General features: G+C 68.0%; 98 protein-coding genes and 3 pseudogenes (2 of these 101 cut by a window edge). 41 read left to right on the forward strand and 60 right to left on the reverse strand.

All coding sequences use genetic code 11. The annotated features are described in order from the left end of the window. A protein-coding gene (locus tag ACQGNW_RS13805) for a GGDEF domain-containing protein (RefSeq protein ID WP_426663792.1) crosses the window boundary here: on the forward strand, window positions 1–505 show its 3' end. The gene continues 1244 nt to the left of window position 1, outside the view; only the last 505 of its 1749 coding nucleotides appear in the window; the start codon falls outside the window, past its left edge; it ends in the stop codon at window positions 503–505. 287 nt (window positions 506–792) lie between these two features. Here the strand turns inward: ACQGNW_RS13805 and ACQGNW_RS13810 are convergent, their stop codons facing one another. The 11 genes from ACQGNW_RS13810 to ACQGNW_RS13860 form a co-directional block, all read right to left on the reverse strand. Further along, window positions 793–3936 (reverse strand): WD40/YVTN/BNR-like repeat-containing protein, encoded by a 3144-nt coding sequence (locus ACQGNW_RS13810; RefSeq protein WP_426663793.1) that lies wholly within the window; start codon window positions 3934–3936, stop codon window positions 793–795. Window positions 3937–4109: 173 nt separating this feature from the next. Beyond that, entirely contained in the window at window positions 4110–5513 is a 1404-nt protein-coding gene (locus tag ACQGNW_RS13815) for a nitrilase-related carbon-nitrogen hydrolase (protein WP_426663794.1), read from the reverse strand. Further along, entirely contained in the window at window positions 5510–6088 is a 579-nt protein-coding gene (locus ACQGNW_RS13820) for a TetR/AcrR family transcriptional regulator (RefSeq protein WP_426663795.1), read from the reverse strand. Before ACQGNW_RS13820 ends, ACQGNW_RS13815 begins: the two co-directional genes overlap by 4 nt. A gap of 313 nt (window positions 6089–6401) precedes the next feature. After that, window positions 6402–6860 carry a lipocalin family protein gene (locus tag ACQGNW_RS13825; protein ID WP_426663796.1) on the reverse strand — a complete coding sequence of 153 codons (459 nt, stop codon included), beginning with the start codon at window positions 6858–6860 and terminating at the stop codon, window positions 6402–6404. Window positions 6861–6973: 113 nt separating this feature from the next. Beyond that, window positions 6974–8053, reverse strand: a complete 1080-nt coding sequence (locus ACQGNW_RS13830) for an SAM-dependent methyltransferase (protein ID WP_426663797.1) — start codon at window positions 8051–8053, stop codon at window positions 6974–6976. After that, complete coding sequence (locus ACQGNW_RS13835; protein ID WP_426663798.1) at window positions 8050–8847, reverse strand: DUF1295 domain-containing protein; 798 nt, start codon at window positions 8845–8847, stop codon at window positions 8050–8052. The genes ACQGNW_RS13830 and ACQGNW_RS13835 overlap by 4 nt, the downstream gene beginning before the upstream one ends. Continuing rightward, window positions 8844–9377 carry a DUF2878 domain-containing protein gene (locus tag ACQGNW_RS13840; protein WP_426663799.1) on the reverse strand — a complete coding sequence of 178 codons (534 nt, stop codon included), beginning with the start codon at window positions 9375–9377 and terminating at the stop codon, window positions 8844–8846. The genes ACQGNW_RS13835 and ACQGNW_RS13840 overlap by 4 nt, the downstream gene beginning before the upstream one ends. Beyond that, window positions 9374–10648, reverse strand: a complete 1275-nt coding sequence (locus ACQGNW_RS13845; RefSeq protein WP_426663800.1) for a class I SAM-dependent methyltransferase — start codon at window positions 10646–10648, stop codon at window positions 9374–9376. Before ACQGNW_RS13845 ends, ACQGNW_RS13840 begins: the two co-directional genes overlap by 4 nt. Before the next feature lie 8 nt (window positions 10649–10656). Then, on the reverse strand, window positions 10657–11421 hold the full coding sequence (locus ACQGNW_RS13850; RefSeq protein WP_426663801.1) for a DUF1365 domain-containing protein: 765 nt from the start codon (window positions 11419–11421) through the stop codon (window positions 10657–10659). After that, entirely contained in the window at window positions 11418–12698 is a 1281-nt protein-coding gene (locus ACQGNW_RS13855) for an NAD(P)/FAD-dependent oxidoreductase (protein ID WP_426663802.1), read from the reverse strand. The genes ACQGNW_RS13850 and ACQGNW_RS13855 overlap by 4 nt, the downstream gene beginning before the upstream one ends. Window position 12699: 1 nt before the next feature. Further along, window positions 12700–13677 (reverse strand): acyl-CoA desaturase, encoded by a 978-nt coding sequence (locus tag ACQGNW_RS13860; RefSeq protein ID WP_426664771.1) that lies wholly within the window; start codon window positions 13675–13677, stop codon window positions 12700–12702. Between the two features lie 126 nt (window positions 13678–13803). Between ACQGNW_RS13860 and ACQGNW_RS13865 the strand changes: the two genes are divergently transcribed. From ACQGNW_RS13865 to ACQGNW_RS13885, 5 genes are all read left to right on the forward strand, one after another. Next, entirely contained in the window at window positions 13804–14430 is a 627-nt protein-coding gene (locus ACQGNW_RS13865) for a sigma-70 family RNA polymerase sigma factor (RefSeq protein WP_426664772.1), read from the forward strand. Further along, complete coding sequence (locus ACQGNW_RS13870; RefSeq protein ID WP_426663803.1) at window positions 14427–15113, forward strand: ChrR family anti-sigma-E factor; 687 nt, start codon at window positions 14427–14429, stop codon at window positions 15111–15113. Before ACQGNW_RS13865 ends, ACQGNW_RS13870 begins: the two co-directional genes overlap by 4 nt. Before the next feature lie 307 nt (window positions 15114–15420). Beyond that, window positions 15421–16146: an SDR family NAD(P)-dependent oxidoreductase gene (locus ACQGNW_RS13875; protein WP_426663804.1), complete on the forward strand. Its 726-nt coding sequence runs from the start codon at window positions 15421–15423 to the stop codon at window positions 16144–16146. 19 nt (window positions 16147–16165) lie between these two features. Then, window positions 16166–16297: a DUF2256 domain-containing protein gene (locus ACQGNW_RS13880; RefSeq protein WP_426663805.1), complete on the forward strand. Its 132-nt coding sequence runs from the start codon at window positions 16166–16168 to the stop codon at window positions 16295–16297. Window positions 16298–16305: 8 nt separating this feature from the next. After that, window positions 16306–16974, forward strand: a complete 669-nt coding sequence (locus tag ACQGNW_RS13885; RefSeq protein ID WP_426663806.1) for a Rossmann-fold NAD(P)-binding domain-containing protein — start codon at window positions 16306–16308, stop codon at window positions 16972–16974. Between the two features lie 16 nt (window positions 16975–16990). On the opposite strand, the gene folE is transcribed toward ACQGNW_RS13885, so the two are convergent. The 5 genes from folE to ACQGNW_RS13910 all read right to left on the reverse strand — a co-directional run bounded on the left by folE (window position 16991) and on the right by ACQGNW_RS13910 (window position 22213). Continuing rightward, complete coding sequence (gene folE, locus ACQGNW_RS13890) at window positions 16991–17716, reverse strand: GTP cyclohydrolase I (RefSeq protein WP_426663807.1); 726 nt, start codon at window positions 17714–17716, stop codon at window positions 16991–16993. A 110-nt stretch (window positions 17717–17826) separates the two neighbouring features. Beyond that, window positions 17827–19356, reverse strand: a complete 1530-nt coding sequence (locus ACQGNW_RS13895) for a cryptochrome/photolyase family protein (RefSeq protein ID WP_426663808.1) — start codon at window positions 19354–19356, stop codon at window positions 17827–17829. Window positions 19357–19368: 12 nt separating this feature from the next. Next, window positions 19369–20127: a hypothetical protein gene (locus ACQGNW_RS13900; RefSeq protein ID WP_426663809.1), complete on the reverse strand. Its 759-nt coding sequence runs from the start codon at window positions 20125–20127 to the stop codon at window positions 19369–19371. Continuing rightward, window positions 20124–20693, reverse strand: coding sequence for a lipocalin family protein (locus ACQGNW_RS13905; protein ID WP_426663810.1), 570 nt, complete (start codon window positions 20691–20693; stop codon window positions 20124–20126). The genes ACQGNW_RS13900 and ACQGNW_RS13905 overlap by 4 nt, the downstream gene beginning before the upstream one ends. A 98-nt stretch (window positions 20694–20791) precedes the next feature. Then, window positions 20792–22213, reverse strand: a complete 1422-nt coding sequence (locus ACQGNW_RS13910) for a cryptochrome/photolyase family protein (protein WP_426663811.1) — start codon at window positions 22211–22213, stop codon at window positions 20792–20794. 274 nt (window positions 22214–22487) lie between these two features. On the opposite strand from ACQGNW_RS13910, the gene ACQGNW_RS13915 reads away from it, so the two are divergent. Then, window positions 22488–23717, forward strand: coding sequence for a patatin-like phospholipase family protein (locus ACQGNW_RS13915; protein ID WP_426663812.1), 1230 nt, complete (start codon window positions 22488–22490; stop codon window positions 23715–23717). 288 nt (window positions 23718–24005) lie between these two features. Here the strand turns inward: ACQGNW_RS13915 and ACQGNW_RS13920 are convergent, their stop codons facing one another. Beyond that, window positions 24006–24920 (reverse strand): LysR family transcriptional regulator, encoded by a 915-nt coding sequence (locus ACQGNW_RS13920; RefSeq protein ID WP_426663813.1) that lies wholly within the window; start codon window positions 24918–24920, stop codon window positions 24006–24008. Between the two features lie 118 nt (window positions 24921–25038). Between ACQGNW_RS13920 and ACQGNW_RS13925 the strand changes: the two genes are divergently transcribed. From ACQGNW_RS13925 to ACQGNW_RS13935, 3 genes are all read left to right on the forward strand, one after another. After that, complete coding sequence (locus ACQGNW_RS13925; RefSeq protein WP_426663814.1) at window positions 25039–25788, forward strand: SDR family oxidoreductase; 750 nt, start codon at window positions 25039–25041, stop codon at window positions 25786–25788. 178 nt (window positions 25789–25966) lie between these two features. Beyond that, entirely contained in the window at window positions 25967–26389 is a 423-nt protein-coding gene (locus ACQGNW_RS13930; RefSeq protein WP_426663815.1) for an alpha/beta fold hydrolase, read from the forward strand. A gap of 132 nt (window positions 26390–26521) precedes the next feature. Further along, window positions 26522–26632 carry an SDR family oxidoreductase gene (locus tag ACQGNW_RS13935; protein WP_426663816.1) on the forward strand — a complete coding sequence of 37 codons (111 nt, stop codon included), beginning with the start codon at window positions 26522–26524 and terminating at the stop codon, window positions 26630–26632. Between the two features lie 47 nt (window positions 26633–26679). Here ACQGNW_RS13935 and ACQGNW_RS13940 read toward each other — a convergent pair whose 3' ends face one another. Genes ACQGNW_RS13940 through ACQGNW_RS13950 form a run of 3 tightly spaced genes read right to left on the reverse strand, consistent with a single transcriptional unit; the run spans window position 26680 to window position 29323 of the window. Then, complete coding sequence (locus tag ACQGNW_RS13940; protein ID WP_426663817.1) at window positions 26680–27528, reverse strand: cytochrome c3 family protein; 849 nt, start codon at window positions 27526–27528, stop codon at window positions 26680–26682. Further along, entirely contained in the window at window positions 27525–28103 is a 579-nt protein-coding gene (locus ACQGNW_RS13945; RefSeq protein ID WP_426663818.1) for a hypothetical protein, read from the reverse strand. Before ACQGNW_RS13945 ends, ACQGNW_RS13940 begins: the two co-directional genes overlap by 4 nt. A 5-nt stretch (window positions 28104–28108) precedes the next feature. After that, window positions 28109–29323, reverse strand: coding sequence for a 2Fe-2S iron-sulfur cluster-binding protein (locus tag ACQGNW_RS13950; protein WP_426663819.1), 1215 nt, complete (start codon window positions 29321–29323; stop codon window positions 28109–28111). 549 nt (window positions 29324–29872) lie between these two features. Here ACQGNW_RS13950 and ACQGNW_RS13955 point away from each other — a divergent pair. Next, window positions 29873–30322 carry an RT0821/Lpp0805 family surface protein gene (locus ACQGNW_RS13955; RefSeq protein WP_426663820.1) on the forward strand — a complete coding sequence of 150 codons (450 nt, stop codon included), beginning with the start codon at window positions 29873–29875 and terminating at the stop codon, window positions 30320–30322. A 72-nt stretch (window positions 30323–30394) separates the two neighbouring features. On the opposite strand, the gene ACQGNW_RS13960 is transcribed toward ACQGNW_RS13955, so the two are convergent. After that, window positions 30395–30535 carry a hypothetical protein gene (locus tag ACQGNW_RS13960; protein ID WP_426663821.1) on the reverse strand — a complete coding sequence of 47 codons (141 nt, stop codon included), beginning with the start codon at window positions 30533–30535 and terminating at the stop codon, window positions 30395–30397. A gap of 345 nt (window positions 30536–30880) precedes the next feature. Here ACQGNW_RS13960 and ACQGNW_RS13965 point away from each other — a divergent pair, with 345 nt between their 5' ends. Then, window positions 30881–31831 carry a bifunctional helix-turn-helix transcriptional regulator/GNAT family N-acetyltransferase gene (locus ACQGNW_RS13965; protein ID WP_426663822.1) on the forward strand — a complete coding sequence of 317 codons (951 nt, stop codon included), beginning with the start codon at window positions 30881–30883 and terminating at the stop codon, window positions 31829–31831. Window positions 31832–31882: 51 nt separating this feature from the next. Here ACQGNW_RS13965 and ACQGNW_RS13970 read toward each other — a convergent pair whose 3' ends face one another. From ACQGNW_RS13970 to ACQGNW_RS14000, 7 genes and pseudogenes are all read right to left on the reverse strand, one after another. After that, window positions 31883–32185, reverse strand: a complete 303-nt coding sequence (locus tag ACQGNW_RS13970) for a hypothetical protein (protein ID WP_426663823.1) — start codon at window positions 32183–32185, stop codon at window positions 31883–31885. Window positions 32186–32271: 86 nt separating this feature from the next. After that, window positions 32272–32616, reverse strand: coding sequence for an SEC-C metal-binding domain-containing protein (locus ACQGNW_RS13975; RefSeq protein ID WP_426663824.1), 345 nt, complete (start codon window positions 32614–32616; stop codon window positions 32272–32274). Next, complete coding sequence (locus tag ACQGNW_RS13980; protein ID WP_426664773.1) at window positions 32613–33560, reverse strand: VC1465 family Xer recombination activation factor; 948 nt, start codon at window positions 33558–33560, stop codon at window positions 32613–32615. The genes ACQGNW_RS13975 and ACQGNW_RS13980 overlap by 4 nt, the downstream gene beginning before the upstream one ends. 406 nt (window positions 33561–33966) lie before the next feature. Beyond that, window positions 33967–34734: a hypothetical protein gene (locus tag ACQGNW_RS13985; RefSeq protein WP_426663825.1), complete on the reverse strand. Its 768-nt coding sequence runs from the start codon at window positions 34732–34734 to the stop codon at window positions 33967–33969. A 4-nt stretch (window positions 34735–34738) separates the two neighbouring features. After that, entirely contained in the window at window positions 34739–35416 is a 678-nt protein-coding gene (locus ACQGNW_RS13990; RefSeq protein WP_426663826.1) for a DNA-binding protein, read from the reverse strand. A gap of 40 nt (window positions 35417–35456) precedes the next feature. After that, a complete protein-coding gene (locus ACQGNW_RS13995) occupies window positions 35457–36503 on the reverse strand; it encodes a TolB family protein (RefSeq protein ID WP_426663827.1) in 1047 nt (348 codons plus the stop codon). A 632-nt stretch (window positions 36504–37135) separates the two neighbouring features. Beyond that, a pseudogene (locus ACQGNW_RS14000) lies at window positions 37136–37501 on the reverse strand (transposase); the annotation flags it as partial. 267 nt (window positions 37502–37768) lie between these two features. On the opposite strand from ACQGNW_RS14000, the gene ACQGNW_RS14005 reads away from it, so the two are divergent. Beyond that, the gene (locus ACQGNW_RS14005; protein ID WP_426663828.1) at window positions 37769–38191 is read left to right on the forward strand and encodes an OsmC family protein; all 423 of its coding nucleotides are present in this window, start codon (window positions 37769–37771) and stop codon (window positions 38189–38191) included. An 86-nt stretch (window positions 38192–38277) separates the two neighbouring features. Here the strand turns inward: ACQGNW_RS14005 and ACQGNW_RS14010 are convergent, their stop codons facing one another. The 6 genes from ACQGNW_RS14010 to ACQGNW_RS14035 form a co-directional block, all read right to left on the reverse strand. Continuing rightward, window positions 38278–39522, reverse strand: coding sequence for a YbfB/YjiJ family MFS transporter (locus ACQGNW_RS14010; protein WP_426663829.1), 1245 nt, complete (start codon window positions 39520–39522; stop codon window positions 38278–38280). Between the two features lie 99 nt (window positions 39523–39621). Next, entirely contained in the window at window positions 39622–39858 is a 237-nt protein-coding gene (locus ACQGNW_RS14015) for a tautomerase family protein (protein ID WP_426663830.1), read from the reverse strand. Between the two features lie 52 nt (window positions 39859–39910). Further along, window positions 39911–40621: an SDR family NAD(P)-dependent oxidoreductase gene (locus ACQGNW_RS14020; protein ID WP_426663831.1), complete on the reverse strand. Its 711-nt coding sequence runs from the start codon at window positions 40619–40621 to the stop codon at window positions 39911–39913. A 160-nt stretch (window positions 40622–40781) separates the two neighbouring features. Further along, window positions 40782–41681, reverse strand: a complete 900-nt coding sequence (locus ACQGNW_RS14025) for a LysR family transcriptional regulator (RefSeq protein ID WP_426663832.1) — start codon at window positions 41679–41681, stop codon at window positions 40782–40784. A 183-nt stretch (window positions 41682–41864) separates the two neighbouring features. Continuing rightward, complete coding sequence (locus tag ACQGNW_RS14030; protein ID WP_426663833.1) at window positions 41865–42281, reverse strand: VOC family protein; 417 nt, start codon at window positions 42279–42281, stop codon at window positions 41865–41867. Window positions 42282–42334: 53 nt separating this feature from the next. Further along, window positions 42335–43465 (reverse strand): MFS transporter, encoded by a 1131-nt coding sequence (locus ACQGNW_RS14035; protein WP_426663834.1) that lies wholly within the window; start codon window positions 43463–43465, stop codon window positions 42335–42337. A 135-nt stretch (window positions 43466–43600) separates the two neighbouring features. Here ACQGNW_RS14035 and ACQGNW_RS14040 point away from each other — a divergent pair, with 135 nt between their 5' ends. The 3 genes from ACQGNW_RS14040 to ACQGNW_RS14050 all read left to right on the forward strand — a co-directional run bounded on the left by ACQGNW_RS14040 (window position 43601) and on the right by ACQGNW_RS14050 (window position 46325). Next, entirely contained in the window at window positions 43601–44521 is a 921-nt protein-coding gene (locus ACQGNW_RS14040) for a LysR family transcriptional regulator (RefSeq protein ID WP_426663835.1), read from the forward strand. Window positions 44522–44705: 184 nt separating this feature from the next. Beyond that, the gene (mug, locus tag ACQGNW_RS14045; RefSeq protein WP_426663836.1) at window positions 44706–45233 is read left to right on the forward strand and encodes a G/U mismatch-specific DNA glycosylase; all 528 of its coding nucleotides are present in this window, start codon (window positions 44706–44708) and stop codon (window positions 45231–45233) included. Between the two features lie 102 nt (window positions 45234–45335). Beyond that, window positions 45336–46325 (forward strand): aldo/keto reductase, encoded by a 990-nt coding sequence (locus ACQGNW_RS14050; protein ID WP_426663837.1) that lies wholly within the window; start codon window positions 45336–45338, stop codon window positions 46323–46325. A 394-nt stretch (window positions 46326–46719) separates the two neighbouring features. Here the strand turns inward: ACQGNW_RS14050 and ACQGNW_RS14055 are convergent, their stop codons facing one another. From ACQGNW_RS14055 to ACQGNW_RS14065, 3 genes are all read right to left on the reverse strand, one after another. After that, window positions 46720–47193 carry a nuclear transport factor 2 family protein gene (locus ACQGNW_RS14055; protein WP_426663838.1) on the reverse strand — a complete coding sequence of 158 codons (474 nt, stop codon included), beginning with the start codon at window positions 47191–47193 and terminating at the stop codon, window positions 46720–46722. A gap of 137 nt (window positions 47194–47330) precedes the next feature. Then, entirely contained in the window at window positions 47331–48893 is a 1563-nt protein-coding gene (locus ACQGNW_RS14060) for a M56 family metallopeptidase (protein ID WP_426663839.1), read from the reverse strand. Then, window positions 48890–49267 (reverse strand): BlaI/MecI/CopY family transcriptional regulator, encoded by a 378-nt coding sequence (locus ACQGNW_RS14065; protein WP_426663840.1) that lies wholly within the window; start codon window positions 49265–49267, stop codon window positions 48890–48892. Before ACQGNW_RS14065 ends, ACQGNW_RS14060 begins: the two co-directional genes overlap by 4 nt. Window positions 49268–49564: 297 nt before the next feature. Between ACQGNW_RS14065 and ACQGNW_RS14070 the strand changes: the two genes are divergently transcribed. From ACQGNW_RS14070 to ACQGNW_RS14115, 10 genes and pseudogenes are all read left to right on the forward strand, one after another. Then, entirely contained in the window at window positions 49565–50326 is a 762-nt protein-coding gene (locus ACQGNW_RS14070; protein ID WP_426663841.1) for a response regulator, read from the forward strand. Further along, on the forward strand, window positions 50316–51749 hold the full coding sequence (locus tag ACQGNW_RS14075; protein ID WP_426663842.1) for a heavy metal sensor histidine kinase: 1434 nt from the start codon (window positions 50316–50318) through the stop codon (window positions 51747–51749). Before ACQGNW_RS14070 ends, ACQGNW_RS14075 begins: the two co-directional genes overlap by 11 nt. Window positions 51750–51863: 114 nt before the next feature. Next, window positions 51864–52865: an efflux RND transporter periplasmic adaptor subunit gene (locus tag ACQGNW_RS14080; RefSeq protein ID WP_426663843.1), complete on the forward strand. Its 1002-nt coding sequence runs from the start codon at window positions 51864–51866 to the stop codon at window positions 52863–52865. Beyond that, window positions 52865–55891 carry an efflux RND transporter permease subunit gene (locus tag ACQGNW_RS14085; RefSeq protein WP_426663844.1) on the forward strand — a complete coding sequence of 1009 codons (3027 nt, stop codon included), beginning with the start codon at window positions 52865–52867 and terminating at the stop codon, window positions 55889–55891. The genes ACQGNW_RS14080 and ACQGNW_RS14085 overlap by 1 nt, the downstream gene beginning before the upstream one ends. After that, window positions 55888–57219, forward strand: coding sequence for a TolC family protein (locus tag ACQGNW_RS14090; RefSeq protein ID WP_426663845.1), 1332 nt, complete (start codon window positions 55888–55890; stop codon window positions 57217–57219). The genes ACQGNW_RS14085 and ACQGNW_RS14090 overlap by 4 nt, the downstream gene beginning before the upstream one ends. 153 nt (window positions 57220–57372) lie before the next feature. Beyond that, window positions 57373–57537, forward strand: a pseudogene (locus ACQGNW_RS14095) (Xaa-Pro dipeptidase); the annotation flags it as partial. A gap of 42 nt (window positions 57538–57579) precedes the next feature. Continuing rightward, window positions 57580–58269, forward strand: a complete 690-nt coding sequence (locus ACQGNW_RS14100; RefSeq protein WP_426663846.1) for a response regulator transcription factor — start codon at window positions 57580–57582, stop codon at window positions 58267–58269. Next, window positions 58266–60101, forward strand: coding sequence for a sensor histidine kinase (locus ACQGNW_RS14105; RefSeq protein WP_426663847.1), 1836 nt, complete (start codon window positions 58266–58268; stop codon window positions 60099–60101). The genes ACQGNW_RS14100 and ACQGNW_RS14105 overlap by 4 nt, the downstream gene beginning before the upstream one ends. A gap of 106 nt (window positions 60102–60207) precedes the next feature. Continuing rightward, the gene (locus ACQGNW_RS14110; protein ID WP_426663848.1) at window positions 60208–61020 is read left to right on the forward strand and encodes a sulfotransferase family protein; all 813 of its coding nucleotides are present in this window, start codon (window positions 60208–60210) and stop codon (window positions 61018–61020) included. A 65-nt stretch (window positions 61021–61085) separates the two neighbouring features. After that, window positions 61086–61190: pseudogene (locus ACQGNW_RS14115) on the forward strand (ESPR domain-containing protein); the annotation flags it as partial. A gap of 912 nt (window positions 61191–62102) precedes the next feature. Here ACQGNW_RS14115 and ACQGNW_RS14120 read toward each other — a convergent pair. Then, a complete protein-coding gene (locus tag ACQGNW_RS14120; protein WP_426664796.1) occupies window positions 62103–62813 on the reverse strand; it encodes a hypothetical protein in 711 nt (236 codons plus the stop codon). Between the two features lie 3 nt (window positions 62814–62816). Between ACQGNW_RS14120 and ACQGNW_RS14125 the strand changes: the two genes are divergently transcribed. Next, window positions 62817–68225 (forward strand): autotransporter-associated beta strand repeat-containing protein, encoded by a 5409-nt coding sequence (locus tag ACQGNW_RS14125; protein ID WP_426664774.1) that lies wholly within the window; start codon window positions 62817–62819, stop codon window positions 68223–68225. Between the two features lie 120 nt (window positions 68226–68345). Here the strand turns inward: ACQGNW_RS14125 and ACQGNW_RS14130 are convergent, their stop codons facing one another. The 8 genes from ACQGNW_RS14130 to hyfB all read right to left on the reverse strand — a co-directional run bounded on the left by ACQGNW_RS14130 (window position 68346) and on the right by hyfB (window position 76442). After that, complete coding sequence (locus ACQGNW_RS14130; RefSeq protein WP_426663849.1) at window positions 68346–68537, reverse strand: hypothetical protein; 192 nt, start codon at window positions 68535–68537, stop codon at window positions 68346–68348. A gap of 417 nt (window positions 68538–68954) precedes the next feature. Beyond that, window positions 68955–69203: a hypothetical protein gene (locus ACQGNW_RS14135; protein ID WP_426663850.1), complete on the reverse strand. Its 249-nt coding sequence runs from the start codon at window positions 69201–69203 to the stop codon at window positions 68955–68957. Window positions 69204–69279: 76 nt separating this feature from the next. Continuing rightward, window positions 69280–69795, reverse strand: coding sequence for an NADH-quinone oxidoreductase subunit B family protein (locus ACQGNW_RS14140; RefSeq protein ID WP_426663851.1), 516 nt, complete (start codon window positions 69793–69795; stop codon window positions 69280–69282). Window positions 69796–69802: 7 nt separating this feature from the next. Continuing rightward, complete coding sequence (locus ACQGNW_RS14145) at window positions 69803–71347, reverse strand: hydrogenase large subunit (RefSeq protein ID WP_426663852.1); 1545 nt, start codon at window positions 71345–71347, stop codon at window positions 69803–69805. Between the two features lie 4 nt (window positions 71348–71351). Further along, on the reverse strand, window positions 71352–72806 hold the full coding sequence (locus tag ACQGNW_RS14150; RefSeq protein ID WP_426663853.1) for a hydrogenase 4 subunit F: 1455 nt from the start codon (window positions 72804–72806) through the stop codon (window positions 71352–71354). Between the two features lies 1 nt (window position 72807). Continuing rightward, a complete protein-coding gene (locus ACQGNW_RS14155) occupies window positions 72808–73473 on the reverse strand; it encodes a formate hydrogenlyase (protein WP_426663854.1) in 666 nt (221 codons plus the stop codon). Between the two features lie 3 nt (window positions 73474–73476). After that, window positions 73477–74430: a respiratory chain complex I subunit 1 family protein gene (locus tag ACQGNW_RS14160; RefSeq protein WP_426663855.1), complete on the reverse strand. Its 954-nt coding sequence runs from the start codon at window positions 74428–74430 to the stop codon at window positions 73477–73479. Continuing rightward, window positions 74427–76442, reverse strand: coding sequence for a hydrogenase 4 subunit B (gene hyfB, locus ACQGNW_RS14165; protein WP_426663857.1), 2016 nt, complete (start codon window positions 76440–76442; stop codon window positions 74427–74429). Before hyfB ends, ACQGNW_RS14160 begins: the two co-directional genes overlap by 4 nt. A 117-nt stretch (window positions 76443–76559) precedes the next feature. Between hyfB and ACQGNW_RS14170 the strand changes: the two genes are divergently transcribed. Then, window positions 76560–76775: a ribbon-helix-helix protein, CopG family gene (locus ACQGNW_RS14170; RefSeq protein ID WP_426663858.1), complete on the forward strand. Its 216-nt coding sequence runs from the start codon at window positions 76560–76562 to the stop codon at window positions 76773–76775. A gap of 605 nt (window positions 76776–77380) precedes the next feature. Here ACQGNW_RS14170 and ACQGNW_RS14175 read toward each other — a convergent pair. Beyond that, on the reverse strand, window positions 77381–78952 hold the full coding sequence (locus tag ACQGNW_RS14175) for a GH39 family glycosyl hydrolase (RefSeq protein ID WP_426664775.1): 1572 nt from the start codon (window positions 78950–78952) through the stop codon (window positions 77381–77383). Window positions 78953–79425: 473 nt separating this feature from the next. Between ACQGNW_RS14175 and ACQGNW_RS14180 the strand changes: the two genes are divergently transcribed. The 4 genes from ACQGNW_RS14180 to mgtA all read left to right on the forward strand — a co-directional run bounded on the left by ACQGNW_RS14180 (window position 79426) and on the right by mgtA (window position 83426). Further along, the gene (locus tag ACQGNW_RS14180) at window positions 79426–79869 is read left to right on the forward strand and encodes a deoxyribodipyrimidine photo-lyase (RefSeq protein WP_426663860.1); all 444 of its coding nucleotides are present in this window, start codon (window positions 79426–79428) and stop codon (window positions 79867–79869) included. Continuing rightward, window positions 79866–80138: a hypothetical protein gene (locus tag ACQGNW_RS14185; RefSeq protein ID WP_426663861.1), complete on the forward strand. Its 273-nt coding sequence runs from the start codon at window positions 79866–79868 to the stop codon at window positions 80136–80138. The genes ACQGNW_RS14180 and ACQGNW_RS14185 overlap by 4 nt, the downstream gene beginning before the upstream one ends. Window positions 80139–80324: 186 nt before the next feature. Next, complete coding sequence (locus ACQGNW_RS14190) at window positions 80325–80822, forward strand: hypothetical protein (RefSeq protein ID WP_426663862.1); 498 nt, start codon at window positions 80325–80327, stop codon at window positions 80820–80822. A 54-nt stretch (window positions 80823–80876) separates the two neighbouring features. After that, window positions 80877–83426: a magnesium-translocating P-type ATPase gene (gene mgtA, locus ACQGNW_RS14195; RefSeq protein WP_426663863.1), complete on the forward strand. Its 2550-nt coding sequence runs from the start codon at window positions 80877–80879 to the stop codon at window positions 83424–83426. A gap of 15 nt (window positions 83427–83441) precedes the next feature. Here the strand turns inward: mgtA and ACQGNW_RS14200 are convergent, their stop codons facing one another. From ACQGNW_RS14200 to ACQGNW_RS14220, 5 genes are read right to left on the reverse strand one after another with little or no spacing between them, the layout of a single operon-like run. Next, window positions 83442–84575, reverse strand: coding sequence for an ABC transporter permease (locus tag ACQGNW_RS14200; RefSeq protein ID WP_426663864.1), 1134 nt, complete (start codon window positions 84573–84575; stop codon window positions 83442–83444). A 5-nt stretch (window positions 84576–84580) separates the two neighbouring features. Further along, the gene (locus tag ACQGNW_RS14205) at window positions 84581–85717 is read right to left on the reverse strand and encodes an ABC transporter permease (RefSeq protein ID WP_426663865.1); all 1137 of its coding nucleotides are present in this window, start codon (window positions 85715–85717) and stop codon (window positions 84581–84583) included. Beyond that, window positions 85714–86667, reverse strand: coding sequence for an ABC transporter ATP-binding protein (locus ACQGNW_RS14210; protein WP_426663866.1), 954 nt, complete (start codon window positions 86665–86667; stop codon window positions 85714–85716). The genes ACQGNW_RS14205 and ACQGNW_RS14210 overlap by 4 nt, the downstream gene beginning before the upstream one ends. Continuing rightward, window positions 86664–87602: an ABC transporter ATP-binding protein gene (locus ACQGNW_RS14215; protein WP_426663867.1), complete on the reverse strand. Its 939-nt coding sequence runs from the start codon at window positions 87600–87602 to the stop codon at window positions 86664–86666. Before ACQGNW_RS14215 ends, ACQGNW_RS14210 begins: the two co-directional genes overlap by 4 nt. Next, the gene (locus ACQGNW_RS14220) at window positions 87599–88582 is read right to left on the reverse strand and encodes an HlyD family secretion protein (RefSeq protein ID WP_426663868.1); all 984 of its coding nucleotides are present in this window, start codon (window positions 88580–88582) and stop codon (window positions 87599–87601) included. Before ACQGNW_RS14220 ends, ACQGNW_RS14215 begins: the two co-directional genes overlap by 4 nt. 302 nt (window positions 88583–88884) lie before the next feature. Between ACQGNW_RS14220 and ACQGNW_RS14225 the strand changes: the two genes are divergently transcribed. Both ACQGNW_RS14225 and ACQGNW_RS14230 read left to right on the forward strand, forming a co-directional pair. Then, window positions 88885–90126, forward strand: a complete 1242-nt coding sequence (locus ACQGNW_RS14225; protein WP_426663869.1) for an efflux RND transporter periplasmic adaptor subunit — start codon at window positions 88885–88887, stop codon at window positions 90124–90126. A 15-nt stretch (window positions 90127–90141) separates the two neighbouring features. After that, window positions 90142–92229: an ABC transporter permease gene (locus ACQGNW_RS14230; RefSeq protein WP_426663870.1), complete on the forward strand. Its 2088-nt coding sequence runs from the start codon at window positions 90142–90144 to the stop codon at window positions 92227–92229. Window positions 92230–92248: 19 nt separating this feature from the next. Here ACQGNW_RS14230 and glgP (ACQGNW_RS14235) read toward each other — a convergent pair whose 3' ends face one another. From glgP (ACQGNW_RS14235) to glgA, 3 genes are read right to left on the reverse strand one after another with little or no spacing between them, the layout of a single operon-like run. Continuing rightward, a complete protein-coding gene (gene glgP / locus ACQGNW_RS14235) occupies window positions 92249–94744 on the reverse strand; it encodes an alpha-glucan family phosphorylase (protein WP_426663871.1) in 2496 nt (831 codons plus the stop codon). 14 nt (window positions 94745–94758) lie between these two features. Further along, window positions 94759–94974 carry a DUF2934 domain-containing protein gene (locus ACQGNW_RS14240; RefSeq protein WP_426663872.1) on the reverse strand — a complete coding sequence of 72 codons (216 nt, stop codon included), beginning with the start codon at window positions 94972–94974 and terminating at the stop codon, window positions 94759–94761. 18 nt (window positions 94975–94992) lie between these two features. After that, window positions 94993–96570, reverse strand: coding sequence for a glycogen synthase GlgA (gene glgA, locus ACQGNW_RS14245; RefSeq protein ID WP_426663873.1), 1578 nt, complete (start codon window positions 96568–96570; stop codon window positions 94993–94995). 196 nt (window positions 96571–96766) lie between these two features. Here glgA and glgP (ACQGNW_RS14250) point away from each other — a divergent pair, with 196 nt between their 5' ends. Genes glgP (ACQGNW_RS14250) through glgX form a run of 3 tightly spaced genes read left to right on the forward strand, consistent with a single transcriptional unit; the run spans window position 96767 to window position 104739 of the window. Next, the gene (gene glgP / locus ACQGNW_RS14250; protein ID WP_426663874.1) at window positions 96767–98530 is read left to right on the forward strand and encodes an alpha-glucan family phosphorylase; all 1764 of its coding nucleotides are present in this window, start codon (window positions 96767–96769) and stop codon (window positions 98528–98530) included. Continuing rightward, a complete protein-coding gene (gene glgB, locus ACQGNW_RS14255; protein ID WP_426663875.1) occupies window positions 98523–100745 on the forward strand; it encodes a 1,4-alpha-glucan branching protein GlgB in 2223 nt (740 codons plus the stop codon). The genes glgP (ACQGNW_RS14250) and glgB overlap by 8 nt, the downstream gene beginning before the upstream one ends. A 4-nt stretch (window positions 100746–100749) precedes the next feature. Continuing rightward, on the forward strand, window positions 100750–104739 hold the full coding sequence (glgX, locus tag ACQGNW_RS14260) for a glycogen debranching protein GlgX (RefSeq protein ID WP_426663876.1): 3990 nt from the start codon (window positions 100750–100752) through the stop codon (window positions 104737–104739). Here glgX and ACQGNW_RS14265 read toward each other — a convergent pair. The 3 genes from ACQGNW_RS14265 to groL form a co-directional block, all read right to left on the reverse strand. Next, window positions 104736–105131, reverse strand: a complete 396-nt coding sequence (locus ACQGNW_RS14265; RefSeq protein WP_426663877.1) for a response regulator — start codon at window positions 105129–105131, stop codon at window positions 104736–104738. The two genes, glgX and ACQGNW_RS14265, sit on opposite strands and share 4 nt — an antisense overlap. Next, window positions 105128–106771: a sensor histidine kinase gene (locus ACQGNW_RS14270; protein WP_426663878.1), complete on the reverse strand. Its 1644-nt coding sequence runs from the start codon at window positions 106769–106771 to the stop codon at window positions 105128–105130. Before ACQGNW_RS14270 ends, ACQGNW_RS14265 begins: the two co-directional genes overlap by 4 nt. 313 nt (window positions 106772–107084) lie before the next feature. Continuing rightward, the gene (gene groL / locus ACQGNW_RS14275) at window positions 107085–108704 is read right to left on the reverse strand and encodes a chaperonin GroEL (RefSeq protein WP_426663879.1); all 1620 of its coding nucleotides are present in this window, start codon (window positions 108702–108704) and stop codon (window positions 107085–107087) included. 184 nt (window positions 108705–108888) lie between these two features. On the opposite strand from groL, the gene ACQGNW_RS14280 reads away from it, so the two are divergent. Together ACQGNW_RS14280 and ACQGNW_RS14285 are read left to right on the forward strand one after the other, a co-directional pair. Then, window positions 108889–111684 carry an AMP-binding protein gene (locus ACQGNW_RS14280; protein ID WP_426663880.1) on the forward strand — a complete coding sequence of 932 codons (2796 nt, stop codon included), beginning with the start codon at window positions 108889–108891 and terminating at the stop codon, window positions 111682–111684. A gap of 55 nt (window positions 111685–111739) precedes the next feature. Further along, complete coding sequence (locus tag ACQGNW_RS14285) at window positions 111740–112054, forward strand: hypothetical protein (protein WP_426663881.1); 315 nt, start codon at window positions 111740–111742, stop codon at window positions 112052–112054. Between the two features lie 62 nt (window positions 112055–112116). Here ACQGNW_RS14285 and ACQGNW_RS14290 read toward each other — a convergent pair whose 3' ends face one another. After that, complete coding sequence (locus tag ACQGNW_RS14290; RefSeq protein ID WP_426663882.1) at window positions 112117–112386, reverse strand: ChaB family protein; 270 nt, start codon at window positions 112384–112386, stop codon at window positions 112117–112119. Window positions 112387–112601: 215 nt separating this feature from the next. On the opposite strand from ACQGNW_RS14290, the gene ACQGNW_RS14295 reads away from it, so the two are divergent. Beyond that, the gene (locus ACQGNW_RS14295; RefSeq protein ID WP_426663884.1) at window positions 112602–113231 is read left to right on the forward strand and encodes a nitroreductase family protein; all 630 of its coding nucleotides are present in this window, start codon (window positions 112602–112604) and stop codon (window positions 113229–113231) included. Beyond that, window positions 113228–113677, forward strand: a complete 450-nt coding sequence (locus ACQGNW_RS14300) for a DUF3775 domain-containing protein (RefSeq protein WP_426663886.1) — start codon at window positions 113228–113230, stop codon at window positions 113675–113677. The genes ACQGNW_RS14295 and ACQGNW_RS14300 overlap by 4 nt, the downstream gene beginning before the upstream one ends. Window positions 113678–114561: 884 nt before the next feature. Here ACQGNW_RS14300 and ACQGNW_RS14305 read toward each other — a convergent pair. Then, on the reverse strand, window positions 114562–115343 hold the 3' portion of the coding sequence (locus ACQGNW_RS14305; RefSeq protein ID WP_426663887.1) for an erythromycin esterase family protein. It continues 523 nt past the right edge of the window; 782 of the gene's 1305 nt are visible here — the last part of the coding sequence; its start codon lies beyond the right edge, outside the window; it ends in the stop codon at window positions 114562–114564.

Here is a 115343-nt window from a genome sequence, read left to right on the forward strand (position 1 = left end):
GACCCGGGCGTACAACCGCGAGCACTTCGTCGTCGAGGCGAAACGAACGCTGCGACAGTTGCACAAGACAAACATCGACGCCTGCCTGATCGTGTTGGATCTGGATCATTTCAAGCGGATCAATGACACGTACGGGCATGCCGCCGGCGATCAGGTATTGCGTTTTGCCGCGATGATCGTTGGCCGCGAACTGCGTCCCGCCGACCTGTTCGGCCGCTTGGGGGGCGAGGAGTTCGGCATCCTGATCCCAGGCTGTTCGCGCAACCAGGGGTTGGAGGTGGCGAGCCGCATGCGCGATGTCCTGGCCTCCACGCCGGTGATCCTGCATCAGCAGATCGCCGTCATGGTGCCCGCCAGCCTGGGGCTAGCTTCCACCGCCAGCTCCGGCTACGCATTGCGCCGCTTGCTTATCGACGCCGACGCGGCGCTCTATCGTGCCAAGGAGGGCGGCCGCAACCGGGTCGTCGCGCATACGCCGGAGACGAGCTCCGTCGTTCACAGCTGATCAAGTCCGGTAATCAGATCCGCTGACCACAGCGTGCTGGCACCGAGGTGATTGCAACATGCGTCCGATCAGCACTGATCATGTGCCGGCCCGCATGATCAGCCGAAGGCCAGCGTCGACCCGCAGAAACCGCCCCGTTGTTGCCGGTCGGTTCTGACCGCTTTGGGCGTAGTCTGCTCACCTCCGCATTCGGACAACCCGAGTAGCTCGACAGACTTGCGGAACCGGACGGCCCGGCATGCGCACCGTCCGGTGTCCGCCTACCGGCATGCGCGGGCCACGGTCATCTATCTGTTGCAGCTCAACGCGGGGATCGGAGCTGCTGCGCCATGCCGGTCCGTATCGTGGGGCCCGATGCTCGATTGCAGTGCGTTCCAGGCGGCGGCGGTGGCGTTGAAGTCGCCGCACAGCTCCCGGTAGGTGCGGTACAGCGATGCGGTGGGGGCGCCCTGGTCGGTGTAGTTGATCATGCCCAGCAACGCGGCCGATTGCCCGTTGATCCGGCTGAAGCTGGTATCGCCCTTGACCTGCGGTACGGCGTAGGGTCCGCCGGAGAGGCCGATGGTTGCATCGGACAAGGTGCCGGTGAGCCCGGCGATCTGCTGCGCCGATGCTTTTGCTTCGTGGCCAGTCGACATCAGCATGGTGCCGCGGTCATAGGCACGCCGGCTGGCGGCGATGACGGTGATGACTCTCTGTGCGAGCGCCAGCTGCTCGCGCAGGCCCGCCTCATCGGCCGGCGACAGCTTGACCCGCGGGTCCGGCCCGAGCGTCAGCGGCTGCGTATAGGACCGGCCATCGACGGTCAGTGTCACCAGGTAATGGCCGGGCAGGGCCATCGGGCCCTGCGGCACGAAAGGTGTCTCGTGCGGGACTGCGCCCATCGACTGGTCGAAGTACAGCGCCGGCGGTGTCGCATAGCGCAGGTTCCAGGTCACCCGGTGCGCGCCGGCAGCCGTCGGCAAGGGACGGTGCCGGCCGATCCAGAATGCCGGTGCCGGAGGCGCGGGCTGATCGAGCCGGGGAGTCGGGGCGTTCGAATATGTACGCACCACGGCACCCTTGTCATCGATGATCTGCAGTTGCACGCGCTGCGCCGGCTGCTTGAGGTAGTAGTCGATGACGGCGCCCTGCGGCGGGTTCCTCGCGTGCGGAACCTCGGGCGGGAATGGCGTGTCCTGGTTGACGTTCGCCTGCACCAGCACTGCTGGCCTGGGGCGGAACAGGTGTACGGCCTGATCGGCGGTGGCGGCGGTCATCTGTTCGAGCGGCGAGATGTCGTCGAGGATCCAGATGGCACGGCCGTAGGTCGCGGCGATCAGGTCGCCGTCGTGGACCTTGAGGTCCGTGTACGCGGTAGTCGGCAGGTTGAGCCGCAGTGACTGCCAGTGGTCGCCGTCGTCGAACGACACGTACACCGACGTTTCGGTACCGGCGAACAGCAGGCCGTGCCCGTGCGGATCGTCCCGCACCACCCGCACGAAGCTGCCGGTGGCCTGGTCCGTCGGCAGGCCGGTCACGATGGGCTGCCAGGACTTGCCGTAGTCGCGGGTGCGATAGATGTGCGGTGCGTCGTCTCCCGTCGCCGAGGCGTCCACGGCAGCGTAGGCTTCGGCCGGGTCGGCCCGGGACGCCTGGATGTTGACGATGCCGTGGATGGAAATTCCGGATGGCGTCACGTCCTGCCAGTGCTGGCCGTCGTCGCGCGTCAGGTAGATCACACCGTTGTTGCTGCCGATCCAGATCACCCCCTCCTGCAGGCGCGAAGGCGACAGCGACACGATGGCGTCGCCGTGATGCACGCCCTCCGGCGGCGGCACCGGCGCCTTGCCGGGATGCGCGGTGAGGTCCGGGCTGATCTTCGACCAGTGGTCGCCGCCGTCACGGCTGCTCCAGACGTTCTGCGTGGCGTAGTACAAGGTGTGCGGGTGCTGGCGCGAGAACACGATGGGGGGCGATATGGCCCGCCGGTAGTCGGTATCGCTGACGGCACTGATCGCGCCGACACCCGGGTCGACGATCCGCGCGCCCCATGTCCTGCGATCAAGCTTCTGCAGGAAGCCCATGTTGCCGCTGCTGAAAATGACATTCGGGTCGGATGGATCGAGGGTTACGAACCCGGTTTCCCAGCCCGGCAGCGGAAACCAGTCCAGGCTGGAGATCTCGCCCATCGGGCCGCGGCTGGCCACGGCGACCGCACCGCTGTCCTGCTTGGTGGCATAGACCCGGTAAGGGAAACGGTTGTCAGTGGCGATGCGGTAGATCTCCGCCGTTGGCTGGTTGTACCAGAGGCTCCAGGTGTTGCCGCTGTCGAGACTGATCGAAGCGCCCTGGTCGCCGCCGTACACGATGTGTCTGGGGTCGGACGGATCGATCCACCACTGGTTCGGATCGTCGCCTCCCGGTGCGCCCTTGAACGCCACCAGGGTATGTCCGCCATCGGTGGAGCGGTAGACGCAGGTACCCATGGTGTAGACCACGTCCGGATTGGCCGGATCGACCAGCACCTGCTTGCTGGATGTGTAGATGGTCCGGGTGGCGAGCGACCAATGGTCGCCGCCGTCGTTCGAGCGGTACAACCCGGTGCCGTTCAACAAGTAGACGCGCTGCGAGCCTGTGCCGTCCGCGACGGCCGTGGGCCCGGCCATAGCCGGCAGGCCATGGCCTTGCAGCCTCGTCCAGGTCATGCCCTCGTCCGTCGACTTGTAGAGCGTGCGCGGCGCCGGGTGCTTGTACAGCGCATATCCCGTGGTGCCAGGCGCATGATAGGTCTGCGCCACCGTGGCAAAGACCACGCGAGGGTTGTCGCTGGCCCAGGATAGGTAGGTGGCCCCCGAGGTCGGCCCGGCGGCCAGCACCAGTCGCCAGGTGTGTCCGCCGTCGGTGCTGCGGAAGACGCCGCGCTGGCCGCCTTGCCGGTGCTGCGTGCCGCGCACGGCGGCCAGCAGCAGGTCAGGGTTGTGCGGGTCGACCAGCAGCCAGCTGACGGCACCGACATGTTTCAGGCCGGTGTTGAGCCAGCTCGCACCGGCGTCGGTGGATTTCCACAGCCCGCTGCCGTATTGCACACCGAAGACGCTGCCGGTGCCCGCATAGATGACCGTCGGCTTCGACTGCGCCACGGCCAGCGCGGTGATGCCGCGAATCGCGTGCACGGCATCGGTCACCGGGTGCCAGGTCACGCCGGCATTCTCGGTCTTCCAGACGCCGCCATTGTCGGTGCCTACATAGCCGAGCGCCGGTTGCCCGCGCACGCCGGCGACCGAGTCCACCTTGCCGGCGATGAACGGACCGATGTTGCGCCATTGCATGCCGTGCAGCAATGACGGACTCACCTGGGCCTGCGCCACGGAGGCAAAGCACAAAGTCGTGGCGATCAACGCCGCGTGTCCGATGACGCGGCCCGAATTCATTCCAAACCGCGGGATCATGGCAGGCAGGCTCCTGATTCAACATATGGCTGCACGTCGCCGGCTTGCCCGGCACGCGAAAGGCGGATCACGTCGAGTATAGGCATGCTGCAACACCGACATGGTGGTACGGCAGCAGATCCTGTCGGATTGCGCCGATGCGCGACACGCCAAGGCGAATTGATCAGGGCTGGTTATCGGGGATAGACGCTTCGCAGCCGCCGCCAGACTGGTAACCCTGCGCCAAGAGCAAGGGCGAAGATCCCGCAGAGCCACGGGAATACATTTCCGATCCGTGTATAGAGCGTTGGTCCGGGTCCCAGCGGCAGGTCGGCGACGACCATGGTCAGGCCCGCAGGCGCATCCTTCTTGAGGGCGACAAGACGGCCTTGCGCGTCACTGGCGAACACCAGGCCGTCATGGGCAGCCCGCACGATCGAAAATCCGCCTTCGACACCGCGCATCACGGACATGATGCCGTGCTGCCAGCCATCGATGCCCATGTCGCCGGCGGGCACGCCCATCAGGCGGATGCCCTTGGCGGCGTCGGAACGAATGGTGTCGGGGAAATCCATGTCCTTGCAGATCTCCTCGGCGCGCCCATTGCCCAGCCAGCCCGAGACATGACCCGGCGTGAGGTCGTCCTCGAGGCCCGGTACCGGATGGCGCTTGTCGTAGCGCTGGATCCCGCCATCGGGCGCGATCGCAAGCGCGAAATCGGCGGAAGGCGCCGTGGAATGGAAGCCGGCAATGATCTGCACACCCGTATCCCTGGCGGCGGCAACGAGCGGCGCAACGATCGCGCCCTGTCCGGCAGGGGTCGATGCCATGCCGCCTTCCGACGTAACCACTAATCTGGCGCCCTCCCGGGCGGCTGCACGGGTGTCGCGCGCATAGGTTTCGGTCACCGCGAGGTCGGCAGACACGGTCTTCGCCCGCCAGGATTCCGCTACGGCCGTCTCATCGACGATGCCCGCCACCCGCAGCACGTCGGGCTGCGGCTGCACGAGCCGCACGATACCAAACACCAGATTGGCCACGCAGATCGTCAGCCCGAGGCCCACGGCGGCCGTGTTCCGTTTGAGCCACAGCGCCATGGCGAGGGTATTGGCGAAGAGGCAGATCAGGAACGTAACGGCGTACATCCCCAGGAGGGATGCGCTCTGGATCAGGACGGGCGCCGACATCGTGCTGTAGGCGAGCGATCCGTAGGTGCCGTTCGGGGACTGCAGTTCAATCAGGAACTCGAACGCTGTCCAACAAGCCGGAAACGCAAACAGCGTGAGGAGCGGTGATGCCCGGCGCTGCACGAAGCGGGCAAACCATACCGCGACGCAAAACAGCCCGACATCGACCACCAGGACCGACGTGAGAACGAGCGGTGGTATGAGGTGGAGGTAGGGTGATTGCAGGATATAGCCCGCGCCACCAAGGAGCGCGATGGCGCTCGCCACGATCACTTGCCACGTGCGTGTATTGCCATAGGCGAGCCACAACAGCGGCACGGGCGCGAGCCAGACCATGGCCCAGACGTGGTCGTACCCCTGTGATAGATAGAACATGATGCCGCTCAACGCGGCGGCCAGCAGTGTGATCATTCGTTTTTCCCGGGCGGTTTGAGGGAATCGAGGAACTGGCGCTGCGCCGCGCGGTACAGCGCCTTGAACTGTTGGTCGCTGGCGAAACGCCTGGCGCGATGCATGGACACAAATCCCTGTCCGTAGGCCGCGAGCGCCACGGCGATCCCGAGAGTCGGCTCGTCGCGGAAGCGGCCTTCGGCCTTCGCCTGATCGATGCGAGCCATCGCAAGCGCAATCGCCGGCGAGCGGCCCGCGGCGAAATCATCGGGGAACCGGCGCGCCGCGGGCGCGGGCAGGAAGAACGCCGCGTCGAACCTGTGCGGCTGCGTGAGCGCGAAATCGAGATAGGCCTCCGCGAGTGCCTCCAGCCACTTCACCGGGTCCCGGGCGCGGATGCCGCGAACGATCTCCTCCCACGCGGAGATACCGTCCTGCATGAGGGCGTTGACCAGCTCGTCCTTGTTCTTGAAATGGCGGTAGAGCGCCATCGGCGAAAGCTCCGCTCGCTGGGCGACCCTGCGAATGGTCAGCCCCTCGAAGCCCGCGGATTCGAGCACGGCTTTCGCGGCCGAGAGTATGCGATCCCTGGTCATGCGTACAATGTACACAAGCGAGTACTAAGTACGCAAGAGAGTCTCACGGCTCGCCGCCCCGGCCCGAGGTTGCTCATCAGGTTCAAGCATCCATGAGGAAACGGCTACGCCAGTTCAGTGCGCTGTGGCGACGGTCTACGCGCATGGGCCACCTGAGAGCCATCCAGAACGCGTGACTTCGCACCAGAACGCGTGACTTCGCACCGGTCTTCGAAGCATTTGAAACTGGAACTCGGGCGCGACGGCGCTGCAAGCGCCCATGATCAGTTGACACGGAAGCCAGAGGGAAGGGGATTAGTCGGTGTTATCGCGGCTACGGTGCGTCATCTGGCATGGACGACCATGATTGGGGAATCTTGCGGAGTCCTGAAGTGCTGTAGCCCAATGCTGCAACTTGCCTCTTCAGTGATGCCCACTCCGTTGCTGTCACCGCGGGCGTGCGCGCGAACACCCAGGTGTAGTCGCGCGCATCGCGGGCGACGATCATCTCACTGTAATCCGGTTTGAGCCATGCAACGATGTATTGCGCTTTGACCGGCCAGAAAATCCGTACACCCCACACGGCACCGCCGCTTCCCGGGTGCACGTAGGCAGTCGCATTGACCTTCTTCAGCGGGCCGCCAGCGGCCCCTTTGTTGAAGCGCAATGTGGTGAGAATCATGCCGTCCGGCTGCAAGGTATAGGTTTCCACCGCATTCCATGCGTCGCGTTCGAACAACGTGGGGATGGCGGCGATGAGATACCACGTGCCCATGAAGCGCGGCAGGTCCACGTGCGGAACAGGCCGGATCGGCGGCAGCGTGCCGGCGCTGGCGGCACCCCAGCGTGACGCGAGGCAGATTGGCAGCGCGTAGCTGCATCGTAGGGCCCGCCGCCCGCGCAACGTCATGGCCGCACGAAGCGGTAATGTGCCACCAGCCATTCCTGGCCGTCGGCATAACCGAACAGCTCGGCACAGGCCATCCAGAACATGCGCCAGCGCTGGAGCCACAATGCCGCATGGTCCGGGTAGGTGGCCTGAAGCACTTCCATCACCTGATCGCGCCGGCTGTCCTGCTGCTGAAGCCAGTGGTTGGCCGTCTTCTCGTAGTGCGTACCGTCCACCAGCCAGCGCTGTTCGATCCGCAGCGCCTGCTGGAAATGCAGCAAGGTATCGGCGGCCGGCATCAGGCCGCCGGTGAAGAAGTGCCGGCCCATCCAGTTGTCCGCGCCTGCCGTCTCGAACGGATAGGCCAGTTCGCGGTGCGCGAAGATGTGCACGAACAATTTGCCGCCGGGCACCAGCCAGCCGGCGATGCGCTGCATCAGCACCTGGTAGTTGCGCATGTGCTCGAACATCTCGATCGAGACGCAGCGGTCGAACTGTCCCGCCGCCATGGCCAGCGTGTTCACGTCGTGGGTCAGCACGTGGACATTGGTCAGGCCGCGCAGCCGGCACTGCGCCTCGATGTGGCGGCGCTGACCGTGCGAGTTGGAGACGGCGGTGATGTGTGCCCCGGGATAGCGCGCGGCCATCCACAGCGTGAGCGAACCCCAGCCGCAGCCGAGCTCCAGGATGCGCTGGCCGTCGACCAGCTCGGCGCGCTCGCCGTACAGCGACAGCATCGCCTCCTCCGCCTCGGCCAGCGTCTCGTCGCCGCGCGGGTAGTAGCAACACGAGTATTTCAGGCGCGGGCCGAGGCAGTGCTCGAAGAACGCCGGCGGCAACTCGTAGTGTTGCGCATTTGCCGCCGCCGTCTCGATGGCCACCGGGCTGTGCCGCAACAGGTCGATCAGCTGCGCCTGCCGTTCGGCCTGCGCGGCCGGCCCGCCGACGCGCTCCTCGCGCAGCCGTTCGGCGCACATCCGGCGGATACCGAGGCGCAGCAGCGCGTCAGGCAGCAGGCCGCGTTCGGCCAGGCCGAGCAGGCCGGGCGCGGCGCGGTCGGAGGGCAGTTCGGCCGTGCCCAGGGTGGCAGTATTCATCGTTCGGTCCTCGGGTCGCGGTGGCGTTTCGGAAACCACGGAAACAGCATCGGCGTGCTGCGCTGGTAGGCGCGGTAATCCTCGCCGCGCGTGCGCAGCGCCTGCGCCTCGGTGAACGGGATGCCGCTGATGAAGCGCAGGAAGAGGAACATCAGCAGCGGCCCGCTCCATGCCAGCCAGGCCAGCGGCGAACCGATGGCAAGCGCGACGTAGGCGAACCAGTGCAGCCATTCGAAGAAATAGTTCGGGTGGCGGGAATAACGCCACAGGCCGTGGCGGCAGGTCCGGCCGTGCTGCCGAAGATCGGCGCGGAAGCGTGCGAGCTGCGCATCGGCAATGGCCTCGCCGAGCACCCCGCCGACCCAGATCGCCACGCCTGCCACCAACCAGGAGAGCGAAGTCATCGCATTGGTCGCCACCGCCACGAAGGGCAGGGCGAACAACGGAATCAGCAGTGCCTGGAACTGGAAGAACGCGAACAGCCTGCGCTGGTCGCCCTGCCAATGCTCGCGCAGCGCGCGATAGCGGCCATCCTCCGGTTCGCGGCGCACGCGTCGCCACAGATGCCACGCCAGGCGCAGGCCCCACAGGCCTCCCAGCACGCCAAGCGCCAGCCGCGGCACAGCCGCGCCGGGGCCAAGCAAAGCCAGCAGCACCGCCGCGCCACCCAGCCCCGCGGCCCACAGCGCATCGACGATGCCGGTGTTCGTGTGCCGCCGCTGCCAGCGCCAACCCAGTGCCATCATCAGCACGGCCAGCACCCAGACCAGCAACAGGATCAGCCACGCGTTCATGGGGTACTCCGTGCTGCGTCGGCCTGCAGCCCGCGCCGCGCCAATAAGGTGAGCAACGGCAGCGCGATGGCCCAGCCCGCCGCCAGCGCCAGCAGCGTCGGCCACATCGGCGAGGGCAGCAGCACCGCGTGCCAGCCGCGCGCAGCGCCCAGGTAGGCCAGCGGCCCGCCGAACGCGCCGAACACCGCGGCCAGCACGGGACGGGCATGCAGGTAGCCGAACAAGGGCACGATGGTCAGCGCGAAAGCCAGCCACAGCGACATCAGCCACGCCGGTGACTCGGCCCATGGCCACGGCGTGGCGTAGTGCACCAGCCCGCTGCGCACCCACAGGTGCTCCAGCAGCAGGCCCAGCAGCAGCGCGACCGCGACCAGCCGCCCTTCGACGCGCCTATGCGCCGATGCGGCCAGCCGCCATGCGGCGAAGACCAGCGCGCCGAGCACGCCGGGCCACCATTGCCCGTGGCCCGCGCCGATCACGGCGGCGAACCATACCGCCTCGTAGGCGGCCAGGGTGAGCCAGAAGTTCATGCCGCGCCGCGCTCCGTGCCGGTGCCGCCGCGTCGCCAGCGCGGGCGCGCCATCAGCAGGTGCGATACGCCGATCGAGCGCTCGCGGAAGCCGCCCTCGCAATACGCGAGATAGAACTCCCACATCCGGATGAAGCGTTCGTCGAAGCCCTGCGCACGCACCTCGGGCAGCTTCGCCATGAAGCGCTCGCGCCAGGCGTGCAGCGTGCGCGCGTAGGAATCGCCGAAATCCTCCTGCGCGACCAGGGCCAGGTCGCTGCTGCGGGCCTTGGCCGCCAGCATCGCGCTGAGCGAGGGGATGAAGCTGCCGGGAAACACGTGGCGCTTGATGAAGTCCACTGATTTCAGCGCCTGCGCGTAGCGGTGGTCCTCGATGGTGATCGCCTGCAGCAGGGCCAGGCCGTCGGGCTTGAGCAGGCGGCCGAGCTGGTGGAAATAGATCTCCAGGTATTCGGCGCCGATCGCCTCGATCATCTCGATCGACACCAGCTTGTCGTACTGGCCGGCGAGGTCACGGTAATCCTGCAGCAGCACATGCACGCGGTCGGCCAGGCCGGCCGCCGCCACGCGTTCGCATGCCAGCGCGTGCTGCTCCTGCGAGATCGTGGTGGTGGTGACGTGGCAGCCGTAGTGCCTGGCCGCGTGCAGCGCGAAGCCGCCCCAGCCGGTGCCGATCTCCACCACGCGGTCGCCGGGCTTGAGACACAGCTTGCGGCAGATCAGGTCCAGCTTGCGCGCGGAGGCGGCCTCCAGCGTGTCGTCCGCGCCGGCCCAGTACGCGGAGGAGTACATCAGGTCGCCCGACAGGAACAGCTGGAAGAAGTCGTTGCCCAGGTCGTAGTGCGCGGCGATGTTGCGCCGGCTGCCGTGGCGCGTGTTGCGGCGGAGCGCGTGCACGGCGCGCATCGCCATGCCGCCGAAGCGCGCCAGTCCGGTTTCCATGCCGTCGAGCAGGTCGCGGTTGCGCAGCAGCAGGCGGATCAGGCCGACCAGGTCGCTGCAGTGCCATTGGCCGTCCATGTACGACTCGCCGGCGCCGACGCTGCCGTTGGCCGCGACGGCGCGATAGAAGGTCGGATCGAGCACGTCGATCTGCACGGCCATGTCGGTCGGCTCGCTGGCCGGCGTGCCGATGACGAGCGTGCCCAGCGCGTCGCGCAGGGTCAACCGGCCGTGCGCGAAGCCCGCCATCTGCTGCAGCAGGCGCGCGCGCAGGAAGCGGTCGAGGCCGCCGATGGCGGTGGCGGTGTCGTCTTGGACGATGGCGTTCATGGCGGGCCTCAGGAGAGCTGCGGGTGATCGTGGAAGGGAGTGCGTTTCAGCCACAGGCGCAGCGCGTTCCAGTAGATCGCGCCCACCACCTGCGTCGTCATCAGCGGATAGCGCCACAACACGCGCGCCAGCGACGCCCCTGTGAGTGGCCGCCGTTGCAGGCGCAGGTGGGCGTCGAACTGGCGTTCGCCACCGTGCAGCACGTTCATGTGCACCTGCAGCTCGTCGCCGGGCAGGCTGAAGCGCCAGTCGTAGTCGCGCTCCATCGGCAGGAAGGGCGAGACGTGGAAGGTCTTGGGGAAATCCCAGCGCAAGAGGCGCCCCTGGCCTTGCGCGGTCTCGCGCGGCAGCACGTAGGCGTGGCGTTCGCGCCAGGGCGTGTTGGTGATCTCGGCGACGATGCAGTCCAGCGTCTCGCCGTCCTCTTCGTAGCAGTAGTAGAAGCTCACCGGGTTGAAGACGACGCCGCCGTAGCGCAGGTGGGTGAGCAGGCGGATCGGCCCGGCCGGACGCCGGCCGACCGCCAGTTCGACGCGCTGGCGCACCGCCTCGGCCAGCGGCAGCTCGGCAGGACCGAGGTAGTCGCTGCGACGGAACTCGGCGAGGTTGCGGCGACCGTTCGACCACAGCCAGCGGCCGGCGAACAAACGGTCCAGCTCGTCGAGGTCGAGGTACAGCTGCGCCATGCGGTAGGAGAAGGCGTGCGGTTGCGGCGAGCGGCGGCGATGCCACACCGTGCCTTCGTACACCGCGCTGCACAGTGGCCCGCTCATGCGGCTTCTTCCGATGGCGTGACCGCCCCGGTCGCGTGCCAGCGCACGTCGAGCGCGTCGGCCACCTCCACCGCGCTGCGCATGCCGTCCTCGTGGAAGCCCCAACCCCAGTAGGCGCCGGCGAACCAGGTGCGGTTGACGCCCTGGATCTCCGCCTTGCGCTGCTGCGCCGCCACCGAGGCATGCGTGTACACCGGATGGTGGTAGCGCATCCGCCGCAGCACCCTGGCCGGGTCGATCGCCTCGCTGCGGTTGAGCGTGACCACGAAGGGTTCGGGTGCGTCGAGCGACTGCAGCAGGTTCATGCAGTAGCTCACCGTGCACGGCGCGCCGGGCTCGCGCGGGATGAAGGCGTTCCACGCGGCCCAGGCCTTGCGCCGGCGCGGCAGCAGCGTGGCGTCGGTGTGCAGCACGACGTCGTTGGCCTGGTAGGGGATCGCGCCGAGGATCGCGCGCTCGGGCTCGCTGGCGTCGGCCAGCAGGGCCAATGCCTGGTCGCTGTGGCAGGCCAGCACGACCTGGTCGAAACGTTCGGCCCCGGCCTCGCTGGTCACCATCACGCCGAGCCTGTCGCGCCGGATGTCGCGAACCGGGTTGCCCAGCCGCTCGCGCACCTTCCAGCGCTGTCGCATGGCGCGCACGTAGCTGGCCGACCCGCCGCGCACCACGCGCCACTCCGGTCGGCCGGCCACCTGCAGCATCTGGTGATTCGCCATGAACTGCACCAGGTAGCGCGCCGGAAACGCGAGGATCTGCTCGGCCGGCGACGACCACAACGCCGAGGCCATCGGCACCAGGTGTTCGTCGCGGAACGCGGCGCCGTAGCGATGCTCGGCAAGCCAGTCGCCCAGTGTGGGACCGGGACGTGGGCCGTGGAGCAGGGCCGGCGCCTCGCGGTAGAAGCGGAACAGGTCGCGCACCATGCCGATGAAGCGCGGCGAGAGCAGGTTGCGGCGCTGGCAGAACAGCGCATCCAGCGAAGTGGCGTTGTATTCCAGTCCGCTGGCCTCGTTATGCACCGCGAAGCTCATCGTGGTGGGCCGCGAGGCCACGCCCAGCTCGTCGAACAACTGCGTCAGCAATGGGTAGTGCACCGGGTTGTGCACGATGAAGCCGGTGTCCACCGCGTAAGGGCGTCCCCCGAGCTCGATGTCGTGCGTGTGCGTGTGGCCGCCGAGATAGTCGTTTGCCTCGAACAAGGTCACCTCGTGGTGGCGGGAGAGCAGCCATGCCGAGGCCAGGCCCGCGATCCCTGATCCGATCACCGCGATGCGCATCTCAGCGCTCCGCCTTGGCGAGCACCCAGGCGGGCACCGGTTTCAGGTCGTGCACCAGCCCGAGCAGGGCCATCAGCTTGAGGCCGTACCAGGTCAGGTCGATCTCCCACCAGCGGAAGCCCTGGCGTGCGCTGCCGGGAAAGTAGTGGTGGTTGTTGTGCCAGCCCTCGCCGAAGGTGAGCAAGGCCAGCCACGGGTTGTTGCGGCTGTCGTCGCGGGTGGCGAAACGGCGCGATCCGAAGCGATGTGCCAGCGAGTTGATCGTCACCGTGGCGTGGAATAGCACCACGGTGGAGACGAAGAAGCCCCATACCAGCAACTGCCCGCCGCCGGTGTGCAGCTCCGGCGCTACGCGCTGCAGCAGCGCACCCAGTGCGTACAGCGCCGCCGCCAGCGCGACCGGCACGGCGATGTCGTAGCGGTCCAGCCAGCGCAGCTCCGGATACGCTGCCAGGTCCGGCACGCGCTCCAGCTCGGTGCGGAATGCCCGCGGCGTGAGGAACCAGCCCATGTGGCTCCATAGAAAGCCGTGCACGCCGGGCGAATGGGGATCGAGAGCGGTGTCGGCATGACGGTGGTGGTGGCGGTGGTGCGCCGCCCACCACAGCGGGCCGCGCTGCACGCAGGCCGCACCGATCAGCGCGAACGCAAACTGTACGGCGCGCGAGGTGCGGAACGTCTTGTGCGAGAAATAGCGGTGATAGAAGCCGGTGAGAGCGAACATCCGCAGCGCGTACAACGCCGCAGCCACGGCGAGCGCCGTGGGCGACACACCCACCCAGATCACACCGATGCAGGACAGGTGCACTGCGACGAACGGCGCAGCGCGCAGCCAGTCGATGCGGTCGGCGAGCGGATCGTCCAGCGGCTCCGGCGCTTCCGCCGTGTCGAACCACTGGCGCAGGCTGCGGCGGTGTGTCGGCTGGGCAGCCGTGCTGGCGGTGTGGGCGGAGTGGGGGGACATGGCGGCGATCCGGATGACTCGTTGCCAAGCGATACGAGGCAGACAGGCAAATGGATGCATGCCGCCAACGATCCGGGGTGCATCCGATCGGCGCCGGCACACGTACAGGCCACGGAGCACCCATGGTCGCCTTGCCCTAAGATGAATTTCCACCATCACCCAGCAAGCCTGTCGCCATTCGAGGTGGCGCGAGCCATGTCGAGCAGCGAGAGCCAGACACGGGATGCCGACTACTGGTCGGCCCAGATGGAGGCGGTGGCGCGGCAGCGCGACCGCGACTGCTTCATGCGCATCTACGACCACTTCGCACCGCGCGTGCGGCTCTACCTGAGGGGAATGGGTGCGCCCGAGGCGGTCGCCGAGGAACTGGCCCAGGAAGCCCTGCTGCGGTTGTGGCAGCGCGCAGGCCTCTACGATGCCGCGCGCAGCGGCCTGTCCACCTGGCTGTTCCGCATCGCGCGCAACCTGCACATCGACCGTGTGCGCCGCGAGCCCTGCTGGGTGCCGATGGACGACGAGCCGGGGTGGCTGGACAGGGACGACGCCGACGAATTTTCCTCGGCCGAAAGCCACGCCGCGCACGCCGACCTGCAGAACCGCATCGAACGCCTTCCGGCCATCCAAGCTCGCCTGATCCGCATGTCCTACTTCGAAGCCAAATCCCACCAGGAAATCGCCGACGAACTCGGCATGCCCCTGGGCACCGTCAAATCCAGTTTGCGCCGCGCATTCCTGCGCCTGCAGCTCGGCGCAAGGGGGCAGGCATGAACCCGCGCCACCATCTCGACCAGGCCACCGTGGTCAGCTTCGCCGCGGGCGCGCTCTCGCAGGAAATGGCCGCCGTGGCGGCCACCCACATCGAAGTGTGCCGGCTCTGCCGGGAGCGCCTGTCCGAGGCCGAGCGCATCGGTGGCGCCCTGCTGGGCCAGCAGCAGCCTGCAGCGGATGCCGACGCCGCGCGCGGCGCCCGCCTGCGCGAAGCGATGCTGGACCTGCTCGAAGAGGAGCCGAAGCTCGAGGCGGACGCGGCCGACGGGCGCCTGCGATCGACCGATGCGCCTGTCGACGCGGACTGCCTGCCGCGGCCGTTGCAGCCGTACTTTGGCCGTTCCTGGCGCGCGCTGCGCTGGCGCTGGATGGCGCCGGGCGTGCACATGATCCGCGCCGCGCGCGGCAGCGGCGACACGCTGATCCTGCTCAAGATCGCGCCGGGCAAGAGCATGCCGATCCACAGCCACCAGGGCACCGAGCTCACGCAGATCCTGCAGGGCGCCTACGACGACGCGCTCGGCCACTATGCGCCCGGCGATGTCGCCGACCTCGACAACGAGATCCAGCACCAGCCGATCACCGCGCCCGGCGTGCCCTGCGTCTGCGTGGCCGCGCTGGATGCACCGCTGCGCTTCCCCGGCTGGCTGGCCCGCAAGCTGCAGCCGCTGGTCGGGTTGTGATCCTGCCGGGCACACGCGATGTCGGTCGCCGTGCCCGGCACCATCGGCTTTGAGCGTCGATTGCGGCGGCCTTGCCCGCCGGCCTGTGGCACGTCGTCAACGCGGGCTATCTGCTCGAGCCCGGCATGGCATTGAAGGCCGCCATCCGCGCCTGAACAGGCCGGGCGTCGCAACAGCGGCAGCGGCACGCGCCTGGCCTCGTCGCGCCTGCAAATCCTGGCACTGATACCGGCGGATATCGGCTCGACCTGCATCCGCCGGGGCCCGATCCACGTAAGAGGCGGCAACGCTTCCTTGGGATCCTGCCGTGTCTTCTGCCGTCCTGATCTACGGAGCCACCGGCGGCGTCGGGTCATGCCTGGCGCGGATGCTCGCCAGCGAAGGCCACCGGCTCCACCTGGTGGCGAGAAACGCGACGGACCTGAAAGCGCTGGCCGATGAACTGGGGGCGGGCTGGACGGCGGCGGACGTGCTCGACGACGACTCCTTCGCCCGTGTCGCCGAGCGTGCACCACAGACATTGGACGGCCTGGTATACGCCGTGGGCAGCATCAATCTCCGCCCGCTGGCGCGGATCACGACCGCCGATCTGGAGCGCGACTATCGCCTGAACGCCGCGGGAGCCGCGCTGGCAATCCAGGCGGCATTGCCGGCCCTGCGGGCCAGTACCGCGAGTGTGTCGGTGGTGCTGTTTTCCTCGGTGGCCGCCGCGCGCGGCTTTCCGATGCACAGTTCCATCAGCATGGCCAAGGCGGCGGTGGACGGCCTGACGCGGTCGCTGGCTGCCGAATTCGCGCCTGCGATCCGCGTCAACGCCGTGGCCCTGTCGCTGACGCAGACCCCTCTGGCCGGCAGCATGGTCGCCAGCCCCAAGATGCGCGATGCGATCGCTGCGACCCATCCGCTGGCGCGGCTCGGGCAGCCGGAGGACGCCGCGCATCTGGCGGCCTTCCTGCTCTCGTCGCGGGCGGACTGGATCACCGGGCAGGTCATGGGCCTGGATGGCGGTCGCGGCGCGATCGCCTCGAAATAGGACGCACCCGATGCCCCGCATGCGCAGCAAACACGACCTGCCCAGCAAGCGTTGCGTGACATGCGGGCGCAGCTTCGTCTGGCAGCGGAAATGGTCGCGTGACTGGGAAAGCGTGAAGTACTGTTCGCGACGTTGTCGCGGCCGAGCCTGAGGCGGGAAATGGCACTGAATATTCTGCTGGTGGGGGCGACCGGGCTGGTCGGGCAGGGCGTGCTCAAGGTGCTGCTGCAGGACCCCGGGGAGCCGCAGGTGACGGTGCTGGTGCGCCGCCCGTTCCCCGCTGCGTCACCCCGCGTGCGCGTGATCCAGGTGGCGGACTTCTCGACTGCCGCACTGGAACGACTGGATCTCGGCGGCTTCGACGCCTGCCTCTACTGCGCCGGACCGCTGCCCCAGCTGCTCTCGGAGGAAGCGTACCGGGAGGCGACCGTGGGCGTGCTGGAGCGTGTGTCGACGGCGTTCGCCAGGGCCAATCCTGGCGGCTACCTGGTCTACGTCTCCGGCGCGGCTGCCGACGCAGGCAGCCGCTGGATGCCCCTGCGCGTCAAGGGGCAGGCCGAGCAGGTGCCAGCCCGGGTCGGCCTGGCGTCCACCTGCCTGCGCCCGGGCGGGATCCGGCCAACCCAGGGAGAACGTTCGCCGCACCGCTTCCGGCGCGGCATCTACCGGTTGGGTGCGCCGGTGCTGGCGCTGGCGGAGAAGCTGATGCCGGGAAGCTTCACCACCACCGAGGCGCTGGGGCGCTGCATGCTGGCGCTGGTCCGTGCCGGAGCGCCTTATCCGCCGATCGTGGAGAACCGGCAGATCAGCGCCTTCGCATCGCGCTGACCCGGGCCGGGCGGACTCATGCCCCGTGCCGGGGCAACAGGCTCAGGAACTCCTTGCGCAGCGACGGATCGCCAAGGAACGCCCCGCGCATCACGCTGTTGGTCATGCGCGCCTCGTCGTCCTTCACGCCACGCCAGTGCATGCAGTAGTGGTCCGCCTCCATCACCACGGCGACGCCGTCGGGCTGCAGGCGCTGTTCCAGCAGGTTGGCGATCTGGCTTACGGCCTCTTCCTGGATCTGCGGGCGGCTCATCACCCAGTCCACCAGCCGTGCGTACTTGGAGAGGCCGATCAGGTTGGAACCGGCATTCGGCAGCACGCCGATCCACACGCGTCCCATGATCGGGCACAGGTGGTGCGAGCAGGCGCTGCGCACGCGCAAGGGCCCCACCACCATGAGTTCGTTCAGGCGTTCCGCGTTGGGAAACTCGGTGACGGCGGGCGCCAACTGGTAGCGCCCGGCGAACACTTCCCGCACGAACATCTTGGCGATCCGGCGCGCGGTTTCACGCGTGTTGTGGTCGTGCTCGACGTCGATCACCAACGCGCGCAGCAGCGCCTGCACCTTGCAGGCGACTTCCTGCTCGATCGCCTCGAGTTCGCCGGCTTCCAGGTAGTCCGCGATGTTGTCGTTGGCGTGGAATCGCGCACCTGCGGCGCGCAAGCGCTCGCCGACGCGCTGCGAAACCGAGGCGGCGGGCAGGTGGGAGAGGTGCGGGATGTTCGGCATGGGCGTGGACATGGTCTTCCTCGGTCGCTGGCGGGACGGAGTCCCGGCGTGCAGGCACATCGGGGGCTACCCGTGTTTCTACGTAGCCAGGCGCGCGTTGGATCCCGTCGGACCGGCGGCCGTCACAGTTCGTCCAGGCGGGACAGCAGGGTTGCGGCGCGTGCACGCAGCTCGTCTAGTCGTGCCGGCGCCATGCGGTCCAGCTGCCGGTACGGCATCGCCAGGCGCGGGTTGTGCGCGAGACGCGCGCGCTCGCGCCCCAGGAAATCCCAGTACAGGGCATTGAACGGGCAGGCGCGTTCCCCCGTGCGGTCCGCCTGCCGGTAGTGGCAGGTGCTGCAGTAGTCGCCCATCCGGCGGATGTAGGCGGCGGCGGAAACGTAGGGCTTGGTGGCCAGCAGGCCACCGTCGGCGAACTGGCTCATGCCCAGCGTGTTGGGCAGCTCGACCCATTCGAAGGCGTCGATGTAGATGCCCAGGTACCAGCGGTGCAACGCGTGGGGATCGAGTCCGGCCAGCAGGGCGAAGTTGCCGATCAGCATCAGTCGCTGGATGTGGTGGGCGTGCGCATGTTCCAGCGACTGCGTGATGGCATGGTGCAGGCAGTTCATGCCCGTGGCGCCGGTCCAGAACCAGTGCGGCAGGCGGCGCGCGTGGCCGAAGAAATTGCCTGTGGCGTAGGCCGGCATGCGTGTCCAGTAAACGCCGCGCACGTATTCGCGCCAGCCGAGGATCTGCCGCACGAAACCCTCCACCGCGGCCAACGGCGCCTCGCCCGCGTGCCACGCAGCCTCCGCGCGCGCGATCACCTCGCGCGGCGAGAGCATCTTGACGTTGAGCACGAAGGAAAGCAGCGAATGGAACAGCTGCCGCGCATGACGGCTCATCGCATCCTGGTAATCGCCGAAATGGGGCAAGGCGTTGCGCACGAAGGCATCCAGCTGCAGCAGCGCCTCGGCGCGGTTCATCGGCCAGCGGAAGTCCTCCGCCTGCGGCTGGCCGAAGCTGCGCACGCCGGCGGCGACGATGCGCTGCCACAACAGGCGATGGTCGTGGCAGGCTCGCGGATCCGGCGGCTCGGCCGGCGTGCCGGGCCAGGCCTTGCGGTTGGCGGCGTCGAAGTTCCAGCGCCCGCCGGCCGGCTGCCCGTCCGGTTCCATCAGCACGTGATGCACCCGGCGCATCTGCCGGTAGAACGGCTCCATCGTCCAGCGCCGGCGCAAACCGAAGAACGCGGCGGCATCCTCGCGCCGGGTGAGGAAATGCCCGGTATCCACCATGTGTGCCGGGATGCCCAGTCCGTGCGCGTAGTCGGCGAGCTGCCGGTCCAGGCGCCACTCGTCCGGGGCCTGGTATTCGAACGCGGTGGCAGCGGACTCGCCGATCAGGCGATCCAGGTTGCCAGGGATGGCGTGCCGGTTGTCCGCATCGTCGATCGCCAGGTAGCGCACCCGGTGTCCGGCCGCCTGCAGCTGCCGCGCGAACTCGCGCATGGCGGCGAAGATGGCCAGGATCTTCTGCGCGTGGTGCAGGACGTAGTCGGTCTCCTGGCGCACTTCCATCAGCACGTAGAGCACGTCGGGATCGACGCTCGCGAACCACGCGTGTTGCGGGTTCAACTGGTCGCCCAGCAGCAGGCGCAGCACGGTCACGGGTGGCGCCGGTCAGTCGAAGCGCGCCGATGGCTGGCGTCGCATTCCGAGGCTGTGCCAAAGCGAGCATGCCGCCACCACGCCAGCCAGGATCAGGGCGGTCCATGCCGCGACGCCGGCGCCAGCCAGGTCTGACGCATGCTGCCTGGCGTACACGCCGAGCAGGCCCCAGACCACCGCCGACGCGTACCAGGGATTGCCGGCCATGCGGGCGATGGCGGTCAGCACCAGTACGGCCGCCAGCGCGAACAGCGCCAGCGTCCACGGCAGCATGTGTGCGAGCGGGAGCAGGCGGAAGGCCACGATCACCTGCGCCACGTTGAGGAATACCGCCAGCGATACCCAGCCCGCGTGCAGCGACAGCGGCATCCATTGCCACCACGGGCCGCGTGCGTGCCGGGCCGTGCGCGAGACCTGCCATGCGGCAGCCAGCAGGCAGGCCAGGCTGCCCCAGATGATGGCCAGTGCCAGCCAGAACCATTGCAGCGAAAACACCACCATCCACAGCGACGTCAGCGCGAAGCCCGCCGCCGTCAACGGCCGGATCCGCCGCAAGGCCGGGTCGTTCCGTCGGTCCAGGCACTGCCAGGTGCCGTAGAGCACGTCCAGCAGGAAGATCGGACCCCAGATCGCAAACGCGTAGCCCGCGGCCACGATCAGGGTCGGATAGCGGTCGGAAATCGCGCCGTTGGTGGGCCCGAACAGTCCGCTGTTGGACAGCCAGGCCACCGCCGGCATCGTCCACGCAAGCAGAGCAACCAGGTATCTCATGGGCAGGCGCCGCCGAAGGTGTGGCTATCCGGGTTGTTCTCCGGCCAGCGCTGCGGCGCCTTCGCGATCCTGGCGACGTCGTAGCCCATGCTCTTGGCGCGATTCAGCATGGCCTGGTAGTCGGCGTCGGAAACCTGCGGCGTGCGCGCCATGTACCAGAGGTAGTCGCGGGCATCGCGCACCACCATCACCTGGCTGTAGTCCGGCTTCAGCCAGCCGACCAGGTATTGGGTGCGCAGGAACACGAAGAAGCGCACGCGCCATTCGCCGTTGCCGCTGCCGGGCACCACGCTGGCGGTGGAATGGATCAGCTTCACCGGCGCCTCGAAACTGCCGGGGCGCTGGCGGAACCAGGTGCAGATCGTGCCGTCCGCGCTGCGGCTGTAGGTCTCCACGGGGTTGTGGCCGCCGCGCTCGAAGCGGGTGGGAATCGAGGCGATCACGTACCAGCGGCCCATGTAGCGGGACAGGTCCACGCCGTGTACCGGCGGGATCGGGTCGGTCGTGCCCGCGCATGCCGTCAGCGAGAGCATGGCCAGCAGGGCAATGGCGAGGATGGTGCTCATGCGTTTCACGTCGATACCCGGCAGCGGCGCGGCACCCGTTGCCGCCTTCCTGCATACGGTGGGACGGCCCGATTGGATGCCGCTTCGGCGCTGCCCGCTCAGCGGGACGGCAACGCCTGCCATGCGTCCAGCGCCGCCTCGCGCGTGGCGCCGACGTCCACCATGGGCGCGGGATAGCCGCAGGCGGCGAGTGCCGCCGGGTCGCGCCATGGCTCGTGCAACAGCTTCGCCGGCAGCGCGGCCAGCTCGGGCAGCCAGTGCTTGAGGTAGGCCGCCTCGGGATCGAACTTCGCCGCCTGCGTGTACGGGTTGAACACGCGGAAATACGGTGCGGCATCGGCGCCGCAACCCGCGACCCACTGCCAGCCCAGCGTGTTGTTGGCGAGGTCCGCGTCCACCAGCGTGTCCCAGAACCAGCGCGCACCGTGGTGCCAGTGCTGGCGCAGGTTCTTGGTGAGAAAGCTTGCCGCGATCATGCGCACGCGGTTGTGCATCCAGCCGGTGTGCCACAGCTCGCGCATGCCGGCGTCCACCAGCGGGATGCCGGTGCGGCCGCGCTGCCAGCGGCGCAGGGCAGCGGCATCGTCGTCGACCCAGCGGAAGGCATCGAAGCGCGGGTTGAAGTTTTCGGTGGGCGTGCCGGGGAAGTGGTAGAGCAGGTGGTGGGCGAACTCGCGCCAGCCCAGTTCGCGCAGATAGGGTTCGGGGTCGGGCCGGCGGCGTGCATCGTTGCGCCCGGCGCGCGCCTGCAGGGCGTGCCGGATCTGGCGCGGCGTGATCTCGCCGAAATGCAGGTGCGGCGACAGGCGCGAGGTGCCGTGTCGCGCGGGCAGGTCGCGGCCGTCCGCGTAGTCGGCCAGGGCGTCGTCGGCGAACACCTCCAGCAGTTCCTGCGCGCCGGCTTCGCCGGGCTGCCACTGCCCGGCCAGTCCGTCGGCCCAGGGAATGCGCGGCAGGAGTTCCAGCGCCTCCAGCGGCAGGCTGCCGGGCAAGCGCAGCCAGGTGCGGGCGCGCACCTCGGGCAAGGGCGGCTCGTCCGTCAGTTGCGCACGCAGCTTGCGCCAGTACGGCGTGAACACGCGATAGGGCTGGCCCTCTGCCGTGGCCAGTTGCCACGGCTCGCACCACAGGTTGCCGGGAACGCTGTGCACGGCGTTGCCGTCGGCGCGCAAGGCCGCCTTGAGTCGGGCGTCGCACGCGATCGCGGCAGGCTCGTAGCGGCGACTCCAGTACACCGCGCAGGCGCCGCTGGCAGCGATCAGCGCACGCAGCGTGGGCAGGCTGTCGCCGCGCGCGACGTGCAGCGTGGCGCCCTGCGCCGCGAGGCGCTGCTGCAAGGCTTCGAGCGAGCGGTGCAGCCACCAGCGACTGGCCGCGCCGGGCCCCCAGGGCGCCTCCTCGTGCGGGGCGTGCAGATACACCGGCAGCACCCGTTCGTGTGCGGCGCAGGCGGCGACCAGCGCGGGCTGGTCGGCCAGTCGGAGGTCGCGCCGGAACAGTACGAGAGCAGTGTCGTGCATGGTCGATGGCGACTTGCCTGTGGTGGCCGGTGTCCTTCGCCGCGTGCGGACTGTACCGTGGAAGCCGGTCGCGCGGGACGTCGCTCTCATCGGGCAGCGCCGCTCCGCAGCGACCGGCTGGCGGTCGAAGACGCATTGTGTGGCTACGTCCCGGAGCCACCGTGCGGGCGGCGCTCCGCCCGCTTGATGACGCGAGGCGGTTGCCACATGCTGTTGCTGCTGCGTCGTCGGGCGATACCATCCCAGATGGACGCTGGTCGCCGGAGGAAAGGGCATGGTCCGCATTGCGCATGCTTCCGCCTTGTGCGCCGCCTTCGGCGTTCTCTGCGGCTGCGCGTCGGCGCCGCGATTGCCGCCGCCTCCCGAACTGGCGCCGCGTGCCGCCCCTGCGGGATTTCCGCCGGACATCCGCCTGCTCACCATCGATCGCGCGACATACAACCGGCGCATGCCGGTGGTCTTCGGTCGTCTGGCGCAGGCCGCGGACGACGGCAGCATCGACTATCTCGTGCTCTCCGGCGGCGGATCAGGCGGAGCGTTTGGCGCGGGAGCGCTGGTAGGCCTGACGCAAGTCCGCCAGCGGCCGCAGTTCGAGGTGGTCACCGGCGTCAGCGCCGGTGCGCTGCTTGCGCCGTTCGCCTTCCTCGGTCCGGAGTGGGATCCGGAGCTGAAGGCCGCCTTCGATGGCAACCCGAGACTCGACCTGATGCACGGCAAGCTACGTACCGTAATCGCGCGGCTGTTTTTCCCCGGCGGCGCCACACGGCACAGTGCCTTGCAGCGACTGGTCGACCACTATGTCACCGACGCCATGCTGCAGGCGGTGGCGGCCGGGTGGCGCAAGGGGCGCTTGCTGTTCGTCGCCACCACCGACCTGGACAAGCGCGAAACCGTGTTGTGGAACATGGGGGAGATCGCGGCGCAGGGCGGCAAGCCGGCGCTGAAGCTGTTCCGCGAAGTGCTGGTGGCCTCGGCCAGCGTGCCCGGCATCTTCCCGCCGGTGCTGATCCAAGTGCGCGAGGACGGGCGCGACTATGACGAGATGCACGTGGACGGCAGCATCACCACGTCGCTGTTCGCCGCGCCGCACGTGGCGCAATTGCTGCCGGCGGGGAAGGCCGGCAGGCTGCCGGTGAATCTGTACGTCATCGTCAACGGCAAGCTGGCCCAGAAGCCGCTGGAGACGCCGCTGAACACCATCGACGTGCTGTCGCGCAGTTTCGACGCCGACCTCACCTACAAGATGCGCGAAAGCTTGCTGCTGGCCATGGACTACGCCCATCGGCAGCACATGCGGTTCCGGCTCACCGAGATACCGCCCGCATACCCCAAGGCGGGCTTCGTCGATTTCAGCCCGGAGCACATGCACGCGCTGTTCGACTTCGGTGCGCGCTGCGCCGAACGCGGCGAGTTGTGGGAAACCCCCGAGGATTCCATTCGCCACAATCTCGCCCGCGCTGCGGAGAGCGGGGCGCTTGCCGAATCGTGTCCGGCCGCGCCTTGAATCGCCTGGAGCGGGCGGCGCAAGCGGCGGCGGCCGGGCGATGCGCATCCATGAGCATCCGGGACAAGCCGGGCGCTTTTGGACAAGCCACGCCCGAGCCGCTTAAGGACGATGCGGGGCGACGACCGTAGGCGGCGCGATGCATGGTGCCTCTCCCCATGGTCGGCTTGACGGCAACGCCGGCCGGCCCGGTCAACTACAGGAACGGGCCGGCGCGACTTTCAACGGGCGGGTTTCCGGCCGGGAACCCGCCGGCAGTGCGGACTCCGGGCCCCCTGCATGGGCCGCTCAGAGGGGTACCGGAATCCCGTCGATCAGCCGCCTGGCAAGCCGAGGCTGCCGGATCTGCTCCAGCCACCAGGCGAGCGCGCGCCCCTCGTGGTCGCCGCGCCAGGCGGCAAACAGCACGTTCGGCTCGCGCGGGTCGGCCATCGCCTTTTCCACCAGCGCGCCGCCCTTGAGCAGGGCGGAGACGCGGTGCCGGGGCAGCCAGCCCACGCCCAACCCGTCGCGCTGCGCGAGGATCTTCGCGTGCATGGTCGGCACCGCGAGCGTGGCCTGGCCGCCGAGCACGCCGTAGGCCCGGCTGGTTCCGCGCGAGGAGTCGGCGACCACCACGGAGCGATGCGTACTCACCTCCTGCTGGCTCAGTGGCTCGTCTGCCTTGGCCAGCGGATGCCGCGGCGACACCGCGAACACCCATTCCATCCGGCCAAGCTCGAACCAGCGGAGCTGGGGGATCACCGGCGGCTCGTTGGTGGCGCCGATCACCAGGTCGGCGCGACCGTCGCGCAGCGCCTCCCAGGTGCCGCCGAGCACCTCGTGCGTGATGCGCAGGCCAACCCCGGATTTCAGCGCGTCGAAGGCCTTCACGACGGGTAGCAGCGTATCGAACTCCAGCACCTCGTCGGTGACGATGTGCAGCCGGTCTTCCCAACCACCCGCGACCTGCTTCACGCGCCGCGTGAGGCGGGCGACGTCGTGCATCAACCGCGCGGCCTCCTCGGCCAGCAGATGGCCAGCCGGCGTGAGCTGCAGGCGATAGCGCCGGCGGTCGAACAGCAGCGCGTCGAAACGCGATTCGAGCTGCCTCGCGGCGTGCGAGACGGTCGATGGCGCCCGTCCCAGCCGCGCCGCGGCGCGCGACAGGCTGCCGGTCTCGCGGATGGCTTCCAGCAGGGCCAGTTCGTCCTCGGTCAGCATGTGCAATCTCTTCGAACGAGTTCGTCGATCCGATGGTACGGCAAAGCGCGCGGCCCGGCGCAGCATGCTTCCACGTTCAAGCAAGCCACCGAACGTCCTTTCCAACCAGGAGCTCACCATGAACCGTTTCGCCAACAAATCCATCCTCGTCACCGGCGGCAGCAGCGGCATCGGCCTGGCCGCGGCCAGGGCCTTCGCGGCCGAAGGCGCCCGCGTGGTCGTCACCGGCCGCGACGCCAAGGCACTGTCCGCGGCACTGTCGGCGCTGGGTCCGAACGCGATCGCCCTGCGCAACGACGCCGGCTCGGTCGCCCAGGCGCGTCAGCTCGCCAGCGACCTGGCCGCGCAGTCGATCAAGCTCGATGCCGTCTTCATCAACGCCGGCAGCGCCAGGTTCGCGCCGTTCGCCGACGTCGACGAGGCGCTGTGGGACCAGAGCTTCGACACCAACGTGAAGGGCGCCTACTTCCAGTTGCAGGCGCTGCTGCCACAACTGAACGCCGGCGCGTCCATCGTCATCAACGGCTCGATCAACGCGCACATCGGCATGCCGAATTCGTCGGTGTACGCCGCCAGCAAGGCCGCGCTGATCACCCTGGCCAAGACCCTGTCGGCCGAGCTGCTGCCGCGCGGCGTGCGCGTCAACGTGGTGAGCCCGGGCCCGGTGGCCACGCCGCTGTACGGCAAGCTGGGCCTGGACAAGGCGACGCTGGAAGCGACCGCCGCGCAGATCCAGGCGCAGGTGCCGCTGGGGCGCTTCGGCACCCCGGAGGAAATCGCCGCCACTGTGCTGCACCTGGCGTCGCCGGAGTCGGCGTTCATCGTCGGCAGCGAGATCGTCATCGACGGCGGCATGAGCCAGCTGTAACGTCGCAGCCACCGTTGCCGCGATCCGCGCGGCAACGGTGGCTACCTGCGGGGGGCGCCGCGAGTCCTGTTCGACAAGCCGTGGCACCGTTCTTCGCCGCCACCGCGCCCATCGTGCCGATGGCCATGCGGCGGCAGGAGGCCCATCGCGCAAGGCCGCTATGCGGTCACACGAACGCGTGACGCTGCACTCCCTCGAACCCGGTGCGGGGAACGGCACTCCGGTCGTCCTGCTGCACGGCTACACCGAAACGAGCCGCGTGTGGCGTCCGCTGACGGACACGCTGGGCGAGGGCAGGGTGGTGATCGCCCCGGACCTCCCGGGCGTGGGCGACTCCGGCATGCTCGACAAGGGGTACGACAAGGCCACCGTGGCACGCGACATCCACGCGCTGGTCCGGAAGCTCGGCTTCTGCAAGGTGAACCTGGTCGGCCACGACCTCGGCCTGATGGTGGCCTGCGCCTACGCCGCGCAGTACCCCCACGAAGTCGACGGCGTCGTGTTCATGGATGCGTTGCTGCCAGGCATCGGCGATGTGGTAGTAGGTGTGGCTGCTGCGCGACAAGTGGCATTTCCATTTCCACGGCGCCACGCCGCCTGAAGGACCGCGACATCCGCGTCAATGTGATCAGCCCGGGGCCGATCGACACGCCCGGGCTCGGCGGGCTGGCTGACTGCGCGCAATCTCGGCGAACTCAAGCGCAAGCTGCGCGCCACGGTGCCGATGGGCCGCATGGGCACGCCAGCGGACATCGCCAGGGCGGTGCTCTACCTCGCGTCCGGGGAATCGTCCTTCGTCACGGGCATCGAACTCGTGGCGGATGGCGGCGCAGGGCAGGTGTGATGAGTGCGAGGGTGCCCGCGTCCGCAAGGCCTGCACGCGCCCCCGTCTCAGTCGTCGTCCTCGCGCCCGGATTCGGCGTCGCCACGACGGTGGCATCTGACGCAATCGGTGGTGTCGCGGATTCCTTCCTCCCGGTGTTCGGCCTGGATTTTCTCCGGGGTGTGTTCATGGCATCCGTAGCAGGTATAGCGGCTGAAGTCGCCGCTGGCGTGGCACGTCGCGCAGGGAGCGTTGTGTTCGCCCACCAGCGGGAAGTATCGGGCGTGGTCGAAGGTGGCGGGTTTCCATTGCGCAGTGCCGTGGCACTGCTGGCAGTTGCCGTCGATCTGCCGGTGCAGGGCGTCCTTCGGCGGCGCATGACACGCCGCGCATTGCTGCTGCACGTCGACGGCGAGCAGGCTGTGTCTGAACGCAGCAGGCTTCCAATGCTCGGGTGTGTGGCATTGGGCGCAGTTGCCGCCAACTTGCCGATGCAACGGGTTGGCCGGTGGCGCGTGGCAGCTGGCGCAGCGCTCGCGAATGCCGCCGTCAAGCAGCGTGTGGGTGAACACGGGGTGGGGCGGCTGGGTGAGCTTTACTCCCGCATGCTCGGTATGGCAGGCCATGCAGTCCTGTCGCGCCAACGCTTGGTGGAACGGCAACCTGCCCGCCTTGGGAGGAATCAGGATGCCCGTGGTGGTGCGTCGCCCGATATCGGCCACTGCGTGGCAGGCCGTGCAGCGATTCGCAGCTGCGCCGCGCAGCGGCGCGTGGCAGGCGAAGCAATCGTCGGCGAGGGCCGCATGGGCTGGCGTCAGCGGCCCGGGGCTGATCATCAGGTTCGGGTAGACAAAGGCCAGCCCCAGCAGCACCAGCAGGTCGAATCCGATCACCAGCAGCAGCCAGCGGCGCTTCATTTCCATCCCCAGAACAGGAAGATGCTGACGATGTGGGCCAGCGCCAGCACGCCGAACGCCAGGGCAATCGGGAAATGCACCCGGCGCCATTGCTTGACCACATCGAAGGTCATGATGTCGACGTGCAGGCGCTCGTCGAGGTCGGCGTCGCTCAGGCCCTGCCGCTGCAGCTTTTCCCGGACTGCGAGCAGGCGCTTGCGCGAGCGTTCCAGCAGGAATTTCCCGGTCAGGCCGCTGCCGAAGTTGATGAGCATCGCCCACACCGCCAGCCAGCCGAGGATCGCGTTGAAGTGGATGCCGGCATGCACCAGCACCAGCAGCGAGCCGAGCCAGGCCATGCGCTGGTGCAATCGCAGCAGCAGCAATGGCTGGCCCACGTGAATCAGTTGCCGCTTGCGCAACGAGTAGCCAAACGAGCCGATGATCAGCAGCACCCCGGGAATGCCCAGATAGCGGCCTACCCAGACCAGGCCGAGGTAGTGCAGCAGGGCATCGAGCAGCAGCGCCAGGCCGGCGAGCAAGGCCAGCGACAGCATGAACGGCACTACCTCGCGCAGAAGCAATTGGGCTTTCATCGAGCTCATGCGTCGAGCACCAGTGGCGATCGCGGGATGCCCACGCACAGCAGGCACCGGCCTGGGGTTACCGGGTAGTCGGGCGTATGCGCGTAGCCGACGGTTCCCTCGATCAGCACCGTCTCGCAGCTGCCGCAACTGCCGGCGCGGCAGCCTGATTCGACGGAGACGCCGTGGCGTTCCGCGAAATCGAGCAGCGACGCGTCCTGCCCATCCCAGGTCAGGGTCCGGCCGGAACGGCGGAACGCCACCTCGAACCGTGCGTTCGTCTCGGCCTGGTCTTGCGTGGCTCCGGTGGCGCCGAGGCGGATGGAGGCCGGCCCGAATGTCTCGAAATGGATGTCCTGCACCGGCACGCCCCAGTCGGCGAGCGCCGGCACCAGGCTCTCCATCATGGGCGTCGGTCCGCACACGTAGAACTGGTGGTGCCCTGCCGGCAGGGTCTGGCGCAGCAAGGGCACGTCGATGTATCCGGTATGCGGGCAGTTGCGGTCATCGGTCGCGGGATTGCTGCACACCACGTGCAGGTGGAAGGCTGGGTGGGTTCGCGCCAGTTCCGCCAGCAGTTCCCCGAACGCCAGCTCCTGCGCAGTGCGCACGCCGTAGTAGAGATGCACGCTGCGCCCGGGCCGCTCGGCGAGGCACCATCGAAGCATGCACAGCAAGGGGGTGATGCCGATGCCACCTGCGATCAGCACCACGGGCATATCGGCGGCGGGATCCAGCACGAACCGGCCTGTCGGCGCCTTCACCTTGAGCACGTCGCCAACCTGGACCGTGTCGTGGAGGTGGTTCGAGACCTTTCCGGGCGGAAGTTCCGGCTGGCCTGGCGGCGCCAGCGCGCGCTTGACCGTGACGCGGTAGTGCACCGGGTCCGGCAGTTCGGAGAGCGAATAGCAGCGCACGAGCGGACTGCCTTGCCCGGCTCCGGCGTTGACGGCGAAGGTGAGGAATTGGCCGGGCAGGAACGGCGGCAGCATCGCGCCATCCAGCGGTGCCAGATAGAACGAGCACTGGCTGTGGCTGGAGTCCTCGAATTCGCGGCGTACCACCCGGAACTCCCGCCAGCCCGTCCAGGCGACATGGGCGGACGGTGCTGCAGGCAGTGGCATGGCGCCGGCCTCGCCACGGCGCCGCCGCCACACGGCCATGCCGATGCCCGCCAGCAATTGAAGCAGCAGGGCGGCGCTGATATAGGCCAGCAAGGTCAGCGCGGTCATGGGGAAGGGCCGGACTGTGGCTGGCCCCCGCTTGCTGCCGTCGCCTCATCCACCGGCCTCTCCGCACGCAGCCTCCCTGTGCTTGCCGGGGCTGCAACGGATGGAATGCGGGGCATGGGCCAGCCTCGTGTGCCAGGGATCGCCTCAGCCTAGGTGACATGCCGGCAGTCGTATTGACTGTAATCAACCGAAGGCGGCGGTCCCGATGTGGTCGAACGCTGAACCGCTCCGTCTGCCGCGGCAACGGCCTGTGGCCCGGGGGCATTGCAGGGGCTGGACGATGACCTGCCGGGAATCCGCGCCTGTTTAAACGTCGACGCCGCAGGCATCAGCGAGAAGGCGGGTAGACCTTGTGCCCCGCGGAGCGCACGCATCGACTACGTGCCATGTTCCGTTTACGGCCACGTCGTTTGACGTGGATCAACCGGGGCACCTGTGCGCTCCGCGCAGAATTTCCCGCGCGTGCCGTCATCACCGCGACGGCCGCCACGCGGGCGTGTTTGCTCCGCGTCCCAGCGCGGTGCCGACGGGAGCAATGACATGGCATGCATGATGAAGAGAGTGATGGGGCTCTCGCTGGGGTTGCTGGTGGCTGCTTGCGCCACGCCGCCAACCCAGGAGCAGGGCGGGATGCTGATCGGTGGCGCACTGGGCGGAGTGCTGGGTCATCAGATCGGTGGTGGCAGCGGCCGCACAGCCGCAACCATCGTCGGCGCGGTGGCGGGCGCGATGCTGGGTGGCGCGATGGGTCGCTCGATGGACGACACCGACCGCCTGAAAACGGCGCAGGTGCTTGAAGGCGTGCGCACCGGCGTGCCCACCGAGTGGCGCAATCCGGATACTGGCAACCAGTACGAGGTCACGCCCACCCGCACCTACGAGGAAAGTGGCGGCCCGTGCCGCGAATACACCATGGACGCGATCGTCGGCGGCCAGCGCCAGCAGATCTACGGCACCGCATGCCGGCAGCCGGACGGCAGCTGGCGTGAAGTGAAATAGGTCGACCGCACGTCCCTCCCGAGCCGCCTGGGATCGTGCGATGACCCGGCAGCTCCTGCTCAGGCCACGCCGCTACCCCGGCGCGTGGCGCGGGCGCCGGTGGTTGCAGAACGCGATCCAGTCGCCGATCGCCCGCATTGCACGCCGCAGGCTCCCGGAGCGGTGCCGATGCGCGCATGGCTTCCTCAGCGTGTGGATAGCGCGTTCGACCATGCCGTTCTGCTGCGGGCAGCGCGGAGTGATGAACTCCTGCTGCTCCGTTGTCCGAGCGCAGCAGGGACGATCCGGCAGCGGCCAGCGCGCCGAGGCGCGTGATCAAGGCTTGCTCCAAGGTTGCCGCAGCGGTCGTCGCCCGGCCGGTCCGCGACACGACGTTGCAACAGCGGCAGGACATGCCCCAACGTCAAAACATCGCAGCCGAGCTCCCGACAAGGACTAGGGTCTGCGCCGTCGTCCGGCGAGGCGCGGCGGCAGGGGATGGGCACGAACTGCCAGCTTGACGTCCATTTAGATCGCCATGTATATAGCTAGCTATATTTATTGGGCGAGACATGGGCTATGGTCACCGACACCCTGGCAGACCTCGGCGTGCTGTTCCTCGGAAGTCGCCTGAAACGACTTGGGGACAGACTGCAAACCGAGGCGAGCGCGATCCTTCAGAAGATGGATTTGCCGCTTCAACCTGCCCAACAGCCGCTGCTCGCGGTGTTGCGCCGGGAAGGTCCGCGAACGGTCGGCGCGATCGCCCGGCACCTGCGGATCAGCCAGCCGACCGCCACCCGCGGCCTGCAGGCACTGGTCGAGGAAGGCCTCATAAGCGTCAGTCCCACGGGACGGGATGGGCGTCACAAGCTGCTGTCGCTCACGCCGGCCGGCGCTGCTCTGATGGATCGCCTTGAACATGGCCTCTGGCCACGGGTGGAGACCGCTGCGATCGCGGTTTGCGGTGGGCGACATCGGGAGCTTCTGGAAGCAATCGCCGAGGTGGAGACACAACTCGACCACCGGTCACTGACGGATCGGACCCTGGCCCCCGAACTGACGGTGCGGGACTTCTCGGACGAGCTGGCCGAGGCGTTCTATCGGATCAACGCCGAATGGATCGAAGAGATGTTCGCGTTGGAGGCTCACGACATCCGGCTGCTGTCCGAACCGCGAAAGCAGATCATCGACCAGGGAGGTGCGATCCTCTTCGCCGAGACCCCCGACCTCGGCGTGGTGGGGACGTGCGCGATCATGAAGTCGGACGGCGGCTGGTGGGAGCTGACCAAGATGGGAGTCTCCAAGGCCGCGCGCGGACGCGGGGTCGGCGAGTTCCTGCTGACCAAGGCGATCGAGCGCTCCCGAACCATGGGGATCGCCGATCAGCTCTACCTGCTGACCAACCGCAAGTGTGCCGCCGCCGTCCACCTCTACGAAAAGCTGGGGTTCGAGCATGACCCGGAGGTGATGCGGCTCTTTGGTTCCCATTACCAGCGCTGCGACGTGGCCATGCGCTTTCATGCCTGAAAGCAGCGCGCCTCTCTAATTGCGCATAATGTATACCTGACGCCGGTTTCCTCAGCCATTTGCAACCTCCGCCGAGACGGGATTATCAGCGGCATTTTCTCCGGCGTGCAAACCGTTCCCATTAAGGCGCGACGAAGCAGGTTTTCTTGCCCTTTTTCCCTTCCTCTCCCGGGCGTCCCGCGACAGGATTTTCTCCACGACCGCGATGCGGTCGAGGAGATAATCCTTAACCTCGCCGTACCCGTCCAAATCCTCCCGCGACTCACTTTCCGGGCCAAGCTCAACCAGCTTGGCGAGGAGGCCCCTCCAGATCCCGACGATACGTTCCTGTTGCCGACGTTCATGCGCTTTCATGCGATGATCCCTTGGGGCTCACGCCCCTGCTGTAGTTGTACCCGAGGCCCCCGCCGAGCTAGCAGGCAGACGGGGGCCTCACCTTGTCAGGTGCCCGGTTTCCCGTGGCACCGCTTGAACTTCTCGCCACTACCGCACGGACACGGGTCGTTAGCACCAACCTTGACGCGCGGTGTCACACTGGTTGCAAATTGACTCCTGCCCGGTGGCAGGCTGAGTGCATCTAGGGCGGAAGCGGCTTTAGTCCCGGACAGCCGGGTTACCGTTGGCACCGCCGCGCCCTGATGCAGCGGTGCCAACGGCACACGCGCGTCCAGGTAGTCGCGCAAGGCGACCGCGCAGAGGGCGTTGAGGGAAATCCCGAGGCGTTCCGCATAGCGGCTGGCATCCGCCTGCAGTTCGTCGGTGAGGCGTAGCGTGCTGGTGCTCATAGGCTTCCTTCCGGTGTGGTATCGGCAGGAAGTGAGCTTAGACCGTGTGGTGGCAGATTGCCACCAGTTTGACACCAGATTTCGGGCTTTAGTCCCTTGTTAAACGTCGGGACCCAGCGAGCTGGCGCGGTGCGGGAGAGAGGGTCGAGGGCGGGGGAGTCAGGCCGGCGAGCATCCGCAGAGCTTACCGGGTCGATGACCTGGCCGGAATCCACAGCCCGCAGGTACCTAAAGTCGGCCGGAGCCGCATCCACCTTCTGGCGGCCACCTCCGGCCAGAGCCGGCGAAGTCGCCGCCACGCCGGCAGGCGGCGGCGCCTGCTCGGCTGTACCGGCGCCTGCCGGCGTGGCGGCTCTCTCGGCGGGAAGTAGCCGGAGCATGGGCGCCAGAAGGTCGACACGCTCCAACGCGCGCCCGAGGGCGAGCAGAGCGGTCAGCGTGGAATCGGCTTCGATCGGAGGGGAGGGCAACGCTTCGGTGATGACTTCCGCCTCCCAGACTTCGGGTTGAAGCGTCACGGCCTGCGGCCTCGCGGGGGCCAAGGCCCCCACACCCCCAAGGGCGCGGCGTTCATAGTCCTCGCGCCACAACCGGGCCTGCTCACAGACCACCGTCCAGCAGGCCAGGCGCTGCGGCTGGAAGGCGTAGCCGTTCGGGCTCACCAGTTCGCCGGTGCGGCTGTTCAACATCCAGCCGTCCCAGCCGGCATGCAGGCCGCCGATCTCGCCCAGCCGCCGCAGGCGCAACAGCCGGACCACGGACCACGGCACCCGGCAGCGGCCGGCGTCCCAATGCCGTACCGTCCGCAGCGACACGCCCAGAAACTCGGCGCACGCCTTGGGGCTCAGGAAGCAGCTGTGCCGAAGCTCGCGGAAGCCCTCAGGGGAGAGGTACCAGGTGCGCGTCCGAGGGCGCCTAGCCTTGACCTTGGGCGTCTCCTTGATTGCGCATAATGTATATTATGTCCAATTCTGGAAGCGCCTCGCCACGCTCGGAGTCAGGCTTTTGGGTTCGTGACCAAACGCAGATGTTCGCGCCACTCATTGATTTGATTGATAAAGCTTGCGCCTTCCCATGTGAATGCGACCAAGAAACTTAGGCCGGATCGACCGAAGTTTTATGCAACTTGAGCCAAGAAACGTATGCCACCGGCGCCAACTGCCAGCAAACTTGTGCAACCGGAAAAACTCTGCCTAAGTTTCTATGCCGCTAAGGCGCTGCTCGGTCGGCGCCCAAGCCTAGATTACCTGGCCTCGCGGGCCGCCAGGCGCCAATCTGCCAACGATGTCGGCAGCACACGCCGCAGTGGTTCACCGCACCGCGGCTTTGTCCCTCACGTTCAACTAGTCGCTATCTAAACCTGTTGGTGGAGCCTGGTCCCTTAGGCGTGTCGTCGTCTTCGGACCAATCCGATTTGCTGAACGGTACGTACCCTTCCGGCCCAAGGCTGTGATCCAATTCGTTCACAAAATCGGGTGAGCCGACGCGGGCCACGATTCCGAAACCAGGTTCGGTTGAGAAGCCTGAATAGGCGCCCGCGAAGGCATCGGCCGCGTCCGGGTCCCAGTTCAAGCCCCGTCCATAGAGAGCCAGTTGCAAGGCGACCCAGAACGAACTGGCGCCACCGTGCAACGCGCCCGGGCCGCCTTCCTTGAGCAGCATGGCGAGCGGTGTAGGAAGGCTCCATGCCTGTCCAGTTCGCGCGCCCTCAAATTCCTCCGCGAAGCTGTACAGAAGGACCTCGTGGCCAGGCTTTAGCTGCATGCGGCTAAGTTGATCGTCGTCAAGGGCATCGTAGCTGCGGCTCTTCAGGTAGCGTTTCTTGGCTTCAAAATATTTGGTAGCGACGGCTTTGTTGCCAGCGGTCGATTCGAATTCGATGCACATCGCGATGTCGCCGTTGGCGGTTTCGTGCGCTCCGCTCGCCTTGAATACGCGGTAGCCTGCGCGAACCCCGTTGCCGGACCAAGTGATGAGTTCGGTCGTATGGATTGCTGCGAGCACCTCGCACGTAATCGTGTTCTCCTGCCAGCCGCCGAAGACTTCCCTGCTTAGGGATCGCGTCAGGGCTTCATCGATGCCCTTGCGGGTCATTGCTTGCCACGTCTTCAAGTCCATTGCGTTACCTCTTCGGTGGAAAGGTAGGGGGGCACACGTCATGAAGCGCCAGAACTACGCCTGCCTGAGATCCTGGGTGAAGTAATAGCGCTTGGCCACCTTCGGCTTCGGCCAAGGTGGCCGTCCAGTGCGCCCGTTCCTCCTGGAGACGGGCCTCGCTCGCCGAAAGGGCGGCTCGGTCCTCGGCCAGCCGGGCTTGGAGGAGGCGTTCCGCGTGCGCCACGGCCAACTTCCAGAGCGCGGTCATGGCCTGCCCTGCTTCCGCCGGGAGTTCTGGAAGCTGCAGAACGTTCTGCAGGCGCTCCGCCAACCCATTGCGCCACGTGTCCAGCATGCGCGTGATCGTGTTCGGCGAGCCGGTGCCCAAGGCCGCGCGCACTTTTTCCACGGTCGGTTTGTCGCCGGCGGCGACCAGCCTGTCCGCGGCCGCGTTGACTTGGTCCTGGGTGATGCCTCGCCACAGCGACGCGCCTGGTGCAAGAAGGTTAGGTAGTTCGAGACATATTCGGAGCTGGGGGTGATTATCCGGTCGCCCGGCTCGAGCGGAAGAGCATAGAGCGCCATGTCCCAAGCGCGTGTGGCGTTCTCGGCATAAGCGATCTGGCTGGCATAGGCCCGAGGAGCCGCGCAAGACCTGAATACAAGGGCGAAATATCACCCGCGGCGCGCCCCACCGCTTCATAGCCACCGATTTCCTCCTCAAGCGCGAGAACGCAGTACGACTAATCGTTCGTGAGCGGTATGGGTTGGGAGGGAGCCGGCCATGTCGCGCGCGCGCGCAGCGTCGGTAACAGCGGTGCCAGATCGGCTTTCCAAATGTTGGCGCTGCCGTTATTCCAGCGGTCCATCTGATGGAGGCCAGCCGTGCTTTCGGCGACGCTCTTTGGATAGCCTGCGGGGGGAATGACGTGACGGCTGGTCAGGTAGAGCGTATGGCCGTCTGCGCCTAAACGCAGTTCGATGATCGGAGCCAGCATATTGATGGCCGCGCCGACTGGCTGCGGGCGGCTCCAGAGCTTTCCATGGCGGAACGAGATGAAGACCTCGGCCTTGTCTGCCGGTGTCGGTGGCCGAGTGGAGGCAAACACGATGAACGACTGATTTGGTGCCACCGCAGCGTCCATGTCCGACCACTGGCCGGTGCTGAAAGGTAGCGGCTCTGGCGTACCGTATTGGCCGCGCGCAAATGGCGTGCGATACAGGCGGAAGCGGCCATGTGCACCGGTGGCAGCCATGAAGTACAGCGTGCCGTCGAGCGCGAGTGCGGGACTAAACGTGGAATCGAAGCGGTTGACGATGGTTGGAAGGCGCTCCGGTCGGCTCCAACTGTTGCCTCGACGGTCGACGCGCCAAAGGTTTCCTCCGCGTTCGGCGTATAGCTTGTCGTTCCAGTGGCCGTCGAGTGGTTTGTTGCTGCCGTCTACAGGGCGGTTGGAGGCAAAGACGAGAAAGCGCCCGTCGGGCGAAACCACCGGTTCAAGGTCACGCCAGCGGCCAGAGAATGGCGCCACTCGCGATGGCAGCCAGCGCTTGCCGTCGAAGCGCGAGGTCATGATGTCGTAGTCGACACCATTGCTGCGGAAGAAAAAGACGGTGCGGCCATCCGGCATGAATGTGGCTGCGGCATCGTTGGCCGGGCCGGAAATTACCCCGGGGGCAAAGACATTGAGGGTAGTTGCTGTCGTGGTGGCGGCCTGCGAATTTGATACACCGAGGAAGGTCAACAGGCAGCTGGTGACCAGTCGGGGGAGTAGGCGGTAATGGTTCATTAGTAATTCCCGCGCGTATTAAGTAAGCCAGTGAAGAACGAGTGCTCCTACGCCAGAGAGACATGGGGAGCCCTTTGGAGATGCAGAATGGGGACATCACCGATGGGGTGTTACCACCCTCACAGTTCATGATGCGGTCGGTATCGTGCGGCTGCCGGCGATTCGTGGTGGCCGGTGCGGGTACAGTGATGAGCGGTAGGACGGGTCTGGCCAGCGGAGATATCAACCCCTCGGCAAAAGAGAAGAAGCAGGTCGTGCGGCTCCTACGTCCGGCAAATGGACGGTCTCGTTTTGTGAGAACGCGCCGACGCCGCCATCATGCCCCTCGGAGAACACCTCGGATTGGTGTTGCTGGCAATGTCGGCCGCGTCGATCATGACCGATATCAATGGTTCTGTCCGGTCGCGCTTCAAGAGCCTTAGATGGGGTTGTGCTGGACCACGTTGTAGGGTTTCGTACAGATCCCGATCCAGGCGGTATTTCTCCACTAGGGAAGGTCTGATCAATCGCCGCCACGTAGCCTCGACGTGCGATTGATCCCGCTCCGGCAGAAAACGCCGTTTTCCCGGCCAAATCCCGTCGCCCTTCGCGCCGCTGCTGCCCCCTGTAACGCAATGATCCTACTGCGGCTGCAACAACCTCCCGCGCGCCATCCACAGATTCACCAGCGCGAACAGCGTCGTCACCTGTGCGCCGTTCTTGGCCAGGCCCTTGTAGCGCACCTTCACGTAACCGAATTGCCGCTTCAGCACCCGGAACGGATGCTCCACCGCCGCGCGGATCGACGCCTTGACGTGCTCCAACTGCGCGGTGATCGCGCGCAGCTTGGGGTCGTCGATGGCCTTCACCACGCTACGCTTGGCCGCGATCCAGAATTTCCGACCCCGCTTCGGTGCCCGCTCCTCCGCCCCAATGTAACCGGCATCGCCGAACACCTGCCGTTCCTTGCCATGCAGCAGGTGCGCAACCTCCGTGACATCCGCCACGTTCGCCGCCGTGTTCACCATGGTCAAGATTGGCCTCGCGAGATACCCGTCTGCCCACCGCGCGGGTTTGCCCCTGCCGGGCTAGAATCCAAGCACGGGATTCCTGGTCGAGACGACTGCAGGACCGCACATTCCCCGGGACCGGAATTCGCCGCCCAGGCCGCGGCCCAGATCGACCAGGCCATGCGTTCGCTGGCCCAGCGTCAGATCGCACCTCGGGCGAAGGTAGACGCTGGATATGGCGAGATTCGCCGCTGAGAGGTTATCTGAGGAAAAGCCATGGCTGAGATTTCGAAAAAGATGACATTCAGTGTTAGCGCGAGGCGCGTTGATGCGCACGGCGGCGTGGCGCACTGCAAGGATGCTGACATCACGCTGGACACCGATCTGGCCGGTCGTCGCGATGCCTTCAATCCGGCCGAGTTGCTACTGGCGGCACTTTCTGCGTGCATCATCAAGGGCATCGAGCGCGTTACGCCAATCCTCAAATTTCACTTGCGCGGTGTGGAGGTTCGAGTACGCGGCGTACGTCAGGATGCGCCGCCACGAATGGAATCCATCGATTACGAGATTCTGATCGATACCGATGAGAGCGAACACCGGCTCGAACTGCTGCACGAGAACGTCAAGAAGTACGGCACCGTGTTCAACACGGTCGCGCCAGGCACAGCGCTGACCGGAGTCCTGCGACGGGCCTGTTGATCTGCATCTACGACTATCGGTCATCGGTCGAGTGCCAGTCATTCGATTTCGCACAGCCTCGGTCCACCCTACCCCGATAACCCACCTTAATTGACATCCCCCGCGCACGCGCAGGACTCTCGCCCGTGCATGTTGGACCCAACTACCAAATCGACAGTGAGGGCAAGCACCATGGCCGTGCTGCCGATCGCGAACAGCGCGCGATAGCTCTCAGTACTGGCGAACAGATAGGACGCGCCATAGGCACCGACCGCCTGCAGTACCGCGAAGCTGATCGTCGCCCGGCTCCAGGCGGCCTTGCGTTCGGATGGGTGATCTACCAGCAGTTCCTGCACCCGACCGAGTGCAAGCGGAACAATGCCCGGCGTAAAGGCGCCGACCACGACACTTGAAAGCATCAGCCAGCCGGTGCCCAGTCCGAGAGCCGGAAGCACGACAGCTATGGCCTCCACCAGGTAGGCAAGGCGCAGGGATGTGGTGAACCCGATGCGGTCGGCCACGTGCCCGGTGAGGAGTGGCCCAAACGATGCGCCAAGTCCGAACAGGACCCAGTATTCCGCGCCGGTCTCAAGTCCCTGCCCCAGCCCTCGCGCCACGAAGTCGACCAGGAAGATCATGTGCGGCACGAGACCCGCCGCATTCAAGGCGTATTCCGCATAAAGCGCTCGCAGCGGGCGTACCCGGTGGCCAGGCAGTCCCCGCGCCGCCGCGGCTGCAGCTGCGGGCATCGGGGCCGTCGCCCAGCCATTCCAGGCAACGGCTGTAAGCACCAGCGAAAGAAATCCGAGGCCGAGCCATGTTGCAGTTATGCCCTCGCGGAGCAGCACGGGTACCAATGTCCCGGATGCAGCTATTCCCACGCCTACGCCCATGAAAATCACGCCGCTGGCGAGCCCGCGCCGCGAAGGCGGCACATGGGACAGCACGACCGGCGCGGCCAGCACCATCAACACGCCCCCTGCCATGCCGGAACAGAAGCGCCACACGAAGAACCACAGGAATGACTCCGGCAGCGCGCAAGCGAACAGTGCGACGGTGGCCAGCACCATCATGCCGCGGAGCACAGTGGCTACCGGCAGCGCCTCACTCATGGGGCGCGCCAAGAGTGCGCCCGCCAGGTAGCCCGCCAGATTCGCGGCGCCGAGGTAGGCCGCCGCCGACGACGCGAACCAGTGCGCGTCGATGATCGCCGGCAGCAACGGCGTATACGCAAACCGCGCGACGCCAATGCCCGCCAGGCTGGCGCAAAAGCCGGACACTACCGCCTGCCACACACCTAATGCAGACGCGCGTCCACCACTTTCAACATGGCGAGCTTCGAAGGTGCTCATGGTGCAATTACCCGTGTATTTCGTGAAGCTGGAGATGGGAGTCCCCATCACGCCGTAAGAGGAGGACGGCGCCGCACGGGGCCGCCCCGCCCTCCGGATTTACTTGCGGCTCGTCCGCTGCCGCTTGCGGAACTCGGCTACGGGCAGGCCCCCGCGCCCCCAGTTCTCGATCTCGACCTCTTCGATCACGACGAAGGTCGATTCGAGCGGCTTATTGAGGACGTCGAGCAGCAGCAGGCTGGTTCCTTTGATCAGGGCAGCTTTCTCTCCGGCGGTGACAGCCCGCCCGTTGGGCGTGGAGCCCTCGCGGGTAATCTGAATCGTGACCATAGGCATAAGAACTCTCCTCGGGGAAATGGAAAGGACGGCAGGGCGGCCCTGGCCGAAGTCAGTGACCCGCGCTCTGGCCACCATCGACGTGCAGGATCTCGCCCGTTACGAAGCCGGCGGACTCCAGGTACAGCACGCCACCGACCACGTCGCTGATCTCGCCCATGCGCCCGACCGGATGCAGCGAGGCAAGCGCGGCGTGCGTCTCCGGTCCGTGCATCGGCGTCTTGATGACGCCCGGTGCAACCGCGTTCACGCGGATGCCGCGTTTGGCGTACTCGGTTGCCAGCGACTTGGTCGCGGCATTCAGCCCACCCTTGGTCAGCGCCGCCAGCACCGACGGAACGCCGTCGATCGCATGCTCGGCCAGCGTGGTGGTTATGCTGACCACGTGCCCGCTGCCCTGTTTCTCCATCTCACCGATCGCCAGCTGAGTGACATGGAAGAACCCGTTGAGGTTGACGGCCAGGTTCTTGGCGTACTCCTCGGCGGTGAAGGCGGTGAACGGCTTGGCCGTAAAGACGCCGGCGTTGTTCACCAGCGTGTCGATGCGACCGAAGTGCATGATCGCCCCCTTGATGATGCGCTCGGCCACCGCTCGGTCGGAAATGTCGCCGGCGACCGCCAGGACATCGGGGTTGCCGGACGGCTGGATTGAACGCGAGTTGGCGACGACGCGATAGTCGCGATCAAGGAAAGCCTTGACCAGACCCGCGCCGATACCCTGGGACGCGCCGGTAATGATGGCTACTTTCCGCTGGTTGCTCATGATGCCGATACCTCGAAGATGTGGGGTGAGTGCGAGAACCATCGATAAGTCCGAAGGTTCCGACAGCCCACAATCTAGGCGTGCGTCATGGATTAGCGAATCCCCGCTACTCGGCAGACATCCTTCCGCAGCGCGACGGAATCGGCCATCTCGCGACCGTCTACGCCTGCCGCATCAGGCCTGAAAAATGCGCGCGCAGGCGTGGAAGCGCGAAGTCCACGAAGGCGCGAACCTTCGGCACGGAAAGACGGCCATACGGCGACACGAGATTGACCGGGATCGGCGCCGGCTCCGCGTCGGCAAGCACGATGTTCAGCAGGCCCTGATCGAGTTCGCGGGCCACGTGATAGGAGAGCAGGCGCGTCACTCCGTGCCCCTCGACGGCCGACGCGACGGAGGCCTGCACGCTGTTGATCACCAGCCGCGGCGTGAATGAAACGGTACGGGGAACCGACGTGCCCTTCAGCGCCGGGAAGCTCCATGAATCCATACCTGAATGCGCCAGCGCTATGATCCGGTGCTTTGAAAGGTCCGCAGGATCTACGATGCGTGGGTGCGTCGCCAGATAGCGCGGTGACGCCACCACAACCCTGCGCACTTCGCCTACGCGATGCGCGACCAGGGTGGAATCGGCCAGATGCGTGATGCGCAGGGCGAGGTCCATGCCCTCGTCGATCAGGTTCACCTGGCGCTCCAGCGTATGCATGCGCACGTTGACCGTCGGGTATTCGTCTATGAAAGAATCGACGATCGGCCGCAGGACCTCCACCCCGGCGAATACGGTGGAGGTGATCGTCAGCGTGCCGCGAGGCACCGAGCGTTCGCCAGCAGCCTGCCGGTCCGCTTCCTCCATGTCGGCCAGGATCTTTCGGCATGACTGGGCATAGCGCTCTCCCGCTTCGCTGAGCTTGATGGACCGTGTCGTCCGGTGCAGCAGCGGCACGCCCACATGGGCTTCAAGAAAGGCGACGGCGCGGCTTACAGCTGCGGCGGAGCGGCCGGTCTTCCGACTGGCGCCGGCGAGGCTGCCTTCATCCAACGCTGCGATGAACACTTTCATGGCATCAAGACGATCCATAGCGTGTGCCTCGCAAGCGTGCAGCCAATATGGGACGCATGATGTTCGATTTGACCACTATGAGGGCGGTGACGTCGACGCTAGTGCCTGTCTATCCCGCTTTCGGTCAGCTTATAAGGCAAGCCCGCTCGCCGATGGCGCTGAAAGCGACCCGCGTGGGCAGCATCAGCCATCCCCCGTGCAAACGAATTCCACACGAACGCCTCCCGGTTCGCGCACCATGCAGTGCGTACGTGATCCACCCAGCGCTGACTCCGGTGCAAATTCAACCTCCACCCCAGGCCAGTTGGACACGCGCAAGAAAGTCTCCTGCAGCGCGGCCACGTCTGGCACCTTCAGCGCGAGGTGGTGGAGGCCGACGTTCTTGCGGCGATCGAATAAGACGTAGCCACCTGACTTGTCGACCTCCCACAGGGTCAGTCGCGTGGCGCCGTCCGACACAAACACCGCCGGATAGTCAGGCTTCGCGCCGACGACCTCCCACCCAAGACACTCCACGAAGAACCGGCGGGAGCGCTCGAGATCGCCTACGCTGAGACCAACGTGGTCGATGCCCACTGTCCGAGCTTTTCGATGTTGCATGTGTCACCTCTTTCCTTGGATCGGAGACGGCCTGATTTGGCGGAGCCCGAGTGTCACGACTGTGCCGGGGCGACACCTAGGCTCTGCTTGGAGTTGCGACGCGCTCCCACCCAGTGGGCGGCAGAAGCGACAACGCCCAGCGCGATACCAAAGGCGACGATGCCCTCCCACCCGTACCGTGCCATCAGCCAGCCACTGATCACCGTGCCAACGGCACCGCCGAAGAAAGTCGCGGTCATGTACAGGCTGTTGATGCGCCCCTGTGCCTTCGGGTCGACCGCGAACGCACGCGTCTGGTTGGAGACCAGTCCGGCCTGCACGCCGATATCGAGCACCACAACGCCGATCACCAGCGCGGTCAGCGAAGCGGCGAACGCGCCGGCGGCGCCGATAATGCCGAAGCCCCCAGCCCAGGCGCTGCCGAGGTGCCACGGCCCCGTCGCAAGAAGTGCAGCCAGGTTGACCCAGAAGGCGTTGAAGCAAGCCCATAGCAGCGCCTGGACAAGCATCGACTCGCGAATCGGACGATTGTCACGCGCCAGCGGCCAGAGTGAAGCAAGGAGGCGGCCGTAGGACAGATCCGTAGAAGGAACGCCGCGCGGCAGCAGCGCCGCCGCGGCGACGAATACCGGCACCATGAAAGCCGCTTCCACGCCATAAACAGCCCGCCATCCAAAGGCCGCACCTACCACACCAGCGACGGTGCGTCCCAGCAGGATGCCGACCATGATGCCGCTGGCCACCGTTCCGACCGAACGCCCCCGGTCCTCGGGTCGCGACATGACGGCCGCGAACGGCACGAGTTGCTGCGGTACGCAGCTGACCATGCCGAGGCCGAACGACGCCGGGATAAGCAGCCGGATACTTGGTGCGAACACGGCCAGCAGCGCGAACGAAAAAGCCAGTCCAATCTGGCCAAGCACGAGCTTGCGCCGATCGAATCGGTCACCGAGAGGAAGCAACAGCGCGAGGCCGGTCGAAAAGCCCAGCAACGCAGCGGCGGCCACCAGATCGACCGTGGTCACACCGACCCCCAGGCTTCCCTTGATCAGCGGCAAGATCGGCTGGATGCAATAGACATTGGTGATCACCGCACCGGCGACGATTGCCATCGCGACGATCTTGCCGCGCGACACCACCGCAGGCGTCGTTGCATGCTCCGGTCTGGTACGTAGCTCGCTCACGGGATTCTCCAGTTATCTGCCCCGCGGCGACAGGCTGCCGCTGCCGGGGATTTGCCGAGGCAGATTGAGCCTTTGCATGCAGAAAGAGAATCCACTAGTTTCGCAAATCATCCTTCCAAAATCCGGTAGATTCGAATGAATCGCCTCGATTCGATGGCCATCCTCGTCGCTGTCGTGGACTCGGGCAGTCTTTCCGCCGCCGCGCGCCGCCTTGGCATGCCGCTGGCCACCGTCAGCCGGAAGATCGGAGAGCTCGAGTTGCACCTGAACACGCGCCTGCTCCACCGGACCACGCGCCAGCTTTCGCTGACCGAAGCGGGAAACTCGTACGTCGCCGCTTGCCGGCGCATTCTCGAAGAGATTGATGAGGCCGAGCGCCTGGCCATCGGCGAGTACGCCTCGCCGAAGGGTAAGCTCGTGGTGACCGCGCCGGTTGCCTTTGGGCGCCTGCACGTCATACCGGTGATCGCCGCGTTCCTGGCGGAGTACCCGGAGATCGACATCGACTTTGTGCTCACGGACCGCGTCGTGCACTTGCTGGACGAGCACACCGATGTTGCGATCCGCATCGGCGAGTTGCCTGACAGCACCCTGGTCGGCATCCGCGTCGGCTCCATTCGACGGGTCATCTGCGCAAGCCCCGCCTATCTGGCCGCACATGGAGTGCCGACCAAGCCAGGCGACCTGGTTGAGCACGAGTGCATTTCCTTCGAAGTCCTCGCGTCCCGGCGCGCCTGGCTGTTTGGCTCCGGGAAGAGCGAGCTGTCTGTGCCTGTTCACTCACGCCTCGCCATCAATACCGCGGAAGCGGCGATTGCGGCCGCCAGGCTTGGCGTCGGTCTGATCAACGTGCTGGCTTACCAGGTGGCCGATGCGCTATCCGACGGTACGCTGCGTGTCGTGCTCGAAGAATTTGAACCGGCACCCTTACCGATAAATCTTCTACATGGCGGACAAGCACCCATTCCGCTGAAGCTGCGCGCCTTCCTCGACTTTGCGATACCGCACCTTCGTGCGCGCATACCCGCGGACTTCGCGGGAATCTGCACGCATTGACTTCTTGCTTACTGGGCATGCCCGAATTGGCGATGATGCGCAAGGTACCGCATAGCCCTTCGCGCGCGCCGGCGGGTCGCGGAAAGTTCCTTGAATACTCGCGCCGAAAGCGGCGAAGGAGATCAGCAATGACTGGTAGCAGCAGCCGGTGAGAACTCGGTTGTTCCGCCCTGTGAGGTGATCCGTGGCCGATGCTCTCCCTGACCTGATCGCGCCGAACCTGGCCGTGCTGTTCTGCGGAATCAACCCGGGCTTGTTGGCCGCAGGCACCGGGCACCACTTTGCCGGTCGAGCCAATCGCTTCTGGCGCGTCATCCACCTTGCCGGCTTCACGGCGGAGGAGATCCGGCCGGAACACGATCGACAGATCCTCGTGCACCGATGCGGCCTGACGACGGTGGTCAAGCGGCCGACAGCGCGAGCAGATGAACTGTCGCGAGAAGACTTCACTGGAGCCGCAACCGAACTGAAGCGGAAGGTGGATCGCTACCGGCCTCGTTATGTCGCATTTCTCGGCAAGGCCGCCTTCGCAGCGCTGTCGGGTCGGCAAGAGATCATCTGGGGTCCGCAACCGGGTCCCGGCCTTGGAGGTTCCGTCGTCTGGCTGCTGCCCAATCCGAGCGGACGAAATCGATCCTTCACGCTCGACCGTCTTGTCGAGGCCTACCATCGACTTTATCTGGTCGCATGCCAGGGCACAGCGTTGCGCTGACATCGTGAAGCCTTTTCGTGGACGCGCCGCCCTGGCCCACCAAAAGCCGAAGCTGGCTCCTTCGGACCCTGTCCAATTGTTTCTCTCCCAGAGGAAAACCCCATGAAAAAGCGCGCACTCGGCAGCAGTGGCCTCGAAGTTTCGGCCATGGGGCTTGGCTGCATGGGGCTGACTCACGCGTACGGGCATCCAGTCGAAGCGCAGACCGGCATCGACCTTATCCGTACCGCCGTAGAGCGAGGTGTCACTTTGTTCGACACCGCCGAGATTTACGGCCCATATACAAACGAGGAACTTCTGGGCCGGGCATTGGAACCCGTACGTGATCGGGTGGTTATTGCGACGAAGTTCGGGTTTGCCATTGGCAGCGGTGGAAGGCGGAGCAATTTGAATAGCCGTCCCGAGCACATACGGCAGGTTGCCGAGGCTTCGTTGACACGCCTGAAGACCGACCGCATCGACCTGTTCTACCAGCATCGCGTGGATCCAGAGGTGCCGATTGAAGACGTGGCCGGAACTGTCGGAGATCTGATTGCGGAAGGAAAGGTGAAACACTTTGGGCTGTCGGAGGCTGGCGCGAGTACCTTGCGTCGTGCGCACGCGGTGCAGCCGGTTACCGCCCTGCAAAGCGAATACTCCCTGTGGTGGCGCGAACCTGAGCGCGAGATTCTGCCTACGTTGGAGGAACTTGGCATCGGGTTCGTGCCTTTCAGTCCGCTGGGCCGGGGCTTTCTTACCGGCACCATCGACGCCAGCACGGACTTCACCGAGAACGATTTCCGCAACCGCCTACCGCGCTTCAGTGCGGATGCCCGCAGGGCCAACCAGGCACTCATCGAAGCACTTGCCAACATTGCGCGTGGGAAGGCCGCCACTACGGCACAGATTGCGCTCGCTTGGCTGTTGGCACAGAAACCTTGGATTGTGCCCATTCCGGGCACCACCAAGTTGCACCGCCTGGAAGAAAACCTGGCCGCCGCCGAAATCACACTGACCGCAACGGATCTGCAGGACATCCAGCACGCCTTGGACAGGGTCAGCGTGTACGGCGCGCGTTATCCCGAGCATATGGAAAAGCAGACCAATCGTTGATGGCGGTGAGGCAAATTCGGTTGCAGCTGTCCCTGCAACGGTCAGCTGCGCCAGGCACCTCGCCGCGGTGCAGATGCCGATCGCGCTCATGCTCCTCGCGCAGGCTGCAACCATGCGCCTTGAACAGGTCCCCTAGCGTCAACAAGCCGGTTATCTGTGCCGGGGCACCGGACCGAGCACGATCAACTGGTCAACATCGGCGGCCAACATGTGATCAGCAGCTTCGCGCAGGTTGTGGTCTTCGCGCACCGCTACCCTCGATAGCACGGGCTGATCCTCCTGCCGTGGCATCTGCTTTCAGCAAAAATCGGATACCCCGGTAGCCCCAAGATGAAGTACTGCCGTTCGACGAGTGCTGTTGCCGAGTCGAGGGGAGTCGTCCGCGTTAGGGCTGTCAACGCGTAGCGTCCGAATCAAGCATCAGGCCCATTCGCCAATGCCCATCACCCAGCGTCCATAAATGGACAAATCGCTCGCCTTTTTCGGAGCAAGAGTCGCTTTCGTTCGCGCAAAAGCGCTGCATCCCACTGACCAGCGCGCTGTCGTCGCCCAACGCGCGCACCGCCAGACTACCGGGTACCACCTCTCGACGCAGGCGCCCACATACATGGTCGCGCGCGTCGATCACCGGATCGACGCGCCGACCATCAGGCGTTGTGACGGTAGTACCGGCGAACAAGCTGGCGCGCAGTGCGTGCAGGTTGCAGGTGTTGTAGGCGCGAGTCAGTGTGGCTTCGCGCGCAGTGAGGGTCTGGTGCAGCCATGCCTCGTCTGCGCGAGTGCCCTTTGATACGGTTGAGGCAAGTGTGGTGGAGCCAACCAGGCTGATGGCTGCGAAGACGCAATGCAGAACGGTACGGTTTTCCATGGCGTAGCTCCTGCTGTGGGTGAAGGGCCGGGCAAAACGTCGCCCTGGCAGCCGTCGAAGGACGGCCACGTATCGGGAGAAGTGGGAGGGAGGCCGGGCATGGGGAGTGCCCGGCATGTGGCCGGTGGACGAAGGGGTCAGCGGTGGCGGAACGCCCTCGCCAGCGAGCCGTCGGGGTCAACCACGAGACTGATGGTTTCCGTGCCGTGGGCGTGCTTCACCGAATACACGTCGTCGCCGTACTGGTTCACGCCGGTGAAGGTGTACGACTTCACCGGACCAAGTTCGGCGAGGTACCGCTCGCGCGAGGCGCGCTGTTTCTGGCGGACCTCTGCCAGGTCTTTGCTCATACCGGTGCCGTCAATGGGATCGCGCAGCAGGAGCTTCAGTGCCTTCGCGCTGCCCGGGTACGGCTGCTTGCGGCGGATGCGCTCGGCCAGCGCGTCGTCGACCCGCCCGGCTTCGGAGGCATCGATGCGCGGCGTGTCCAGCACTGTGTGGCCGCGCGTGTCGACGACCATGCGCTGGGCGTGGCCGCTTGCATCCATGACGAAGTGCGCGACCGTAGGTTGCCCTTGGATGGCGAACCGGTCCGCCCCCAGCGGTACGGCATAGAACGGCTTGGGTTCTGCCATCTGCGCGCTGATCGCGATGATGAGACCGTTGCCGGATCGCGTGACTGCGACCTTCGAGATCGGACTGATCTTGTAGAAGCCCACGTAGCGATCCAGCACGGCGGGCGTCAGCGCAACGATGTTCTCTGCAGCGGGCGCCTTGCCACCGGGTGGCGTCACCTGCGACGCGAAAACCGTCATGCCCAGCGACGCACATACCAGCACCAGCGCCGACACGCCGGCCCATCGGTTCCGTGCCGTCAACATGAGCTTGATCCTCTGTTCCAGGAAGGAGCGTGACTCGGACATCGCCGGTACCAGGCCGATCCGGGAGGACCGGCACTGCCCCACGCGTAGCAACGTTTCGCAGTACTCGACGAGGTCGCGGCCGCCACGTAGCACGCGCGTATCGCAGTCCACCTCGATGGCGCGGCGCATGCGGTGGAACTGCCACCACAGCAGCAGGTTCCACGGCATCAACGCCAGCACCGCCACGCCCAGAGCAATGAGATGCGGATCGCCCGCTTCCAGGTGCGAGCGCTCGTGCGCCAGCACGTCGCGTTGCTGTCGCTCCGGCACCTGCAGCAGCCAAGCCGGCACCACGATCCGCGGCTGCAGCAGACCGGCCACGGCGGGTCCCGCATCCGGTGCCACCAGCACGTCCTCACCGCACATCGTGGCCTCGTTCCAGCCGCGCTTGCGTCGATGCAGCAGCACGGCGCTGGCGAACAGCGCGCAGAGCATCAGCAGCGACAGCGCAAACCATCCAGTGCGGACCAACATGGCTACGTGGTCGGGTGCGCCGTAGAACTGGGTGCCATCCAGCGGCATCAGCACCGCCGGCATCGGAATGGAGGTGGCGTCGCGCAGGGCGATCGGCGGTGGCATGGCGCCGGACTGGAGCATGCCGGGCAGGCGCAGCGTCACAGAGGAAATCAGCGCGGGCAGCACCAGCGACCCGACCATCGCCGCCAGCCACACCCAGCGGGTGGCCTTGCGTCGGACCCGGGCCGCGCGTTCCGCCATGAGCGCGGCCGCGCTTAGCGCCAGCGCCACCAGCAAAGCGTAGATCATCCAGGCGATCATTCCGGCTTCTCCTTGTCCGCATGTTCGAACAGCAACTGGCGTATGCGTGCGAGCTGGTCGGCGCTGAGCTTCTGGTCGGAGACCAGGTGTGAGAGCAGGAGCTCGGTGGAGCCCTTGAACAGCTTCTCGGTGAGGTGCTGCACGGCGTTCTTGCGCGCTGCCTGCTGCTTGATGGTGGCGAAGAAGCGGTGCCCGCGACCGGCCTCCTCGTGGCCCACGTAACCCTTGGTCTCCAGCGTGCGCAGCACGGTCAGCACGGTGGTGTAGGCCAGCGGGTCGGCGAGGTGTTCGCGCACTTCGGCCACTGTCGATGCGCCCAGCTCCCAAAGCGCCTGCATTACATCGGCCTCGCGGTCGGTGAGAGAGATCTTCATGCCGTCCACCCGACTTATCTACTATTGATGTAGTAGATACTAGACAAGCCACCGACGTTGTCAACTATATTTTTAGTAGTTAGTTTCCATCCGCGCCAAGAATGGGGCAGTCATGACTGCCACCGTCTGCCGCGCACTGCATCCAGGACTTCCCTACCCAGGAGCCATGCTATGCGCCTCCCTTCCCTATCTGCGTTTCTAACCTTTTCAGGTAGTTATCGTGACCAAAATTTCTTGGACGCACTCACAAGACATCACTTGCAGAGCGGGTACAGATCGAACTGAATCGTAAAGCGGTTGAGCGCGGCCTCCGAGCATTTGACTGAAATTCGGGAGAAACTGGCAGAACTTCGGAAGCTGGAACAATGCACCTCCATGCGGATTCTCATTGCCGAGGACGAAGCCAAGACGCGACGCTACGTCGCACAAGGGCTGCGTGAACTCGGATTCGCCGTTGATGCCGTTGAAGATGGACAGGTCGCCCTGGGCCTGTTGCGTGGGCATGCGTTCGATGCTGCCGTGCTGGACGTGATGCTTCCCGGCCTCGATGGCTGGACCTTGGTCAAGACGCTGCGTGCGGAGAACAACCGGACTCCCATCCTTTTCCTCACCGCGCGCGATCACGTCGAGGATCGCGTGCGCGGCTTCGAGCTCGGAGCGAACGACTACCTGGTGAAGCCGTTCGCGTTTGCCGAACTGGTGGCGCGGGTACGCAACATCGCCAGGCAGGCAACGGAGTTTGTGGCCGGCGAAAGCAGCCTGCGCGTCGGCGATCTCGTGTTCGACCTGCTTCGCCATCGCGTCGAACGTGCGGGGCAGCTCGTGCAGCTGACGCCCAAGGAGTATGCCCTGCTCCTCCTGTTGGCACGCCATCGTGGTCGGGTCTTGTCGCGCACCTTGATCGCCGAAAGCGTCTGGGGCGTGTGCTTCGACACGCAGACCAACGTCGTGGATGTCGTGGTCCGTCGGCTGCGCGCCAAGGTCGATACGCCCTACCCTTCGCCCATGCTGCAGACCGTGCGCGGCGTGGGCTACATGCTCGACGCCCATGACGACTGAGCGCCCGCGCCGCACGTCCTCGATCGGTGGGCGCCTCACCCTGCTCTACACCCTGGTGGTGCTGGCCGCGATGGCGCTGCTCGCCACCATGGTGATGTGGCAGCTCTCGGCGGCCTTCAATGCGGAGCACCAGCGCTTCCTGCGCGCGAAGACGGCGGAAATGCAGACCGACCTGGACGACGGCCATGGCCAGCCGGGCAGCCTGCTGCGCGAGATCGCCAAGGAAACCGACGAAAGCGCCGTGCGCCAGTACCAGGCCCGGGTGCTGTCCGGCGCCGGCCGCATCTTGGGCGAAACGCCGGGCATGCAGGAGGCGCTGCCACCGGGGGCGTTCGCCGAATCGCCCTCCGCGCCCGACGCCATCCGCATGCTGAAAGTCGGCGCCCGCGCGTATGCGCTCGCGACCACCACGCTGCGCGCCTCCAGGCTGACGGCACCGCTGCACGTGCAGATCGCCATGGACGTGACGCGCGACGCCGCCCTGCTGGCCGAACTACGGCGTGCCATCTGGCTGGCTTTCGCACTGCTGACCCCGGCGCTGGTCGTGGCCGGGTATTTCGTGGCCGAGCATGCGCTGGCGCCGCTCAAGCGCATCGCCAACGCCGCGCGCGAGGTGACCCCGAAGCACCTGTCGGCACGCATCCCCACCGACCCGCCCTGGCCGCGCGAACTGGACGAACTGGTCGCGGTGTTCAACTCCATGCTGGGGCGCCTGGAGGAGGCGTTCGGCCGCCTGTCGCGCTTCTCTTCCGACCTTGCGCACGAGCTGCGCACGCCGCTGAGCAACATGCGCAGCTCGCTCGACGTGTGCCTGCTGCGCGAGCGCAGCGGCGGCGAGTACCGCGAAGCGCTGGAGTCCAACCTGGAAGAGTGCCGACGACTGCACGCCCTGGTCGACAACCTGCTGTTCATGGCGCGCGCCGAACGCACCGACGCCGCGCTGCACGTCGAGGCGTTCGATGGTGCGGAGGCGTGCCGATGGGTCATTGCCCAGCAGTTGCCCGGCGCCAGCTCGCGCGGGCTGGGCATCCAGCTTCAAGGCAACGCGCGGGTGCACGCCGACCCGTTGCTGTTCCGCCACGCGCTGACCAACCTGCTGGCCAACGCCATCCAGCATTCGAAGGCACGCGAGGACATCCGTGTCGAACTCCGCGCACAGGCGGATGGCGGCACCGAAGTGCAGGTGACCGATCGCGGCATCGGCATCGCCGCGGACCATCAGCCGCACGTGTTCGACCGCTTCTACCAGGCCAGCCCCTCGCGCCGGCACGCCGACGGCGAAGGCACCGGGCTGGGCCTCGCCATCGTCAAGAGCATCGTCGAGGCGCACGGCGGCGCCGTCGCGCTGGACAGCCAGCCCGGACTCGGCACCACGGTGTCGCTGCGCTTTCCGCCGTCGCCGCCGGCACAGCAACGCGCCTGATCCGTACGCCGGATGACACTTTTGTCATGGGATTGATCGCGGAATGCCGGGCGGCCTGCCTACACTCGAGAGCCGTTGGCGCCTCGGGTGAGGCGCGGCGGAGACGCGCAGGACATGACCCGCTGGCACGCCTTGTTGTTGCTTGCGTTGACCGGCCCGGTCGTCGCCGGCCCGGTCACCCTGCCCGCACGCGCGGTGACCTACCGTCCGGAGGGCCGCGCCTGGGCCAGCGTGGAGAGCACCGCGCCGCTGGTGCTGCACGCGGCGACGGCGGCGCGCATCGTTCGCCTGCAGGTGGCGCCCGGACAGGCGGTCGCGGCAGGACAGGCGCTGGCCAGCCTCGGTGGCCCGCAGCTCGACGGCGAGCTTGCCGCAGCACGTGCGCAGCTGCAGGCCGCGCAACAGGCCGTCGCCTCGGCCAGGCGCGCCGCTGATTCCGTACAGCGCACCTATCCGCTGACCAGCAACCGCCAGACGCTGGCCGCGGCGCAATCGGCGCTGGGCACGGCGCTGGGCCAGCAGGCCGCCGCACGCGCCACCCTGGCCACGCTGCAAGCGCAGGCCATCCTGAGCAGCCCCGTCGCCGCGACCGTCGGCAGCATCGCGGCCGCGCCTGGCACCGACGTGCAGGCCGGCGCGCCGGTGCTGACCCTGTTGCCGCAAGGGCAGTTGTGGCTGCGCGCCGAGTGCTTCGGCAACGCGCACCCGGCCGGTTCGGTCGGCCGTTTCATGCCGGCGGACGGCGGAGCATCGATCGCGGTGAAGCTGGTCGCCGAGCTCCCCGCACGCGCCGCGGATGGCGCGCGCGTGCTGAATTTCGCCCCGGTCGATCCTCCCGGCTGGCAGGCCGGCGAAACCGGCGAGGTGCGCTGGGCCGGCCATGCGCAACCGGCGATCGCCGTGCCGGCGCAGGCGCTGATCCTCGATGCCGGCAGGTGGTACGTGCTCACCGACATCGGCGGCAAGCTGGCGGCCCAGGCCGTGACGCCCAGCTCGACGCAGGGCAACGACGTGGTGATCACGGCGGGCCTGAAGCCCGACGTGCCGGTGGTGGTGCGCGACGCCTACCTGCTTTATCACCGCAATTTCGCCGCACAATACACGCCACCCGACTGATGCGATGGCTCGCCCTCCTCCGCCGTCCCCTGCCGTGGGTGATGACCTTCGGCCTGCTGCTGGGCTACGGCGCCTATGCGCTGTGGCGCATCCCGGCCGAGGTGCTGCCGCGTTTCGATTTCCCGCAGATCGGCGTGGTGGTGCATGCGCCGGGCTATGCCACGCTGGAGATGGAGTCGCTGGTCGCGCGGCCCATCGAGGGGCAATTGCTCGGGCTGCAGGGCGTGGACAGCCTGCGTACCAGCATCGCCCAGGGCAGCGCGCAGTTCACCGTGCGCTTCACCCAGGGCAGCAATCCACAGCTTGACCTGCAGGCGGTCTACAGCGCGATCGACCGCGCACGCGGCAGCCTGCCGCCCCGGATCGCGCCGTATGCCGAGATCATGGGCAACGCGATGAACGAGGTGCTCGACGCCGGAGTGCGGGTGCCCGCCGACGTGCCGCTGTGGCAGGCCGAGGATGCGATCCGCACCCATGTGCTGCCCGCGCTGCGCGCGGTGCCCGGCGTGCAACGTGTCGAGCTGTTCGGCGCGGGGCCGCCCACGATCTGGATCCAGCCCGATCCCGCGGCGCTGATCCAGCATCACGTCGGCGTGGACGCGCTGGCCGCGGCGGTCGGCCATGCCGCCGTGCTGGCGCCGGCCGGCCGCACCACGCTCGGGCACCAGGACGTACTGCTGGAAGTGCGGCACCTGCCGGTCCAGGTCGACGACGTGCTGGGCATTCCCGTGCCCGCGCCCGGCGGCGCGGTGCCGCTCGGCGCGCTGGCCCGCGTGGTCGACGGTCCGCCCGCCGTGCATTACGGGGTGCAGGTCGACGGCCAGTCGGGGCTCGGCCTGATCGTGTTCAAGCAGCCGGGGGCTTCGACGATCCCGGTGGACACCGCGGTGATGCACACCCTGGCGTCGCTGCGGGGTCAGCTGCCGCAGGGCGTGGCCTGGGTGCCGATCTATCGCCAGTCGTGCCTGGTGTCGCTGATCGGGCACGATCTGCTGCGCAACCTGCTGATCGGCGGCGTGCTGGCGATCCTGGTGCTGGTCTGGGTACTCGGACGCCAGCACGGGGTGGGCGTGCTGGCCATGAGTATTCCCACCAGCCTGCTGCTCGCCATCGGCGGCCTGTACGCCTTCGGGCAAAGCCTCAACCTGCTGACGCTGGGCGCGCTGACGCTCGCGGTGGGCCTGCTGGCGGACGACGGCATCATCGTGCTCGAGGCGATCCAGCACCGCTGGGAAAACGGCGTGGCCGGATGGGAAGGCGTGCAGGCCGGCGTCACGGACATCGCCGTTGCCGACACCACCGGCACGCTCACCACGGTGGCGGCCTACCTGCCCTTGCTGGCGGTGTCGGGACTGGCGGGGCTGTTCATGCGCCCGTTCGCGATGGCGATGAGCCTCGCGCTGCTCGCATCCCTGTTCGTGTCGTTGACCCTGATTCCCGCGGTGCTTGGACATCGCGGCACGCGTGCGGGGCAGGTGTTCGAGAGCAGCCACCGCTTCATGGGCGCCCTCGCGCGGCTCAACGGCAAGCTGCTGGACCTGACCCTGCGTCGCCCCGGTACCAGCCTCGCGGCCGCCGCCGTCGCCTTCGTGATTGCCGTCGGGGCGCTGGCCATCGTGCCGGTGAACTTCCTGCCGCTGCCCAACGAGGGCGTGCTGCTCGACAGCTTCACGTTCGCGCCCGGCACCTCGCTGGACGAGGCCATCGCGGTGTCGCGGCGCATGAGCGAGGCCCTGCAGGCGGATCCCGCGGTGGCGCACGTGTTCGTGCGCAACGGTTCGCCGGAAGAATCCGCGTACACCGAGCACAGTTTCGCCGGCGAGATGCAGATCGTGCTCAAGCCCGGCTTCAACGCCAACAACCTCGACCAGATCGCCCAGCACCTGCACGACGTCGCCCGGCAGCCAGGCGTGGTGCAGAGCATCGACACGCCAACCATCGAGCGCGTGGGCGAGAGCCTGTCGGGCCTGCCGCAGCCGTTCGAGGTGCTGCTCTACGGCAACCGCATCGACACCTTGCGCAGCCTGTCGGAAACCGTCGCGGCCAGGCTGCGCACGGTGCCTGCGCTCACCGACATCTTCAACAACGACGCCTACCCGGTGACCCAGTTGCAGATCACGCCGCGCATGGATGCGCTGCGCAGCGCCGGGCTGACGCCCGCCGGACTCGGCGACCGGCTCGACCTGCTGCTGCACGGCCGCGTGCTGGCGACCCTGCCCTACGGCGCCAGCCAGCGCGAGCTGTACCTGCGCCAGGCCGACGCGCGCTACCTCGGCCTGGCCACGCTGGGCCGCGAACCGATCCTCGGCCCGCACGGCTGGATGCCCTTGTCGCACCTGGCGCGGCTGACGCTGCAGGCGGAGCCCAACCAGCTGGAACACATCGACGGCGAGCGCGCGCTCAGCATCATGGCCACGCCGACCGGCCCGCTGGGCAGCACCATCGCCGCCGCCAGGGCTGCGTTGTCGTCGGTGCGATGGCCGGCCGGATACCGCGTCGAATTCGGCGGCATGTATCCCGAGCTGATCCATACCGCCGAGGCGCTGGGGCTTGCGGTGCTGCTGGCCTTGCTGCTCACCCTGGGCATCCTGGCGCTGCAGTTCGGCGGCTGGCGGCTGCCGGTGATCCTGCTGCTGCAGGCGCCGCTCGCCTTCACCGGCGCCGCGCTGGCGCTGGCCGTTTCCGGCGTGGGGCTCAACGCCACCGGCCTGATCGGCCTGCTCACCCTGGTCGGCGTCAGCCTCAACCACGGCATTGTGCTGCTGGCCTACGTGCGCTCCCATGAAAAGCAGGGCATGCCGCGCGAGGACGCCGTGCGCCGCGCCGTCCACGAGCGCCTGCGCCCGATCGTGCTGACCACGCTCACCGCGGTGCTGGGCATGCTGCCGACGGCCCTGGGGCTCGGCACGGGTGCCGCGCCGGAACAGGGCCTGGCCATCGTAGTGCTGGGCGGCGTGCTGTGGAGCGCGGTGCTTTCCACCAACCTGCTGCCCGCGCTCTATCTTCGCTGGGGAACGCGGGCATGAGGCGCACCCTGGCATTCGCCCTTTGCGTAGCGCTGACGGCTTGCGCCACATACAAGCCGCTGCCGCTCGCGCAGGACACCCGCCTGCCGGACAGCGTCGCGGACTTGAAGGTCGATGCGGCATCCATGCCGATTTCCGCGCTGCGCAAGCATGTCTTCGATCCCTCCCGCGGCCTGGACATGACCGACGTGGCGATGCTGGCGGTCGCCAACAGTCCCATGCTGAAAGTGGCCCGCGACCGGCGCGGCATCGCCCATGCACAGGCTTTCGCCGCTGGGCTGCTGCCCGATCCGGTGCTGGATTTCTCGCGCGGCTACCCCACCAGCAGCCCTGCCGAGAGCACGGCGTACAGCGCCGGTCTGTCCTACGACCTCACGGCCCTGCTCTCCCACGCCCTGGATATGCGCGCGGCCAAGGCGTCGGCAAGGCAGGTGGACCTCAACCTGCTCTGGCAGGAATGGCAGGTGATCGTCGCCTCCGGGCAGCTGTTCGTGCGCTGCGTCTACCAGGCGAAGATGCTGGGCGTACTGCACGACGAGGTTCGGCAGCGTGTGCACTTCCATGCACAGCTGGCGCAAGCCCAACTGCGTGGCGATGTGTCCCTAGCCGAGCTCGGCGTCGACCAATCCGCCTTGCAGGCCGTGCAGGCGCGCCGGGACGACATGGCGCGGCAACTGCTCGCAAGCCGGCAGGCGCTGAATGCCCTGCTCGGCCTGTCGCCAGAGGCGAAGTTGACGCTGCTGGAACCTGCCGCAAGGGCCGGACCCGGCAAGGCGGAAATCGCCCGTGACCTGGCCACGCTCGCGCAGCGCCGCCCCGACCTGCTGGCGCTTCAGGCCGGCTACGAGAGCGAGGATGCCCGCTATCGCCGCGCGATCTGGCAGCAGTTCCCCTCGATCGACATCGGGCTTTCCAAAGGCCGCGACACGGACGCCATCAGCTCGCGGAATTTCCGGATCTCGCTGACCCTGCCGATCTTCAACCGCAACCGCGGCAACGTGGCCATCGAAAAGGCGACGCGCCAGTCAATGCACGACGAGTACACGTTGCGCCTCGACCTCGCAAAGTCCGACATCGCGCGTCTGTTGAAGGATCGCCTGCTCCTGCAACAGATGCGTACCGAACTGGCCAGGAGTGAAGCGATTCAAGCGAACGTCTCCGAAAAGCTGGAAAAGTCCGCTGCGCCGGGTGACCTGTCCGAAGCGCAGCGCCTCGAACTCCACCTGCGACAGGATGATCAACGCCTGGACCTGCTTGGCGTCGACCAGGCGATGTCTGAACAACTGGACGCGCTCGAAGCCCTGGTGGCCGGCTTCGATACGGAATAAGAGGCGGAATGGTCCGCGAAGGGGCCAAAGTCCCCTCTTGTACCCTCGATAACCAGCCTGGTCGCGGTTGCTCTTCAAGATGAATCACTGCACGACCAAGCGTATCCATGGTCGCTCAACTCTGTCGAGTCTGGCGGGTTTTTCAGGTTCGACTATTTCATCGAGAGGCAGCTGGCCGAGCTGCGCGACAAGCCGGTCGCCGCCGACGTCGACTGGGCCAGGGTGGATGCGTTCCACCAGTACGGCGGCATCCGGATCGAGGACGACGTGGTCTGCACTGGGGGACACCGCGCCCGGCCGCATGCAGCTGCAGCGTGATCCACGCATAATGGCGTCATCACGCAGGGGTGAATGCAGAGCATGGGAACGACCGACGGCATCGAACTCGATCCGGCGCTGATCGTAGAGGACGACGCCACGACGCAGCAGCGTCTCGCGCGCCTGCTTGCCGGTCTGGGCCACGGCGGCGTGCATGACATCGGTACCGCCGGCAGTATCGCCGAGGCCAAGGCGTGGATCGCCGCGCAGGTTCCGCGCCTCGCCCTGGTCGATATCGGCCTGCCCGACGGCAGCGGCGTCGACCTGATCCGATGGTTGCAAGACCACCACCCTGACGTGCCGACCGTGGTGATCTCCGCCTGGGGCGACGAGGAGACCGTGCTTGCGGCCTTGCAGGCAGGCGCGATCGGCTATCTGCTGAAAGAGCGCGATGACGTCGAACTGGAACTCGCGCTGCAAAGCATCCGCCGCGGCGGTGCGCTGATCGATCCCTTCGTGGCCCGGCGCATCCTCACCCTGCTGCCCAACGCCAAGCCGGCGGCGAATGCAGCCGATGCCTCGCCTGGGGCCTCCCCCGATACCTTGTCCGAGCGTGAGGTGGAAGTGCTGCATCTGGTGGCCCGCGGCCTCAGCAACCGGGAGATCGCCAGCGCCACCGATCTTTCGCGCTTCACCATCGAGGGCTACACCAAAAGCATCTACCGCAAGCTGGCGGTGAACTCGCGCACCGCGGCAGTGTTCGAGGCCAGGGCGCTGGGGCTGTTGCGTTGAAGCCCTGGCTGCACCGGGCTGCGGTGCTGGGCCTGTTGCTGGCGTTCGCCACCGGCGCGGCCGGCCGCCCGACGCCACCGCCCGCCGTGCAGGTGCTGGACCACGCCGAGGCCGCGCCTTCGGACTGGAATGCCGCGGCGCCGCCCGCCACCGGCTGGACGCCGGTCAAGCTGATGGATTTCTGGACCAGCCGCTGGCCGCACCACGACGGCGTGGTGTGGTACCGCCTGCGCTGGAACCAAGCAGACGCCGACGCCCCGGCAGGGCTGCTGCTGGATTACGTGTGCCTGGCCGATGCAGTCTACGTCAACGGCAGCCTGCTCCACCGCGACCCTGACCTGGTCGAGCCGCTTTCGCGCAGTTGGACGCAGCCGCAGTACTTCCTGCTCGACAGGCCGCTGCTGCGCGCGGGCGAGAACACCCTGCTGGTGCGCGTCTCGGGCCTGTCGGCCTACCAGCCCGGCTTCGGCACCGTGGAGGTGGGCGACCCGGGCGTGCTCCAGCAACGCTTCGCCGCCGGCCGCTTCACCCGCTACCAGGTGCGCCTGTTCAGCATGGCGGTCAACCTGGTGCTGGGCGGACTGTTCCTGATGCTGTGGCTGTTCCGCCGCCGCGACACCACCTACGGCTGGTTCGCACTCAGCACCTTGCTGTCGTCGGCATGGGCCTGGAACTACGTCGCCACCAGCCCATGGCCCTTCACCAGCACTGATGCCTTCCAGGCTTGGAATTCGGTGTTCTACTTCGCCGGACTGATCAGCTTCCTGACCTTTCTGCTGCGCTACTGCGGGCGCCGCTGGCCGCGCACGGAAGCCGCCCTCTGGCTGTCGCTGGCGATGATCGTCGCGTGGACGCTGCTTTCCCCCGCCAGCGCCGGCGCCTGGCGCGGCGTTCCCGGCGTGGCCGGCGTGACCCTTTCCTATAGTTCTACCCTGCTGTTCGCTGTCTACGCGGTACGCAAGGGTCGCACCGAGCAGCGGGTGCTCGCCGCCTGCATGCTGCTGCCGATGTTCGTGTCCATCCACGACGTACTGGCGTTCTACGGACTGATCCGCGCCAGCGGCTACATCGCCGCGCTGGCCTCGCCGCTGACCCTGGTCGGCATGGGCTTCGTGCTGGCCCACCGCTTCTCCGCCGCCATGCGCCGCACGGAAGGCTTCAACCTGGAGCTGCGCCGCGAAGTGGACACCGCCACCGCGCAGCTGCGCCAGACGCTGGAGCGCGAGCACGCGCTCACCGTGACCAACGCGCGCAGCGGCGAGCGCCTGAACCTGGTGCGCGACCTGCACGACGGCTTCGGCGGCAGCCTGGTCGCGGCCATCGCCCGGCTCGAACGCACGCCTTCGGCCGAGGCCGCCGCGACCACCGCCACCCTGCGCGAACTGCGCGACGACCTGCGCCTGGTGATCGACACCACCACCCAGGCGCAGGACCTGGATCTGGCCGGCCTGCTGGCGGCGCTGCGCCACCGCTGGGACCAGCGCCTGGAACTGGCCGGCATCGACGTCTGCTGGCGACTGGATGGGCTCGACGGCCTGCAGTTGGGTCCCGCCCGCAGCCTGGAGCTGCTGCGCTTCCTGCAGGAGGCGCTGACCAATGTGCTCAAGCACAGCGGCGCCTGCCGCGTCGAACTTTGCGTGCGTCATGAGGGCGCGCATCTGCATGCCGAGGTGCGCGACGACGGACGCGGCTTTGATCCCGCCGATCACCGTTCGAACGGCGCCGGCCTCGCCAGCCTGCGCAGCCGCGCAGCCCGCCTCGGCGGCCGGCTCGCCATCCAGGCGACGCCCGGCGCGGGTGCCGCCCTGCTTCTGGAATGCCCGCTGGCTTGATCCGGCACCCCTAATTTCGGGGATACCCAAGCCCTCCCCTCCCGAATAGCGTGACGCCGCTCACAAAGCGGCGCCCAAGGGCGCGCCATCCGGGAGAGGCAAGCCAATGTTGCAACGTATCCATTTCATCTCGGGCCTGCCGCGCTCGGGCTCGACCCTGCTGGCCGCCCTGCTGCGCCAGAACCCGCGCTTCCACGCCGGCATGAGCAGCCCGCTGGCCGGCATGTTCGGCGCGCTGCTGGGCGAGATGAGCGAGCGCAACGAGTTCGCCGTCTTCCTCAATGACGCTAGGCGCCGCCGCATCCTCCGCGCGCTGTTCGACGAGTACTACGCCGACAGCACGGCCGAGGTGGTATTCGACACCAGCCGCGCCTGGTGCGCGCGCATGCCGGTCATCGCCGATATGTTTCCCGAGGCGAAGGTCATCGCCTGCGTGCGCGAGATGCCGTGGGTCATCGACAGCATCGAGCGGCTGGTGCAGAAGAACCTCTACAGCCCCTCGTCGATCTTCAACTACACGCCGGGCGGCACCGTGTACACCCGCGCCAATGGCGTGGCCGGCGCTGACGGCATGGTGGGCGCTGCCTACGACGCCCTGAAGCAGGCCTGCTATGGCGCCCAGGCCGACCGCCTGCTGCTGGTGCGCTATGAAACCCTCGCCAGCCAGCCGGCGCGGGCGCTGGAGGCCATCTACGGTTTCATCGGCGAGCCGCTCTTCCCGCACGACTTCCAGCACGTCGACTACGACGTGGCCGAGTTCGACCGCCGCGCCGGCACGCCGGGCCTGCACACCGTGCGCGGCCAGGTGAAGGCCGAGCCGCGCAAGACCCTGCTGCCGCCCGACCTGTTCCAGCGCTTCGCCGGCGACGCCTTCTGGAACGACCCGCAGCGCCTGCCTGCAGAGCTGCGCGTCGTCTGACGCGATCTGCCCGTCACACCGTCCTTCACCAACACCATTTCGTCGCACTCCAGGGGGAGTCCGCCATGAACCGCATCTACCGCCTCGTCTGGAACCGCGCGCTGCACATCCAGCAAGTCGCTTCGGAGCTCACGCGCAGCGGTGAGTCCGGCGGTGGAGCGGCAGGCCCGGGGCCGGGCGTACTGCGCCAGCGTGCGCTGGTGCTGGCCTGTGCCGTCGCACTCGCCGCACTCCTGGCATCAGGCAGCGCTATTGCGGGGACCCCCGCCAAGGGTGGCGCGGGAGGCAGTGTTGCGGGACAGGCGGGAAGCGCCGGCGCCACGGGTGTCGTATCCACCGTCAGCACGCAGACCGTTCAAGGAGGCGGATACGGCGGCGGCGGTGGCGGAATGGGGGCCACCGGTGGCGCGGGCGGCAGCAGCTCCGCAGGAAACGGAGGGGGCGCCGGCGGGGCTGCCGGTACCGGTTCGACCAGCAGCACGGGGGGCGGCGTCACCACGGTCATCGGTGGCGGCGGCGGCAATGGCGGCGACGGCGTGTCGGCTTCAGGCACGACCTATGGCGGTGGTGGCGGCGGCGGTGGCGGCGGCGGTGCCAATGCCTTTACTGCCATCGGCCTCGCCGGCGCCACGCTGTCCAATACGTTCATCGGCGGACAAGGAGGCATGGGCGGAGCCGGCGGCACAGGCATCGGCACAGGAACGTCGGCATCGGCAGGCAACGCGGGTGGCAGCGGTGGCGGCGGCCAGGGCGGTTATGGCTTGGTCATCCTTCAATCGGGCCTGAAGACCTTTACCGGGGCAGTCAGCGGCGGAGCGGGAGGAGCTGGCGGCGGCAGCAGCAGCAACATATCGAGCTTCTATGGCGGCAATGGCGGCGATGGCGGCAACGGCGGGACTGCAGCCTATTTGAACAACACCAGCGCACTCATCCGCGCCACGTTTCAGGGCGGCGCAGGCGGGACCGGCGGGCTCGGCGAAAGCGGCAGCGCGGGAGGATTGGGCGGTAGCGGCGGCAACGGCGGCGCCGGCATCAAGGCGACGGGTTCGCTGACCGGCGGTTACAGTCTGGAAAACCACGGATCACTGCTGGGCGGCGCCGGTGGCACTGGTGGCCAAAGCGGCGGCGGCCTGGTGGCTCCCCCTGGCGGTGCAGGCGGGCTTGGAGGCACTGGCGTGGCGGCCGATGCCATCGCCGTCGCGAACTATGGCCAGGTCCAAGGTGGCGCCGGCGGCACCGGTGGCGCCTCCAGCGGTGCCGTCATAGGGTCGAGCTCCGCCGGCGCAGCAGGTGGTGCCGGTGGTCTTGGCATCTCGCTCGCCAACTCGGCTAGCGTGGCGAATCATGCGCTGATCGCCGGGGGACAAGGCGGTGAAGGCGGCCTTGCCGGTGCGACGATAACCCCCCTCCCCGGCGGGGGCGTGACCGTTCAAGGAGGGGGCAGTGGCGGTGCGGGCGGCATCGCCGTTTTTTCGGCGGCCGCGGCTACCGTCACCAATGATGCCGGCGCCACGATCACCGGCGGCAACGGTGGTGCAACAGCCCAGACCACAGAATCCACGGTCTCTGGCGACGGTGGCGCAGGCCTTGCCTTGGGCGCTGGTTCCCAAGTGGTGAACGATGGCGCGGTGAGCGGCGGCGACGGCGGAAATCTCGCGATCCTGGCTCAGCAGACCGGTATCAGCGTAGTTGGTGGCTCCGGCGGCGGTGGCGCCAGTCTGGGTGACGGTTCGACCCTGATCAACGCGGGCAGCATCGAAGGCGGCGCCGGGCAAGGGATCAATCTGGCGCACACCGTGTCTTTTGGTGGCAACGGCGGTACGGGCTTGACGGTGGGCGGCGGTTCGGTCGTCAGCAATAGCGGCCTCGTCGCAGGCGGCTCGGGCGGCCCGGGAGGAGATGCAACTATCACCACCAGCCGGGGCGAAGGCGGCAATGGCGGGGCGGGCATTACGCTGGCTGCAGGTTCGACCCTGTCCAATGCCGGCAGCGGCCGCATCACTGGCGGCAACGGCGGCAGCTATGCCCTGGACCCGTTCCTTGGCGTATCCGGGGGAGCCGCCGGCGTTGGCGTGGTGGCCAGCGGCAATGACGCCATTGTCAGCGCAGGCCGCATAGGCGGCGGCCTCAGCGGCGACGCGACCCCGGTGCAAGGCGACGCCGTCGACCTTTCCGGCGGCGGCAACACGCTGACGCTGGAGCACGGCTACAGCTTCACCGGCAACGTGGTCAGCGCCAGCGGCACGAGCAACGGCGGCGACACGCTGGCGCTGGGCGGCGACAGCGCGGGCACCGGCGCGACCGGCAACGGCAGCTTCGACCTGGCACAGGTCTTCGCCACGCTGTCGCCCACTTACGCGGGCACGCAATTCGTCGGCTTCAACGCCTTCGCGAAAACCGGCAACAGCACCTGGACGCTGACCGGCAGCAGCACGGCAGCCACGCCATGGACGATCAGCGCCGGCACCCTGCAGATGGGCACCGGTGCCAGCGGCGGCGATGCCACACTCGCCGGCAACATCACCGACAACGCCGCGTTGGTTTTCAACAACACCCTCGCCAGCACCTTTGCGGGCAACATCACGGGCACCGGCACGGTAACCCAGCAGGGCAGCGGCGCGCTGACCTACACCGGCAGCAGCAACGGGGTGGCATGGACGGTCGCCGGCGGCCCTTTGCAGGTGGGCGACGCCACCACCGCCGCCACCATCGTCGGCTCCAAGGGTTCCGCGGGAAGCTCGGCCATTCCCTTTACTGGCGCCGCCGGCGGCGCCGGTGGCGATGGCGGCACCGCCGTCACCGGGATGGCCAACACCGCATTGTCGATCCAGGCGCAAAGCACCGTCGCTGGCGGCGCAGGCAACTACGGCGGCCGAGGCAGCGATGGCCAATCCGGCGCTTTCGGCGGCGCTGGCGGCACTGGCGGCCGGGGCGGCAACGGCGGCAACGGCATTCAGGGCAGCGGTTTCGCGCTGACCGGCGACGGCGTCATCACCGGGGGCAGCGGTGGCAGCGGCGGTACGGGTGGCCGCGGCGGCTACGGCTACACATACGGTGGCAAAGGCGGCAATGGTGGTAACGGCGGCAACGGCGGCCCCGGTATCCAGGGGAATGATTTCGTACTGACCGAAGGCCGCATCACCGGTGGCAGCGGTGGCTATGGCGGGCGGGGCGGCGGCTTTGTCATCAACGGTACAGTCGGAAATGGAGGAGCGGGCGGTGCGGGCGGCATCGGTGTCCAGGGGAATGGTTTCACGCTGACCGACGGTAGCGTCATCGGCGGTAATGGTGGCAGCGGCGGCCAAGGCCTCGTCAACGGCATCGGTGGCAGCGGCGGCATCGGTGTCCAGGGAAGTGGCTTTGCACTGATCGATGACTGCGTCATCGGCGGCAACGGCGCCAACGACGTTTGGTCTGGATCAGGCGGCCCAGGCGGTGTCGGCGCCGTCAGTACCGGCAATGCCAGCATCACCACCGACACTCTCATCGCCGGCGGCAAGGCCAATGGCGGCAGCGGCGCGCAGGCCGACGCCGTCGACCTTTCCGGCGGTGGCAACATCCTGACGCTGGAGAACGGCTACAGCTTCAGCGGCAACGTGGTATCGACCAGCGGCACGCAAGCCGGCACCAACGTGACGACCGGCCTGCAACAGGCCGGCGACACGCTGGTGCTGGGCGGCGACGGCACGGGCGCCGGCGCGACCGGCAATGGCACGTTCAACGCCTCCGACATCGTGGCCGCACTGCCCGGCAGCTACGCCGGCACGCAGTACGTCGGCTTCCATGCATTCGAGAAAACCGGCAACAGCACATGGACACTGACTGGCTCCGGCGCCAACAACGGAGCGACCGGCGAGAACTGGACGATCACCGGTGGCACGCTGCAGGGCGATGCGACTGCGCTGACCGGCAATATCGCGTTCCTGCCGTCCGGCAGCGCGCCGGTGGGGGTCGTGTTCGACCAGACCAGCGACGGCACCTACGGCGGCGCGATTTCCGGCAGCGGCATGCTGACCAAGATCGGTGCCGGCACGTTGGCGCTGGACGGCAACAGCAACGGCTTTGCCGGCAGCACCACGGTGGCCGCCGGCACGCTGGTGGTCGGCAGCGTCGCCGGCAACGGCGCCACGCTGGGCGGCAACGTGACGGTGTATGCGAATGCCACGCTGCGCGGCCACGGCTCGATCGGCGGCAATGTCGACGTGCAATCCGGCGGTATCGTGACGCCGGGCGATTCCATCGGCACGCTCTCCGTCGCCAGCGACTTCACCGCCGCGCAGGGCAGCCAGATGAACTTCGCCTTCGGCGCGCCGGGCGCAGGCTTCCAGACCGCCGGCATGGGCGACAGCGTGACCGTGGGCGGCAACCTCGTCCTCAACGGCGCTACGCTCAACGTCACCGATGCGGGCGGCATGGAGCCGGGCCTGTACACCGTCTTCAGCTACGGTGGCACGCTGACGGAAACGAACGGTGGCCTGAGCCTGGGTAGCACGCCGGCAGGTCAGGCGCTGTTCCTGCAGAACCTGACGGGGCAGAAACAGATCAACCTCGTGGACACCACGGGGTACACGGTAAGCGCGTGGAACGCGAATGGCCTGGCTACGTCCACACAGATGGGCGGCGGTAGCGGCACCTGGTCCACCAGTTCGCAGGTGTGGACGGATGCGACCGGTACCGTGCCGAACGGCCCGATGTCGCCACAACCGAGCTTTGCCGTCTTCGGCGGTACGCTTGGCACGGTGAGTGTGGACGACAGCGCCGGCAGCGTGAGTGTAGCGGGTCTGCAGTTCGCCACGAATGGCTACACCCTGGGCGGCGACACGCTGACCCTCGCGGCCAACGGCGGCGTCGCTCCGGTGATCCGCGTGGGAGATGGCAGCAGCGCCGGCATGACGGCGACGATCGACAGCGTCATTGCCGGCAGCGCGGGACTCACCAAGGCCGACCTCGGCACCCTGGTGCTGGCCGGCGCCAATACCTACACCGGCACGACCACCGTCAACGGCGGCACGCTGTCGGTATCGAGCGACGCCAATCTGGGGGCAGCGTCGAACGCCATCGCGATGAGCGGCGGAACATTGGAGAACAACGCGGCATTCGCCACCGCACGATCCATCAGCCTTGCGGGCAGCGGCACGCTGCAGACCGATGCCAATTTCACCGTCTCCGGTGTGATTGTCGGCACTGGTGCGCTCACCAAGAGCGGCGGCGGCACATTGATCCTCAGCGGCACCAACACGTATTCCGGAGGCACCACGATCGCGGCCGGCATCTTGCAGTTGGGCAACGGCGGTACCGCGGGCGCGATCGCCGGCAACGTGGCGAACAACGGCTCGCTGGCTTTCGACCGCAGCGATGCGGTGAGCTTCGCCGGCGTGGTTTCCGGCAATGGCTCGCTGGTGCAAAAGGGCAGCGGCACGCTCACGCTGACAGGCGCCAACACCTACACCGGCAGCACCACGATCAGCGCCGGTACGCTGGTGGTCGACGGCACCAGCCTGCCCGGTGCCGTCACCGACAACGCAGCGCTGGTCTTCGACCAGGCCAACGACGGCACCTTCAGCCATGCGATCAGCGGGACCGGCAGCTTCGCCAAGACCGGTGCCGGCACGCTGGTCCTGAACAGCAACAACGGTGCGTTCACAGGCTCCACTGCCGTCAACGCCGGCACGCTGGAAGTGGGCGATGCGGGTACGCCTTCGGCGGTGCTCGGCGGCAATGTCACCGTGGCAGGCGGCGGCACGCTGCGCGGCCACGGCACGATCGGCGGCAACGTCACCAATGATGGCACCGTATGGGCGGGCGGCTCGATCGGCACGCTGACGATCCAGGGCAACTACACCCAGGCCGTCAACGGCGTGTTCGAGGTGGAAGCCACTCCGGGCGGCCAGGCCAGCCTGCTGAATGTCGGCGGCGCGGCAACCCTGGCAGGCACGGCGCTGGTGCTGGCCGACACCGGCACCTGGGCACCGCGCACGGACTACACCGTGCTCACCGCCGCCGGTGGCATCAGCGGCCAGTTCGCCTCGACCGGCGTCAACCTGGCCTTCCTCACGCCCGTGCTGAGCTACGCCACGAACGCGGTGACGCTGTCGCTACAGCGCAACGACATCAACTTCAACAGCGTGGTGCAGACACCCAACCAGACCGCCGTGGCAACGACGGCGAATGCGCTGGGCTTCGGCAACCCGGTCTACGACGCACTGGTGGTGCTGGACGCGCCCGCCGCCCGTCACGCCTTCGATCAGTTGAGTGGCGAGATCCACGCCTCCACCCGCACCGCTGTCGCCGACAATGACCATTACGTGCGCGATGCGATCAACGCGCATCTCGCCGGCCAGGGCAACAACGCGAACGGCCTGAACGTCACCGACGCCAGCGGCGTCACCGCCTGGACGGCCGTGTGGGGCCACTGGGACAGCCATGACGGCGGCGACAACGCGTCCGACCTTGCCGCCGACGGCAGCGGCTTCCTGGTCGGCGCCGACCTGCCGGTGGACGGGACGGCTCGGCTCGGTGCAGTGATGGGCACAGGGCAAGGCTCGGCACGCATCAACGCGCTGGGCTCCTCGTCGCACGTCGTCGACCAGCACCTGGGCGTATACGGCAGCCTGCAGACCGGCGCGCTGCAATGGCAGGGCGGCGCGATCTACGGCTGGCAGAAGGTGGACACGAACCGCCTCATCGGCTTCGGCAGGTTCAACGGCACCGCCGTCAGCAGCTACCACGCGCACACCGCGCAGGCCTACGCCGATGCCAGCCTGCCGTTCGTGCATGGCCACGCCACGCTGGCGCCGTTCGCGAACCTGGCCGTGGAGCGGCTGAACACTCCGACGATCATGGAGCACGGCACACCGGCGGCGCTGGACGTGGCCTCGCAGCACAGCACCCTCGGCTACGGCACGCTGGGCCTGCGCGCCACGTTCGATCTCGGCGCGCCGGACCACGGCCTGCACGCCCACGCCAGCCTCGGCTGGCAGCATGCCTGGGGCGACACCCTGCCCGTGGACACGATGCGCTTCCAGAGCGGCGGCGGCAGCTTCGCCATCGCCGGCCTGCCGGTGGCGAAGGATGCAGGCGTGGTCAACGCCGGCCTCAGCTTCACCATCGCGCCCGAGGTCTCGGTGAACGGCAGCTACCAGGGACAGTTCGGCCAGCACACCACCGACCAGTCCGCCCGCATCAGCCTCGACTGGAAGTTCTGAGGTTGAAAGGGGGGATGGCCAGGGATGGCCACTCTTTTCTCACCGAGCGGCCAGCAGCGGCTCTCTCGGGACGGCGGCCCAGGAATGCCGCCGGTGCATCATCCACTTGCGGCCACGCCCTCACGCCTGCCGGTCATGGCGTGTCGGCGACGTGCGCCGCACGCGGCGGGGATGCGAGCGCAGCTTGGCGTACTCCACGGCGGTGAGGGCGATGATCAGCAGATCGAACAGCGCCAACCCGAGATAGCTCGACGAGAGGCCCGCCACAGCCATGTGGCAAAGCTGGCAGGCCGCGAACAATGCAGTCAGCACGATCAGTCCCGGATAGGCCCGACCGTCAACCCGCTGCGCGGGCTGCCGACGGCTGAGCTCAGGCGTTGAAGAAGGACCTTCCCGAAAGCAGCCATTCGCGACTGGCCGAGACGGGTCGAGAGCGGCCGTCCCCTACCCTCGATAACGCGCCCTTATCGGTGGCCGTCTCTCTCCGCCTGACAGCAATGACCAGCAAGTTGGGCTGAGCACTGTGGTCGATTTTCAGCGTGTGGCTCAAGACAGGCCAGGCCGCACGTTGATCCTCGCGGTGGATGGACGACTCGATCAACGCCCGTTGCCGAGGTCAGCATACGGACTGAAGACAACTTCGATTAATCGTACGGTTCTGCCGGCTGTCTAATGGCGAATGGCGAAGGCTGACGACGGCGGGAGAGGGATGCCGCTCACCCTCAAAACCTAGCGCCTCAACTGGCGCACAATCAGCCCCAAACCGATGAAGCAGGTCACCCAGCCGAGGGCATAGCTACACGATACGAGATCGGGATTGTCGACAAGGATTGCACCGATCATTAGCGCAACCGTGCTCATGAGCACGGCACCTGTAATCGTCAGATAACGGTAGGCGGTTACGTAACCGACGCGAAGAAAGACGGCAGCCGTCACACCGTCGATGATGACCGTCAGCCATGCAAAAGTCGCCGCCAAGTTCCACTCCCCTGTCTGCCAACTTCGGAAGTTGCGGGAACATCGCAAGTGGTCGCACCGATCCAATACAGCGATATCACGACTGCCTTGGGGAAGAGGTCACAAGCAGCAAGCCCTGCAGCAATGCCAGTGGCGTGGGTGGGCACCCCGGTACCGTCGCGTCGACCGGAATGACGTTGGCCACGGCCCCGCGCGAGGCGTAGCTGGTCCCGAAGATGCCGCCGCAGACGCCGCAGTCCCCCACTGCGATCACCCACTTGGGTTCGGGCATGACCTCGTACGCCTGCTTGAGCGCTTCCTCCATGTTGACGGAAACAGGGCCCGTCACCATCAATACATCGGCGTGGCGCGGGCTCGCCACGAAGGCGATGCCCGCGCCTTCGAGGTTGTAGTACGGGTTGCCGAGCGCCTGGATTTCCAGCTCGCAACCGTTGCAGGAGCCTGCATCCACATGGCGAATACGCAGCGCGCGTCCGAACACGTCGTGGAGGCGCTCGTGGATGGTCCCAACGTGGACCCGGTGCTCCTCGGACCCGGGCAATGCCTCGCTCAGCATCCCGGTGCGAAGAATGCGCTTCATGATATCCAACATGGTCGAGTCACCCGTCGTGGCCGCTGTAGGCAAGGTTGAACGACTTATTGATGAGGGGAAAGTCGGGCACGATGTTGCCGACGATCGCGTGCTCGATCGACGGCCAGTTCTGCCAGGACGGGTCATGGACGTGGCAGCGCCGGATCGCGGACGGCGCTTCCGCTTCGAGCGCCACCATCACCGGCCCCCGCCAGCCCTCGATGACGCCAAGGCCGATCGCGTCCTTCACGCCGCCGGGAATCGCCGTCGACGTCGCCCCCTGCGGCAGTTGTTCGAGCAGGAGCCGGCCGAGTCGCAGCGACTCCATGACTTCATCGAAGCGCAGCTGGACTCGCGCTGCGACGTCACCTTCCACCCGTAGTGCCGCGACGGTGCGCAGGTCGCCATACGGCGCCCACGGCATCGCCACGCGCAGGTCCTGCTCGATGCCCGAGGCGCGCCCCACCAGGCCGATCGCCCCCAGCGCTTTCGCAGTCGACGGGGTGAGCTGACCCGCCCCCTTGAAGCGATCCTGCAGCCCGGCGTGTTCGTCGTAGATCGCCCGCAGCGCCACCACGTCGCGTTCGATGGCGGCGGCCTCATCCAGCAACAGGCGGACCAGGCGCGGTCCCACGTCGGACCGCACGCCACCCGGGACGACGTAGTCCATCAGATAGCGCTGGCCGAAGACCTCGTGGTTGAGGCGCAGCATCCGTTCCTTCAGCGCCGAGAACTGCGTCAGGCCGAAGGCAAGGCCGGCATCGTTGCCGAGCGCGCCCAGGTCGCCCACGTGATTGGCGATACGCTCCCGCTCCAGGGCCAGCGCGCGCAGATGGACCGCGCGCGGCGATGCGGCCGCGCCTGCGATGGCCTCCAGCGCGGCGCAGTAGGCCCACGAATAGGCCACGGCACTGTCCCCGCAGATCCGGGCCGCCAGCCGGTGGCCTTCCAGCAAGGGCAAGGCTTCGAAGCGCTTGGCCACGCCCTTGTGGGCGTAACCCAGGCGCACTTCCAGGCGCAGCACCTTTTCGCCGACGACGGAAAACCGGAAGTGTCCCGGTTCGATGGTACCTGCGTGAATCGGGCCGACCGGAATCTCGTGCACGCCGTCTCCGCTCACGCGCACGAACGGGTACGGTCCCGGCGTGCCGGGACGGATGTCGCCAGCGGCGACGTCCTTGCGCAGCGGGAAGTGGTGCTCCGGCCAGCCGCCATGGCGCAGCCACGGGCGTCTGTCGCCCTCGTCGACCGCGATGCCCAGCAGGTCGTGGATGGCCCGCTGCAGGCGGCCGGCGACGGGAAACCAGCGTTCCAGCGACGGATAGACCGGGCGATCACCCGCCAGAGCCAGTTGAAGCACCACCGCCTGGCCCGCCGACAGGAAGGCGGCGAAAACATGGAACCGGCCGCTACGGTCGCGGTCGTCCGCCCCCCATAGCGTGAGCAAGCCCGCGCCGGTTTCATGCAGCTGCCGGGCGACCGTCGTCCACTGCGGTGCGTCCACCACCAGGCGCCGCGCGGGAACGTTCGCGGGCAATGGCAGGCCTTCACGCGCAATGAGCTCCAACGACATGTCGCTACCCCGCGAATAGTTGCGCCGCCAGGCGGTACCACCCGGAGAGTGCAGCCGGGATACTGATGCCCAACGCCAATACCAGAACCAGATGGACGAAGACCGGCAGCAGCGACGGCGGATGCGGCAGCGATGGCGTCTGCGTGTCGCCGAACACCATCGGTTGCACGCGTCCGAAGATGGCCGCGAAGGCGACAGCCAGTGCGATGAGCAGGATCGGCGTGGCCCAGGGGTGATCGCGCATCGCCGTCGTCAGCACAAGGTACTCGCTGGCAAAGACGCCGAACGGCGGCATGCCGAGTATGGCCAGCGTGCCGAGCATCAACCCCCAGCCCACGCTGGGATGGGTGGCGAGCAGCCCGCGGATGCCCTCCATGCGCTGCGTGCCGGCGGCCTGGGTCGCGTGCCCTGCCGCGAAAAAGATCGCCGACTTCGTCAGCGAGTGCACGGTCATGTGCAGTAGTCCCGCGAAGCTGGCGACCGGGCCGCCCATGCCGAAGGCGAAGGTCATGATGCCCATGTGCTCGATGGACGAATACGCGAACAACCGCTTGATGTCGCGTTGGCGCCAGAGGAAGAACGTCGCCCATACCGTGGAAAGCAGCCCGAAGCCCATCAGCATGCGCCCGGGCAAGGCCGAATGCAGCGCACCGTCCGCGATGATCTTGCAGCGCAGGACGGCGTACAGCGCCACGTTGAGAAGAAGGCCCGAGAGGACGGCCGAAACCGGCGTCGGACCTTCCGCATGCGCATCCGGCAGCCAGTTGTGCAGCGGTGCCAATCCCACCTTGGTGCCATAGCCCACCAGGAGGAAGACGAAGGCCAGGCCAATCACGGTGGGTTCCAGCTGGCTCTTGACCGCGTCGAGGTGGGTCCACAGCAGCGCGGACATGCCGCCACCACCCAGCCGCCCCTCGGCGGCCACATACACCAGGATCGTGCCGAACAGCGCCAGGGCGATCCCGACACCGCAGAGGATGAAGTATTTCCACGCGGCCTCGATGCTCGCCCGGGTGCGGTACAGCGACACGAGCAGGACGGTCGACAGCGTGGCCGCCTCCATCGCCACCCAGAGGAAGCCCAGGTTGTTGGTCGTCAGGGCCACCAGCATGGCGGCCATGAACAACTGGTACATGCTGTGGTAAAGCCGCAGCCGCCCTGCCGTCAGGCGCCCATGCGCCGCCTCGATGCGCATGTAGGGGCGCGAAAACACCGCGGTGGTGAAGCCGACCAGCGCCGTCAACGCAACCAGGAACACGTTGAACGGGTCGATGAAGAACTGCTCATCGAACGCGCTCATCGCCCCGCCCCGGATGACGCGGACCACCAGCGCAGCCGCCGCCAGCAGGGTCGCCAGGCTGATCGCGACGTTGAGCTCGGCGGCACGGCGTTGCGCGCCGAGCGCGGCCAGCAGCGCGGCGCCGATCAGGGGAAAGCCCACGACCCATGCGATCTCCACGTCAATCCTCCCTGAGCGATTCGAGGTGATGCAGGTCCAGGCTGTCGAACTGTTCCCGGATGTGGAAAAAGAACACGCCGAAGATGAAGACGCCGACCAGCACGTCCAGTGCGATGCCGAGCTCCACCACCATCGGCATGCCGTAGGTGGTGGTGGTCGCGGCGAAGAACAGGCCATTTTCCAGCGCCAGGAATCCGATCACCTGGGTGAACGCCTTGCGCCGCGCGAGTATCATCAGCAACGCCAGCAGAATCACGGCAAGCGCTATGCCCAGGGTCTGCCGGATCACCGTCGTGGCGAGCGCCGTGATCGGCTGGGCCAAGCCGAAGGCAAAAATCACCAGCCCCAGGCCGACCAGCATCAAGGTCGGCACATTCACCAGCGGTTCGTTGTCCCGCTCGATCCCCAGCCGGCGCATCAGCCGCAGCAGGATCCACGGCAGCACGCCGACCTTCAGCACCAAGGTGAGCGCCGCGGAAAAAAACAGATGCGGCAGGCGCGCAGTCACCGCGACCAGCAGGGTGGAGGTCACCAGCACCGCGCCTTGCCAGATCAGCAGCGTGACCAGGCGACGGCTGCGCCGTTCGGCCAGCATGGCAAAGGAGATCAGGAGCAGCGCGCCGGCGAGCGTTTGCAGCACTTGTGCGGCGAAAGTCGGTGCAGGCATCGGTCAACCCCTCAGCAGCAAGTGCACGAGCAGGCCTAGAACGGCCAGCAGGAACGCCATCGTGAGGAACTCCGGCGCACGGAACAGGCGCAACTTGGCCGAAGTGGTCTCGAAGAACGCCAGGGCGGCGCCCGCCGCCGCCAGCTTGGCGACGAGTGCCAGCATGGCGAGCGCGATGCCGCCGAGGCTGACGCCATGCGTGGCGATACCCCAGGGCACAAACAGCGTGAAACCGATGCAGGCGTAGTTGAACAGCTTCAGCCACGATGCCCATTCGATCAGCGCGAGGTGGCGTGCGGAGTACTCCAGCACCATCGCCTCGTGGATCATCGTCAGCTCAAGATGCGTGGACGGGTTGTCGATCGGCAGCCGCGCGTTTTCGGCCAGCAGCACCATCACGAACGCCACGGCGGCAAAAGCCAGGCTGGGATGCAGCGTCACGTGGGGCTGGGTCAGCGTGTTCTGCACGATGGCCGGCAACGCGGTCGTCCCCGCCATCAGGAAGGCGTTGAAAAGCACCATCAGCAGCGCTGGCTCGGTGAGAAAGCCGATCATCATTTCGCGGCGCGCGCCGAGGGTACCGAAGGCCGTGCCGACGTCCATCGCCGCCAGGGCCATGAAGACGCGCGCAGTCGCGAACAGCCCCACCAACGCGATCGCATCGGCCACACGCGCCGCCGGGAGCTCCGTCACCAGCGAGGGAATGATCGCGGCCGCCAGCACCATGGCGGCGAACACGACATACGGCGCGCCGCGGAAAAGCCAGGAGGCATGGTTGGCCAAGGTGACTTCCTTGTGGAACAGCTTCCGCAACATGCGGTAGGGCTGCCACAAGGGCGGCGCGGAGCGGTTCTGCAGCAGCGCCCTGCACTGCCCCACCCAGCCGGCGAACAGCGGCGCCAGCCCGATAGCGCACAGGCACGCGCCGATCTGCCAGAGATAGACGGCCACCGTCACAGCACGCACACCAGCAGGAAGACCAGGGTCAGGAAGCTGTAGAGCAGGTAGACGGACAGCCGCCCGCCCTGCAGTACGGCCATGCGCTCCGTGACACGTTGAAGCAGGCGCCCGAGGGGCTGATAGCACGCCACCCAGAATCGGTCGTCGATCTGGATGCGGTAATTCGGTGCCGCATCGGAAGGCCGAGGAACCTCGCGCTCGATCTTGAAGACCGGGCCAAAAAGATGGCGGATCGGCTGGCCAAAGCCTTCCGCGGAATCCTGCATGCGCGGCGTCTGCCAGGGATAGCCGCAGTCCCACGGCACCGTGCGCCGGCTGCGTCCGCGATAAAGACCGCGCACGAGGGCGAACGTCACGCCCGTCACGAGGATCAGGCCCGCCCAGTACCACAAGCCGCTGTAGGACGCCTGATTGGCCGCCACGGGCGTCATCCACCACGGCGAGGGACCACGCTGTGCCGCGGCCCCCACCAGCGCCTGCGTGACGCGGCCGGCGACGTCGAGCGCAGCCTGCGGGAAAGCGCCGATCAGCACGCAGCCGAGCGCCAGCCAGGCCAGCCCGACCCGCTCGAGCCTGCTGGCATCGTGGGCCGTGGCCAGGGAGCTCTCGCGATGCTGGCCGAGAAAGATCACGCCAAAGAACTTGACCATCACATAACCCGCCAGCGCCGCCGCCAGCGCTATGACCGCGGCGCCCAGCGGGACGATCATGTTGAGGAAGGCATGCGGGATTTGCGGCGTCTGCAGGAACGTTTGCAGCAGCAGCCATTCGGAAACGAAGCCGTTGAGGGGCGGCAAGCCCGCGATCGCGAGTGAACCGATCAAGGCGAACGCCGCGACCCAAGGCATGCGCCGGATCAATCCCCCCAGCTTGCCGAGACTGCGCTCCCCGGTGGCGTGCATGACCGATCCGGTGGCGAGGAACAACAGGCTCTTGAAGAGCGCGTGGTTGAAGGCGTGGATCAGCACGGCGGCCAGCGCCAACGCGGCCAGCACCCGCAGATCGAAGGTGCGGCAGATCAGCACCAGGCCGATACCTGCCAGGATCAGGCCGATGTTTTCGATCGACGAATAGGCCAGCAGCCGTTTCATGTCGGTCTGGACGGCGGCAAATACCACGCCATACAGCGCCGTGCCCAAGCCCATGGCCAGCGTCAGCAAACCCCACCACCACGGACCGGAGGGCAGCAAATCCAGGCTCACGCGCAGAAGGCCGTAGATGGCGGTCTTCAGCATCAGGCCGCTCATCATGGCCGATACCGGCGACGGCGCCGCGGGATGGGCTTCCGGCAGCCACACGTGCAACGGAACCATGCCGGCCTTGGTGCCGAACCCGGCGAGGGCCAGCAGGAACGCGATGCCCGCCCAGAACGGAGCGAGCGTGGACGCGCGCATGGCGTCGAACGTCATCTGCCAGCTGCCGCCATGCAGAACGCCGAAGCACAACAGAATGCCGAGTGCTCCGACATGCGCCATCAACAGGTAAAGAAAGCCGGCGCGGCGGATCTCGGGCAATCGGTGCTGGGTGGTGACCAGGAAGTAGGAGCTGAGCGCCATGGTTTCCCACGCCACCATGAACAGGTAGGCATCGTCGGCAAGCACCACCATCGCCATGCTGGCCAGGAACACGTGGTACTGCAGGCACAGCAGGCCAGGAGCGGTGCCTTCGCCGGCGCGGAAGTAGCCTGCCGAAAAGATCGAGATACCGGCGCCTGCGGTACCCAGCAACACCAGGAAAAATCCCGAAAGCGCATCCAGCCGCACATGGAAAGGCAAGTCCGGCAGCCCCAGCGGCAGCACGACCTGCTGCGTCGCGAACGTTGGCATCAACGCCGCGACGCCAGCGGCTGCAACCCCCAGACCGACCAGGGCGCCCAGCGGAAACAACACGCGGGCGACCCAGCCGACTCCAGTCGGGCGTACCAGGCCGAGTCCGCCCACAAGCAGCCAAGCCGCCACCAGGCCGAGCAAGGCAGTCACCGTCGGCGATGCGGCGATCAACTCATTCACGTGTTCGCTCCACCAGTGACGGCAAGACCCGTAGCCCCTGAGCGCATTGCCATGCGTGCTCTATGATAATTTGATTATCATGCAGATTGATTCATGTGTAAGTTGGAGAATACTCCCATGACCATCGAGAATCGCACTGCCCGACTCACGATCCTGATCGACCCCCGCAAGAAAGCCGTCTTCGAGCGCCTTTGTGCAGCGGAGGACGCGACGCCGTCCCAGGTCGTGCGTCGGCTCATTCGTGAATACATCGAACGCACCTCCGGCCGTCCCTGGCACGCCGAGGATGAGGCGCTCCCGGCGAAACGGCGTGACCGTGTCAGCAATGGATAGGCACCCACGCCGACGGCCAACCGCCGCGGCAGCCAGTGCCCCCCTGCGTTTTGCGGACCCTGCATGGAATGCGTCCAGTGCAGGTGGCATTTCTCGGTGAATGCCACACGAGCACCAAGGACAAGCACATCGACGTGCAGGTCCTCTGTTGGCCCGCGGCGTCGACTGCTTGGTCGATGCTTGCGCAATCCTTGGCCGGATTGCAGTCCCTGCGGGGGGATCGTGCATTCACGCAGCGCGCGCCCGCTCCAGGCTGGCTTCGGGGCGTCGCACCGCAGTTGTGCCCTCCCGCAGATCGCGAGTCGAGCGCCATCGAGAGCACGCTGGCAGCGCTAGCCCGCCGCCTGCCGCTGCGCTTCGCGGTCACTGTCGTGGAGCACCAGACCGGACAGAACCCGAGTTCGGCACAGTGCGCTGCCGCTCTATGTTCTCCGGCTGCCTGACGGCATATGGCGCCTATCGGAAGAGCACCAACCAGGAGGCGTGCAACATCATCGCCGCGTCACCTGGCAGCGTCGCGTGACGTCTTTGCGCTTGCGCTGTCCTATCGCTTCTGAGCGTACCTCGGTAGTTAATCCTTGAGGCCACCCAGGACCCGGTCTTCACTATTTTGTTGATTGCACCAGTGAAAGTTTCACGAGGACGACGTCGTTACTCCGCACCGGCAGGTCGAGCTCATAGTGACCGTCGTTGCTGACGGTCACGGTGCGATTGATGAAGGGCAGGTCCCGAGTGAGTCGTTCCAGCTTGCGCAGTTGTGACTGATCGAGCGTCTTGGGCAGGCCCATCTCGATATAAGCGGAATAGGCGTCGTTGTGACGATAGCCCGTGCGGAACGCCCGCAGGAGATAGCTCCCTGCCTTCAAATGTTCGAAGCGGATGTGGGCTGGCGCCGCAGCCGTGGACGGCACCAATTTCGTGTAGAAGGGCCGATTGCTCACCGACTGCCTTGGCTGCTGCCAATCCCACAGCAGCACCTCGGTATCGCCGCCGCCCGTCGTCGCCATGACCTGGGCATCGGCAGTGGGAATGACTCGCCCATCGAGTTCGTTCAGATATTTGTAGGCGAAGAAGGCCGGCTTGCGGATCCCCTTGGGGTTGATCAAGCCAAAGCCGCCCTGGAAAGGCGCGGTGGGTGGGCCGGGCTCCTCGAACAGGTCGGAATAGGTCCAGTAGCTCATGCCCTGGACATCGCCTTCCACTGCCTTGAGGCGCGACAGGATGTAGGGAGCGCTGATATAGGAATCGTGCACGGCATCGCGCGGCGTGTAGCTGCTGCTCCATTCGGTGAAGTAAAGCGGCAGATCCGGAAACGCCGAAGCGGCGATCTGTGCGCGCACCTTTTTGACGTCACCGATGATCGCGTCGGGATTGGCCGAGAGTTTGGTGTCGCTCTGGCCGTGCTCGTCGAGGAAGCCGCCGTCGACGCCGTAGCTGTGCGTGGTGACGAAGTCGACCGGGGTATGGTTGGCGGCCGCATGGGCCAGGAATTCCGGAACCCATGCCGCGCCTGCGGTGGCGGGTCCGCCCACCTGGAGATCGGGATCGATCGCCTTGATCGTGCGGGCGGTTAGGTCGTAGAGCCGGAAATAGGCCTGTTGGTCCGCACCCTGCCAGAAGCCACCCAGATTGGGCTCGTTCCAGACCTCGAAATACCAGCGGCGCACCTCGGCGGGGCCGTAGCGCGTCTCGAGGTGCCGGATGAAGGCATCGACAAGGTTGTGCCAGCCTTGTGGCTTGGGATGCGAGGTGTTGCCCTTCCAGTAGAAGATCGTCTGATCCGAGGTCGCCAGCGCTTCGGGCGTGAAGCCCAATTCCACGAAGGGCCGGATGCGCTTGCTCAGCAGGTCGTCGTAGAGCCGATCGATCTGGTTCCAGTCATAGACCGTCTTGCCGTCGACGATCCTGACCGTGCCGAGAATGTCGTGGAAGATCGCGTGGAAGCGGATATAGCGGAATCCGAGCTCGTCGACCGCCATCCGCAGATGTGCCTGCGCGTCGGGGCGCATCAGCGTACCGGGGTAGTCCGAGCCGACCGAGAAATTGAAAAAGCGATCGAGCGGACGGTTCGCCCTGGCGACATCCACGATGACCGTTCGTGTGTCCGGCTGGGGCATTGCCCGCGACGATACGACGGTAAACGCCATCACCAGCGCAGGCAGCACGCCGTTTCGCAATGACTTTCCCAACAGCTCTCTTGATCGCATCCTCTGCCGCCTCCACGCGTCGGTTGGACGTCTTCGTTCCAAATGTCCGTACCTGGATCCTGCGGGCGATCCCTGTGCGAAGCCTGCTGAATGCTGTGCAGTCACGGGCAGGCAAGGGATGCACGATGCGAGCCGCAATGGTCGGTCCGGAGTGCAACAGGATGAGTGGCTAAGCAATTCGCGGTCTTTCAGCGCAGTCTGTCACGCCTGGCTGCGCCCTTCCGCCCCATCGGCGCGATCGAACAAATAATCGCAATGCAAGGTGATCAATTTCGCAACGAAGCCCTCGGGATGCAGGGATCGCTTCGCATAAGGTGATCGGTGCGCCCCACTGTGTCGGCGAGAACCTTGCCGTGTAGGACTTCGCACTCAATGCCGCCGGCATGGTGCAGATACGCTGACTTGACCAGCGCGTTGGCAATGCACAGCCGTTGCCTGATGAAATGAACGATCGCTTCCACGGTTCAGAAGGCGATCAATCGAACGTACGCACGTTTGAAGGCCGCCCCTCCCTGTCCTCGATAACCAGCCCCAATCGCTCGCGACGCTATCGCGATAGAGTTCAGGATCGACAAAGGGTGGCGACAGCCGTGAGCAATTCTTCACCCACCCGCCATGATGCAGCTCTTGTTCTGTTCCGGTGCGACCTCCGACTGGCCGACCAGCCCGCGCTGGTCGCCGCCTGCGCCGCACACGAACGGGTGCTGCCGGTGCATCTGCACGCCCCGCACGAGGAGGCGCCCTGGGGGCCCGGCGCGGCCAGTCGCTGGTGGCTGCACCCCTCGCTCGAAGCCTTGCAGCAGCGCCTCGCGGCGCAGGGCGCCACGCTGCACGTCGCGCGCGGCGACAGGCTGCCCACGCTGCGTGCGCCAGCACCTGGGGCGTGACGCTGGGCGAATTCGCCGACGACGGCAGCCGCGACCTTGCGCTGTACGGCAACAACGGCCGCCCCGACACCCGGGGCGGGATCGCCGAGCACGACTGGAACCCGTTCGGCAAGGCGGATTCGTGGAAGGAGCCGCTCGCCAACCTGCGGGTGGGGCTGCAATACACCTGGTACACGCGTTTCAGCGGCCTGGTAACCGATGTCGACGGCGCGGGGCGGCATGCGTCGGACAACGACACGCTGTACCTGTTCGCGTGGCTGGCGTTGTAGCGCCCCGCCGGTTTCCGGCAGGCGTGCGGCGGCCTGGTCGCCGCCGCACGCAAGCGCTTCGACCTGGTGTTTCGCCCGCTGCCCTCGCGGGGAAGCTTTGACCAGGATCAACGGCAGCGGCCGGACCCGCCCTAGGGTGGACGGAGCGCCGCATGGCGCCCGTTTCGCCCCACGAAGGAGCATGTCATGAACAAGTCGATGCCCGTGCTGCTCGCGGCCGCCCTGCTGGCGGCAACCTCATCCATCGCTGCCGCCGCCGGGCGCGATCTGCGCTGCAGCCTCACATTCACCTCCAGCGAGTGGTCGGCGCTGTACGCCAGCGCGGTGGGCGAAGGCACGGTCACCTGCAAGGACGGCTCGTCGATGCCCGTGGCCATCCGCGCCAGGGGCATCGGCATCACCGCGGGCAAGTGGAAGATCACCGACGGCCGGGGCACGTTCACCCACGTCGCCCGGATCGAGGACGTGCTGGGCGACTACCTGGCGGTCAGCGGGGACATCGGGGTGTCCCGGGCGGGCACCGCCCGGGCGTTGACCAAGGGCAACGTGTCGCTGCTGCTGGCCGGCAAGGGCGACGGCTTCAACGCCGGCATCGCGATCAGCGGCTTCAGGATCAGCAAGCCCGGCGCGAAACCGGCCAGGCACGCCAGCGAGGCGCCCAGGCCCGCCGGCAGGACGAAGTAGGCAAGCGGACTCCAGCGGTCGCCACGCGCCCGTCCGGCATGGATCGAGGTGCGCATGAGCCACGTCGAAAGCTACTGGGCGCGGCCGGATGGCGAGGTGCTGGCCACGCTCGATTCCGGCAGGAACGGACTGGCGAGCCCGGAAGCGGCGGCACGCCTGAAGCGGTTCGGGCGCAACGCGCTCGCCGCCGGCACGGCGCGGCCGTGGCTGCGCCTGCTGCTGGGCCGCTTCGCCAGTCCGCTGGTGGTGATCCTGCTGGTCGCCGCGCTGGTCTCGCTGCTCGTGCGCGAGTGGATCGACGCCTGGATCGTGCTGGGCATCGTGCTGCTGACGGCGGTGCTCAGCTTCGTGCAGGAATACCGCGCCTCGGCGGCCATCGAGGCGCTGCGGCGGCGCGTGGGCATCACTGCCGACGTGGTGCGCGACGGCACCCTGCGCACGATCCCCGCCGCCGAGATGGTGCCGGGCGACATCGTCGAGCTGTCGGCGGGCGCGCTGGTGCCGGCCGACGCACGGCTGCTGGAAGCGCGCGACTGCTTCCTCAACCAGGCCATGCTGACCGGCGAGACGCTGCCGGTGGAGAAGCGCGCGGGCATGTGCGCCGCCGATGCGGCGCTGGCCGCGCGCACCAACTGCGTGTTCATGGGCACCTCGGTGCGCAGCGGCTGGGCGCGCGCCGTGGCGGTGGATACCGGGCGGAGCACCGTCTTCGGCGGCATCGCCGACCGGCTGATGCTGCGGCCGCCGGAGACCGAGTTCGAACGCGGGCTGCGCCGCTTCGGCGGCTTCCTGATCCGGCTGATGCTGACCGTGGTGGTGGTGGTGCTCGCGGCCAACATCCTGCTGCACCGCCCGACCATCGATACCCTGCTGTTCGCCGCGGCGCTGGCGGTGGGGCTGTCGCCGGAACTGCTGCCGGCGATCCTGACCATCACGCTCTCGCACGGCGCGCGGGCGATGGCGCGCGAGGGCGTCATCGTCAAGCGGCTGAACGCGATCGAGAACCTGGGCAGCATGGACGTGCTGTGCACCGACAAGACCGGCACCCTCACGCGCGGCGTGATCGAGCTGGACGCCGCCGTCGATCCGCACGGCCGGCCCTCGGCCGAGGTACTGCGCCTGGCCGCCCTCAACGCGCGCCTGCAGACCGGCATCCGCAACGCGCTGGACGATGCCGTGGTGGCGCGCAGCGGGCGCGAAGGCGTGGACACGGAAGCGGCGACCAAGATCGACGAGATCCCCTACGACTTCCAGCGCCGGCGCCTCAGCATCGTGACGGGCACGGCCGTGCCGCCGGGCGCCGTGATGCTCACCAAGGGCGCGGTGGAGAACGTGTTCGACATCTGTGCCCTCGCCCGCATCGACCGGCGCGAGGTCGCCTTCGACGAGACCCTGCGGGCGGAACTGACGGAACGCTTCGTCGACTGGAGCACCCAGGGCTTCCGCGTCCTCGCCGTGGCCTCGAAGGCGCTGCCCGCGAAGGAACGCTACGGCCGGGAGGACGAGGCCGGGATGACCCTGGAGGGCTTCCTGCTTTTTTTCGACCCGCCCGAGCCGCAGGCCAGGGCGACACTGGCGGCGCTGGGCAAACTGGGCGTCGAGGTCAAGGTCGTCACCGGCGACAACCGCCACGTGGCGCGGCACGTTGCCGAGGGCATCGGCATGAAGGTCGGCGGCGTGCTCACCGGCGCCGAGCTGCAGCGCCTGGGCGACGAGGCGCTGTGGCAGCGCGCGCCGTCGACCACGCTGTTCGCCGAGATCGAGCCCAACCAGAAGGAACGCATCATCACGGCGCTGCGCAAGACCGGCCACGTGGTGGGCTACCTCGGCGACGGCATCAACGATGCCCCCGCCCTGCACGCGGCCGACGTCGGCATCTCGGTGGACACCGCGGTGGACGTGGCCAAGGACGCGGCGGATTTCGTGCTGCTGCGGCACGACCTCGGCGTCGTCCGCCGCGGCATCGACGAGGGCCGGCACACCTTCGCCAACACCATCAAGTACATCTTCATCGTCACCAGCGGCAACTTCGGCAACATGATCAGCATGGCGCTGGCCTCGATCTACCTGCCGTTCCTGCCACTGCTGGCCAAGCAGATCCTGCTCAACAACTTCCTCGCCGACGTGCCGTCGATGGGCATCGCCGGCGACAACGTCGACCGCGAGTGGGAGCGCACGCCGCACCGCTGGGACATCCGGCTGATCCGCCGCGCCATGCTCGCCTTCGGGCTGACCAGCACCGTGTTCGACCTGCTCACCTTCGCCGTGCTGCTGGAACTGGCGGGCGGCAGCCACCAGCTGTTCCGCACCGGCTGGTTTGTGGAGTCGCTGCTCACCGAGCTGTGGGTGCTGCTGGCGATCCGCACCTACCGTCCGTTCTATCGCAGCCATCCCGGGCGGTTCCTGAAATGGGGCGTGGTCGCGACGTCGCTGGTGGCGATCGCCCTGCCCTACCTGCCGGACGCGCTGCTGCTCGGCTTCGTCCCGCTGCCCGGGCGGATCCTCGCGGCAGTGCTGGCGATCACCGCGCTGTACGTGGCCGCCTCGGAAGCGATCAAGCGCCCGGTCTACCGGCACCTGGCGCGGGGCCGCCGTCGGCGTTGAGACGGTGCCGGGCAGTCAGTCGACCGACTTGCGGAAGCGCAGCGTCGCCGCCGCCGTCAGGACGGCGCCGATGGCCGCCAGCGCGAGCAGCTGCGGCGCCAGCACCGCCACGCCCACGCCCTTCAGGAACACCGCGCGGATGATCACGATGAAGTAGCGCACCGGATTGGCATAGGTCAGCCACTGCAGGAACGGCGGCATGCTGGAGATGGGAAAACTGAAGCCGGAAAGGATGAAAAGCGGGTTGACCAAAAAGAAGTTCGTCGCGAACGCCTGCTGCTGGGTCTTGCACACGGTGGAGATCATCAGCCCCAGCGAGAGCGTGCTCAGCAGGTACAGCGAGGTGCCCAGCAGCAGCACCAGCAGGCTGCCCCGGAGCGGCACCTGGAACCACAGCGTGCCCACCAGCGTGATCACCGCGACCAGCCCGAGGCCGACGCAGAAGAACGGGATCACCTTGCCCACGATCAGCTCGAACGGACGGATCGGCGTGACCATCAGCTGCTCCAGCGTGCCGACCTCTCGCTCGCGCACGATGGCGAAGGCGGTGAGGTTGACCACCATCACCAGCGTGATGGTGGCAATCACGCCCGGCACGAAGAACCAGCGGCTGTTGAGGCTGGTGTTGTACCAGGGCCGGTCGTCCAGCGTGACGGTCGCCAGGCTGCCCGCGATGCGGGGATTCAGCCGCCCGAGCAGGTCGCCCTGGTAGCGCCGGGAGTAGCCGTTGACGATCGCGCTGACGTAACCCAGGGCGATCAGTGCGGAATTGGAATTGGTGCCGTCGACCAGCACCTGCACGGGCGCCGGCTGCCCCTTGCGCAGCAGCTGGGCGAAGCCGGCGTGCACGATGATGGCCACCGCCGCGCTGCTGTCGTCGATGGCGGCCTCCGCCTCGCGCTGCGAGGACGCTATGCGCACGATGCGGAAATGGGGGTTGTTGGCGAACTCGGCGACCAGCGCCCGGCTCTCCTGCGAATGGTCCATGTCCAGCACCGCGGTGGACACGCCGAACACCTCGAAGGTCGCCGCGTAGCCGAATACCAGCACCTGCGCCAGCGGCGGCACCAGCAGGCGAAAGCGCGCCCAGCGGTCGCGGCGCAGCTCGATGAATTCCTTGACAAGGAGATGCCAGATGCGCCCGAACATGGCCGTCACCCGATGCGCTTGCGGAACGCCCGCGCGGCCAGCAGCGCCATCACCACCGCGTAGCCGGCCAACGCCATCACCGGCAGCCACAGGTCGAGCAGGCCGGAACCCTTCAGGAACAGCGACTTCAGAATCGTCACGTAGTAACGCGCGTAGATGGCATACGTGATGAGGCGGATCGGCGCCGGCATCTGGTCGATCGGGAAGGCGTAACCCGACAGCAGCGAGATCGGCATGATGGTGAGGAACAGCGCGATCTGGCTGGCGCCGACCTGGTTGGGAATCGACACCGAAACGAAATAGCCGACGCTGAGCACCACCGTCAGGAACAGCGAGGTGGTCAGCAAGAGCACCGCAAGCTGGCCGCGGAACGGGACGTGGAACCAGTACACGGCCACCGCGAGGCAGATCGCCGCGTCCACCAGGCCGATCGCGAAGTACGGCGCCAGCTTGCCGAGCAGCAGTTCCATCGGCGTCACCGGCGTGGAGATCAGCAGTTCCATCGTGCCGCGCTCCCATTCGCGCGCGATCGTCAGCGAGGTGAGCTGCGCGCCGACCAGCGCCAGCACCAGCGCCACCACGCCGGGGATGATGAAGTTGCGGCTCTCCAGATCCTCGTTGAACCAGACGCGCGACTGCTCCACGACGGGCGCGAGCTGCAATGGCATGCCGTTCGTCCGCTCCATCAGGTTCAACTGCACATCGTGCGAGAAGCCGGCGACCACCGCCCTGGCATAAGCCGTGGCCAGCGTGGCCGTGTTGTCGTCCGTGGCGTCCACCACCGCCTGCACGGCGGCATGCCGCTGCAGCACGACCTCGCGCGAGAAATCGGCCGGCACCACCAGGGCGAGGCGGCAGGTGCCGCCGTCCATCACCGGGGCGATCTCGCGCATGCTGTGCAGGTTGCGCACGATTCGGAAGTAGGGTGAGGCCTGCACGCGCTTGAGCAGGCTCTGGCTGAACTGGCTACCCTCCTGGTCGTACACGCACACCGGCACGTGGGAGATGTCCAGGTTCACCCCGTAGCCGAGCAGGAACAGCTGCATGATCGGCATCGCCAGCGCCAGCATGAGGCTACGCGGGTCGCGCACCACCTGGCGCAGCTCCTTCACGGCCAGCGCGCGGATGCGCCGGAATTTCATGCCGGGCGTCCCGCTTCACGCGCCTGCGCGCCGATCATGCGCACGAAGGCGTCCTCCAGGCTGGGCTCGATGCGCCGCACGGCGACGTCGGCAACGCCCTGGCTGGCGAGGAACGCCGCCAGCCGCCCGCCCTCCTCCCGGACATGGGCCAGCAGGGCATGCACCGTGCTGCCGAACACTGCCACGTCGCGCGCCGGTGCATACGTCGAGAGCAGCTCCAGCACGCGCCCCAGCGGCGCGCCGCGGATCTCCACCAGTTCGCCGTCCAACGCGCGGCGGCGGATCCGCTCCGGCGTGTCCAGCGCCACGACGCTGCCGCGGTTGATCAGCGCCACGCGGTTGCAGTACTCCGCCTCGTCCATGTGGTGGGTGGAGACGAGCACGGTGACGCCCTGCGACGACAGGTCGTGGATGAGATCCCAGAAGCGCCGCCGCGACAGCGGGTCGACGCCGGAGGTGGGCTCGTCCAGCACCAGCACCCTGGGCCGGTGCAGGATCGCGCAGCCCAGCGCCAGCCGCTGCTTCCAGCCGCTGGCCAGGTCGCGCACCGGCGCGTCGGCGTGCGCGGCGAGCCCCGCCATCTTCAGCGCGTCGCGGATGCGTCCGCCGATCAGCCCGCGGTCCACGCCGTACACCCCGCCGAAGAAGCGCAGGTTCTCCAGCACCGTGAGGTTGCCGTAGAGCGAGAACTTCTGCGACATGTAGCCGATGCGTTGCCGCGCCGCTTCCGGCGCGCGGACGACGTCGACCCCATCGACCAGCAGCTGCCCCGAGGTCGGCCGCAACAGGCCGCACAGCATGCGGATCACCGTCGACTTGCCGGCGCCGTTGGGCCCGAGGAAGCCGAGTATCTCCCCCCGGCCGACGTCGAAGCTTATGCCTGCCACGGCCTCGAAGTCGCCGAAGCGCTTGCGCAGCGAGCGCACCGCAATGACCGCGGGCGCGCTCACGGCGTCGCTCCCTCGTCGCCGAGCAGCGCGACGAACAGGTCCTCGATCGACGGCGGCACGATGCGCGCGTCGTCGCAGGCGATGCCGCTTTCGCGCAGCTGCGCCTGCAGCGCCGGCAGGCGCCCGGCCTGGTCCATGTGCACGTGGATGCCGTTGCCGACCAGCAGCACGCCAAGCACGCCCGGCGCATGGGCGAGCGCGTCGCGCAGCCGCCGCGGCGTGGCCGAGGCGAACTCCGCCAGCGCGCCCGGCATGCGCGCGCGCAACGCCGCCGGCGTGTCGCAGTACAGCAGGCGCCCGGCATGCAGCAGGGCCAGCCGGTCGCAACGCTCCGCCTCGTCCAGGTAGGCGGTGGAGATCAGCAGCGTCACGCCCTCGCCGCGCAGGCCGTAGAGGATCTGCCAGAACTCGCGGCGGGACAGCGGGTCCACGCCGGTGGTGGGCTCGTCCAGCAGCACGATGCTCGGCGCATGCACCAGCGAACACGCCAGGCCCAGCTTCTGCTTCATGCCGCCGGACAGCTGGCCGGCCAGCCGCTTGCGGAAATGCCCCATCGACGAGGCGTCCAGCAGGCGCGCGGCGCGCGCCTCGCGCAGCTTCGGCGACACGCCGAACAGGTCGGCGTAGAAGCGGATGTTTTCGTCGACGGTGAGGTCCTCGTACAGGCCGAAGCGCTGCGGCATGTAGCTGATCCGCTCGCGCACCTGCTCGGGCGCGGCCACCACGTCGACGCCGCCCACCTCCACCGTGCCCGCGTCCGGCGCCATCACGGCCGCGAGCATGCGCAGCGTGGTGGTCTTGCCGGCGCCGTCCGGCCCGACCAGCCCGAAGATCTCGCCGCTCTTGACCTCCAGGTCGAGTCCATCGACGGCCGCCACCCCGCCAAAGCGCTTGCTCAGGCCCGCCGCGGCCACGGTGACCGGGGTCGCGTTCATGGCGACAGGCGCAGCGTGGCGTCGGCGGGCATGCCCGGCACCAAGTCGTGCGACGGGTTGGCCACGTCGATGCGCACGCGATACACCAGCGTGACGCGCTCGGCATGGGTCTCCACGCTCTTGGGGGTGAACTCGGCCTGGTCGCTGATGAACGACACCCGCGCGGGGTAGCGGCGCCCGGGGAAGCTGTCCGTGGTCACCTCGGCGGACTGGCCGAAACGCACCCGGCCGATGTCCGGTTCATTGATGTAGGCGCGCAGCCAGACGTGGTCCAGATCGGCGATCGTCACCACCGGCGTGCCCGGCACCACGACCTCGCCGAGCTCAGCCTGCCTGACCAGGATCACACCGTCGATGGGCGCCACCAGCGAGGTGTAGCCCTCGTTGATCTGCGCCAGCTTGAGCGCTTCCTTAGCATCGCGGACGTTGGCCATCGCCAGCTGCAGGTTGCCTTCCGCCGCGTTGGCCAGCGCGCGGTCGCGCTCGAGCACCGCCTGCGCCCCGCGCACGGCCGCATCGGCCAGGTCGCGGCTGTCGCGGGACACGTAGCCGCTGGCCGCCAGCTTCCGCAGGCGCGCGTCGTTGAGCGTCTTGTAGTGCAGGTCCGCCTCGTCGGCGGCCAGCACCTTCAGCGCGGCCGACAGGTTGCTCCCGGAGGCTTCCAGCGCACGCTCCTGCGTGGCGACGCCGGAGCGGGCGATCGCGACCTCCTGGCGATAGTCCGCGTCGTCCACCCGCGCGATCAGCGTGCCCTTCTTCACCCACTGCCCTTCGTCGAAGGGCAGCGCGACGATGCGCGACTGCACCGTCCTGAAACTGAGCACGCTCTCGTGGGCTTCGATGTTGCCGGACAGCGTGAGCGTCGCGGGCGGTCCGCCACCGCCGAACCAGTGCGCCGGCAAGCCGTGGCGAACCACCGCGTAGCCCATCCCCGCGATGGCCAGGACGAGCGCGCCAGCCACGAACAGGCGCCGGCTCATGCGCATCCCTCGCCGGCCCCGGCGTGGCGCACGCGCCCGGCGGCGCAGGGCTTTCGACCTCGACGTTTCATGCGGCAGCCCGGCAACAGGGATGGCCGAGGAAGTATCGAAAGCGGCTCCCTGCGCGATGTTGACGTGCATCAACCGCACGGTTGCCGGACTCGCGCCTCCCGCCCTCGTCGCGCCAGGCCACGTTCCGCGACCGGACGCCCGCGGCGCCGCGCGAACGATTGATGCACGTCAACGGACCCGCCGTTCCCGGCGCGAAGATGCGACGACCGGCAAGGGAAGCGGCCCTTCGCATGCACGACGATACGACCCCAACGGCGCCACCGGCTCCGGCCGCGGCGCCACCGACCGGCAGGCGCCCGCGCCACCGGAAGGCGATCGCTGCCGCCGTGCTGGCGATACTGGCCGCCGCGACGGCAGGCTGGGCCATCCATCGCTCGCGGATGGCCGCCCGCGCACCGGCCTACGTGACCGCCACCGCGACCGTCGGCCCCATCGCCAGGACGGTGACCACCACCGGCACCATCAACCCGGTGCTCACGATCATCGTCGGTTCGTACGTTTCCGGCGTGATCCAGTCGATTTCCTGCGACTTCAACACGCAGGTGAAGAAGGGACAGGTCTGCGCCAGGATCGACCCGCGGCCGTACCAGACCGTGGTCGCGTCCGCGCAGGCCAATCTCGCCAACGCCAAGGCGCAACTGGCCAAGGACCAGGCTGCGCTGGCCTACGCGAAGGCGACCTACCAGCGCGACGTGTCGCTCGCCGGCACCGGCTACGTCTCCAGGGACACGCTCGACGCGGCGCGCAGCGCCCACGACGAAGCCGCCGCCCAGATCGTGCTGGACCGCGCGAACATCGCCAGCCGCCAGGCCGCGCTCGACACCGCGCAGGTCAACCTCGGCTACACGGACATCGTCTCGCCCGTCGACGGCACGGTGGTGTCGCGCAACGTGACCGTCGGCCAGACCGTCGCCGCGAGTTTCCAGACGCCCACGCTGTTCCTGATCGCCACCGACATGACGCGCATGCAGGTGGACACGAACGTCAGCGAGACCGACATCGGTTTCATCCGCCAAGGACAACGCGCCAGCTTCCACGTCGAAAGCTACCCCGACCGCCTGTTCGACGCGACGGTCGTGCAGGTCCGCCAGGCGCCGCAGACGATCCAGAACGTTGTCACCTACGACGTCGTGCTCGGCGTGGACAACCGCGACCAGTTGCTCAAGCCCGGCATGACCGCCACCGCCCGGATCGTCGTCGATGCGCGCGCGAGCGTGCTGCGCGTTCCCGACCAGGCCTTGCGCTACAGCCCTTCCACCGTGGCCGTGCCGGCGCGGCCCCATGGGGAAAAGCAGGTCTGGACGCTCGTCGACGGCCGCCCGGTCGCCGTCGCGGTCACCCTCGGGCTCGACGACGACAGCTTCAGCGAAGTCACCGGCGGCACGTTGAAGCCCGGCCAGACGGTCATCGTCGGCGAGCGCAGCACCACCGGACCGGCGGCTGCCGGCGCCACGCCCCGGCTCCGCCTGTGACACGGCCGCACTGCCATGGCCGGACCCGTCATCGATCTCCAGCACGTGTCGCGGACCTACCGCGCCGGGGACACCGAAGTGCGCGCGCTGGACGACGTCTCGCTGCGCATCGACGCGGGCGAGTTCGTCGCGATCATCGGCGCCTCGGGGTCGGGGAAATCCACGCTGATGCACCTGCTGGGCTGCCTCGACAGCCCCACCGCCGGTCGCTACCTGTTCCAGGGCACCGACGTGGCCGGACTCGAGGAACCCGCGCTCGCCCGCATCCGCAGCGACCGCATCGGCTTCGTGTTCCAGAGCTTCAACCTGCTGCCGCGCACCAGCGCGGTGGAGAACGTCGCCCTGCCGCTGTTCTACGCCGGCGCCGGTGCCGCGCGGCATGCCGAGCGCCTGGCGCGCGCCACCAGGATGCTGGAGGACCTGGGACTGGAGCGGCGCGGCGGCAACAGTCCGGGGCAGCTGTCCGGCGGCCAGCAGCAGCGCGTGGCCATCGCCCGGGCGCTGATCAACCAGCCGGGACTGCTGCTGGCGGACGAGCCCACCGGCAACCTCGACACGCACACCTCGCACGACATCATGCGCACGCTGCGCGCGCTCAACCTGGAGCGCGGCGTGACCGTGGTGGTGGTGACCCACGAGGCCGACATCGCCGCCTATGCCGACCGCATCATCACCATGCGCGACGGGCGCATCGTTTCGGATGCGCCGAATGCCCGCACCGTCGATGCCGGCGACGCACCGATGCCGACCGGCACCGCCCCGCCGGCGGCCGCCCCTGCCGACACGGTGGTGACGTCGGGCTTTGCCCGCATGATCGCGATCACCGCGGCCCAGGCCATCGCGCGCAACAAGGTGCGTTCCGCGCTCACCATGCTCGGCATCTTCATCGGCGTGGCCGCGCTGATCGCGATGGTGGCGGTGGGCGAAGGTGCCAACGAGGCGGTGAAGCGGCAGATCCAGAGCCTGGGCACCAACCTGCTGGTGGTGGTGCCCGGCGCGGTCACCTCGGGCGGCGCGCGGGCGGGGTTCGGCAGCGCGTCCACGCTGACCGTCGCGGACGCCACGGCCATCCGCCGGGAGGATGCCGCGGTCGGCACGGTGGCGTACCTGATCCGGCAGGGCGGGCAGACCCAGTACGGCGACAACAACTGGAACACCGTGGTGCTGGGCGTGTCGGAGGACTACGCTGAGGTGACGAACTGGAAGATCGCCGCGGGCCGGCCCTTCGGCAAGCAGGATTTCGACGATTCGGCGATGGTGGCGCTGCTCGGCGCCACGGTGCGCAACCAGCTGTTCGGCGAGACGGAAAACCCGGTGGGCGCCACGATCCTGGTGAAAGGCAAGGCGGTGCGCGTGGTCGGCCTGCTGGCCTCCAAGGGACAGACCGCCTTCGGCCAGGACCAGGACGACCTGCTGATGATCCCGTTCACCACGGCGCAGGCCAAGGTGCTCGGCGTGGCCGCGCCGAGCGCCGCGCTGGCGGCGGGCAATCCCAACTTCCCGCCCCCGGTCAATCCCTACGCGATCACGCCGCGCCTGACCGGCTACGTCAACCAGATCCTGGTGCAGGCCGAGACGCCCCAGCTGGTGCCCACTGCGCTGGACCAGGTCGCCGCCACCCTGGCGCGCCGCCACCACATCCGCGCCGGCGATCCCAACGACTTCGCGGTACGCAACCTCAGCCAGATCCAGCAGACGGCCGAGGGCAGCAGCCGGGTGATGGCCCTGCTGCTGGCCACGGTGGCCTCGATCTCGCTGGTGGTGGGCGGCATCGGGATCATGAACATCCTGCTGGTGTCGGTGACCGAGCGCACGCGGGAGATCGGCCTGCGCATGGCGATCGGCGCGCGGCGGCTGCACGTGCTGCTGCAGTTCCTCGCCGAGGCGGTGTTCCTCAGCATCACCGGCGGCGCCGCGGGCATCCTGGGCGGCCTGGCCGCGTCGCAGGTGATTTCATGGATCGCGCACTGGCCGACGCTGATCTCCGCCGCGGCGATCCTCGCGGGCTTCGGCTTCTCGGCGGCGGTGGGCGTGTTCTTCGGCTACTACCCCGCACGCAAGGCGTCGCTGCTCAACCCGATCGAAGCGCTGCGTTACGAGTGAGTGCCTGCCGCCCGGAGCGTCACCGCTGCCACTGGATCAGCGGCAGCTCGGCAGGGAGGAAGGCATCCTCGCGCCAGGGACGCACGCGCGGCGTGTAGCGGTCGGCGGCGCGGTCCGCCGGCACGAGCGCCGAGAACACATAGCCGCCGATGGCGCCGCTGATCGGCACGTCGCCCTGCATGGGAATGCACGCGGCGGGCAGGCCACCGCCCTGCTCGGCATACAGCTCCACCCTCACCCATTCCAGACGCACGTCGCCCAGGTAGACGTGGAGGTGGAAGCGCCACTGGTCGCCCTCGGACGCGACCTCCATCTCGCCGAAGCGCACCTCGTGCCATTGCGCGGACACGGCCGCGCTCCACGCGTTCAGATCGCGCCCCAGGCGGGAACCCTGCTGCTGCCGATGCCTGAAGGCGCGCGTGGCGGGAACGTAGAAGCGGTCCAGGTAGTCCAGCAGCATCCGGTTGCTGCTGAACTGTGGCGCGAGCCGCGACATGCTGGCCCGCATGCGCTCGATCCACCGGCGCGGGATGCCCTGCGCATCGCGCTCGTAGAAGCACGGCACCACGTCCTCCTCCAGCAGGCCATACAGGCACTCGGCATCCTCGGCGTCGCCGCCGTGGCCGTCGATGGCCCAGCCGCAGGCCGGGTCGTACGCTTCCGCCCACCAGCCGTCCAGCGAGGAGAGGTTGAGCCCGCCGTTGACCAGCGCCTTCATGCCGCTGGTGCCGCAGGCCTCCCAGGGACGGCGCGGGGTGTTGATCCAGACGTCCACGCCCTGCACCAGCTGCTGCGCCAGCGCGAGATCGTAATCCTCGAGGAACACCACGCGCCCGCGCAGCTCCGGGCGCTGCGTGAACTCCACCCACGCGCGCACCTGCTGCTTGCCCAGTTCGTCGTCGGGGTGCGCCTTGCCCGCGATGATCAGTTGCATGGGCCGCGACGCGCTGGTCAGCATGCGCGCCAGGCGCTCCTTGTCGTGCAGCAGCAGGTTCATGCGCTTGTATTCGGCGAACCGGCGGGCGAGGCCCAGCGTGAGGATGTTCGGGTCGAGAACCTGCCAGGCGAGGGCAACCCGCTGCGGGGACTCGCCGCGCTGCCCGAGCTGCCGGGCGAGCCGATCGCGCGTGTAGTGCACGAGGTCGCGCCGCTCGTTGGCGGCGAGCTCCCACAGCACCGCGTCGTCGCAGGTGGCCACCGGCGACGCGAGGCAGGCCGAATCGACCAGCCAGCGGTCCTTGCCGCAGGCCTGGGTCCACAACGCGTCCGCCCAGCTGGAATCCCACGACGGCACGTGCACGCCGTTGGTGACGTGCCGCACCGGCACCTCGTCGATCGGCCAGCGCGGATACAGGCCGCCGAACAGCTCGCGGCTGACTGCGCCATGCAGGCGGCTCACCGCGCTCGACTGCGCACAGCCGCGCAGCGCGAGGTAGGTCATGTTGAAAGGCTCGCGGTCGTCGGCCGGGTCGGCGCGCCCCAGCGCGAGCAGCTCGCGCAGGGACAGCCGGCAGTCGGCCAGCAGGTCACGCGCGTACTTGTAGATCAGCGACGGAGCGAACGCGTCGAAGCCCGCGGCGACCGGCGTGTGCGTGGTGAAGACGTTGCCGGCCCGCGTCGCCCACCAGGCCTCCTGGAACGACAGGTTCTGCTTGTGCATGCAGCGCCTGGCGCGCTCCAGCACGGCCAGCGCCGCGTGTCCTTCGTTGAGGTGGCATACGTCCACCCTGCTGTCGAGGGTATCCAGCAGGGCCCATCCGCCGATGCCCAGCACCACTTCCTGCAGCAGGCGCATCTCCGCGCCCCCGCTGTACAGCTTGGAGGTGATGCCGCGATCCACCGGTCCGTTCCGCACGTGGTTGCTGTCCAGCAGGTACAGCAGTGCCCGGCCCACGTTAGCCTGCCATACGCGCAGGCGCAGCACCCGCCCCGGCAAGGGCAGTTCCAGTTCCATCCAGGCGCCGTCCGGACCGAGCAGGGGCTGGATCGGCAGCCCGGTGGGATCGCTGTACGGAAAGGCCTCGCGCTGGCTGCCGCCGGTATCGATGGTCTGGCGGAAGTAGCCTTCCTGGTACAGCAGCCCCACGCCCACCATCGGCAGACCCAGGTCGCTGGCCGTCTTGAGGTAGTCACCGGCCAGCACGCCCAGCCCGCCCGCATACAGCGGCAGGGCCTCGCTGAGGCCGAACTCCATGCTGAAGTAGGCCACGCCGCCGGGCACGTCGCGCGGCGAACGGAGCGCGCACAGCCCGGGGGCATCGAGGTAGCGGCGCCGGTCCGCCGCCGCCGCCTTCAGCTGCGCGGCGAAGGTTTCGTCGCCGGCGAGCTGCTCGAGCCGGTGCAGCGGAGCGCTCTGCAGCACCACCCACGGGTTGTGCGTGTGGTTCCACAGCTCGGCATCCACCTGCATCCACAGCGCATCCACGGCGTGGTTCCACATCCAGCGCAGGTCGAGCGCCAGTGCGGTCAGCGCTTCGAGGCCGGATGGCAGGACTCGTGGCAGGACGGGATACATGCGCGTCGACGCAGTCACTCGTCGAGCATGCGCGCGATCTCGCGCTCGGCCTCGAGCCAGTCGTCCAGCTCGCAGCCCGTGGCGAAGCCGCGCTTCTCGGCCCGGAAGTAGGCGGCCTGCGCGATCATCGAGCGGCGCGCCTCGGCGTCGATCGGCGTGGGCAGCCACGCATGCGGTGGCCGCGGTTCCGGCCGGTCCTCCCCCGGCTGCTGCTGGTTCGTTCCCGCCATGGCGACATCCTCCGCGCGTCAGGAAGCGGCGCGTGCCAGCGCGTCGTCCCGATATCCTTCGAGCACCTCGTCCCAGCCCTGCAGCGACGGTGCGACTCCCGCATAGACCCTGGCGTATTCGGCGGCCGAGCGTTGCCAGCCGTAGTCGCCGGACATCGCCGAACGGCGGAACCGCACCCAGGTCTGCGGCGCCCCCTCGTAGACCGCCAGGCACCGCTCCACCGCCGCGCCCAGCGCCTCGCCGGTGGGCGCATCGAACACGAATCCGATGAAGCCGGCGGCCTCCCCGCCGGCCACGTCCACGTCGATCACGCTGTCGGCGAGGCCGCCGACGCGGCGCACCACGGGAATGGCTCCGTAGCGCATGGCGTACAGCTGGGTCAGGCCGCAGGGCTCGAAGCGCGCGCCGTGCAGCAGGATGTCGGCGCCGGCATGCAGCCGGTGCGCCAGGCTTTCGTCGTAGCCGATGTGCGCCGCCATGCGTCCGGGAAACGCCGCGGCCATGGCCGTGAAGCCCTGCTCCAGCGCGGCGTCGCCGCAGCCGTGCACCACCATCTGCAGGTGCGGATGCCGCTGCAGCAGGTCCGGCAGGCGGGCCAGCAGCACGTCGGCCATCTTCTGGTGCGTGAGGCGGCAGACGGACTCGGCCAGCGGCGCCGCGGGATCGACGTCCAGCCCGAGCTGGCGTTGCAGCGCCACCTTGCATGCATGCTTGCCGAGCATGTTGTCGCGCGAATAGCGCTGCTCCAGGTAGTCGTCGGTCGCCGGGTTCCACACGTGTTCGTCGATGCCGTTCATGATCCCCACCGCGCCGCGCCGCGCCCGGATCAGGCCATCCATGCCGCAGCCGAACTCGGGCGTGCCGATCTCGCGGGCGTAGTTGCGGCTGACCGTGGTGACGACGTCGGCGAAGCGGATGCCGGCCTTGAGGAAGGACAGGCGGCCGTAGAACTCGGCGCCGTCGAGGGTGGCGGCGTACGGCGGCAGCCCGAGCGCCCGCGCCTCGTGCAGCGGGAACAGCCCCTGGAACGCCATGTTGTGCACCGTGAACACGGTCTTCGGCCGCTCGCCGCCGCGCCGGTGCAGCAGCAGGGGCAGCAGGCCCGCATGCCAGTCGTGCGCATGCACGATGTCCGGACACCACCCGGCGACATGGCCGCTCGACGCGATGCGCGCCGCCGCGTGGTTCAGCACGGCGAAGCGCAGGCCGTTGTCGGGCCAGTCGCAGCCGTTCGCGTCCCGGTACAGCGAACCGCGGCGTCGATACAGCGGCGGGCAGTCGACCAGCCACACCGGCAGGCCGGAATCGGGCATCCATCCGCTGACGATCCGCGCCGGCGCCCCCGGCAGGATCTCGCCCAGGTCGGCGATGACCTGCGCGGCGACCACGCGGTCGAGCGCCTCGGTATAGCCGGGCATCAGCATGCGCACGTCGATGCCCCGGCCCGCCAGCGCCTGCGGCAGCGCGCCGCAGACATCGGCCAGTCCGCCCGTCTTCGCCAGGGGAAAAATCTCCGAAGCGACGAACAGCACTTTCGGCGCCGCCGTCCTGGCCATCGTCGTACCCGCGGACATCTTGTCGTGGATCGCACGCATCGCACACCCGCCGTTCGGCCGCATTGGCTTCCAACGTTACGTGGGCACCCCGGCGCGGTGTTGATCAGGATCAAACCCTGTCGCGGACGCGGCGCGATAGTGGCGCTCCGGATCCGTCCCTGCCGCCCTCTCCGCCACGCCCGGCATCGCGACACGAAGCCGCGCAGGCACCCACGCAAGCTCCCGCGGAATCGCCATGAACGCAGCCGCTGTCGCGCAACCCGCCGCGAAGGCCACCATCGGTCCCTACCTGGGCCGCACCAGCGTGGCGTACTTCTCCATGGAGATCGCGCTGTGCGCGGAGATCCATACCTACAGCGGCGGCCTGGGCGTGCTCGCGGGCGACACGGCGCGCACCAGCGCCGACCTCGCGCTGCCGATGGTGTTCGTCACCCTGCTCTATCGTCGCGGCTACCTGCGCCAGGACATCGACGCGGAAGGCCGGCAGGTCGACCATCCCGACCCGTGGTCGCCGGAGGACCACGCCACGCCGCTGCGCGCCAAGGTGGCACTGCTGATCGAGGGCCGCGAGGTGTGGGTGCGCCCCTGGCTCTACGTGCTGCGGAATCCCGCCGGCAAATCGGCTCCGGTGCTGCTGCTGGACACCGACCTGCCCGAGAACCAGCCCGAGGACCGGCCCATCACCGACGTGCTCTACGGCGGCGACGACACCTACCGTCTCAAGCAGGAGATCGTGCTGGGCATCGGTGGCCTGCGCATCGTGGCGGCGCTGGGCTTCCAGATCGCCCGCTACCACCTCAACGAAGGACACGCGGCCCTGCTCGCGCTCGACCTGCTGCGCCGCCACCCGCGGCCACCCGACCAGGTCTACTCCGGCCACCTGCGCTACGACGTCGCGCGCGTGCGCGAGCGCTGCGTGTTCACCACGCACACGCCGGTCGAGGCGGGCCACGACCATTTTTCCTACGAACTGTTCGGCCACCTGCTGCAGGGCTACGTCGAGCTGGACCAGCTGCGCCAACTGGCGGGCAACGACCGCCTCAACATGACGCGTCTGGCGCTGGCGCTCAGCGGATACATCAACGGCGTCGCGGTGCGGCACGCGGAGGTCACCACGCGCATGTTTCCCGACTACGACATCCGTGCCGTCACCAACGGCATCCACGTGCCCACCTGGACGCACCCGGCCTTCGCGGAACTCTTCAACCGCCACTCCAGGGACTGGAGCGAACTGCCGATGGACATGCTGCGCTTCGACCAGCTGCCCGCGGACGAGGTATGGAAGGCGCATCTGTGCGCGCGCTCGGATCTGGTCGCGCTGGCCCGGCGGGTGGCGAACGCCACGCTCGATCCCGAGCTGCCGATCATCGGCTTCGCGCGCCGCGTCGCCGCCTACAAGCGCCCTGGCCTGATCTTCAGCGACCTGGAGCGGCTCAAGGCGATCCACGCCAAGCACCCGTTCCAGCTGGTGTTCGCGGGCAAGGCGCATCCGCACGACGGGCCGGCCAAGGAGCTGATCCGGCAGATCCACGAGGCGATCGGCACGCTCGCCCCCGAGCTGCGCATCGCGTTCCTGCCCAACTACGACGTCAGCATCGCGCCCGTGGTGATCGCCGGGGCGGACGTGTGGCTCAACACGCCCGAACCGCCGCTGGAGGCCTCCGGCACCAGCGGCATGAAGGCGGCGATCAACGGCGTGCTCAACCTCAGCGTGCTGGACGGCTGGTGGATCGAGGCCTGCATCGAGGGCGTCACCGGCTGGGCCATCGGCGGGGACGCCAGCGGCACGCACGCCGCCAGCGCGGAACACCTCTACGACAAGCTCGAACACGTGGTGCTTCCGCTCTACTACGGGCACCGGCAACGCTGGCTCTGGATGATGCAGCAGTCGATCAGCAAGATCGGCAGCAGGTTCAACACGCACCGCATGATGCTTCGCTACGTCGCGGAGGCGTATCTTCCCCGCCACGGCGCACGGCTGGCGGACATGCATGTCTGACCAGGCCCTCCGCTGCGGGACGGCGCCGGCGGCGGACGACGCCGAGCGCCTGCACCGCGGCGAACACGCCGACCCGTGGAGCGTGCTCGGCATGCACGCGACCGGCGATCCGCACCGCGAGGCCGTCCGCTGCTTCCTGCCCGGCGCGCGGCGCGTCGAGGTGCTCGAGCACGGCTCCGGCCGGCTGCGCGGCGTGCTGTCGCCGGTGGGCGCGGCGGGTTTCTTCGCCGGCACGGTAGCCGCCGCCGAAGGACGTTTCGCCTATCGCCTGCGCGTGCACGACGCGCACGGCGTGCGCGAGATGGACGACCCCTACGCGTTCCCGCCGCTGCTGGGCGAACTGGACTGCCATCTGCTGGCCGAAGGCAGCCATTGGCGCGCCTACGAGGTGCTCGGCGCGCATCCGCGCCGCCTCGATGGCGTCGACGGCATGGCCTTCGCGGTGTGGGCGCCGAACGCCGGACGCGTCAGCGTGGTGGGCCCGTTCAACCGCTGGGACGGCCGGGTGCACGTGATGCGGCGGCGCTTCGAATGCGGCGTGTGGGAGATCTTCGTTCCCGGCGTCGGCGCAGGCGAGCTGTACAAGTTCGAAGTGCGTACGCGCGGCGGCAGCATCGTGCTGAAGTCCGACCCCTATGCCTTCGCCGCCGAGCTGCCGCCCGGCACCGCCTCGCGCACCTGCGGCGCGACGCCGTTCGCCTGGAGCGACCAGGCGTGGATGGCGCGGCGCGCATCCGCGACGCCGCGCAGCGCGCCGCTGGCGATCTACGAGGTACACCTGGGCTCGTGGCGGCGGCATCCCGACGGCTCGCCGCTGGACTACGACGAACTGGCCGACGCGCTGGTTCCCTACGCGCAGGAGCTGGGCTTCACCCACCTGGAGCTGCTGCCGGTGAACGAGCACCCGTTCGGCGGTTCCTGGGGCTACCAGCCCACCGCGCTGTTCGCCCCCTCCGCGCGCTGGGGCGCGCCCGACGGGCTGCGCCGCTTCGTCGACCGCTGCCACGCGGCGGGCCTGGGCGTGCTGCTCGACTGGGTGCCGGCGCACTTTCCACGCGATGCCCACGGGCTGGAGCGCTTCGACGGCAGCTGCCTGTACGAGCACGAGGACCCGCGCCTGGGCTACCACGCCGAATGGGGCACCTCGGCCTACAACTACGGCCGCCGCGAAGTGGCCAATTTCCTGATCGTCAACGCGCTGTACTGGCTGCGGGAGTTCCACCTCGACGGCCTGCGCGTGGACGCGGTCGCCTCGATGCTCTACCTCGACTATGCCCGCGCTCCCGGCCAGTGGCTGCCCAACCGCCACGGCGGGCGCGAGAACCTGGAGGCGGTGGCCTTCCTGCGCCGCTTCAACGAGATCGTGCACACCGAGGCGCCGGCGGGCGCCGTGACCATCGCGGAGGAATCCACCGCCTGGCCGATGGTGACGCGACCGGCCTACGTCGGCGGCCTCGGCTTCGACTTCAAATGGAACATGGGCTGGATGAACGACACGCTGGCCTACATGCGGCGCGATCCCGTGCATCGGTGCTACCACCACGACCAGCTCACGTTCGGCCTGCTGTATGCGTTCAGCGAGAACTTCGTGCTGCCGCTGTCGCACGACGAGGTGGTGTACGGCAAGGGCTCGCTGCTCGGCAAGATGCCCGGCGACCGCTGGCAGCGGCTGGCGAACCTGCGCCTGTACCTGGCGTTCCAGTACACCCAGCCCGGCAAGAAGCTGCTGTTCATGGGCGGCGAGTTCGCGCAGGAGCGCGAGTGGGACCACGACGGCGAACTCGACTGGCACCTGCTCACCGATCCGGACCACCGCGGCATGCAGCGCCTGGTGCGCGACCTCAACCGCCTCCATCGCACACTGGGCAGCCTGCACCGCAGGGACTGCGAGGGCGACGGCTTCCAGTGGATCGACTGCAGCGACAGCGCGCAGAGCGTGCTCGCCTGGCGGCGGATGGGCGACGACCCGCGCGAGTGCGTGGTGGTGGCATGCAACTTCACCCCGGTGCCGCGGCTTGGATACCGCATCGGCGTGCCGCGCCCGGGGCACTACCGCGAGGCGTTCAACAGCGACGCGCGCGACTACGGCGGCAGCGGCATGGGCAACGGCGGCGGCGTATCCGCCGACGAGCTGCCATGGCACGGCATGCCCTGCTCGCTGGCGCTGACGCTGCCGCCGCTGGCCGCACTGATCCTGCTCGCGCCCGCGGCGTAGCCCCATGTGTCCGTCGCTCGCCCTTGCCGCCGGAACGCCGCAACCGCTCGGCGCACACTGGGACGGCCACGGCGTCAACCTGGCGGTGTATTCGCGCAACGCCGTGCGGATCGAGTGGTGCCTGTTCGACGAGAGCGGCACGCGGGAAACCGCGCGCCTGCCCTTGCCTGCGCGCAGCGGCGACATCTGGCACGGCTACCTGGAGGGTGCCCGCCCCGGGCTGGTCTACGGCCTGCGCGCCTATGGCCCGTACGCGCCGCGGCAAGGGCACCGCTTCAATCCCCGCAAGCTGCTGATCGACCCCTGCACCCGCGCGCTGCACGGCAGCTTCATCTGGGACGATGCGGTGTTCGGCTACACCGACGGCTCGCCGCACGAGGCCGCGGCGACCGACACGCAGGACAGTGCGCCATACGTGCCCAAATGCGTCGTCGCCGCACCGCTGCCGCCGCTGTCGCAGCGGCCGCCGCGGCCGCGCATACCGTGGCGCGACACGGTGCTCTACGAGCTGCACGCCAAGGGTTTCAGCATGCGCCATCCCGGCGTGCCCGAGCACCTGCGCGGCAGCCTGGCGGCGCTGGCCGAACCGGTGCTGATCGACCATTGGCGCGGGCTCGGCGTCACCACGCTCGAGCTGATGCCGGTTGCCGCCTTCCTCGACGAACTCCACCTCGTCCGCCGCGGACTCACCGACTACTGGGGCTACAACCCGATCGCGCCGCTGGCCATCCACGAGCCCTACCTGGCCGGCGGAAAGGCGGGCGACATGGCGAAACTGGTGGACCGGCTGCACGAGGCCGGCCTGGAAGTCGTCCTCGACGTGGTGTTCAACCATACCGCCGAGACCGACGCCTTCGGCCCCACGCTCTCCCTGCGCGGCCTGGACAACGCCTCGTACTACCTGTTGCAGCCAGGCCACCCGGAGCTCTACGTCAACGACTCCGGTTGCGGCAATACGCTGGACGCCTCGCAGCCGGCCGTGGTCGCGCTGTGCCACGCGGCGCTGCGCTACTGGGCCTGCGAGATCGGTGTGGACGGCTTCCGCTTCGACCTCGCCACCTTGCTGGGGCGCGGCGAGGCGGGAACGTTCGACGCCGGCGCGCCGCTGTGGCGGGCGATCGCCGAGGATCCCGAGCTGCGCGACCTCAAGCTGATCGCCGAGCCCTGGGACGCCACCGCGCACGGCCACGCCCTTGGCGAGTTTCCCGCCCCGATCCGCGAGTGGAACGACCGCTATCGCGACGGCATCAGGCGCTACTGGCGCGGCGACGCCGGCCTGCGCGGCGAACTGGCGACGCGGCTGGCCGGCTCCAGCGACATCTTCGCGCGCAGCGGCCGCGGCCCGCTGTCCGGCGTCAACTTCGTCACCTGCCACGACGGCTTCACCCTGGCCGACCTCTCCGCCTACGCGGACAAGCACAACGCCGCCAACGGCTACGACAACCGCGACGGCACCGACGCGAACTGGAGCGGCAACCTCGGCACGGAAGGCAGCACCGGCGACGCAGAGGTGCTCGCCAGGCGCCGCCGCCGCCGCTGCGCCATGCTCGGCACGCTGCTGCTTTCGCGCGGCGTGCCGATGCTGCTGGCCGGTGACGAGCTCTCGCACACGCAACTGGGCAACAACAATGCGTTCTGCCAGGACAACGAGCTGACCTGGCTGGACTGGGCCGCGCGCGGCGACGCCATGCGCGACCTGCGCGCCTTCGTGCGGCAGGCGCTAGTCCTGCGCCGCGGGCTGCATCTGCTCGACGAGGATGCGTTCTTCACCGGCATTTCGCCGTCGGGCGAACCGGACGAGCGGGACATCCGCTGGCTGCAGCCGGACGGCAGCGAGCTTGCCGCCGATGCGTGGAATGACGCCACACAGCCCGGCTTGGGCGTCCTGATCGCCGGCCCGCTGCACGACAATGAGCGGGACCGCCTGTTCCTTGCCTTGAACGCCGGCGACACGCCGCTGCCGTTCCGCCTGCCCTCGCCGCATGGCGTGGACGGCTGGCTCGTCGTGCTGGACAGCGATGCCATCGCGCAGGACGGCGCCGGCAGCCTGCATGCACCGGGCGACCACGCGACGGTGCCGCCCGGCGGACTGCTGGCGCTGGTGCCGCGCCGCTCGGTCCGCTTCGGCGTCCCCGCCGCGCTGGCCACGGAAGCGGCCGCGGCCGGGCTGGCCGATACCTATGCCGATGCCGATGGTGGCCTGCGCCAGGTGCCTGCCGCCAGCCTGCGGCGACTGCTGGCCGGCGCAGGCGCGTCGCCGCACAGGCACCCGCCTCCGCCGACCGGGCCGGCGGAACCGTGCTGGCTGCCCGCCGCGCTGGCTTCGCCGCCCGGTCGCTGGGCGCTGTCCGTGCAGCTGTACGGCCTGCGTTCGAAGCAGAACTGGGGCATCGGTGATTTCGAGGATCTGGCCCGCCTCGCCGAAACCCTGGCCGGCCTGGGTGCCGACGGCATCCAGCTCAGTCCGCTGCACGCGCTGTCCCTGCATCGCCCGCAGCATGCGTCTCCTTACGCCGCCAGCAACCGGCTGTGGCTCAATCCGCTGTTCATCGCGGTGCCGCAGGCGGCCGGCGCCGATCCACCGCGCGACTACCTCGCCTGGCTCGACCGCACGGACACCCGCGCCGAACTGGCGCGGCTGCGCAGCGCCTCCCTCATCGACTATGCGGCAGTGGGCGCGCTCAAGCGCCAGGCGCTGGAGCTGCTGTACCAGACCTTCCGCCGCGATCACCTGCAGGCGCAGCTCAGCGCGGAAGGCATGGCGTTCGAGCGTTTCCGCAGCGAAGGCGGCGAGCTGCTGCAGCGGCATGCCTTGTTCGAGACCCTGCGCGGGGACGTCGACCGACGCGCGGGCCGGCAGCTGTCATGGACGCAGTGGCCGTCATCGCTGCGCGATCCCGGTTCGGCCGAAGTCGGGGCCTTCGCGCGGCAGCACGCCACCGAGGTGGATTTCCACGTCTACCTGCAATGGCTCGCCTGCCGGCAGTGGCGCCATGCCGCCGCCTGCGCCGGCGCGGCCGGCATGCAGCTGGGCATGATCACCGACCTTGCGCTGGGCGCTGCGTCGGACGGCGCCGAATGCTGGCAATGGCCGGGCCTCGCGGCGCTCGATGCCGAGCTCGGCGCGCCGCCCGACGCCTTCGCCCCGCGTGGCCAGCGCTGGGGCGTGCCGCCGTGGCGCCCGCAGCGACTGGCCGAGCTGGACTTCGCGCCGTTCGACGCGCTGCTGTCCGCGGCCATGCGCCATGCCGGCGCCGTGCGGCTGGACCACGTGATGGGCCTGATGCGCCAGTTCTGGGTGCCGCGCGGCGAAGACGCCTCGCATGGCGCCTACATGGACTACCCCTTCGACGCACTGCTGCGCCGGGTGGCGCAGGCCAGCACGCGGCATCGCTGTGCCGTGATCGGCGAGGACCTGGGCGTGGTGCCGCCCGGCCTGCGCGAGCGCATGCACGAGGCGAACATGCTCGGCTACCGCGTGATGTACTTCGAGCGCGATCGCGCCGGGCGTTTCACCGCACCGGAGGATTACCCCCACCTGGGCATGGCCGTGCTGTCCACCCACGACCTGCCGACCCTCGGCGGCTTCGCCGAAAGCCGCGACATCGACGAGCGCGCGGCCCGGGGTCTGTACGACACTCCGTTGCAGGAACGCGCCGCCCGCGACGAGCGGCGCCGCGCCCTGCGCATGCTGGCGACGGCCCTGGCGCCTTGTGCGCCGGGCAACGCCGGGCCGCTCGAACCGCTCGCCGCGCATCGCTTCCTCGCCGCCTGCGCCAGCCGCCTGGCCGTGGTGCAGATCGAGGATGTCATCGGCATGCCACGCCAGGCGAACCTCCCCGGCATGGGCGACGAGGCGCCGAACTGGCGCCAGCGCCTGACGCTGGAACTGGAGGCTTTCGCGACGGATGCGCGGCTGCGCAGCACGGCGGACGTGTTCTCGGCGCGCCGCCGCGCGGGATCGCCCCCCGCTTCCCGGCCCCCGTGCCGCTAGGAAGGCGGGGACGCTCCGGTTCCGGAAGCGCTGGAAAGCGCCTTCATCAGCTGCTCCGCGCTCCACGGCTTGAGCATGCACGGCACGTCGGCGAACTCAGGCGTGATGAACTCGCGGTCGTAGCCGGTGACGAACACCATCCGCGTGTGCCGCTTGCGCAGGGCATCGGCGACCGGCCAGACCAGCTTCTCGCGGACGTTGACGTCGAGCACGGCGCCGTCGATGTGCGACTCCGCCTCGATCAGCGCGACGGCGTCCTCGACGGTGCCCGCCGGTCCGATGATGACGGCGCCATACTGGCGGAAGAGCATGGCAAGGCTCTTGGCGATGCCGAAATCGTCCTCGACCAGCAGGATGCGCCGCCCCGCGAGCGGCAAGGCAGCCGCGCTCATGCGTGCCATCCTCCGTCCGCGCTGCGTCCGAACGGGACGCTGATCCGGCAGCGGAGCGCGCCGTCCGCCAGTTCGAACGTCGTCTGCGCCGAAAGGCTGTAGGGCAGATCCTCCTCGAGGAGCGTGCGGCCGTAGCCGTGCGCCTTCCGGCCCGCGTCCCGCGACAGCGGGCCCAATCCGTCTTCGCGCCACTCGAAGACCAGGCGGCGGCCGGGACCCACTCCCTCCAGATGCCAGTCCACGGCGAGCCTGCCGCCCGAGCAGTGCGCGGCCAGCGCTCCGTGCTTGAGCGCATTGGTCGCCAGCTCATGGATGCCCAGTGCCAGCATCTGGGCCATGCGGTATTCCAGGATCACCTCGGGTCCGGACAGTTCGATCTTCAGGAAGTCGAACTCGGAACAGAATGCCGCGAGTTCCATCTTCAGCAAGCCCGCGATCGTGATCGGCACGCGGCTGGCGTTCGACAGCAGGTCCTGGACCCGCGAGAGGCTCTGCAGCCGCCCGAGAAAACCTTCCTCGAACTCGTCGCGCGTCGCCGTCGTTTCCTTGGTCTGCATCGCGATCGATTGCACGACCGTCAGCAGGTTCCGGGTGCGGTGCTGCAATTCGGCGACCAGCACCCGCTGGGTCTCCTCGGCGCGCCGCCGCTCGGTGATGTCGTCCACCACGGCGATCATGCGCACGAGGCGCCCCTCCACCTCCTCGTAGAGGAAGCGCCCGCGGCTCGCACACCAGCGCACGGCACCGTCAGGCCGCACGATGCGGAACGACAAGGCGAACTCCCGGCGATCGGCCGCCGCCGCCTGGCATTCGCGGACCACCATGGCGTAGTCGTCGGGGTGAACGCGTTCCGCCCAGGCGCCGTACCTGGCCGGCACCTGGTCCGGCTCGTATCCCAGCAGCTGGTAGTGCCGCGCATTCCACACCGACGTGCCGGCGGCGATATCCCAGTCCCAGGTGGACAGCCCGCCGGTGTCGACCGCGAGGCGGAGGCGCTCCTCGCTTTCGCGCAGCGCGTGTTCGTTGGACTGCCAGCGCTCCACGAAGCTCGCCGCAAGCCGTCCGTACAGGGTCAGCTGCTCCAGGTCGAATGCCGTCGGCCGGCGGGGTGACCGAAAATGCGCCGAAAGCACGCCCAACGGTTCGCCGCGAAAGCTGTAGAACGGCATCGACACTACCGCGCGGTACCCCGCAGCCCGTGCCGCGTCCAGGTAAGGCAGGTAGGAAGCGTCCTGCTCGACATCCTCGATGACCACCACCTGCGAGGTCCGCAGGGCCCTGCCGCAGGCGCTGTCGTCGTCGGCGGAAACTTCCCGGAAGAACGCCATGAAATCGTCGTCGAATCCCTGCTGGGCGACGATGCGCAAAACGCGGCATCCGGCGTCGAATATCTGCACGTTGCCCATGTCGGCCCCGAGCAGGTCGATGGTGGCGACGAGCATTTCCTGCAGCCCCTGCGACAGGTCTTTCGCCTGCCACAGGCGCCCGCCGGCCTCGTTCAGCCGGTTGAGCGATCGCAGCTCTGCCTGGGCGCCCGGTCGCGGCGGCAGGGTGTAACCCTCCTCTCCCACCGCGGAGCTGGCGGGCGACGACGTCGGGTTCGTATCCCGGATACCGGGACTCGGCGGGCTTGCAATCATCCCCCCCCCAGATGCCTCTTCCGCTCTTCCAGGCGGAAGAGCTGACTGAAAACGAATCCATTACGCGATAAATCCGAATTACCGATATTTTTCCGTTAAATGGAAAACTTTACACAACCTCGGGAATTTGCCTCGCCAGGGCAAACTGCTTCTTGCAAACGGCGCAGATATGTTCGCCGCGACAATAGATTTACGTATTTCGCCAGCATGTGGGCGGCATGGTGAAAATCGCATGAAAATCGACGAGTCAGCGTCGCGCCCCGCATCGGCGTGCGGCGCAGGCTCGGCAAGCTGCGATTGACGCGGCCCGGTTTCAGGGTTCGATGTCGGCCGCACGGCTTTCGGACTTGGGCTCGGGAAGCTCCGTCATCACGGCCTCGGTGAGCAGGAGCACGCTGGACACCGACACGGCGTTTTCCAGGGCGATCCGCACCACCTTGGTGGCATCCACGATGCCCGCTTCCATCAGATCGACGTAGCGCTTCTTCGCCGCGTCGAATCCCAGGTTGCCCTGGCCTGCCAGCATCCGCTCGACCACCACGCCGCCGTCGACGGCGGAGTTCTCCGCGATCTGCCGCGCCGGCGCCTGCAGCGCACGACCGATGATCTGCACACCGGTGCGCTCGTCTCCCTCGCACAACGCTTCCTGCGCCGCCACCGCGGCCGAGCAGCGGATCAGTGCCAGGCCGCCGCCCGGCACGATGCCCTCGGCCACCGCCGCCTTGGTGGCGTGGATGGCATCGTCCAGCGCCTCGCGCCGCGCCTTCATCTCGGCCTCGGTCGGTGCGCCGACGCGGATCACCGCCACGCCGCCGGCCAGCCTGGCCAGGCGCTCCTGCAGTTTCCCGCGCTCGTAGTCGCTGGCCGGGTTCTCCAGCTGGTGCCGTATCTGCTGCCGCCGCCCCTCGATCAACGCGCGATCACCCATGCCGCCGATCAGCGTGGTGCTGTCCTTGTCGACGACGACGCGCGCCGCACGCCCCAACTGCTCCAGCCGCACGGCCTCCAGGCGTATGCCGGTCTGGCCGGATACCACCTGGGCACCGGTGAGCACGGCGATGTCCTGCAGCAGCTCGTGGCGCTGGTCGCCGAAACCCGGCGCCTTGACCGCGACGCTCTTGAGCACGCCGCGGATCTGGTTGACCACCAGGGTCGCCAGGCCTTCGCCCTCCACGTCCTCGGCGACGAACAGGATGGAACGCCCGCTCTTGGCCACTTGCTCCAGCAGCGGGACCAGGTCCTGCATCGCGCCGATGCGCTGCTCGCAGACGAGCACGTAGGCGTCCTCGAGCACGGCCTCCATCTTTTCCGGGCGGGTGACGAAGTACGGCGAGATGTAGCCGCGGTCGAAGCGCATGCCCTCGACCACCTCCAGCACGGTGTCGGTGGTGCGCGACTCCTCGACCGTGATGACGCCCTCGCCGCCGACCTTCGCCATGGCCTCGGCCACCATCCCGCCGATGGTCGCGTCGTTGTGCGCGGCGATGGCGGCGACCTGCGCCTGCTCGCGCGCGCCGGGCACCGGCACCGACATCTCGCGCAGGCATTGCAACGCCGCCTGCAGGCCGCGCTCGAAACCGCGCCGGAGGTCGACCGCGCTCGCACCGGCCACCACGTTGCGCACGCCGTCCGCGAACATCGCCTGCGCCAGCAGCGTGGCGGTGCTGGTGCCGTCGCCGACCGCTTCTCCGGTCTTCTCCGCGGCCTGGCGCAGCATCTGCACGCCGAGGTTGCGCTCCGCGTCGGGCAAGTCGAACTCCCTGGCGATGGTGACGCCGTCGTTGCACACGATCGGCGCACCCCACGCGCACTGGATCAGCACGGATTTCGACTTCGGCCCCAGCGTGATCCGCACCGCGTCGGCCAGGGCGGTCGCGCCGCTGAGGATGCGCTCGCGCGCCTCGGACCGGAACAGGATGCGTTTGTGCGCCATCGCCCACCCTCGCCTTCGTCCGCGCCGCGGCGCCGGAACGGGTGCCCGCGGCCGGACGCCACGGACGCCCAGACGTTACGGCCATCGCCAGAAGGCCAGTTGAGGCAGGTCAATACGCGGGCCGGTGCGGTGTTCTATCGGTCCGGATTGCAGGCGTCCCGCCGTGTACCGCCGGGGTCAGGCCATGATGAACGATGCACCGCCGTCTTCGCGCGACGTCGTCCTCGACGAGATCGCCGGCCTGCTGCGCGAACTGCACGTGCAGGGCGAGCCCATGCCCGTCGTGCAGATCGACGCGCGGCTGGATGGCGATCTCGGCCTGGACAGCCTGTCGCGCATGGAACTGGTGGGGCGCCTGGAACGGCGCCTGCACGCCACCATTCCCGAGCAGCTGGCCATGGAGGCGCAGACGCCCGCCGACCTGTTGCGCGCCTTCGCGATCCCGTCGCCGCGGGCGGCTCCCGCCGGCGCGGAAGCCGCCATCCCGCCGGCGGACCAGGACATCGGCGTGCCCGATGGCGCCGGCACGCTTCCGGAAGTGCTGGCATGGCACGCCGCGCACTACCCGGAACGCGTGCACGTGCGCTTCGCCGGCGGCGACGTCGACGGCACCAGCCTGACTTACGCGGAACTGCACGCGGCCGCAGGTGAAACCGCGGGCGGTCTGCAGCGGGCCGGCCTGCGCAGCGGCGATGCGGTGGCGCTGATGTTTCCGACCCATCCCGACCTGCTGATCGCGTTCTTCGGCGTGATGCTGGCCGGCGGCGTGCCGGTGCCGCTGTATCCGCCGCTGCGTCCCGGCGAACTGGGCGAATACTGGCGCCGCCAGAGCGGCATCCTGCGCAATTGCGGCGCGCGCCTGATGCTGGTCGCGCCGGCGCTGTACGAGCGCCGCCGCGCGATCGGCGCGCTGGCCGGCAGCGTGGAGCGGCTGCTGACGGTACCGCTGTTGCGGCAGGCGCACGCGCTCCCCGAGCCGGTGCCGCGCCGCGGCGACGACCTGGCCTTGCTGCAGTACACCTCCGGCAGCACCGCCGATCCCAAGGGCGTGATGCTCAGCCACGCCAACCTGCTCGCCAACATCCGCGCGATGGGCCGGGTGGCCGGCGCGTCGGCGAAGGACGTCTGCGTCAGCTGGCTGCCGCTGTACCACGACATGGGACTGATCGGCGCATGGCTGGGCAGCCTGTATTTCGGCGTGCCGCTGGTGCTGATGCCGCCGCAATCGTTCCTGCTGCATCCCGCGGGCTGGCTGCGCGCCATCGACCGCTTCCGCGCCACGTTGTCGGCCGCGCCGAACTTCGCCTACGAGCTGTGCCTGCACCGGGTCGAGGAAAGCGCGCTGGACGGCCTGGATCTCGGTCGCCTGCGCATCTGCTTCTGCGGTGCCGAGCCGGTGGTGCCCGAGACAATGGAGCGTTTCATCGCACGCTTCGGCCGCTGCGGCCTGTCGCCGGGCGCGCTGTTGCCCGTGTATGGCCTGGCGGAGAACAGCCTCGGCCTCACCTTCCCCCCGCCGGGGCGCGGCCTGCGCGTGCTGCGCGTCAGGCGCGACCGCTTCCTGCGCGACGGCGACGCCGTCGTCACCGCCGATCCCGCCGAGCCGTCGCTGCGCTTCGTGTCCTGCGGGGCGCCCCTGCCCGGAAACGAACTGCGCATCGTCGACGAGCACGACCACGAGCGGCCCGACGGCCGGCAGGGGCACGTGCAGTTCCGCGGACCGTCCGCCTCCACCGGCTATTTCCGCAATCCCGCGTCGACCCGGCAACTGCTGCACGACGATTGGCGCGACACCGGCGACCTGGGTTTTCTCGCCGACGGCGAGCTGTACCTCAGCGGCCGCACGAAAGACGTGATCATCCGCGCCGGCCAGCATCTCCATCCGCAGGGCATCGAGCAGGCGGTCGGCGAGGTGCCCGGCGTGCGGCGCGGCCGCGTGGCGGCCTTCGGCACGCACGGCGGCGGCACCGAGCGGCTGATCGTCGTCGCGGAAACGCGCCTGGCCGATCCGGCGTCGCGCGATGCGCTGCGGCTGGCGGTCAATGCCGCGGTGCAGGCATGCACGGGAGCGCCGGCCGACGACGTCGTGCTCGCGGCGCCCGGGGCCGTGCTGAAGACGTCGAGCGGCAAGCTGCGGCGCTCGGCATGTCGCGCCGCCTACGAGACCGGCCGGCTGGATGCGCCCGACCGCCTGCAGCTGTGGCGCGTCATCGTGCACGCGCAACGCGACCGGTTGCGGCGCCACGCGCGCCATGCCGCGCTGCTGGCCTATGCGGCGTACGCATGGACGCTGCTGGGCCTGGCGGCGATGCCGATGCTGGCCTGCGTGGCGCTGCCGATGTCGCACGCCGCGCGGTGGCGCGCCGTGCGGCGGGTTCTGCGGATGGTGGCCGCCGCCGTGGGCATCGGCATCCGCAGCGAGCTGGCAGAAGCACCGCCCGTGCACCCGTGCGTCTTCGTCTGCAACCACGCCAGCTACATCGACGCGCTGGTGCTGCTGTGCACCTTGCCACGGCCGGTCGCGTTCGTGGCCAAGCAGGAGCTCGCCGCGCAGCCCGTGCTGGGCTGGGCGTTGCGGCGTTTCGGCGTGCTGTTCGTGGCGCGCACCGATCTTCGTGCGGGTGCCCGCGCGGTGCAGGCCGCGCAGGCCGCTGCCGGGGACCTGCTGTTCTTTCCCGAAGGCACCTTGCGGCGCATGCCGGGCCTGCTGCATTTCCGACTGGGCGCGTTCGCGACGGCCGCCGCGAGCGGCATGCCGGTGGTGCCGGTGACGCTGAAGGGAACCCGTGCCGTGCTGCCGGATGGCCAGTGGCTGCCGCAGCGGGGCGCCGTCACGGTGACGGTGGGCGCGGCGATCCATCCGCGCCAGACGGACGACCGCTGGCATGAAGCGTTGCGGCTGGCGGCCGCGGCACGGGCACGCATGCTCGAGCTCTGCGGCGAGCCCGACGCCGGCGAGGTGCGCCTGGACCTGCCGTGAGCGACACGCTCCGAATTGATGCCGATCAATACGCCATCGCTCCGTCCGGCATCGAATGACCGCACATCGGCAAACAGCGATCGAAGCAGCCATGCACACCATGAGAATCCGCATCATCGGCGACGAAACCCGTGCCGAAACGCTCATGAACATGCTTCATGCCATGGACGGCGTGGCGCAGGTGGAGGAGATGCCCTTGCCCCGCGCCGGCTTCAACGGCAACGGCGGCAACCATGCCGTCAGCCACATCGAGGTGGCCGTAGCGGACGGCGCCGCGGCCCACCGCATCCGCGTCTTCGCGGCAAGCGCTGCCATCCTGATGGACGCTTCCGCGGAATTCGTCGACCGGTTCGGCGCCGAGAGTCCCTAGTGGCGGGTCGCCTCGCCGGGGGAGCGGCCACACGCGGAGCTTCGATCCGGCCCGCCCTCGCCTCAATCCTCCCTTCCGCCGGGGCGGCGCATCCTCACCCACTCGTCGCCGATCTTCGCGTAGCTGCGTTTTACCGCCGCCCACGCAATCCGGCGCGCTGTTTCCTCCTGCCGCGGATCGCCGGCGTGGGCGGCATGGGCATGATTGAACGCCTCGCGGTAGATGTCCTGCGTGTGCGGCGGAAGGTGGCTGCGTACCGGCAGGGGCAGTTCGATGCTGGTCCGGCAGAGTATTGCGCAATGACCCCGGCGGGACGCGGGAACCTGCCGCATCCGCCGTATCAGGGGACGCCAGACCAGACGCGGGCGATGAGGCCGATGGTGATCGACGTCGACACCGACTCGCCTGCCGGCGATGCACGCGCTTGAGCCAGATCAAGTACCGGCCATCGCCGGGTGATAAACCGGTCGCGCCGTCATCGGATGCGCCACACGCATCAACCGGAGGGCATGGCATGGTCCACAGGGCCGCTGATCACGAACCCGGCATGCGGGCCGCCACCACCGTGCCGAGGCCCGTACCGCTGCAGACGGCAGCGCGTGCCCTCCCGCCACCGCGCACGCGCGGCGGCCTGCCGTTGCGCGAGGCGCTGCACAGGCGGCATTCGACGCGCAGATACGGCACGCGGCCGCTGCCGATCGAGCTGCTTTCCGACCTGCTGTGGGCAGCCTTCGGCGTGAACCGCGCAGAGACCGCCGATCGCACCGCGCCGTACTGGCGCCACGTCCTGGTCATGGACATCTACCTCGCGATGGCCGACGGCGTTTGGATCTACGCGCCGGAACGGCACGAGCTGCTGCCGTACATGCCCGTGGACCTTCGCGCGCAGACCGGCCTGCAGGATTTCGTGGGCAGGGCGCCGTTGAACCTGGTCTACGTCGCGCACGGCGAGCGCATGCACGACGTCGCGCCGGAGGAACGACGCCTCTATGCGTCGGTGGACGCGGCGTTCATCGGCGAGAACGTCTACCTGTTCTGCGCTTCGGAAGGGCTGGGCACGGTGTTCCGCGGCGCGGTCGACCACGCAAACCTGACGCGGCTGCTCGACCTGGACGGCGAGCGGTTCGTCACTTTCGCCCAGACGGTGGGCTACCCAGACGCGGAGAAAGCATCATGAACACGACCATGCCGGGCGTCCCCGAGCCAGTGCTGGCCATCCCTGTGGATACCGCCTGCTACATCGTCCGCAAGCTCCGCGAGTACGAGAACATGGACCTGCTCGTCGAACGCGAGGAGCTTTCCAACCCGCTGGAGCGCGAGGACGTGGACGAGCTCGTCGAGCAGGAGAACGAGTACTCGTTCGACCCCGTGCGGCAGGAGCTGGTGTCGTTCATCGGCGACCTCACCGAGGATCAGAAGATCGACCTGGTCGCCCTGATGTGGCTTGGCCGCAACAACGCTTCCGCGGCCGACTGGCAGTCGATACGCGACGAGGCCGCGCAGGCCTACAACGCGCGCACCTCGGACTACATCCTGGGCTCGCCGCTGGCCGGCGACTTCCTGGAGGAGGGCCTCTCGGCGCTGGGGTACGCCTGCGACGTGTCGGGCGAGGAGGCGCCGTAGCGGCTGCGGGCAGGCCTTCCCGGTGGGGCGTTCCTTGCGGGGCGGAACGCGGTAGTGGAGGGCTGCCGCGAGCGGCGGGGCTGTTTCGGGCGCCCGCGGCGGGAGACAGGGCGGTTTCGAGTGCCTCCCGCAAGGGACAAAAAGTTTCGGGCGCCTGTCGGCAAGGAACAAAGCGGTTTCGGTCGCCTGCCCGCAAGGAACAAGGCGGTTTCGGTCGCCTGCCGGCGCCCGAGTTACCTCTCTTTGCTGGCCCACGCCGCCGCAGGAGCGGCGGCGAACGGCGAAGCCGGCCCGTAGGGCGGAGGGCAGGATGCCCGGAGTCAAGAGAGGTAACCCAGAGAAATGGCCTGGTTCAATCCGCCGGGATTACAAGCAGGCTGTGTCGAGGGCCTTGGAACTACTCCTGCCTATGCGATAGACGTGGCGGCCACGCCGCGACGTATCTGGGAACTGAGGGGGACAAAGCCTCGCGGCGCGTAGCGCCGCATTGGCTTTGCTCGGGTCTCGCTGTCGCTTCGCTCCGGCTGTTGCTGTTGCTGTTGCTTCTGCTTCTGCGCGCTGGGAGCGCGCTGCTTCTCCGGGGCCCCTGGGCGGCGGTGAGGCGGGGACGAAGAGGCCACGCAGCGGGCGAGCCCACGGATGGGCTCGCCTTTTCGCGCGGGCACGATGCCCGCTCGAAAAGCCCGGCACCGCCTCACGCACTCGCAGGGCAGGAGGCCCGGAGAGCGCCGCCCCGGGGTAGCCTTTCTCTTTGGTGACTTTCTCTTTGGCCACGCAAAGAGAAAGTCACTCGGTCACCGGAAGGTAGGCGAAACTGCTTTGAGTCTCGCGCAAGCAAGACAAACGCTGCTCTTCCGCCGGCGGGCGAGAGGAGTGGAGCCAGCTCACGCCGGATAGGCCTCTACCGCGACATCCAGCGGCTGCACCGCATGCGTCTCGTCCAGGTGGAATACCGCGTCGAACTGGGCCGGCAGCGATGCGGTGAAGTAATGGCTCTGCAGTTCGGTGTCCGGGCGATACAACACGCCGATGGCGCGTTCGCGCATGGGCGTGCGCAGGACATGCGCCACCTCGCCCTGCAGCGGCAGGTAGAAGCGGTCGAGCCGGGTGTCGCGGAACAGCGACTCGTAGCTGTCCTTCCTCGCGGGAAGGACGTCGCGGCATTCGGCCTCGCCGTCCCATTCGTGCGCGGCCGTGACGGTTCCGGTGTAGGTGGTGAAGCCCACCAGCAGGGCCGCCCCCTCCCCCACGTGCTGCCTGACGAGTTGCCCCACGTTCCACTCGCCCGCGTGCGACATCTCGGTGGCGCGCGCGTCGCCGAGATGGGAGTTGTGCGCCCAGACCACGATCTTGCCCGTGCCGCCTTGCGCGCGCAGATGGCCTTGCAGGGCAAGCAGCGTATCCACCATGTGCTGGTCGCGCACGTTCCAGCTCTCGGCGCGCGAACCGAACATCGCGCGGTAGTAGCTCTCCGCGCTGGTCACCACCCACGCGTTGCGCTCGGCGAAGAAATAGGCGTCCGCCGCGTCCCGCCCGTCGCGGCCGAGGTAGTCCGGCGCGCGCTTCCACAAGGCCAGCAAGCGCTCCTGCACGGCCTGCCGGCAGTCGGGCCGGAGTCCGTACACGGCCTCGTAGCCGTAACGCTGCGGGTCGCGCACATGGTCGA

Source organism: Rhodanobacter aciditrophus (assembly GCF_050026795.1).
In the GTDB taxonomy this organism is placed as follows: domain Bacteria; phylum Pseudomonadota; class Gammaproteobacteria; order Xanthomonadales; family Rhodanobacteraceae; genus Rhodanobacter_A.

Coding starts and splice junctions, on each gene's coding strand:
- ACQGNW_RS13840 (WP_426663799.1), bottom strand. CDS start 9,377: ATGAACTTCTGGCTCACCCTGGCCGCCTACGAGGCGGTATGGTTCGCC.
- ACQGNW_RS14080 (WP_426663843.1), top strand. CDS start 51,864: ATGACCCGCTGGCACGCCTTGTTGTTGCTTGCGTTGACCGGCCCGGTC.
- mgtA (WP_426663863.1), top strand. CDS start 80,877: ATGAGCCACGTCGAAAGCTACTGGGCGCGGCCGGATGGCGAGGTGCTG.
- ACQGNW_RS13935 (WP_426663816.1), top strand. CDS start 26,522: ATGGGCACGCCAGCGGACATCGCCAGGGCGGTGCTCTACCTCGCGTCC.
- ACQGNW_RS13810 (WP_426663793.1), bottom strand. CDS start 3,936: ATGATCCCGCGGTTTGGAATGAATTCGGGCCGCGTCATCGGACACGCG.
- ACQGNW_RS13820 (WP_426663795.1), bottom strand. CDS start 6,088: ATGACCAGGGATCGCATACTCTCGGCCGCGAAAGCCGTGCTCGAATCC.
- ACQGNW_RS14220 (WP_426663868.1), bottom strand. CDS start 88,582: ATGAGCCGGCGCCTGTTCGTGGCTGGCGCGCTCGTCCTGGCCATCGCG.
- ACQGNW_RS13905 (WP_426663810.1), bottom strand. CDS start 20,693: ATGAGCACCATCCTCGCCATTGCCCTGCTGGCCATGCTCTCGCTGACG.
- ACQGNW_RS13845 (WP_426663800.1), bottom strand. CDS start 10,648: ATGAACGCCATCGTCCAAGACGACACCGCCACCGCCATCGGCGGCCTC.
- ACQGNW_RS14215 (WP_426663867.1), bottom strand. CDS start 87,602: ATGAACGCGACCCCGGTCACCGTGGCCGCGGCGGGCCTGAGCAAGCGC.
- ACQGNW_RS14230 (WP_426663870.1), top strand. CDS start 90,142: ATGGCCGGACCCGTCATCGATCTCCAGCACGTGTCGCGGACCTACCGC.
- ACQGNW_RS13960 (WP_426663821.1), bottom strand. CDS start 30,535: ATGGTCGAACGCGCTATCCACACGCTGAGGAAGCCATGCGCGCATCGG.
- ACQGNW_RS13955 (WP_426663820.1), top strand. CDS start 29,873: ATGATGAAGAGAGTGATGGGGCTCTCGCTGGGGTTGCTGGTGGCTGCT.
- ACQGNW_RS14110 (WP_426663848.1), top strand. CDS start 60,208: ATGTTGCAACGTATCCATTTCATCTCGGGCCTGCCGCGCTCGGGCTCG.
- ACQGNW_RS14265 (WP_426663877.1), bottom strand. CDS start 105,131: ATGAGCGCGGCTGCCTTGCCGCTCGCGGGGCGGCGCATCCTGCTGGTC.
- ACQGNW_RS14100 (WP_426663846.1), top strand. CDS start 57,580: ATGGGAACGACCGACGGCATCGAACTCGATCCGGCGCTGATCGTAGAG.
- ACQGNW_RS14295 (WP_426663884.1), top strand. CDS start 112,602: ATGCGGGCCGCCACCACCGTGCCGAGGCCCGTACCGCTGCAGACGGCA.
- glgA (WP_426663873.1), bottom strand. CDS start 96,570: ATGCGTGCGATCCACGACAAGATGTCCGCGGGTACGACGATGGCCAGG.
- glgB (WP_426663875.1), top strand. CDS start 98,523: ATGTCTGACCAGGCCCTCCGCTGCGGGACGGCGCCGGCGGCGGACGAC.
- ACQGNW_RS14155 (WP_426663854.1), bottom strand. CDS start 73,473: ATGCCTGCACCGACTTTCGCCGCACAAGTGCTGCAAACGCTCGCCGGC.
- ACQGNW_RS14280 (WP_426663880.1), top strand. CDS start 108,889: ATGATGAACGATGCACCGCCGTCTTCGCGCGACGTCGTCCTCGACGAG.
- ACQGNW_RS14040 (WP_426663835.1), top strand. CDS start 43,601: ATGAATCGCCTCGATTCGATGGCCATCCTCGTCGCTGTCGTGGACTCG.
- ACQGNW_RS14240 (WP_426663872.1), bottom strand. CDS start 94,974: ATGGCGGGAACGAACCAGCAGCAGCCGGGGGAGGACCGGCCGGAACCG.
- ACQGNW_RS14140 (WP_426663851.1), bottom strand. CDS start 69,795: ATGTTGGATATCATGAAGCGCATTCTTCGCACCGGGATGCTGAGCGAG.
- ACQGNW_RS14065 (WP_426663840.1), bottom strand. CDS start 49,267: ATGAAGATCTCTCTCACCGACCGCGAGGCCGATGTAATGCAGGCGCTT.
- ACQGNW_RS13965 (WP_426663822.1), top strand. CDS start 30,881: ATGGTCACCGACACCCTGGCAGACCTCGGCGTGCTGTTCCTCGGAAGT.
- ACQGNW_RS14085 (WP_426663844.1), top strand. CDS start 52,865: ATGCGATGGCTCGCCCTCCTCCGCCGTCCCCTGCCGTGGGTGATGACC.
- ACQGNW_RS13945 (WP_426663818.1), bottom strand. CDS start 28,103: ATGAAAGCCCAATTGCTTCTGCGCGAGGTAGTGCCGTTCATGCTGTCG.
- ACQGNW_RS14055 (WP_426663838.1), bottom strand. CDS start 47,193: ATGGAAAACCGTACCGTTCTGCATTGCGTCTTCGCAGCCATCAGCCTG.
- ACQGNW_RS13850 (WP_426663801.1), bottom strand. CDS start 11,421: ATGAGCGGGCCACTGTGCAGCGCGGTGTACGAAGGCACGGTGTGGCAT.
- ACQGNW_RS14060 (WP_426663839.1), bottom strand. CDS start 48,893: ATGATCGCCTGGATGATCTACGCTTTGCTGGTGGCGCTGGCGCTAAGC.
- ACQGNW_RS13815 (WP_426663794.1), bottom strand. CDS start 5,513: ATGATCACACTGCTGGCCGCCGCGTTGAGCGGCATCATGTTCTATCTA.
- ACQGNW_RS14020 (WP_426663831.1), bottom strand. CDS start 40,621: ATGAGCAACCAGCGGAAAGTAGCCATCATTACCGGCGCGTCCCAGGGT.
- ACQGNW_RS13950 (WP_426663819.1), bottom strand. CDS start 29,323: ATGACCGCGCTGACCTTGCTGGCCTATATCAGCGCCGCCCTGCTGCTT.
- ACQGNW_RS13910 (WP_426663811.1), bottom strand. CDS start 22,213: ATGCACGACACTGCTCTCGTACTGTTCCGGCGCGACCTCCGACTGGCC.
- ACQGNW_RS14205 (WP_426663865.1), bottom strand. CDS start 85,717: ATGAAATTCCGGCGCATCCGCGCGCTGGCCGTGAAGGAGCTGCGCCAG.
- ACQGNW_RS14005 (WP_426663828.1), top strand. CDS start 37,769: ATGGCTGAGATTTCGAAAAAGATGACATTCAGTGTTAGCGCGAGGCGC.
- ACQGNW_RS13925 (WP_426663814.1), top strand. CDS start 25,039: ATGAACCGTTTCGCCAACAAATCCATCCTCGTCACCGGCGGCAGCAGC.
- ACQGNW_RS14190 (WP_426663862.1), top strand. CDS start 80,325: ATGAACAAGTCGATGCCCGTGCTGCTCGCGGCCGCCCTGCTGGCGGCA.
- groL (WP_426663879.1), bottom strand. CDS start 108,704: ATGGCGCACAAACGCATCCTGTTCCGGTCCGAGGCGCGCGAGCGCATC.
- ACQGNW_RS14285 (WP_426663881.1), top strand. CDS start 111,740: ATGACCGCACATCGGCAAACAGCGATCGAAGCAGCCATGCACACCATG.
- ACQGNW_RS13995 (WP_426663827.1), bottom strand. CDS start 36,503: ATGAACCATTACCGCCTACTCCCCCGACTGGTCACCAGCTGCCTGTTG.
- ACQGNW_RS13855 (WP_426663802.1), bottom strand. CDS start 12,698: ATGCGCATCGCGGTGATCGGATCAGGGATCGCGGGCCTGGCCTCGGCA.
- glgP (WP_426663874.1), top strand. CDS start 96,767: ATGAACGCAGCCGCTGTCGCGCAACCCGCCGCGAAGGCCACCATCGGT.
- ACQGNW_RS13975 (WP_426663824.1), bottom strand. CDS start 32,616: ATGAGCACCAGCACGCTACGCCTCACCGACGAACTGCAGGCGGATGCC.
- ACQGNW_RS13900 (WP_426663809.1), bottom strand. CDS start 20,127: ATGAGATACCTGGTTGCTCTGCTTGCGTGGACGATGCCGGCGGTGGCC.
- ACQGNW_RS14030 (WP_426663833.1), bottom strand. CDS start 42,281: ATGCAACATCGAAAAGCTCGGACAGTGGGCATCGACCACGTTGGTCTC.
- ACQGNW_RS13940 (WP_426663817.1), bottom strand. CDS start 27,528: ATGAAGCGCCGCTGGCTGCTGCTGGTGATCGGATTCGACCTGCTGGTG.
- ACQGNW_RS13880 (WP_426663805.1), top strand. CDS start 16,166: ATGCGCAGCAAACACGACCTGCCCAGCAAGCGTTGCGTGACATGCGGG.
- ACQGNW_RS13915 (WP_426663812.1), top strand. CDS start 22,488: ATGGTCCGCATTGCGCATGCTTCCGCCTTGTGCGCCGCCTTCGGCGTT.
- ACQGNW_RS13885 (WP_426663806.1), top strand. CDS start 16,306: ATGGCACTGAATATTCTGCTGGTGGGGGCGACCGGGCTGGTCGGGCAG.
- ACQGNW_RS14170 (WP_426663858.1), top strand. CDS start 76,560: ATGACCATCGAGAATCGCACTGCCCGACTCACGATCCTGATCGACCCC.
- ACQGNW_RS14145 (WP_426663852.1), bottom strand. CDS start 71,347: ATGTCGTTGGAGCTCATTGCGCGTGAAGGCCTGCCATTGCCCGCGAAC.
- ACQGNW_RS13830 (WP_426663797.1), bottom strand. CDS start 8,053: ATGAATACTGCCACCCTGGGCACGGCCGAACTGCCCTCCGACCGCGCC.
- ACQGNW_RS14025 (WP_426663832.1), bottom strand. CDS start 41,681: ATGAAAGTGTTCATCGCAGCGTTGGATGAAGGCAGCCTCGCCGGCGCC.
- glgX (WP_426663876.1), top strand. CDS start 100,750: ATGTGTCCGTCGCTCGCCCTTGCCGCCGGAACGCCGCAACCGCTCGGC.
- ACQGNW_RS14200 (WP_426663864.1), bottom strand. CDS start 84,575: ATGTTCGGGCGCATCTGGCATCTCCTTGTCAAGGAATTCATCGAGCTG.
- ACQGNW_RS13835 (WP_426663798.1), bottom strand. CDS start 8,847: ATGAACGCGTGGCTGATCCTGTTGCTGGTCTGGGTGCTGGCCGTGCTG.
- ACQGNW_RS13970 (WP_426663823.1), bottom strand. CDS start 32,185: ATGAAAGCGCATGAACGTCGGCAACAGGAACGTATCGTCGGGATCTGG.
- ACQGNW_RS14225 (WP_426663869.1), top strand. CDS start 88,885: ATGCACGACGATACGACCCCAACGGCGCCACCGGCTCCGGCCGCGGCG.
- ACQGNW_RS14180 (WP_426663860.1), top strand. CDS start 79,426: ATGAACGATCGCTTCCACGGTTCAGAAGGCGATCAATCGAACGTACGC.
- ACQGNW_RS14010 (WP_426663829.1), bottom strand. CDS start 39,522: ATGAGCACCTTCGAAGCTCGCCATGTTGAAAGTGGTGGACGCGCGTCT.
- ACQGNW_RS13990 (WP_426663826.1), bottom strand. CDS start 35,416: ATGAAGCGGTGGGGCGCGCCGCGGGTGATATTTCGCCCTTGTATTCAG.
- ACQGNW_RS13985 (WP_426663825.1), bottom strand. CDS start 34,734: ATGGACTTGAAGACGTGGCAAGCAATGACCCGCAAGGGCATCGATGAA.
- ACQGNW_RS13865 (WP_426664772.1), top strand. CDS start 13,804: ATGAATTTCCACCATCACCCAGCAAGCCTGTCGCCATTCGAGGTGGCG.
- ACQGNW_RS14015 (WP_426663830.1), bottom strand. CDS start 39,858: ATGCCTATGGTCACGATTCAGATTACCCGCGAGGGCTCCACGCCCAAC.
- ACQGNW_RS14300 (WP_426663886.1), top strand. CDS start 113,228: ATGAACACGACCATGCCGGGCGTCCCCGAGCCAGTGCTGGCCATCCCT.
- ACQGNW_RS14050 (WP_426663837.1), top strand. CDS start 45,336: ATGAAAAAGCGCGCACTCGGCAGCAGTGGCCTCGAAGTTTCGGCCATG.
- folE (WP_426663807.1), bottom strand. CDS start 17,716: ATGTCCACGCCCATGCCGAACATCCCGCACCTCTCCCACCTGCCCGCC.
- glgP (WP_426663871.1), bottom strand. CDS start 94,744: ATGTATCCCGTCCTGCCACGAGTCCTGCCATCCGGCCTCGAAGCGCTG.
- ACQGNW_RS14075 (WP_426663842.1), top strand. CDS start 50,316: ATGACGACTGAGCGCCCGCGCCGCACGTCCTCGATCGGTGGGCGCCTC.
- ACQGNW_RS14090 (WP_426663845.1), top strand. CDS start 55,888: ATGAGGCGCACCCTGGCATTCGCCCTTTGCGTAGCGCTGACGGCTTGC.
- ACQGNW_RS14270 (WP_426663878.1), bottom strand. CDS start 106,771: ATGATTGCAAGCCCGCCGAGTCCCGGTATCCGGGATACGAACCCGACG.
- ACQGNW_RS13920 (WP_426663813.1), bottom strand. CDS start 24,920: ATGCTGACCGAGGACGAACTGGCCCTGCTGGAAGCCATCCGCGAGACC.
- ACQGNW_RS13870 (WP_426663803.1), top strand. CDS start 14,427: ATGAACCCGCGCCACCATCTCGACCAGGCCACCGTGGTCAGCTTCGCC.
- ACQGNW_RS14290 (WP_426663882.1), bottom strand. CDS start 112,386: ATGCGGCAGGTTCCCGCGTCCCGCCGGGGTCATTGCGCAATACTCTGC.